The 114,231-nt window shown below is 61.5% G+C and carries 97 protein-coding genes and 2 pseudogenes (1 of these 99 only partly in view); 54 read left to right on the forward strand and 45 right to left on the reverse strand.

The window, feature by feature from the left end; translation table 11 throughout:
- From glcD to ntrC, 8 genes are all read left to right on the forward strand, one after another.
- On the forward strand, nucleotides 1-1,488 hold the 3' portion of the coding sequence (gene glcD / locus INT39_RS15865) for a glycolate oxidase subunit GlcD (RefSeq protein ID WP_193074972.1). It extends 12 nt beyond the left edge of the window; only the last 1,488 of its 1,500 coding nucleotides appear in the window; its start codon lies off the left edge, out of view; the stop codon is at nucleotides 1,486-1,488.
- Nucleotides 1,488-2,582, forward strand: coding sequence for a glycolate oxidase subunit GlcE (gene glcE, locus INT39_RS15870; protein ID WP_193074973.1), 1,095 nt, complete (start codon nucleotides 1,488-1,490; stop codon nucleotides 2,580-2,582). Before glcD ends, glcE begins: the two co-directional genes overlap by 1 nt.
- Nucleotides 2,583-2,600: 18 nt before the next feature.
- Nucleotides 2,601-3,818, forward strand: coding sequence for a glycolate oxidase subunit GlcF (gene glcF / locus INT39_RS15875; RefSeq protein WP_193074974.1), 1,218 nt, complete (start codon nucleotides 2,601-2,603; stop codon nucleotides 3,816-3,818).
- Between the two features lie 18 nt (nucleotides 3,819-3,836).
- Nucleotides 3,837-4,238, forward strand: coding sequence for a GlcG/HbpS family heme-binding protein (locus tag INT39_RS15880; RefSeq protein ID WP_193074975.1), 402 nt, complete (start codon nucleotides 3,837-3,839; stop codon nucleotides 4,236-4,238).
- 18 nt (nucleotides 4,239-4,256) lie between these two features.
- Nucleotides 4,257-6,431 (forward strand): malate synthase G, encoded by a 2,175-nt coding sequence (locus tag INT39_RS15885; protein WP_193074976.1) that lies wholly within the window; start codon nucleotides 4,257-4,259, stop codon nucleotides 6,429-6,431.
- Between the two features lie 226 nt (nucleotides 6,432-6,657).
- Nucleotides 6,658-7,287, forward strand: a complete 630-nt coding sequence (locus INT39_RS15890; protein ID WP_193074977.1) for a DUF4124 domain-containing protein — start codon at nucleotides 6,658-6,660, stop codon at nucleotides 7,285-7,287.
- Between the two features lie 206 nt (nucleotides 7,288-7,493).
- Nucleotides 7,494-8,579 (forward strand): nitrogen regulation protein NR(II), encoded by a 1,086-nt coding sequence (glnL, locus tag INT39_RS15895; protein WP_193074978.1) that lies wholly within the window; start codon nucleotides 7,494-7,496, stop codon nucleotides 8,577-8,579.
- Nucleotides 8,576-10,009 (forward strand): nitrogen regulation protein NR(I), encoded by a 1,434-nt coding sequence (gene ntrC, locus INT39_RS15900; RefSeq protein WP_193074979.1) that lies wholly within the window; start codon nucleotides 8,576-8,578, stop codon nucleotides 10,007-10,009. Before glnL ends, ntrC begins: the two co-directional genes overlap by 4 nt.
- Before the next feature lie 241 nt (nucleotides 10,010-10,250).
- Here the strand turns inward: ntrC and INT39_RS15905 are convergent, their stop codons facing one another.
- Nucleotides 10,251-10,883 (reverse strand): TetR family transcriptional regulator, encoded by a 633-nt coding sequence (locus INT39_RS15905; protein WP_193074980.1) that lies wholly within the window; start codon nucleotides 10,881-10,883, stop codon nucleotides 10,251-10,253.
- Between the two features lie 12 nt (nucleotides 10,884-10,895).
- Nucleotides 10,896-11,675 (reverse strand): IclR family transcriptional regulator, encoded by a 780-nt coding sequence (locus INT39_RS15910; RefSeq protein WP_193074981.1) that lies wholly within the window; start codon nucleotides 11,673-11,675, stop codon nucleotides 10,896-10,898.
- Nucleotides 11,676-11,889: 214 nt separating this feature from the next.
- Between INT39_RS15910 and INT39_RS15915 the strand changes: the two genes are divergently transcribed.
- From INT39_RS15915 to trmL, 5 genes are all read left to right on the forward strand, one after another.
- Nucleotides 11,890-13,050 (forward strand): efflux RND transporter periplasmic adaptor subunit, encoded by a 1,161-nt coding sequence (locus INT39_RS15915; RefSeq protein WP_193074982.1) that lies wholly within the window; start codon nucleotides 11,890-11,892, stop codon nucleotides 13,048-13,050.
- An 11-nt stretch (nucleotides 13,051-13,061) separates the two neighbouring features.
- Complete coding sequence (locus tag INT39_RS15920; protein ID WP_193074983.1) at nucleotides 13,062-16,214, forward strand: efflux RND transporter permease subunit; 3,153 nt, start codon at nucleotides 13,062-13,064, stop codon at nucleotides 16,212-16,214.
- Complete coding sequence (locus tag INT39_RS15925; RefSeq protein WP_193074984.1) at nucleotides 16,211-17,653, forward strand: efflux transporter outer membrane subunit; 1,443 nt, start codon at nucleotides 16,211-16,213, stop codon at nucleotides 17,651-17,653. The genes INT39_RS15920 and INT39_RS15925 overlap by 4 nt, the downstream gene beginning before the upstream one ends.
- Nucleotides 17,653-18,195 (forward strand): acyloxyacyl hydrolase, encoded by a 543-nt coding sequence (locus INT39_RS15930; protein WP_193074985.1) that lies wholly within the window; start codon nucleotides 17,653-17,655, stop codon nucleotides 18,193-18,195. The genes INT39_RS15925 and INT39_RS15930 overlap by 1 nt, the downstream gene beginning before the upstream one ends.
- A gap of 145 nt (nucleotides 18,196-18,340) precedes the next feature.
- A complete protein-coding gene (trmL, locus tag INT39_RS15935; protein WP_193074986.1) occupies nucleotides 18,341-18,802 on the forward strand; it encodes a tRNA (uridine(34)/cytosine(34)/5-carboxymethylaminomethyluridine(34)-2'-O)-methyltransferase TrmL in 462 nt (153 codons plus the stop codon).
- Between the two features lie 134 nt (nucleotides 18,803-18,936).
- Here trmL and INT39_RS15940 read toward each other — a convergent pair whose 3' ends face one another.
- The 4 genes from INT39_RS15940 to INT39_RS15955 form a co-directional block, all read right to left on the reverse strand.
- Nucleotides 18,937-19,914, reverse strand: coding sequence for an NADPH:quinone oxidoreductase family protein (locus INT39_RS15940; RefSeq protein ID WP_193074987.1), 978 nt, complete (start codon nucleotides 19,912-19,914; stop codon nucleotides 18,937-18,939).
- 135 nt (nucleotides 19,915-20,049) lie between these two features.
- The gene (gshA, locus tag INT39_RS15945; RefSeq protein ID WP_193074988.1) at nucleotides 20,050-21,621 is read right to left on the reverse strand and encodes a glutamate--cysteine ligase; all 1,572 of its coding nucleotides are present in this window, start codon (nucleotides 21,619-21,621) and stop codon (nucleotides 20,050-20,052) included.
- A gap of 69 nt (nucleotides 21,622-21,690) precedes the next feature.
- Nucleotides 21,691-22,089 (reverse strand): PaaI family thioesterase, encoded by a 399-nt coding sequence (locus INT39_RS15950; RefSeq protein WP_193074989.1) that lies wholly within the window; start codon nucleotides 22,087-22,089, stop codon nucleotides 21,691-21,693.
- Between the two features lie 2 nt (nucleotides 22,090-22,091).
- Entirely contained in the window at nucleotides 22,092-24,425 is a 2,334-nt protein-coding gene (locus INT39_RS15955; RefSeq protein WP_193074990.1) for a Tex family protein, read from the reverse strand.
- A 192-nt stretch (nucleotides 24,426-24,617) separates the two neighbouring features.
- Here INT39_RS15955 and ompR point away from each other — a divergent pair, with 192 nt between their 5' ends.
- Complete coding sequence (gene ompR, locus INT39_RS15960; RefSeq protein ID WP_193074991.1) at nucleotides 24,618-25,340, forward strand: two-component system response regulator OmpR; 723 nt, start codon at nucleotides 24,618-24,620, stop codon at nucleotides 25,338-25,340.
- Nucleotides 25,337-26,647, forward strand: coding sequence for an ATP-binding protein (locus INT39_RS15965; protein WP_319021374.1), 1,311 nt, complete (start codon nucleotides 25,337-25,339; stop codon nucleotides 26,645-26,647). The genes ompR and INT39_RS15965 overlap by 4 nt, the downstream gene beginning before the upstream one ends.
- A gap of 5 nt (nucleotides 26,648-26,652) precedes the next feature.
- Here the strand turns inward: INT39_RS15965 and INT39_RS15970 are convergent, their stop codons facing one another.
- The 8 genes from INT39_RS15970 to INT39_RS16005 form a co-directional block, all read right to left on the reverse strand.
- Nucleotides 26,653-27,120 (reverse strand): chemotaxis protein CheW, encoded by a 468-nt coding sequence (locus tag INT39_RS15970; protein WP_193074992.1) that lies wholly within the window; start codon nucleotides 27,118-27,120, stop codon nucleotides 26,653-26,655.
- 28 nt (nucleotides 27,121-27,148) lie between these two features.
- Nucleotides 27,149-28,102 carry a chemotaxis protein CheB gene (locus INT39_RS15975; RefSeq protein WP_193074993.1) on the reverse strand — a complete coding sequence of 318 codons (954 nt, stop codon included), beginning with the start codon at nucleotides 28,100-28,102 and terminating at the stop codon, nucleotides 27,149-27,151.
- Nucleotides 28,095-33,956: an Hpt domain-containing protein gene (locus tag INT39_RS15980; protein ID WP_193075066.1), complete on the reverse strand. Its 5,862-nt coding sequence runs from the start codon at nucleotides 33,954-33,956 to the stop codon at nucleotides 28,095-28,097. Before INT39_RS15980 ends, INT39_RS15975 begins: the two co-directional genes overlap by 8 nt.
- 2 nt (nucleotides 33,957-33,958) lie before the next feature.
- Nucleotides 33,959-34,798 carry a CheR family methyltransferase gene (locus tag INT39_RS15985; protein WP_193075067.1) on the reverse strand — a complete coding sequence of 280 codons (840 nt, stop codon included), beginning with the start codon at nucleotides 34,796-34,798 and terminating at the stop codon, nucleotides 33,959-33,961.
- A 96-nt stretch (nucleotides 34,799-34,894) separates the two neighbouring features.
- A complete protein-coding gene (locus INT39_RS15990) occupies nucleotides 34,895-36,931 on the reverse strand; it encodes a methyl-accepting chemotaxis protein (protein ID WP_193074994.1) in 2,037 nt (678 codons plus the stop codon).
- A gap of 81 nt (nucleotides 36,932-37,012) precedes the next feature.
- A complete protein-coding gene (locus INT39_RS15995) occupies nucleotides 37,013-37,549 on the reverse strand; it encodes a chemotaxis protein CheW (protein ID WP_193074995.1) in 537 nt (178 codons plus the stop codon).
- Nucleotides 37,550-37,587: 38 nt separating this feature from the next.
- Nucleotides 37,588-37,953, reverse strand: coding sequence for a twitching motility response regulator PilH (gene pilH, locus INT39_RS16000; RefSeq protein ID WP_193074996.1), 366 nt, complete (start codon nucleotides 37,951-37,953; stop codon nucleotides 37,588-37,590).
- Between the two features lie 37 nt (nucleotides 37,954-37,990).
- A complete protein-coding gene (locus INT39_RS16005) occupies nucleotides 37,991-38,407 on the reverse strand; it encodes a response regulator (protein WP_193074997.1) in 417 nt (138 codons plus the stop codon).
- 266 nt (nucleotides 38,408-38,673) lie between these two features.
- On the opposite strand from INT39_RS16005, the gene gshB reads away from it, so the two are divergent.
- Genes gshB through INT39_RS16040 form a run of 7 tightly spaced genes read left to right on the forward strand, consistent with a single transcriptional unit; the run spans nucleotide 38,674 to nucleotide 44,453 of the window.
- Complete coding sequence (gene gshB, locus INT39_RS16010) at nucleotides 38,674-39,636, forward strand: glutathione synthase (RefSeq protein ID WP_193074998.1); 963 nt, start codon at nucleotides 38,674-38,676, stop codon at nucleotides 39,634-39,636.
- Nucleotides 39,637-39,695: 59 nt separating this feature from the next.
- On the forward strand, nucleotides 39,696-40,613 hold the full coding sequence (locus INT39_RS16015) for an energy transducer TonB (RefSeq protein WP_193074999.1): 918 nt from the start codon (nucleotides 39,696-39,698) through the stop codon (nucleotides 40,611-40,613).
- A 44-nt stretch (nucleotides 40,614-40,657) separates the two neighbouring features.
- Nucleotides 40,658-41,227 (forward strand): YqgE/AlgH family protein, encoded by a 570-nt coding sequence (locus INT39_RS16020; protein ID WP_193075000.1) that lies wholly within the window; start codon nucleotides 40,658-40,660, stop codon nucleotides 41,225-41,227.
- Nucleotides 41,227-41,667, forward strand: a complete 441-nt coding sequence (gene ruvX / locus INT39_RS16025) for a Holliday junction resolvase RuvX (RefSeq protein WP_193075001.1) — start codon at nucleotides 41,227-41,229, stop codon at nucleotides 41,665-41,667. The genes INT39_RS16020 and ruvX overlap by 1 nt, the downstream gene beginning before the upstream one ends.
- A complete protein-coding gene (gene pyrR / locus INT39_RS16030; protein WP_193075002.1) occupies nucleotides 41,664-42,176 on the forward strand; it encodes a bifunctional pyr operon transcriptional regulator/uracil phosphoribosyltransferase PyrR in 513 nt (170 codons plus the stop codon). The genes ruvX and pyrR overlap by 4 nt, the downstream gene beginning before the upstream one ends.
- Before the next feature lie 7 nt (nucleotides 42,177-42,183).
- Nucleotides 42,184-43,179 (forward strand): aspartate carbamoyltransferase catalytic subunit, encoded by a 996-nt coding sequence (locus tag INT39_RS16035; protein WP_193075003.1) that lies wholly within the window; start codon nucleotides 42,184-42,186, stop codon nucleotides 43,177-43,179.
- 2 nt (nucleotides 43,180-43,181) lie between these two features.
- On the forward strand, nucleotides 43,182-44,453 hold the full coding sequence (locus tag INT39_RS16040; protein ID WP_193075068.1) for a dihydroorotase: 1,272 nt from the start codon (nucleotides 43,182-43,184) through the stop codon (nucleotides 44,451-44,453).
- Between the two features lie 21 nt (nucleotides 44,454-44,474).
- Here the strand turns inward: INT39_RS16040 and INT39_RS16045 are convergent, their stop codons facing one another.
- Nucleotides 44,475-45,614: a PilT/PilU family type 4a pilus ATPase gene (locus tag INT39_RS16045; RefSeq protein ID WP_193075004.1), complete on the reverse strand. Its 1,140-nt coding sequence runs from the start codon at nucleotides 45,612-45,614 to the stop codon at nucleotides 44,475-44,477.
- Between the two features lie 46 nt (nucleotides 45,615-45,660).
- A complete protein-coding gene (locus tag INT39_RS16050) occupies nucleotides 45,661-46,695 on the reverse strand; it encodes a type IV pilus twitching motility protein PilT (RefSeq protein ID WP_193075005.1) in 1,035 nt (344 codons plus the stop codon).
- Between the two features lie 78 nt (nucleotides 46,696-46,773).
- On the opposite strand from INT39_RS16050, the gene INT39_RS16055 reads away from it, so the two are divergent.
- The 8 genes from INT39_RS16055 to hemW are packed head-to-tail and all read left to right on the forward strand — an operon-like array spanning nucleotide 46,774 to nucleotide 52,908.
- A complete protein-coding gene (locus tag INT39_RS16055) occupies nucleotides 46,774-47,472 on the forward strand; it encodes a YggS family pyridoxal phosphate-dependent enzyme (RefSeq protein ID WP_193075006.1) in 699 nt (232 codons plus the stop codon).
- Nucleotides 47,473-47,476: 4 nt separating this feature from the next.
- Nucleotides 47,477-48,295 carry a pyrroline-5-carboxylate reductase gene (proC, locus tag INT39_RS16060; RefSeq protein WP_193075007.1) on the forward strand — a complete coding sequence of 273 codons (819 nt, stop codon included), beginning with the start codon at nucleotides 47,477-47,479 and terminating at the stop codon, nucleotides 48,293-48,295.
- A 9-nt stretch (nucleotides 48,296-48,304) separates the two neighbouring features.
- On the forward strand, nucleotides 48,305-48,895 hold the full coding sequence (locus INT39_RS16065) for a YggT family protein (RefSeq protein ID WP_193075008.1): 591 nt from the start codon (nucleotides 48,305-48,307) through the stop codon (nucleotides 48,893-48,895).
- Nucleotides 48,896-48,954: 59 nt separating this feature from the next.
- Complete coding sequence (metX, locus tag INT39_RS16070) at nucleotides 48,955-50,097, forward strand: homoserine O-succinyltransferase MetX (RefSeq protein WP_193075009.1); 1,143 nt, start codon at nucleotides 48,955-48,957, stop codon at nucleotides 50,095-50,097.
- Between the two features lie 2 nt (nucleotides 50,098-50,099).
- Complete coding sequence (metW, locus tag INT39_RS16075) at nucleotides 50,100-50,690, forward strand: methionine biosynthesis protein MetW (protein WP_193075069.1); 591 nt, start codon at nucleotides 50,100-50,102, stop codon at nucleotides 50,688-50,690.
- Nucleotides 50,691-50,703: 13 nt separating this feature from the next.
- A complete protein-coding gene (locus tag INT39_RS16080) occupies nucleotides 50,704-51,153 on the forward strand; it encodes a DUF4426 domain-containing protein (RefSeq protein WP_226944832.1) in 450 nt (149 codons plus the stop codon).
- Nucleotides 51,146-51,754 carry an RdgB/HAM1 family non-canonical purine NTP pyrophosphatase gene (gene rdgB / locus INT39_RS16085; protein WP_193075010.1) on the forward strand — a complete coding sequence of 203 codons (609 nt, stop codon included), beginning with the start codon at nucleotides 51,146-51,148 and terminating at the stop codon, nucleotides 51,752-51,754. Before INT39_RS16080 ends, rdgB begins: the two co-directional genes overlap by 8 nt.
- Nucleotides 51,755-51,774: 20 nt before the next feature.
- Nucleotides 51,775-52,908, forward strand: a complete 1,134-nt coding sequence (hemW, locus tag INT39_RS16090; RefSeq protein WP_193075011.1) for a radical SAM family heme chaperone HemW — start codon at nucleotides 51,775-51,777, stop codon at nucleotides 52,906-52,908.
- A 1-nt stretch (nucleotide 52,909) separates the two neighbouring features.
- Here the strand turns inward: hemW and INT39_RS16095 are convergent, their stop codons facing one another.
- Nucleotides 52,910-53,311 carry a hypothetical protein gene (locus tag INT39_RS16095; RefSeq protein ID WP_193075012.1) on the reverse strand — a complete coding sequence of 134 codons (402 nt, stop codon included), beginning with the start codon at nucleotides 53,309-53,311 and terminating at the stop codon, nucleotides 52,910-52,912.
- A gap of 151 nt (nucleotides 53,312-53,462) precedes the next feature.
- Between INT39_RS16095 and INT39_RS16100 the strand changes: the two genes are divergently transcribed.
- The gene (locus INT39_RS16100; RefSeq protein ID WP_193075013.1) at nucleotides 53,463-54,623 is read left to right on the forward strand and encodes an iron-containing alcohol dehydrogenase; all 1,161 of its coding nucleotides are present in this window, start codon (nucleotides 53,463-53,465) and stop codon (nucleotides 54,621-54,623) included.
- A 114-nt stretch (nucleotides 54,624-54,737) separates the two neighbouring features.
- Nucleotides 54,738-55,169, forward strand: a complete 432-nt coding sequence (locus INT39_RS16105) for an acyl-CoA thioesterase (RefSeq protein ID WP_193075014.1) — start codon at nucleotides 54,738-54,740, stop codon at nucleotides 55,167-55,169.
- Here the strand turns inward: INT39_RS16105 and INT39_RS16110 are convergent, their stop codons facing one another.
- The 5 genes from INT39_RS16110 to INT39_RS16130 form a co-directional block, all read right to left on the reverse strand.
- Nucleotides 55,170-56,030 carry a crotonase/enoyl-CoA hydratase family protein gene (locus tag INT39_RS16110; protein WP_193075015.1) on the reverse strand — a complete coding sequence of 287 codons (861 nt, stop codon included), beginning with the start codon at nucleotides 56,028-56,030 and terminating at the stop codon, nucleotides 55,170-55,172.
- A 253-nt stretch (nucleotides 56,031-56,283) separates the two neighbouring features.
- Nucleotides 56,284-57,009: a tRNA (guanosine(46)-N7)-methyltransferase TrmB gene (trmB, locus tag INT39_RS16115; protein WP_193075016.1), complete on the reverse strand. Its 726-nt coding sequence runs from the start codon at nucleotides 57,007-57,009 to the stop codon at nucleotides 56,284-56,286.
- Nucleotide 57,010: 1 nt separating this feature from the next.
- On the reverse strand, nucleotides 57,011-57,811 hold the full coding sequence (locus tag INT39_RS16120) for a thiazole synthase (protein WP_193075017.1): 801 nt from the start codon (nucleotides 57,809-57,811) through the stop codon (nucleotides 57,011-57,013).
- Nucleotides 57,812-57,841: 30 nt separating this feature from the next.
- The gene (thiS, locus tag INT39_RS16125; protein WP_193075018.1) at nucleotides 57,842-58,042 is read right to left on the reverse strand and encodes a sulfur carrier protein ThiS; all 201 of its coding nucleotides are present in this window, start codon (nucleotides 58,040-58,042) and stop codon (nucleotides 57,842-57,844) included.
- 88 nt (nucleotides 58,043-58,130) lie between these two features.
- Nucleotides 58,131-58,502: a DUF423 domain-containing protein gene (locus INT39_RS16130; protein ID WP_193075019.1), complete on the reverse strand. Its 372-nt coding sequence runs from the start codon at nucleotides 58,500-58,502 to the stop codon at nucleotides 58,131-58,133.
- A gap of 80 nt (nucleotides 58,503-58,582) precedes the next feature.
- On the opposite strand from INT39_RS16130, the gene mtgA reads away from it, so the two are divergent.
- On the forward strand, nucleotides 58,583-59,335 hold the full coding sequence (mtgA, locus tag INT39_RS16135) for a monofunctional biosynthetic peptidoglycan transglycosylase (RefSeq protein WP_226944833.1): 753 nt from the start codon (nucleotides 58,583-58,585) through the stop codon (nucleotides 59,333-59,335).
- A 12-nt stretch (nucleotides 59,336-59,347) separates the two neighbouring features.
- Here the strand turns inward: mtgA and INT39_RS16140 are convergent, their stop codons facing one another.
- The 5 genes from INT39_RS16140 to INT39_RS16160 all read right to left on the reverse strand — a co-directional run bounded on the left by INT39_RS16140 (nucleotide 59,348) and on the right by INT39_RS16160 (nucleotide 62,935).
- On the reverse strand, nucleotides 59,348-60,163 hold the full coding sequence (locus INT39_RS16140; RefSeq protein WP_193075021.1) for a TlpA disulfide reductase family protein: 816 nt from the start codon (nucleotides 60,161-60,163) through the stop codon (nucleotides 59,348-59,350).
- Nucleotides 60,164-60,516: 353 nt separating this feature from the next.
- Nucleotides 60,517-60,654: a hypothetical protein gene (locus INT39_RS16145; RefSeq protein ID WP_193075022.1), complete on the reverse strand. Its 138-nt coding sequence runs from the start codon at nucleotides 60,652-60,654 to the stop codon at nucleotides 60,517-60,519.
- A 14-nt stretch (nucleotides 60,655-60,668) separates the two neighbouring features.
- Nucleotides 60,669-60,857 (reverse strand): hypothetical protein, encoded by a 189-nt coding sequence (locus INT39_RS16150; protein WP_193075023.1) that lies wholly within the window; start codon nucleotides 60,855-60,857, stop codon nucleotides 60,669-60,671.
- 121 nt (nucleotides 60,858-60,978) lie between these two features.
- Nucleotides 60,979-62,025, reverse strand: a complete 1,047-nt coding sequence (locus INT39_RS16155) for an AraC family transcriptional regulator (RefSeq protein WP_226944834.1) — start codon at nucleotides 62,023-62,025, stop codon at nucleotides 60,979-60,981.
- Nucleotides 62,018-62,935 carry a GGDEF domain-containing protein gene (locus tag INT39_RS16160; RefSeq protein ID WP_193075024.1) on the reverse strand — a complete coding sequence of 306 codons (918 nt, stop codon included), beginning with the start codon at nucleotides 62,933-62,935 and terminating at the stop codon, nucleotides 62,018-62,020. The genes INT39_RS16155 and INT39_RS16160 overlap by 8 nt, the downstream gene beginning before the upstream one ends.
- 324 nt (nucleotides 62,936-63,259) lie before the next feature.
- On the opposite strand from INT39_RS16160, the gene INT39_RS16165 reads away from it, so the two are divergent.
- From INT39_RS16165 to INT39_RS16210, 10 genes are all read left to right on the forward strand, one after another.
- Nucleotides 63,260-65,785 carry a TonB-dependent receptor gene (locus tag INT39_RS16165; protein ID WP_193075025.1) on the forward strand — a complete coding sequence of 842 codons (2,526 nt, stop codon included), beginning with the start codon at nucleotides 63,260-63,262 and terminating at the stop codon, nucleotides 65,783-65,785.
- A 56-nt stretch (nucleotides 65,786-65,841) separates the two neighbouring features.
- The gene (locus INT39_RS16170) at nucleotides 65,842-67,806 is read left to right on the forward strand and encodes a phytase (RefSeq protein WP_193075026.1); all 1,965 of its coding nucleotides are present in this window, start codon (nucleotides 65,842-65,844) and stop codon (nucleotides 67,804-67,806) included.
- A gap of 13 nt (nucleotides 67,807-67,819) precedes the next feature.
- A complete protein-coding gene (gene tolQ / locus INT39_RS16175; protein ID WP_193075027.1) occupies nucleotides 67,820-68,503 on the forward strand; it encodes a protein TolQ in 684 nt (227 codons plus the stop codon).
- Between the two features lie 3 nt (nucleotides 68,504-68,506).
- A complete protein-coding gene (tolR, locus tag INT39_RS16180; RefSeq protein ID WP_193075028.1) occupies nucleotides 68,507-68,947 on the forward strand; it encodes a protein TolR in 441 nt (146 codons plus the stop codon).
- Between the two features lie 3 nt (nucleotides 68,948-68,950).
- Complete coding sequence (locus tag INT39_RS16185; protein ID WP_193075029.1) at nucleotides 68,951-69,763, forward strand: energy transducer TonB; 813 nt, start codon at nucleotides 68,951-68,953, stop codon at nucleotides 69,761-69,763.
- 10 nt (nucleotides 69,764-69,773) lie between these two features.
- Nucleotides 69,774-71,759: a PhoX family protein gene (locus INT39_RS16190; protein WP_193075030.1), complete on the forward strand. Its 1,986-nt coding sequence runs from the start codon at nucleotides 69,774-69,776 to the stop codon at nucleotides 71,757-71,759.
- Nucleotides 71,760-71,810: 51 nt separating this feature from the next.
- Nucleotides 71,811-72,686 carry a metallophosphoesterase family protein gene (locus tag INT39_RS16195; RefSeq protein WP_193075031.1) on the forward strand — a complete coding sequence of 292 codons (876 nt, stop codon included), beginning with the start codon at nucleotides 71,811-71,813 and terminating at the stop codon, nucleotides 72,684-72,686.
- 199 nt (nucleotides 72,687-72,885) lie between these two features.
- Nucleotides 72,886-74,382: a flavin-containing monooxygenase gene (locus INT39_RS16200; RefSeq protein ID WP_193075032.1), complete on the forward strand. Its 1,497-nt coding sequence runs from the start codon at nucleotides 72,886-72,888 to the stop codon at nucleotides 74,380-74,382.
- Nucleotides 74,383-74,424: 42 nt separating this feature from the next.
- Nucleotides 74,425-75,336, forward strand: coding sequence for an SDR family oxidoreductase (locus INT39_RS16205; RefSeq protein WP_193075033.1), 912 nt, complete (start codon nucleotides 74,425-74,427; stop codon nucleotides 75,334-75,336).
- Nucleotides 75,337-75,380: 44 nt separating this feature from the next.
- Nucleotides 75,381-76,022, forward strand: a complete 642-nt coding sequence (locus INT39_RS16210) for a Crp/Fnr family transcriptional regulator (RefSeq protein ID WP_193075034.1) — start codon at nucleotides 75,381-75,383, stop codon at nucleotides 76,020-76,022.
- Between the two features lie 78 nt (nucleotides 76,023-76,100).
- Here INT39_RS16210 and INT39_RS16215 read toward each other — a convergent pair whose 3' ends face one another.
- The gene (locus INT39_RS16215; protein WP_193075035.1) at nucleotides 76,101-76,889 is read right to left on the reverse strand and encodes a class I SAM-dependent methyltransferase; all 789 of its coding nucleotides are present in this window, start codon (nucleotides 76,887-76,889) and stop codon (nucleotides 76,101-76,103) included.
- 184 nt (nucleotides 76,890-77,073) lie between these two features.
- Between INT39_RS16215 and INT39_RS16220 the strand changes: the two genes are divergently transcribed.
- The 3 genes from INT39_RS16220 to INT39_RS16230 all read left to right on the forward strand — a co-directional run bounded on the left by INT39_RS16220 (nucleotide 77,074) and on the right by INT39_RS16230 (nucleotide 81,741).
- Nucleotides 77,074-79,632, forward strand: coding sequence for a TonB-dependent receptor plug domain-containing protein (locus INT39_RS16220; protein WP_193075036.1), 2,559 nt, complete (start codon nucleotides 77,074-77,076; stop codon nucleotides 79,630-79,632).
- Nucleotides 79,632-80,741, forward strand: coding sequence for a cytochrome-c peroxidase (locus INT39_RS16225; protein WP_193075037.1), 1,110 nt, complete (start codon nucleotides 79,632-79,634; stop codon nucleotides 80,739-80,741). Before INT39_RS16220 ends, INT39_RS16225 begins: the two co-directional genes overlap by 1 nt.
- A gap of 88 nt (nucleotides 80,742-80,829) precedes the next feature.
- Nucleotides 80,830-81,741: an alpha/beta fold hydrolase gene (locus INT39_RS16230; RefSeq protein ID WP_193075038.1), complete on the forward strand. Its 912-nt coding sequence runs from the start codon at nucleotides 80,830-80,832 to the stop codon at nucleotides 81,739-81,741.
- 28 nt (nucleotides 81,742-81,769) lie between these two features.
- On the opposite strand, the gene INT39_RS16235 is transcribed toward INT39_RS16230, so the two are convergent.
- Nucleotides 81,770-82,780 (reverse strand): zinc-binding alcohol dehydrogenase family protein, encoded by a 1,011-nt coding sequence (locus INT39_RS16235; RefSeq protein ID WP_193075039.1) that lies wholly within the window; start codon nucleotides 82,778-82,780, stop codon nucleotides 81,770-81,772.
- A 128-nt stretch (nucleotides 82,781-82,908) separates the two neighbouring features.
- Complete coding sequence (locus INT39_RS16240) at nucleotides 82,909-83,826, reverse strand: alpha/beta fold hydrolase (RefSeq protein ID WP_193075040.1); 918 nt, start codon at nucleotides 83,824-83,826, stop codon at nucleotides 82,909-82,911.
- 177 nt (nucleotides 83,827-84,003) lie between these two features.
- Here INT39_RS16240 and INT39_RS16245 point away from each other — a divergent pair, with 177 nt between their 5' ends.
- A complete protein-coding gene (locus tag INT39_RS16245) occupies nucleotides 84,004-84,552 on the forward strand; it encodes a DUF2780 domain-containing protein (protein ID WP_193075041.1) in 549 nt (182 codons plus the stop codon).
- A 34-nt stretch (nucleotides 84,553-84,586) separates the two neighbouring features.
- Here INT39_RS16245 and INT39_RS16250 read toward each other — a convergent pair whose 3' ends face one another.
- Nucleotides 84,587-84,970, reverse strand: a complete 384-nt coding sequence (locus INT39_RS16250) for a response regulator (protein ID WP_193075042.1) — start codon at nucleotides 84,968-84,970, stop codon at nucleotides 84,587-84,589.
- On the reverse strand, nucleotides 84,967-87,702 hold the full coding sequence (locus INT39_RS16255; protein WP_193075043.1) for a PAS domain S-box protein: 2,736 nt from the start codon (nucleotides 87,700-87,702) through the stop codon (nucleotides 84,967-84,969). The genes INT39_RS16250 and INT39_RS16255 overlap by 4 nt, the downstream gene beginning before the upstream one ends.
- A gap of 125 nt (nucleotides 87,703-87,827) precedes the next feature.
- On the opposite strand from INT39_RS16255, the gene INT39_RS16260 reads away from it, so the two are divergent.
- The gene (locus INT39_RS16260) at nucleotides 87,828-88,340 is read left to right on the forward strand and encodes a prepilin peptidase (RefSeq protein ID WP_193075044.1); all 513 of its coding nucleotides are present in this window, start codon (nucleotides 87,828-87,830) and stop codon (nucleotides 88,338-88,340) included.
- 22 nt (nucleotides 88,341-88,362) lie between these two features.
- Here INT39_RS16260 and INT39_RS16265 read toward each other — a convergent pair whose 3' ends face one another.
- From INT39_RS16265 to cpaB, 8 genes are read right to left on the reverse strand one after another with little or no spacing between them, the layout of a single operon-like run.
- A complete protein-coding gene (locus INT39_RS16265; RefSeq protein ID WP_226944835.1) occupies nucleotides 88,363-88,656 on the reverse strand; it encodes a DUF3613 domain-containing protein in 294 nt (97 codons plus the stop codon).
- Nucleotides 88,646-89,779 (reverse strand): tetratricopeptide repeat protein, encoded by a 1,134-nt coding sequence (locus tag INT39_RS16270; protein ID WP_193075045.1) that lies wholly within the window; start codon nucleotides 89,777-89,779, stop codon nucleotides 88,646-88,648. Before INT39_RS16270 ends, INT39_RS16265 begins: the two co-directional genes overlap by 11 nt.
- Nucleotides 89,776-90,654 (reverse strand): type II secretion system F family protein, encoded by an 879-nt coding sequence (locus INT39_RS16275; RefSeq protein ID WP_193075046.1) that lies wholly within the window; start codon nucleotides 90,652-90,654, stop codon nucleotides 89,776-89,778. The genes INT39_RS16270 and INT39_RS16275 overlap by 4 nt, the downstream gene beginning before the upstream one ends.
- Nucleotides 90,655-91,524, reverse strand: coding sequence for a type II secretion system F family protein (locus INT39_RS16280; RefSeq protein WP_193075047.1), 870 nt, complete (start codon nucleotides 91,522-91,524; stop codon nucleotides 90,655-90,657).
- Nucleotides 91,521-92,783, reverse strand: coding sequence for a CpaF family protein (locus INT39_RS16285; RefSeq protein WP_193075048.1), 1,263 nt, complete (start codon nucleotides 92,781-92,783; stop codon nucleotides 91,521-91,523). Before INT39_RS16285 ends, INT39_RS16280 begins: the two co-directional genes overlap by 4 nt.
- Complete coding sequence (locus INT39_RS16290) at nucleotides 92,780-93,952, reverse strand: AAA family ATPase (RefSeq protein ID WP_193075049.1); 1,173 nt, start codon at nucleotides 93,950-93,952, stop codon at nucleotides 92,780-92,782. The genes INT39_RS16285 and INT39_RS16290 overlap by 4 nt, the downstream gene beginning before the upstream one ends.
- 11 nt (nucleotides 93,953-93,963) lie before the next feature.
- Nucleotides 93,964-95,211 carry a type II and III secretion system protein family protein gene (locus tag INT39_RS16295; RefSeq protein WP_193075050.1) on the reverse strand — a complete coding sequence of 416 codons (1,248 nt, stop codon included), beginning with the start codon at nucleotides 95,209-95,211 and terminating at the stop codon, nucleotides 93,964-93,966.
- Nucleotides 95,212-95,231: 20 nt separating this feature from the next.
- Complete coding sequence (gene cpaB / locus INT39_RS16300) at nucleotides 95,232-96,194, reverse strand: Flp pilus assembly protein CpaB (protein WP_193075051.1); 963 nt, start codon at nucleotides 96,192-96,194, stop codon at nucleotides 95,232-95,234.
- 250 nt (nucleotides 96,195-96,444) lie between these two features.
- Here cpaB and INT39_RS16305 point away from each other — a divergent pair, with 250 nt between their 5' ends.
- The 5 genes and pseudogenes from INT39_RS16305 (at nucleotide 96,445) to INT39_RS16320 (ending at nucleotide 101,321) form a co-directional block, all read left to right on the forward strand.
- Entirely contained in the window at nucleotides 96,445-96,639 is a 195-nt protein-coding gene (locus INT39_RS16305; protein WP_226944836.1) for a Flp family type IVb pilin, read from the forward strand.
- Between the two features lie 250 nt (nucleotides 96,640-96,889).
- Complete coding sequence (locus INT39_RS16310; RefSeq protein ID WP_193075052.1) at nucleotides 96,890-98,650, forward strand: putative bifunctional diguanylate cyclase/phosphodiesterase; 1,761 nt, start codon at nucleotides 96,890-96,892, stop codon at nucleotides 98,648-98,650.
- A gap of 108 nt (nucleotides 98,651-98,758) precedes the next feature.
- Nucleotides 98,759-98,956 (forward strand): annotated as a pseudogene (locus INT39_RS23020) (PAS domain-containing protein); the annotation flags it as partial.
- A gap of 336 nt (nucleotides 98,957-99,292) precedes the next feature.
- A pseudogene (locus INT39_RS23025) lies at nucleotides 99,293-100,240 on the forward strand (methyl-accepting chemotaxis protein); the annotation flags it as partial.
- Nucleotides 100,241-100,382: 142 nt separating this feature from the next.
- Nucleotides 100,383-101,321 (forward strand): peptidoglycan-binding domain-containing protein, encoded by a 939-nt coding sequence (locus INT39_RS16320; RefSeq protein WP_193075054.1) that lies wholly within the window; start codon nucleotides 100,383-100,385, stop codon nucleotides 101,319-101,321.
- 255 nt (nucleotides 101,322-101,576) lie between these two features.
- Here INT39_RS16320 and INT39_RS16325 read toward each other — a convergent pair whose 3' ends face one another.
- From INT39_RS16325 to INT39_RS16345, 5 genes are all read right to left on the reverse strand, one after another.
- Entirely contained in the window at nucleotides 101,577-104,864 is a 3,288-nt protein-coding gene (locus INT39_RS16325) for a UDP-N-acetylmuramoyl-tripeptide--D-alanyl-D-alanine ligase (RefSeq protein WP_226944837.1), read from the reverse strand.
- A 107-nt stretch (nucleotides 104,865-104,971) separates the two neighbouring features.
- Nucleotides 104,972-106,150: an HlyD family type I secretion periplasmic adaptor subunit gene (locus INT39_RS16330; protein WP_193075055.1), complete on the reverse strand. Its 1,179-nt coding sequence runs from the start codon at nucleotides 106,148-106,150 to the stop codon at nucleotides 104,972-104,974.
- A complete protein-coding gene (locus INT39_RS16335) occupies nucleotides 106,147-108,315 on the reverse strand; it encodes a type I secretion system permease/ATPase (RefSeq protein WP_193075056.1) in 2,169 nt (722 codons plus the stop codon). Before INT39_RS16335 ends, INT39_RS16330 begins: the two co-directional genes overlap by 4 nt.
- Nucleotides 108,312-110,312 carry a TolC family outer membrane protein gene (locus INT39_RS16340; protein ID WP_193075057.1) on the reverse strand — a complete coding sequence of 667 codons (2,001 nt, stop codon included), beginning with the start codon at nucleotides 110,310-110,312 and terminating at the stop codon, nucleotides 108,312-108,314. The genes INT39_RS16335 and INT39_RS16340 overlap by 4 nt, the downstream gene beginning before the upstream one ends.
- A gap of 110 nt (nucleotides 110,313-110,422) precedes the next feature.
- Nucleotides 110,423-114,016 carry a hypothetical protein gene (locus INT39_RS16345; RefSeq protein WP_193075058.1) on the reverse strand — a complete coding sequence of 1,198 codons (3,594 nt, stop codon included), beginning with the start codon at nucleotides 114,014-114,016 and terminating at the stop codon, nucleotides 110,423-110,425.
- 20 nt (nucleotides 114,017-114,036) lie between these two features.
- Here INT39_RS16345 and INT39_RS16350 point away from each other — a divergent pair.
- Nucleotides 114,037-114,231, forward strand: a 195-nt coding sequence (locus INT39_RS16350; protein ID WP_193075059.1) for a hypothetical protein, incomplete at its 3' end; no start/stop codon positions are given.

Here is a 114,231-nt window from a genome sequence, read left to right on the forward strand (position 1 = left end):
TATGATGAAAAGCTCGACGGCCCTCTGCCCACCGTGGACAAGGCGGGACTGATAAACGAGCTACGCCAGACACTGCCTGATCTGGAACTGCTGCACGAGCGTGAAGACCTGCAGCCCTACGAGTGCGATGGGCTGTCAGCCTATCGTGTCATGCCGCTGCTGGTGGTGCTGCCCGAGACCGTTGAGCAGGTCGAGACCTTCATGAAGATCTGCCACCAGCGCCAGGTACCTGTTGTCGCCCGCGGTGCCGGCACTGGCCTGTCCGGTGGCGCCCTGCCGCTGGAAGGCGGCGTGCTGCTGGTACTCGCGCGACTGAAGACTATCCTTGAGGTCAACCCTGAAGGTCGCTTCGCCCGAGTCCAGCCCGGCGTGCGCAACCTGGCGATTTCCGAGGCCGCAGCACCGCACCAGCTGTATTACGCCCCTGACCCCTCTTCGCAGATTGCCTGTTCTATTGGCGGCAACGTCGCCGAAAATGCCGGCGGCGTGCACTGCCTGAAGTACGGCCTGACCGTGCACAACCTGCTGAAGCTGGAAATCGTTACGGTCGAGGGCGAACGCATGACGCTCGGCTCCGACGCCCTGGACACCCCCGGTTTCGACCTGATGGCACTGTTCACCGGCTCCGAAGGCATGCTCGGCATCGTCGTCGAGGTCACCGTCAAGCTGCTGCCACGTCCGCAGGTAGCCAAGGTCTTGATGGCCAGCTTCGATGACGTCGGCAAGGCCGGCAAGGCGGTCGGGGACATCATCTCCGCCGGCATCATCCCCGGCGGCCTGGAAATGATGGACAACCTGGCCATCCGCGCCGCTGAGGACTTCATCCACGCCGGTTATCCGGTGGACGCCGAAGCCATCTTGCTGTGCGAACTGGATGGCGTCGAAGCCGACGTCGCCGATGAATGCGAGCGGGTCCGCCAGGTCCTGGAGAACAGCGGCGCGACCGCCATCAGCCAGGCGAAGGACGACACCGAGCGGGCGCTGTTCTGGGCCGGCCGCAAGAATGCCTTCCCCGCGGTGGGTCGTATCTCGCCGGACTACTACTGCATGGACGGCACCATTCCGCGCCGCGAGCTGCCCAAGGTGCTGCAAGGCATTGCCGACCTGTCCGCCGAGTATGGCCTGCGCGTGGCCAACGTATTCCACGCCGGCGACGGCAATATGCACCCGCTGATCCTGTTCGATGCCAACCAGGAAGGTGAGCTGGAACGCGCCGAAGCAGTCGGCGGCAAGATTCTTGAGCTGTGCGTTGCGGTCGGTGGCTCCATCACCGGTGAACACGGTGTGGGTCGCGAGAAGATCAACCAGATGTGCTCGCAATTCAACGATGACGAGCTGCTGACCTTCCATGCCGTGAAGGCTGCGTTCGATCCCGATGGGCTGCTCAACCCGGGCAAGAACATTCCCACGCTGAACCGCTGCGCCGAATTCGGTGCCATGCATATCCATAATGGCGAACTGCCCTTCCCTGAACTGGAGCGCTTCTGATGTCGGCTCAACACGAACACGCCCATCGCCCTGGCGAACGCGCCGCGTCAGCCAGCGAACAGCAATTGCAGCAGCAGGTGCTCGATGCCCTGCACAGCAACACGCCCCTGGCCATTCAGGGCGCCAACAGCAAGTCCTTCCTCGGTCGTCCGGTTGACGGCCAGGTACTGGATACCCGCGGTCACAGCGGCATCGTCAATTACGACCCCACCGAACTGGTGGTAACCGTGCGCAGCGGTACGCCGCTGGTCGAGTTGTTCGCAGCCCTGGAAGAACAGGGCCAGATGCTGACCTGCGAGCCGCCCACCTTCAACGGCCAGGCGACCGTCGGCGGCATGATCGCTGCCGGCCTGTCGGGCCCGCGCCGGCCTTGGTCCGGTGCGGTACGTGACCTGGTGCTTGGCACCCGGGTCATCACCGGCCACGGCAAGCTGCTGCGTTTTGGCGGCGAAGTCATGAAGAACGTTGCCGGCTACGACCTGTCCCGCCTGATGGCGGCCAGTTTCGGCCAGCTCGGGGTACTCACCGAGGTGTCCCTGAAGGTACTGCCCAAACCGGTAAGCACCCATCACCTGCGCCTGGAACTGCCCGCCGAGAAGGCCTTGTTGAAGCTGGCCGACTGGGGCCAGCAGCCAATTCCGATCACCGCCGCCGCTTATCTGGATGGCCATCTGCACCTGCGCCTGGAAGGCGGCATAGGTTCGGTGCGTTCGGCTGCCGACCGTATCGGTGGCAGTGAACTGGAAGCGGATTTCTGGACCCTGCTCAATGAGCAGCAACTGGCGTTTTTCCAAGACCCTCGCCCACTGTGGCGTCTGTCCTTGCCACCGCTGACGCCGATGCTGGACCTGTCAGGCGACGTACTGCTGGATTGGGCCGGCGCCCAGCGATGGCTGAAAAGCGACGCCGCTGCCGAGGAAGTTCAGGCGCTGGCCAGCCGCCATGGCGGTCATGCCACCTGCCATAGCGGCGGTGTAACGGACAGTCCGTTCCAGCCCTTGGCACCGCTGCTGCAGCGTTATCACCGTCAACTGAAAAAGCAGCTCGATCCTCAGGGCCTGTTCAACCCCGGCCGGATGTATTCCGGGCTCTGAGATACAAGAGGTAAGACCATGCAAACCAATCTCACCGAACAGGCACGCAAGCTGCCGCGCGCCGAAGAGGCAGAAAGCATTCTGCGCTCGTGCGTGCACTGCGGCTTCTGCAATGCCACCTGCCCGACCTATCAGCTACTGGGTGACGAGCGCGACGGCCCGCGCGGGCGCATCTATCTGATCAAGGCGTTTCTCGAAGGCGAAGCCACCACCCGGGAAACCCAGCTGCATCTGGACCAGTGTCTGAGCTGCCGCAATTGCGAAACCACCTGCCCGTCCGGCGTGGAGTACCACACCCTGCTGGATATCGGCCGCGAAGCCATGGCTGAGCAGATCGAGCGTCCGCTACAGCAGCGCATGCTGCGCTCGGCGCTGCGCCACGTGGTACCCAATGCACCGGTTTTCAACACCCTGCTCAAGACCGGCCAGGCGGTACGCACCTTCATGCCGGCAGCGGTCAAGGACAAGATTCCGGCCAAGGCTGTCACAGCCAAGGCACGCCCAGCACCACGTCACGCCCGTCACGTGCTGATTCTCGAGGGCTGCGCCCAGCAGGGCCTCTCGCCCAACACCAACGCCGCTGCGGCACGGGTGCTGGACCGCCTGGGCATCTCAATCAAGCCGATCAGCGAGGCCGGTTGCTGTGGCGCGGTGGATTATCACCTGGACGCCCAGCAGGCCGGCCTGGACCGTGCCCGGCGCAATATCGACGCCTGGTGGCCGGCCATCGAGAACGGCGCCGAGGCGATCGTCCAGACTGCCAGCGGCTGCGGGGCCTTCATCAAGGAATACAGCCACCTGCTCAAGGATGATCCGGTCTATGCTCAGAAGGCGGTCAGAGTAAGTGCCCTGGCGCTGGATCTGGTTGAACTGCTGGAAAAGGAAGACCTGCAACCCCTGCAGGCCAAGACCACGCAGAAGCTGGCTTTTCACTGCCCCTGTACCTTGCAGCACGCCCAGAAACTGGGTGGCCGGGTCGAGCCGGTTTTGCGTCAGCTCGGCTTCAGCCTGACCCCGATTGCCGACGGTCATCTATGCTGTGGTTCCGCCGGCAGTTATTCCATCACCCAGCCCGTGCTGGCCAAGCAACTGCGTGATAACAAGATGAACGCGCTGGAGGCCGGCCAACCGGATACCATTGTCACTGCCAATATCGGCTGCCAGACCCATTTGGGTTCAGCCAACAGAACCCCCGTGCGCCATTGGATCGAAGTCGTCGAAGACGCACTCAACTGACTATCAGGAGATAACAATATGCTGAGCAAACCCGTACTGACCCTCGAAGAAGCCAATCGCATGATCGACGCGGCCTTCGCTGAAGCTGAAAAGAACGAATGGAAGGTCACCGTCGCTGTGGTCGATGACGGCGGCCATATTCTGGCCATGCGCCGGATGGACGGCTGCGCGCCGATTGCTTCCTACATTGCCCCACAAAAAGCGCGCAGCGCCGCACTCGGCCGCCGTGACACCAGTGAGTTCGAAGCCATGATCAATGGCGGCCGCACCGCGTTCCTGTCTGCACCGGAAGTCTCCGGCCTGCTCGAAGGTGGCGTGCCGCTGAAAGTGGAAGGCCAGGTTGTCGCCGCCATCGGCGTTTCCGGCGTCAAGCCGGATCAGGATGCTCAGGTCGCCAAAGCCGGCATCGCCATATTGTAATCCGAGGAGAACCCTGTCATGACTCAACGCACCGACATTCAGGGCCTGCAGATAGATCCGGTCCTGCATCAGTTCATCGAGCAGCAGGCATTGCCGGGCACTGGCGTCGACGCCGCGGCATTCTGGACCGGTTTCAGTGAACTGGTCCATGACCTGGCGCCGAAGAACCGTGCCCTGCTGGCCGAACGTGACCGCCTGCAGACCGAGCTGGATCAGTGGCACAGCGCCAACCCCGGCCCGATCCGCGACATGGCTGCATACCGCGAATTCCTGACCTCCATCGGCTATCTGAAGCCAGTGCCGGCGGACTTCCGCATCACCACCGCCAATACCGATATCGAGATCACCCAGCAGGCCGGTCCGCAGCTGGTGGTTCCGGTCATGAACGGCCGTTACGCGCTGAACGCCGCCAACGCCCGCTGGGGCAGTCTGTATGATGCCCTGTACGGCACCGATGCGATCGCCGAAGACGATGGCGCCGAGCGCGGCCCGGGCTACAACCCAGTGCGCGGCGACAAGGTCATCGCCTTTGCCCGTGACTTCCTCAACCAGAGCATCCCGCTGCAGCAGGGCGACCACACCCAGGTCGAGTCCTACCGCGTTGAGGACGGTCAACTGCAGGTGACCCTGCTGTCGGGCCAGACCACCGGTCTGCAGAACCCGGCGCTGTTCGCCGGCTACCAGGGCAACCCGGCCACCCCGGATGCGCTGCTGTTCGTGCACAACGGCCTGCATTTCGAGATCCAGATCGACCGCGAGCACGCCATCGGTAAGACCGACGCTGCCGGCGTGAAAGACGTACTGATGGAAGCGGCGGTATCCACTATCATGGACTGCGAAGACTCCATCGCCGCCGTGGACGCCGAAGACAAGGTGCTGGCCTACGGCAACTGGCTGGGCCTGCTGCGCGGTGACCTTGAAGAGCATATGGAAAAGGGCGGCCGTGCGATGGTCCGCCGGCTCAACCCCGACCGTCAGTACACCACCGCTGACGGTGGCGAACTGTCCCTGCATGCCCGTTCGCTGCTGTTTATCCGCAACGTGGGTCATCTGATGACCAACCCGGCGATCCTGCTGAAAGACGGCAGTGAAATCCCCGAAGGCATCATGGACGCGGTCTGCACCAGCCTGATCGCCATCCACGACCTGCAGCGCAAGGGCAACTCGCGCACCGGCAGCATCTATATCGTCAAACCCAAGATGCATGGTCCGGACGAAGTGGCCTTCGCCAATGAGCTGTTCGGTCGCGTTGAGCAGCTGCTCGGCCTGCCGCAGAACACCATCAAGATGGGCATCATGGACGAGGAACGCCGCACCTCGGTCAACCTCAAGGCGTGTATTGCCGCGGCCAGCGCCCGGGTCGCCTTCATCAACACCGGCTTCCTCGACCGCACCGGCGACGAAATGCACACCGTGATGCAGGGTGGTCCGGTACTGCGCAAGGGTGACATGAAGCCCACCGCGTGGATTCAGGCCTACGAACGCAACAACGTGCTGGTCGGCCTGACCTGCGGCCTGCGCGGCAAGGCACAGATCGGCAAGGGCATGTGGGCCATGCCGGACCTGATGGCGGCCATGCTCGAGCAGAAGATCGGTCATCCCAAGGCCGGCGCCAACACCGCCTGGGTTCCCTCGCCGACCGCCGCCGTGCTGCACGCGCTGCACTATCATCAGGTCGACGTGCAGGCCGTCCAGCAGGAGTTGGAGAAGATCTCCCTGCAGGACGAGCAGGACGCTCTGCTCAACGGTCTGCTGACCGCGCCGCTGGCCGAACAGGCCAACTGGAGCAACGAGGAAAAGCAGCAGGAACTGGACAACAACGCCCAGGGTATCCTCGGCTATGTCGTACGCTGGGTAAACCAGGGTGTAGGGTGTTCCAAGGTGCCGGATATCAACGATATCGGCCTGATGGAAGACCGCGCCACTCTGCGCATCTCCAGCCAGCACATGGCCAACTGGCTGCACCACGGCGTGGTCAGCAAGGAGCAGGTGATCGAGACCTTCGAGCGCATGGCCAAGGTAGTGGACCAGCAGAACGCCGGTGATCCGGAGTACAGCGCCATGGCCACCGACTTCGCCAACTCCCCGGCCTACCAGGCGGCACTGGACCTGGTGTTCAAGGGGCTGGAGCAGCCCAGTGGCTACACCGAGCCGCTGTTGCACCACTGGCGTCAGGTCGCCAAGGCGCGCTGATCCGCGTCTGACCGCAGTGTGACAACGCCCCCTCTTTCGGGGGCGTTGTCTTTTGCCTGTTTTATCTGTTTTCTGTCCTTTCGGTCCCTTCTACCGCCCACGGCACCCACTCAACCGACCGCCGGTTGCAGGCGATACCTGAACGGCGTCGCACTGCGATAGCTTCGACTTGCCAGCACGCTGATTGAATGCAAGTCTTAGCTTCTCATCGAAGGAGTGACATACCATGATCCGGTTACCGCTGCCCGGCACCCTGTGTGCCCTGCTAGTACTGGCCAGCCCAGTATCGGCGCAGATCTATTCCTGGACCGATGCGCAAGGAAACCGCATCTATTCCGACCAGCCTCGCCCCGGCGCCAGTACTGTCGAGCTGCGACCGACCAATGTGATCGAACCAGCACCTGTCGCCACCCCGGCGCGCAGCAATGATCAGCAGGCCGACACCTCTCGCAGCGCCAGTTTCTACCGCGAACTGAGTATCAGCAGCCCCGCGCATGACAGCAGTATCCGCAGCAATGAAGGCGATCTGACTCTGGTGATCCAAACCGATCCTCCGCTCAGCGGCAGTCACCTGCTGCGTGTCGTCGTGGACGGTACATTGAGCGATGCCGGCGTGCCCGGTAACGGTTCCGCAGTGCACCAGCTGACAGTGCGCAATGTTGACCGTGGTAGCCATCAGCTCGCTGTCGCGGTGGTCAATGCGCGCAGCGAAGAACTGCAACGCAGCTCGCCGATCACCGTGCACCTGCAACGCACCTCCCTCAATCAGCCCGGGCGCGGCGGCGCCAACCAGGCCCCCAGAGCACCTGCCGCTCCCCGTGCGCCTAACGTGCCCCGACCCGGTGCCGGTGGCTGACCTTCCTAGCGCACCACTTTGGTGCGCATGCCCTTTTTTCGTGCCATAGTGGCGTATCGACCGGATACCGCCCGAGCAGCCTGCTGAGCCTGCGGGCCGCCAGGCATCGCCTGCGCCCAGTGCGCACACCAACCTGGTTCGCTTCTTGCAATCCACTTTTTGCAATCATTGCCGACAGCCGCCCATAGCGCCGTGGATATCAACCTATGCTCCCTGATCATTTCCTGCGCCAGATACTGGACAACCTCACCACCGGAGTACTGCTGCTGGATGAGGGATTGCGGGTCAATTACATGAACCCCGCTGCCGAGATGTTGCTGGAAGTCAGTGGCCATCGGGTTACCGGCCAGCGTCTCGACAGCCTGTTCAGCGACTCGGCGGAGTCACTGCCGTTCCTGCGCAATACAGTGGCCAACGGACACCCGTTCACCAAGCGCGAAGCACAATTGCACCTGACCAATGGCCAGACCCTGATCGCCGACTATTCGGTTACCCCGGTCAACGCGCTGGAGGCCAACTGGGTGTTGCTGGAACTGCTGCCGCGGGATCGGCTGTTGCGTATCACCAAGGAAGAGGCGCAGCTGTCCAAGCAGGAAGTGACCCGGGTGCTGGTGCGCGGATTGGCCCATGAGATCAAGAATCCGCTGGGCGGCATTCGCGGCGCGGCTCAGCTGCTGGCGCGCGAACTGCCCGATGATGAGCTGCAGGACTATACCGACGTGATTATTCAGGAGGCTGATCGCCTGCGTAATCTGGTCGACCGCATGCTCGGCCCGTACCGTCCACCGCTACTCACCTGCATCAATATCCACGAGATTACCGAGCACGTCTGCAGCCTGGTGGAAGCCGAGACCCAGGGCGAGCTGCAGATCCTGCGCGATTACGATCCGAGCATTCCGGACCTCATGGCCGACCGCGAACAACTGATTCAGGCAGTGCTGAACATAGTGCGCAATGCCATGCAGGCATTGCTGGCCGCCCCGGGCACCCTGCATGGCCAGATCACCCTGCGGACCCGCACGCTGCGCCAGTTCACTATCGGCCCAAAGCGCCATCGACTGGTGTGCCGGCTCGAGATCACCGATAACGGCCCCGGCATCGAAGCGGGCATCATCGACAGCATCTTCTACCCGATGGTCAGCGGTCGCGCTGACGGCACTGGCCTCGGTCTGTCGATCACCCAGAACATCATTACCCGGCACCAGGGCTTGATTGAATGCGAAAGCGTGCCAGGTTGCACCCTGTTTACCCTGTTTCTGCCGCTGGAAACCACTCCGGGAGAGGACGAATGACTCGAACTGATAATGTCTGGATTGTCGATGATGACCGCTCCATCCGCTGGGTACTGGAAAAGGCCCTGCAGCGGGACGGCGTGCAGCCGGTGTGCTTCGACAGTGCCGACAGCGCCCTGGCCCGACTGAACCGCCAGGAATGCCCGGACGTGCTGATCAGCGATATTCGCATGCCCGGCACCAGCGGACTGGAATTGCTGTCGAGCATGCGTGAGCGGCATCCGAAACTGCCGGTCATCATCATGACGGCGCACTCCGACCTGGACAGCGCCGTGGCCTCCTATCAGGGTGGCGCCTTCGAATATCTGCCCAAACCCTTCGATGTGGACGAAGCGGTAGCGCTGGTGCGCCGGGCGCTGGCACACAGCCGTGAGCAGGAGGAGCATGAAACCGATGGCGGCATCAGCCACACACCGGAAATCATCGGCGAAGCGCCCGCCATGCAGGAGGTATTCCGCGCCATCGGCCGGCTGTCGCACTCCAATATCACGGTCCTGATCAACGGTGAATCCGGCACCGGCAAGGAGCTGGTCGCCCATGCCCTGCACCGCCATAGCCCACGGGCACGCAACCCTTTCATTGCGCTGAACATGGCGGCCATCCCCCGCGACCTGATGGAGTCCGAGCTCTTCGGTCACGAAAAAGGCGCCTTCACCGGCGCCGCCGTGCAACGCCGGGGGCGTTTCGAGCAAGCCGACAGCGGCACCCTGTTCCTCGACGAGATCGGCGATATGCCCGCGGAAACCCAGACCCGACTGCTGCGGGTACTGGCAGACGGCGAGTTCTACCGGGTCGGCGGCCATACGCCGATCAAGGTCGATGTGCGCATCATCGCTGCCACTCATCAGGACCTGGAAGCGCTGGTCCAGGCCGGCAGATTCCGCGAAGATCTGTTCCACCGCCTGAATGTGATCCGCATTCATATTCCACGGCTGTCCGAACGGCGGGAAGATATCCCGGCGCTGGCCCAGCACTTCCTGTCCCGGGCAGCTCAGGAGCTGGCCGTAGAGCCCAAGGTGCTCACGCCACAGACCCAGGACTATCTGCGCAGCCTGCCATGGCCGGGTAACGTGCGCCAACTGGAAAACACCTGCCGCTGGATCACCGTCATGGCCTCCAGTCGTGAAGTCCTGGTCGAGGATCTGCCCCCCGAATTGCTTACTCAACAACGGGATGGAGCAGTCGATGCCAACTGGGAGCAGAGCTTGCGCTCCTGGGCCGATCAGGAGCTGGCCCGTGGTACCACCCAATTGCTCGATCAGGCGGTGCCCGCGTTCGAGCGCATCATGATCGAGATCGCTCTCAAACATACTGCTGGAAGACGCCGGGATGCTGCGCAACTACTGGGCTGGGGACGCAACACCCTGACCCGCAAGATCAAGGATCTGGGGCTGGATGTCGATGGCACGGATGATGATGAAACCGAATGATCATGCTGCTGCAACCAAACTGGCACACTAACTGCCTAATCTGCAATGGGCGTTTTTGGGGTGGCTCCAGTTCAGGCAGGCTGGGGTCGCCTTTTTTTCAACCGGCTCAATGTGTATCCGATTTGTTGGACCGGGGCGCAGAAAGCGTCATCTCTTCAATAGTGAAATCCTGGGCATGGGTCCGAAACGAACCGCCACTTCCAGGCAAGCACCGGGCCAGAACTTCTGTGCCCACTTGAAATCAACGGAGTCCAATCGTTTCCAAACGCAGCCAATGCGCCGGCGGATTGAGTAGCAAGTGTCGCAAGGTGTCGAGCATGGTGGTTATTTTTTTCTGGCTCGGTCCGGCCTCTTGCAGGCATTCGAACAGCAGTCCGGAGATACAGCTCTGGAATACGTCACAGACCAGCTCGACATCGAGATGTTCGGACAGCTCACCGTCGGCTATGCCATTGTCCAGCAGTAGGCGCAGTTGCCCAATGAAGCTGCTGCGGATCCCTTGCAAACGCGACGCCACCGGGTCGTGACCGGCCACCCGCTCGCTTTTATGCAGCATGATCCTGGACAACCGACGCGATATATCATCGTTCATGGTTTCTTCCAGTGCCTGACATAGCAGCTCCCAGCCAGGCATGAAGGCGATTCCCGAAGGAATAGCTCGCTCAAATGGCAGAGGTTGCTCACTCAGCAAGGCTTGCAGCAGGCCCTGCTTGCCCTTGAAGTGCCAATAAATAGCACCTCGGGTGACCCCGGCTTCCTGTGCGATCGCTTCCAGCGTGGCGCCAGCAATACCGTCCCGGCAGAACACCCGGGCACCAGCGCTGATGATGCCTTGCCGTGTCAAGGCGGCGTCCTTACGCGTTGTTTTAGCCATGGTCGTGGACTCTCAAGCCTGCCGCAGGGGATGCCCGATGGCTCGCTCTATGTCCTGCTTGCAGGCCAGCAAGGCCTCACGGATAAGCTCGACCCTCGGCTGAATCCGCGCAGTCGGCGCCACCACAGCCAGGGCAAACAGCCCCAGGTAGGTATCCAGTGCAACCGCACAGGAACCGACCCCTTCGACACACTCATCCATATCACTGCTCACCTTGTTTGCATGAACACGCTTCAGTTGCTCGAGCAACCGGGGCAGGCTGAGCGTTTTCGCTGTCAGCGCCGGCAGTGGCTCGGGTAGCAGGCTGCGAACGCTTGCTTCAGGCATTTCACTGAGCAGTACCTTGCCAGCAGAGGTCGCGTAGGCCGGGGCATGGACGCCGATGGGAAACACCACCCGCAACTCCCGCTCGGCAACAATGCGGTCGATGATGTAGACCTTGTCGCCGGACAACGAACTCAAGCACACCGACTCCTGTAACTGTTCAGACAGGCACTGCAGATAGGAGCGGGTCAGGGAAATGATGTCCGTCTGGGTCTGATTGATAAGCTGCCCGAGAGCCGGCCCCAACCGCACCCCCCCTCCCGGACCAGCATGTTCCACCAGCATCTCCTCCGCCAGAGCATTGATGATGCGCTGCACCGTGGACCGCGGCAGCCCCACTTCCTGGGCGATGGCTGCCAGACTCAGGCCCTGCGGGGCCTTGCCCAGGGCACGCATGATCTGCGCGGCCCGGGCAATCACCTGGATGCCTGCTTGCCTGGGGTGATCCGGTTCATGTGGTTGACTCATTCTTTTCTCCATAAATACGGCGCTCGTACCGAATCACAATGCCGGGGGCGGCACACACTGCTCTGCTGCCCCCTGATATACCTGAGCTTGCATGCTTTTACCACGTCCAAACCCGATCGTAGACATATCGTCTTGCAAAAACCCTTACATAAAAGACCGCTTGCCGATACACTATACCGCATTACGATACATGCCGTTTATACCGAATGGAGAAATGCCGGTGAAGTACTCACGAGTTTTGCGCGTTGCAAAGGTAGCCCCTTTGGCAGCGCTAACGCTGTTTCTGGTTGGCTGCGGCCAGCCAACGGATGAGCAATCACAGGCCCCACGCATTCCGGAAGTCGGGGTGTATACCGTTGAGGCCAAGGCGCTGACGCTGACCACCGACCTGCCCGGACGTACCAGCGCTTACCGCGTAGCTGAAGTCCGACCACAGGTCACCGGCATTTTGCAGGAGCGGCTGTTCACCGAAGGCAGCGAGGTGGAAAAAGGGCAACAGCTGTATCAGATTGACCCACGCACCTATGAAGCGCAGTTGGCTCGTACCGAAGCCAACTTGAAAACCGCGGAGAATCTGGCCAAGCGTTATAAGCGGCTGCTCAGCACCAACGCCGTCAGTCAGCAGCAATACGATGACGCCATGGCCGGCTGGCAACAGGCCCGTACGGCGGTGGAAGTGGCACGCATCGATGTGCAGTACACCAAGGTACTGTCGCCGATCTCCGGCCAGGTCGGCCGCTCGGCGGTCACCGAGGGTGCACTGGTCACCAACGGCCAGCCACAGGAACTGGCCACCGTGACTCAGCTTGACCCCATCCATGTCGACGTCAGTCAGCCCATCACCAGCCTGTTACGACTGCAAAGTGCTTTGGAATCCGGCCGCCTGCAGTCCAGCGGAGAAAATCAGGCAAGGGTCAGGTTGCAGCTGGATGACGGCAGTGCCTATCCCCTACCCGGTACGCTGAAATTCTCTGAGGTGACGGTCGACCCGAGCACTGGCGCCGTGACCCTGCGCGCCGAGTTCCCCAACCCTGACCGCAAGCTGTTACCCGGCATGTTCGTACGCGCGCAATTGCAGGAGGGGGTGCAGGAAAATGCCATCCTGGTGCCGCAACAGGCGGTATTCCGCGATACCCGCGGGGTGGCCAACGCCTGGGTGGTCAAGCCAGACAATACCGTCGAGCAGCGCGAGCTGGAAACCCTGCGCACCGTCGGTAATGCCTGGTTGATCGGCAGCGGTATCAATGATGGCGAGCGTGTAATCACCGAGGGCCTGCAGTTGGTGCGCAACGGAACCGAAGTCGCTCCGGTTGCGGCCGGCAATATCAATCTGGTTGCCGAGTTTGGCCTGCCGGTCACCGCCGCAGCCAACTGAGGAGAGCCCCCATGCCGCATTTTTTCATTGACCGGCCGATCTTCGCCTGGGTCCTGGCCATCGTAGTGATGATCGCCGGTGCCCTGTCGTTGAAAACCTTGCCGATCAGCCAGTACCCCAATATCGCCGCCCCGGCAGTGAGTATCAGCGTCGCCTACCCCGGCGCCTCGGCGGAAACCGTGCAGGACACAGTGGTACAGGTCATCGAGCAACAGCTCAGTGGTCTGGATGGGTTCCGCTATATGTCCTCAAATAGTAACTCCGATGGCAGCGCGCAGATCATCGTGACCTTCGAGCAGGGCACCGATCCTGACATTGCCCAGGTGCAGGTGCAGAACAAGCTGCAGCTGGCCACTCCAAAACTGCCCGAGGAGGTTCAGCGCCAGGGCATCCGGGTGGTCAAGTATCAGGTCAACTTCATGCAGATCATCGCCCTGGTCGATGAAAGCGGGCGCATGGATAACTTCGACCTGGGCAACTATATCGCCTCCAACCTGCAGGACCCGATCTCGCGTATCGAAGGCGTCGGCGACTTCATGTTGCTCGGCTCACAGAATGCCATGCGCATCTGGCTGGATCCGACCAAGCTCAACAGCTATCAATTGACGCCTGGCGATGTGGCCCAGGCCATCCGCGAACAGAACGTGCAGGTTTCTTCTGGCCAGCTCGGCGGCCTGCCCGCGCATTCCAACGTACAGCTCAATGCGACGGTGATCGGCAGCACCCGCCTGAGCACGGCTGACGAGTTCCGCGAAATTCTCATCAAGGTCAACCAGGACGGCTCTCAGGTCCGCGTCAAGGATGTTGCCGAGGTCGGTCTGGGCGCTGACAGTTACGCCATCTCGGGCAACTTCAACGGTTCCCCCGCTGCCGGTATTGCCGTACGCCTGGCGCCTGGCGGCAACTTGCTGGAGACCGTCAAGAGCGTCCGCGCGGTGCTGGATCAGCAGGAAGCCTTTCTGCCCGATGGGGTGAAGATCGTCTATCCCTACGACACCACGCCGGTGGTCGAAGCGTCGATCAGCTCGGTGGTACATACCATCATCGAGGCCATTGTGCTGGTGTTCCTGGTGATGTACCTGTTCCTGCAGAGCTTCCGCGCCACGCTGATTCCGACCCTGGCCGTGCCGGTGGTCTTGCTCGGCACCTTCGCCCTGTTGCCGCTGTTCGGCCTGAATATCAACGTGCTGACCATGTACGCCATGGTGCTGGCCATCGGTCTGCTGGTGGATGATGCCATCGTGGTGGTGGAGAACGTCGAACGTCTGATGCATGACGAAGGGCTGTCGCCACTGGAGGCCACGCGCAAATCCATGCACCAGATCAAGGGTGCGCTGGTCGGTATCGGCATGGTGCTGTCGGCGGTGTTCATTCCGATGGCCTTCTTCGGCGGCTCCGCCGGCATCATCTATCGCCAGTTTGCGGCCACCATCGTAATCGCCATGAGCCTCTCGGTGCTGACCGCGCTGATCTTCACCCCTGCGTTGTGCGCCACCTTCCTCAAAGCCCCCGAACCCGGTGCGCATCAGGAGAAGAAAGGCTTCTTCGGCTGGTTCAACCGTGTTTTCGATCGGGGCACCCAGCGCTTCGAACGGGGTGTTGGCGGCATGTTGCATAGGCGCGGCCGCTATCTGCTGGTGTTTCTGCTGACCGTCGGTGGCACCGGCTGGCTATACACCCAGATACCCGGTGCCTTCCTGCCTGACGAGGACCAGAGCCTGCTGATGGTGGAAGTGCGCATGCCCGCCAACAGCTCGGCCGAGCGCACCGAAGCGGTGCTGACCGACGTGCGCAATTACATGCTGGAGGATGAACAGGTCATTGTCGATTCGGTGATGACCGTCAACGGCTTCAACTTCGCCGGCCGGGGCCAGAATTCGGGTATGGCCTTCGTCCAGCTCAAGGATTGGGCGGAACGCAGCGATTCCGGCCAGGACGTATTCAGCCTTGCCCAGCGCGCCCAGCAACGTTTTGCCCAGATCAAGGATGGCCAGGTACTGGTCTTCCCGCCACCGGCAATTCTGGAAATGGGTAACGCCATGGGCTTCAACTTCTATCTGCAGGATAATAGCGGGTTGGGGCACAACCAACTGATGGCCGCCCGGGATCAATTCCTGACGCTGGCCAACCAGGACCCGGTGCTGATGGCAGTACGCCCCAACGGCAAGGATGACGAACCGCAGTTCCGCGTCAATATCGACCGCGAGAAGGCCCGCGCCCACTCGCTGAGCATCGCCGCGATCAACGAAACCATGTCCGCCGCCTGGGGGTCGATGTACGTCAACGACTTCAACGACCAGGGCCGGGTAAAACGGGTCTATCTGCAAGGCAATATGGACTCGCGCCTGGCCCCCGAGGACTTCGACAAATGGTACGTGCGCAACCAGCAGGGCGAGATGATCCCGTTTGCCTCCTTCGCCACCGGCCAGTGGACCTACGGCTCGCCGAAGATGGAGCGCTACAACGGCATTTCCTCGGTGGAAATCCTCGGCCAGCCGGCGCCCGGCTACAGTACCGGCGATGCCATGCTGGCCATCGAGCGGATCATGCAGGAACTGCCACCGAGTATCGGCCTTGCCTATACCGGCCTGTCCTATGAGGAAATCCAGACCGGCGGCCAGGCACCGATGCTCTACGCGCTGACCGTGCTGATCGTGTTTCTGTGCCTGGCCGCGCTGTATGAGAGCTGGTCGGTCCCGGTCGCGGTGATTCTGGTGGTACCGCTGGGGATCATTGGCGCGGTATCGGCCACTCTCTTGCGCGACCTGACCGCCGATGTGTACTTCCAGATCGGCCTGATGACTACCGTCGGCCTGACTGCGAAGAACGCCATCCTGATCGTCGAGTTTGCCAAGGACCTGTATGAAAACCAGGGCCGCAGTCTGGTACAGGCCGCCATCGAAGCCTCTCGGCTGCGACTGCGTCCGATCCTGATGACGTCGCTGGCCTTCACCTGCGGGGTAATGCCCATGGCCCTGGCCAGCGGTGCCGGCCAGGGCAGTCAGCACTCGATCGCGACTGGCGTGGTCGGCGGGATGATCACCGCCACAGTACTGGTGGTGTTCTTCGTGCCGCTGTTCTTCGTGCTGGTGGTCAAGTTGTTTGAAGGCAAGAAAGGCAAAGCTGCTGTGGAAGATGCCAGCGCCGCAGGAGACACACTATGAAAATCCGCTATCTGACTCTGGCTGTCGCCCTCGGTTTGTCCGGCTGCAGCCTGATTCCCGAGTACCAGCAACCATCCTCGCCGGTAGCCGATGCCTGGCCGCAAGGCGCAGCCTATGCCGGAGCGGAGCCCACCGCTGCTGGCGCGATGCCGCTGGATCGGCGCACGTTCTTCCAGAACCCGCAGTTGCAGCAACTGCTTGATCTGGCGCTGGAAAACAACCGCGACCTGCGCCAGGCCGCGCTGAATGTCGAGGCCTACCGGGCACTGTATCGCATCCAGCGCTCCGAACTGCTGCCCAGCATCGGCGTGGATGGCAGCGGCAACCGGCAACGGCTACCCAGTGACCTGTCGCCCTCTGGCGAGTCCGGCATCAACAGCCAGTACGGCGTCGGCCTCGGCACCAGTGCCTGGGAACTGGACTTGTTCGGGCGGATACGCAGCCTTCAAGGCGCCGCGCTGGAACGTTATCTGGCTACCGAAGAGGCCCAACGCAGCGTACAGATTGCGCTGGTCAGCGACGTGGCCAATGCTTGGCTGGCGTGGAATACCGACCACGCCCTGCTGGAGCTGACCCAGGCCACCTTGGACAGCTACCGCGAGAGCCTGGAGATGGTCGAAGCCAGCCATGCCGGTGGCATTGCCTCGGCACTGGATGTACGTCAGGCCCGCAGTCTGGTGGAACAGGCCCGGGTACAGCTGGCGCTGTATACCCGCCAACTCGCCGAAGACCACAACGCCCTGCAGTTACTGATGGGCACCAGCATCCCGTCGGAGTTGCTGCTGGGCACCGAGCTGGATGCACCCTTGCTGGCCGACCTGCCCGCAGGCCTGCCGGCGGATGTATTGCAGCAGCGGCCGGACATCCGCGCCGCTGAGCATCAACTGCGCGCCGCCAACGCCGATATCGGCGCAGCCCGCGCTGCATTCTTTCCCAGCATCAGCCTGACCGCCTCTGCCGGCACCGCCAGCGCTGACCTGGATGGCCTGTTCGACGGCGGCTCCGGCACCTGGAGCTTTATTCCGCAGATCAATATTCCAATCTTCACTGCGGGCCGGCTCAAAGCCAACCTGGAGTACAGTGAGATCCAGCGGGACATCAACGTTGCCCGGTATGAACAGAGCATTCAGACCGCCTTCCGTGAAGTGAGTGACGGACTGGCCGCAAGGGGCACCTTTGATGAACAGCTGCAGGCGCAGAACGATCTGGTAGTGACCACCAGCGAGTATTACGAACTGGCCCAGCAACGTTATGACGAGGGCGTCGACAACTACCTCGTGGTGCTCGATGCCCAGCGGGAACTGTTCGCCTCACAACAACAGCAACTCGTCTACCGTCTGCAGCAGCTGACCAGCGAAGTGGCCCTGTATCGCGCCCTGGGCGGTGGCTGGCAATCCGCCGAGGCTCCGGCACCACAGACAACCAACAAGGAGACCTGATGAGCAAGCACAATAAACTGACCGCCCTGACCCTGGCAGCACTGGCGAGTACTGCCCTGGCCGTGGCTCCGGTACACGCCCATGACAACGACAATCACGTTTCCGCCTCCGTCGGTGTTACCGGCCAAGGTGAGATGACCTGGCGCGCCAGCCTGTCCCACGACTGGGACAAGCACTGGTGGCAAAGCGAGCGGGGCTACCTTACTGGCTACTGGGACACCGCTTACACCTATTGGGAGGGCAGCGAAGCCTCGGGCGCGCACTCCCTGTCGTTCAGCCCCGTGCTGGTTTACCAGTTCAATGGCAACCGCGTGCGCCCCTTCGTCGAGTTTGGCATCGGTGTATCCCTGTTCTCCTCGACCGACGTGGGCGAGCGTGACATGGGCTCGGCTTTCCACTTCGAGGATCGTCTGGGCGCTGGCGTAGTGCTGCCGAGTGGCAGCCGCCTCGGTGTGCGCGCCATCCACTACTCCAACGCAGGAATAAAACAGCCAAACGATGGCATCGAAAGCTATGCGCTGTTCTACAGCCAGGCGTTCTGACTGTTTTGTACGTTTCCGGCAGATGACAAAAAGGCAGCTCACACCGTGGGCTGCCTTTTTTTATGCCGCTACCGCCCTATCCTTCTACGTCCACGCTCGGCAATTCAGTTACACTCAGCTGCGTTTTTTTGCGGACCCTTCTGCCATGTTTCACATCGCCCTGTTAGAACCGGAAATCCCACCCAATACCGGCAATATCATCCGCCTGTGCGCCAACACCGGCTGTCAGCTGCATCTGATCGAACCGCTGGGTTTTGAACTGGATGACAAGCGCTTGCGCCGCGCCGGGCTGGATTACCATGAATATGCACCGGTGCAGACCCATGCCGATCTGGCCAGTTGCCTGGCCAAGGTGCAACCCAACCGGGTGTTTGCGCTCAGCACCAAGGGCCGTCATTGCTACAGCGAAGTCAGCTACCAGCCGGGAGATCTGTTCCTGTTTGGGCCGGAAAGCCGCGGCCTGCCGGCTGATATCCGCGACGCCCTGCCGCCGGAGCAAGTGCTGCGCATTCCCATGCATCCGGACAACCGCAGCCTGAATCTGTCCAACAGTGCTGCGGTACTGGTCTACGAAGCATGGCGCCAGCAGGGGTTCGTCGGCAGCTGAGGGACAGTGGCCGATCTGGCCGGCTTGCGCAACGGTGGGAAGGGACGCAGAGCGTCCCGGCAGGCATTCCCACGCAGAGCGTGGGAACGATCAGTGGTTGCTCAAGGAGGGCAACTTGAGGCTTGAAGCTGTTCTCAGCGCGTCTTGATGACGATCTTGCCCACCGCCTGGCGTGTGGTCAGGGTGGTCAGCGCGGCTTCATACTGATCCAGCTCGAAGGTCTGGGATACCAGCGGCTTGAGCTTACCTTCGCTAAACCAGCTGAACAGCTGACGGAAGTTGTCGAGGTTGGCCTGTGGCTCACGAGTGACAAAGGCACCCCAGAACACACCGACCACCGCAGCGCCCTTGAGCAGCGCCAGGTTGGCGGGCAACTCGGGGATCCGGCCACTGGCAAAACCGACCACCAGCAGACGCCCTTTCCAGTTGATGCAGCGCATCGACTGATCGAACAGATCGCCGCCTACCGGATCGTAGATCACATCGGCGCCCTGCCCACCGGTCAGTGCCTTGACCTGCTCCTTGAGATCGCCTTCGCTGTAATTGATCAGCTCGTCGGCACCCGCCTGGCGCGCGATCTCGAGCTTTTCATCACTGGAGGCAGCGGCGATGACACGGGCACCCATGGCCTTGCCGATTTCCACGGCGGCCAGACCAACACCACCGGAAGCACCGAGCACCAACAGAGTCTCACCCGGCTGCAGATTGCCGCGCTGGGTCAGTGCATGCATGGAGGTGCCGTAGGTCATACTGAAGCCGGCAGCGGTGGTGAAATCCATATCGTCGGGCATCGACAGCACATGGGTGCCGGCAGCCGCGACCTTCTCGGCAAAGCTGCCATAGCCGGTCAGCCCCATGACCCGATCACCCGGTTTCAGATGAGTGACCTGCTCACCCACGCTGGCCACCACGCCGGCCGCTTCACCACCGGGAGAAAAGGGGAATGCCGGTTTGACCTGATATTTGCCCTCGATGATCAGGGTATCGGGGAAGTTGACGCCCGCGGCATGGACGTCAATGACGACCTGGTTTTCCTTGGCCACCGGATCGGCGGCCTCTTCCAGCGACAGCGTGCTGGCAGGTCCATAGGCTTTGCACAGTACGGCTTTCATGATGGCTCCTTGATTGAATTTTCCACAGTCTAGCCGTGCCAGCGGCAGTCGGGTCAATCACCATACCGGTGGTTGATCAGCTGGCATAAGACAACTGCCAGCCGCGGAAAATTCAGTCAACCCGGCCCTCCGCCCTTACTGGCTCAGATAACGCGCCACGTAGGTATCAAAATCAATGCTGTCCGCCGCTTCCAGCTCGGCCTGATCAATCAGTGATTGCCGGGCCACAGTGACGGCATCCTGCTGCTCGCGGCTATCCAGCGGGCGCGACAGGAAATGTTCACGATGTGCTTCGGACTGTGCCAGGGCAAAGCGGAAGAAGCTGTTGCCATGTTCGCCCATGGCTTCCAATACCCGTGCCGACGGCGTCAAGGAGGCATCCTGCAGCTTGGCGCGTTGCAGTTGCAGGCTGTCGCTGTGCGCGCTGGTCTGCTGGGCATCGTCCAGCAGCCTGGCACAGGCCGCTATATTGTCCAGCAGGTGCTCGCCCCATTCGCTCAGGCTGCATGGCTGCCCCTTGCGCGTCAGCTGCAGACCCGGCTCGCGACCACGTTTGACGGTGAGCGCGAAATTCTCATTACTCAACCGGCACTCCTCTTCGGACATCGCCGGACTCTCGGCCAGCGCACAGAACAGCAGGAAGCTGTCGAGGAAATGCGCCGTGCTCGGCTCAATACCCAGCGGCGAAAAGGGGTCAATATCCATGCAACGTACTTCGACGTATTCCACTCCCCGTGCGCCCAGGGCATGCACCGGCTTCTCGCCACTGTGGGTCACCCGCTTGGGGCGGATCGAACTGTAGAATTCATTCTCGATCTGCAGCAGGTTGGTGTTGAGCTGCTGCCATTGCCCGTCCGCATCATGGGTGCCCAGCGCCGCATAAGGCGCATAGGGCAGACTGATGGCCTTCTGCATGCTGGCAATATAGCTTTCCAGACTGTTGTAGCAGACGCTCAGTCCCGCCTGGGCATCGTTGTTGTAGCCCAGATCGCTCATGCGCAGACTGGTGGCGTAGGGCAGATACAGACTCTTCTCGCCCAGTGGCTCCAGCTGATGATCACGCCCCTGCAGAAAGCTCGCGCACAGCGCCGGCGAAGCGCCGAACAGGTACATCAGCAGCCAGGCGTAACGGTGGAAGTTGCGGGTCAACGCCACGTAGCGCTCGGACTGATAATCCTGCGGGCTGCGCGCGTCTCTATCCTGCTGGCGCAACGCCTCCCATAGCTGGGGAGCCAACGAGAAGTTGTAGTGGATGCCGGCAATGCACTGCATTGGTTTGCCGTAACGCACCGCCAGACCGCGCCGGTAGACGTGCTTGAGCATGCCGACGTTGGAGCTGCCGTACCAGGCAATCGGAATATCCTGGTCACGCGCGGGCAAGGCACAGGGCATGGACTCGGTCCACAGCCGCTCCTCACCCAGCTCGCCATAGGTGAAGCGATGCGTGCTGTCGAGCCGTTGGAACAGCTCCTCGATATTCCCGCACACCGGCGTGATCAGCTCGATCAGCGCCTCGGAGTAATCCGTGGTGATGGTCGGATGGGTCAGCGCCGAACCCAGTCCGGCGGGATGTGGCTGCTGTGACAGGGCGCCCTGCGCATCAATGCGCAGGCTTTCCTTCTCGATACCGCGCATGCAGGCATTGAGGCTGTCACGCAGTGACGGTTGCGCCAGCAGGTCGAGTCGTTGGTTCAACAATGGTGACAAGCGTGTCACTCCTCAAACAGGGAAAACAACTGGCTCCGGTTGAACGGTGCCACTTCAGCAATCAGCAGATCAGATGCGCGCAAAGGTACCCAGACACTTGGCCACCAATGTGCCGTCCTGCCAGACCTCGCCATCGACCACCATGGTGCGGGTACCCGCGTGTACTACCTTGGCCCGGCACTCCAGCACACCGCCGGTGACAGCGCGCGTGTAGTTGATCTTGCATTCAATGGTAGCGGTTGTCTCATGGTCGTCCAGCCGCGCATACACAGCCGCACCCATGGCCGAGTCCAACAGCGAGAATGTCACCCCGCCATGCACGCGCCCACCGGCATTGAAATGTTGCGGACCGATCTCCAGGCGCATGCTGCAGCCGTCCTGCTCCAGACTGATCAGCTCCAGGCCCAGCGTCTGGGTAAAGGCGCTCATGCGATTGTCGTGAATATCATTCAGCTTCGGGTGGCTCATGGTTATCGCTTCTTCAGATTCTTGGCATTGGCAAACAGGTTGGCAAACGTACCACCGGTATCCGGCTTGGTGCCAGCATGGTTTTTGTCCGCGCGCGGCTGACGCGAGCGGTTGTTGCGCTCGCCTGCCGGTGCGCTGTTGCGCCCTCCGGCAACCTCACCGGGCTGGTCGCCCATGCGCATGGTCAGGCTGATGCGCTGACGCGGTATGTCGACTTCCAATACCTTGACCTTGACGATATCGCCAGCCTTGACCACGTCACGCGGGTCCTTGACGAAGCTGTCGGCCAACATGGAAATGTGTACCAGACCATCCTGATGCACGCCGATATCGACGAAGGCGCCGAAATTGGCCACGTTGCTGACCACGCCTTCCAGCACCATGCCGGGCTTCAGGTCACTGATCTTTTCCACGCCGTCCTGAAACGCAGCGGCCTTGAACTCGGGGCGCGGATCGCGACCGGGCTTGTCCAGTTCGGCGATGATGTCGGTGATGGTCGGAATACCGAAGTGTTCGTCAGTGTAACGCGCCGGCTCGACCGTACGCAGGAAGCTCGAATCACCGATCAGGCTGCGAATGTCGCGTCCGGTCTGCTCGGCGATGCGCTTGACCAGCGGATAGGCCTCCGGGTGCACCGCTGAGGCATCCAGCGGGTTGCTGCCATTCATTACCCGCAGAAAGCCCGCCGCCTGCTCGAATGTCTTGTCACCCAACCGGCTGACCTTGAGCAGCTCGCGACGGCTGCCGAAGGCGCCGTGCTGATCGCGGTAGTCGACAATGTTGCGCGCAATGGTCGGATTCAATCCCGAGACCCGCGTCAGCAGCGGCGCCGAGGCCGTGTTCAGATCCACGCCCACGGCGTTTACACAGTCTTCCACCACCGCATCCAGACTGCGCGCCAGCTTCAGCTGGGACACGTCATGCTGATACTGCCCGACGCCGATGGCCTTGGGCTCGATCTTCACCAGCTCGGCCAGCGGGTCCTGCAAGCGGCGGCCGATGGACACCGCGCCGCGGTAGGTCACATCCAGATCCGGGAATTCCCTGGCGGCCAATTCCGAGGCCGAGTACACCGAGGCGCCTGCTTCGGAGACGGTGATCTTCTGCATTTTCAACTCGGGGCAGAGCTTGAGCAGATCGCCGGCGAGCTTGTCGCTTTCCCGCGAGGCGGTACCGTTGCCGATGGCGAGCAGATTGACCTGATGCTGGCGACTCAGCGCGGCCAGTACCGCCAGCGACTGATCCCATTGATTGCGCGGCGCATGCGGAAAGATGGTGGCGGTATCCACCAGTTTGCCGGTGGCATCGATCACCGCCAGCTTGACCCCGGTACGCAGACCCGGGTCCATGGCCAGGGTGACACGCGGTCCAGCCGGCGCGGACAACAGCAGATCCTTGAGATTACCGGCAAATACGCGAATGGCTTCGTCTTCCGCCGCTTCCCGCAGCTCGCCCAGCAGTTCGGTTTCCAGGTGTCCGGAGAGTTTGACCCGCCAGGTCCAGCGCACCACCTCGCCCAGCCATTTGTCCGCAGGCCGGCCCTGATCACGGATCTGCGTCGCCTCGGCGATCATGCCCTCGCAGGGATGGCTGATCGTGGCTGGAGCATCCGGCTCACCGAGCTCCAGGGCGATATTCAGCACACCCTCGTTGCGGCCCCGCAGGATCGCCAGTGCGCGGTGCGATGGCACATTGCGCAGCGGCTCGTCGTATTCGAAATAGTCACGGAACTTGGCACCCTCCTGTTCCTTGCCCGCTACCAGCCGCGAGACCACTCGGCCGTCCTGACGCAATGCCTGGCGCAGACGTTCAAGCAGTCGCGCATCCTCGCTGAAGCGCTCCATGAGGATGTACTTGGCGCCATCCAGCGCTGCCTTGATGTCCGCCACGCCCTTGTCGGCATCGACGAAATCGGCAGCCAGCTGCTCGGGATCGACACCCGGATCGGCATACAGCTGCTCGGCCAATGGCCCGAGACCAGCTTCCAGAGCAATCTGGCCCTTGGTGCGGCGCTTGGGCTTGTATGGCAGATACAGATCTTCGAGAGTGGTCTTGGTCTCGGCCTGACGAATGTCGCGCTCCAGCTCGGCGGTCAGTTTACCCTGCTCGCTGATACTCGAAAGAATACTCTGGCGCCGATCTTCCAGCTCACGCAGATAGCGCAGTCGTTCCTCCAGGTAGCGCAACTGGGTATCATCCAGACTGCCGGTCACTTCCTTCCGATAGCGGGAGATGAAGGGCACGCTGGCGCCTTCGTCAAGCAGGGTGACACTGGCGACAACCTGTTCGGGGCGCACTGCCAGTTCGGTGGCGATACGCGAGGCAATACTATCCATGACTGGGCATCCACATCAGTTAATCTCAGGCGCAGCAGTATAACCGAGTCGCCGCTGCGGTACGCAGCCTTGCCCGCATACGCTGATCATGGATCAGGTTCGCCAATGCAAGAAACCTCTTGTAACAATGGCCGGCCCCCTGTACGACTGGCATCAGCGACAATATATTTCTTCGAAAACGATGGTGTCCGTATGAGCAATGAAGGCGAGAAAATCCTGATCGTAGATGACGACGCACGTCTGCGTCGCCTGCTTGAACGCTTTCTCAGCGAACAAGGCTACCGTGCCCGCGCGGTCGAAGACACAGTACAGATGGACCGGCTACTGGATCGAGAGCTGTTTTCACTGATTGTGCTGGATCTGATGCTGCCCGGTGAAGATGGGCTCAAGGCCTGCGCGCGCTTGCGCGAGCGTGGCACCACCACGCCGATCATCATGCTGACCGCCAAGGGCGACGAGACCAGCCGTATTCAGGGCCTGGAACTGGGCGCGGACGATTATCTGCCCAAGCCCTTCAACCCCCGCGAACTGGTCGCCCGGATCAAGGCCGTATTGCGTCGTCAGACGCCGCAGATTCCCGGCGCGCCCTCGGCCGATGACAATGAAGTCACCTTTGGTGATTTCGTGCTCAGCCTGGCGACCCGCGAACTCAAGCGCGGCGACGAAGTGCACATGCTGACCTCCGGCGAGTTCTCGGTACTCAAGGCGCTGGTGCATCATCCGCGCGTACCGCTGACCCGCGACAAACTCATGCAATTGGCCCGCGGACGTGAATGGGATGCGCTGGAGCGCTCCATCGACGTGCAGATCTCCCGTCTGCGCCGCCTGCTCGAACCCGATCCATCCAAGCCGCGCTATATCCAGACTGTCTGGGGTGTCGGCTATGTCTTTGTTCCGGATGGCCAGCAACAGTGAAGGGCGGTCCCGGCTGGCACCCGCTGCTGCCGCGCAGCTTTTTTGCCCGCACTCTGCTGCTGGTACTGCTGGTCACGCTGTTCTCGAAGATCCTCACGCTGGTCTATCTGATGAGCAACGAGGACCTGCTGGTCGACCGTCAATACAGCCATGGCAGCGCCATGCTGGTACAGGCCTACTGGGCCAGCGGCCCCGATGCCCGAGCAGATCTGGAAGAACTCACCGGCCTGGAGCTGGTGCCCGAAAGCCTGGTTCCCGCCGGAGAAATTCACTGGCCCTACTCCGGGGTCTTCACCAATCAATTACGTGACGAGCTCGGTGACCGCACCCAGATCCGGGTGCAGACCCAGGAGCAGCCTGCCATCTGGGTGCACCAACCCGGCTACGGCGATCAATGGTTGAAGGTACCGCTCTATGCCCACCCCCTGCGCGGACAGCGGATCTGGCTGGTGGTCAGCTGGCTGGGCCTGATCGGCATGCTCTCCACCGGGGCAGCCTGGATCTTCGTACGCCAGCTCAACCGGCCGCTGAAGACGCTGGAGCGGGCTGCACAACGCATCGGCCAGGGTCACAGCGTACGCCTGCTGGATACCAGCGGCCCGGCGGAGATCGCCGAGGTCTACCGCGCGTTCAATCAGATGGCGCAGGATGTGGAACAGGCCAACAGTGACCGCTCACTGCTGTTGGCAGGGGTATCCCATGACCTGCGGACGCCATTGACCCGCATGCGCCTGTCCACCGAGCTGATGTCGGATGTCGAACCGGAACTCACTGAAGGCATGATTCGCGATATCGAGGACATGGATGCGATTCTCGACCAGTTCATGGCTTATATCCGTGACGGCAGCGCCGAGCCTTGTGAGCCCTGTGATCTGAATGGGTTGATTCGCGAAGTGGTTACCCCAGTGAACGCCAGTGAGGAGCTGGTACGCCTGTGCCTGGAGCCCGTGCCCGAGTTGCTGCTGCGCCGCCTGTCGATCAAACGCCTGTTGACCAACCTGATAGAAAACGCCCTCAACCATGGCGGCACCGGTGTGGAGATCTGCAGCCACCTGGAACCCAGCGCAATTCATCCCTGCGTCGTGGTCAGCGTGCTGGACCGCGGCCCCGGGATCGACCAGAGCGAAGGGGAAGATCTGTTCACGCCCTTCATCCGTGGTGACCGCGCCCGCTCTACCAAAGGCACCGGGCTGGGCCTGGCGATCGTCAAGCGCATCGCCGACAGCCACGGCATCAGTGTGCAGCTGCTCAACCGCGCCGGTGGGGGTACTGAGGCGCGGTTACTGTTCCCGGTGCAGGCGTCCTGAGCAGGTCAGGCCCGCAGAACGCCCACCTGCTCCAGCGCCCGCTCGATGGCCGCCAGATCCGGAATCAGCAGGGTGTCCGCTTCATCGGCCAGACGTACCGGTTGGCTGATGAATTCGCTGGCACTGCCCGCGGCTTCGATTTCTCCGCGCAGCACCTTCTTCGAACGGGGAATGCCGCGCACCCGCAGAGCGATGAAGCTCAGCCCCGAGCTCTCGCCTACTGCGTTTAGGATCAAGGCACGTGGTGCCTGCGGCGGCTCCTCTGCAAACTGGCCCAGTAACACTTCCGGATCGATGACCGGCACCCGCTGATCCCGCCACAGGGTCCAACCGAGAAACCATGCCGGCCCCTGCTCCGCCGCCTGGTTCAGACGATAGCCGACCAACTCCGCCACTGCCACGTTGGGCAGCAACAGGGATTGCTCCGCCAACGGGACAACCAGGCCATTGAGGCTTTCCAGTGCATCTGACATTCCGTGAATCCTCTTGATGTCCGCGGCGCTAGGCGCTCGGCGGACGTTCCTGTTCAAGCCATTGACGCATGGCTGCGGCCAGCTCTTCGGGTGAACCCTCGCGGCTGCTGTGACCGGCCATCAGCACGGCCTGGGGCATGGTCGCGCACGCGGCGCTGGCAGCGCTTTGAGTCCAGACTTCCATTCCCTGCCGACGCATGCGCCCACAGGCAGCGACGCCATCTTCACCCATGCCACTGAAAATGATCGCGCCGCAGCTCGGTGCGTAGGCCTGGGAAACCTCATCCAACAGCACTTCTATTGCCGGCTGGTAGGCTCCGGGCCAGGGCCGATCATGCAGTTTGACCTGGCCTTGCGGCCCGAAACTCAGCGCCCGGCCGATCGACGCGACCAAGACTTCACCATGCTGTAATCGACCGCCTTCGACGCTATTGCGAATCTGCCAGGCGTTCTGCCGCCCGAGTATGTGTGGCAACTGCTGCTCGAAGCCCGCATCAATATGCTGTGCATAAACAAAGGCGATCGGTGCATCCGCCGGCAGCGCATCGAGGAACCGCTTGACTGCCGCCGGCCCACCGAGTGAGGCGCCCAGCAGCCACACGCAACAAGGTGCGGCCGATGTCGGAGCCCGCTGCGTCAATGCCGGTGGCGCATGCACCGGCTCCCCGAGCAAGGTGCTGAGCTTGCCGTATAACCGGCGTTGCCAGCGCACATGCTCCTCATCCTCCGGGGACGGTATCTCACCTGAGCCCATCACCACCGGCACCGGACTGAATTCCAGCAACCAGTCGGCCAGCTCGGACTCATCCGCCATATCCAGCAACCACACATCAGCGACGATCCCGGCCAACTCTGCGATTTCCATACCCACCGGGGCGGTATCAAACACTACCCGGTAGCCGAAACTGCGGACTGTCTGCTGCAACGCCTGGCGGCCGCGCTCGGAACTCACCAGCAGCGCGACCGCCGGCGCCTCAGTCACGCAGATTGACCAGACTACCGATAACCTCCAGCAACTGGGTTTCCTGGTAGGGCTTGCCGAGGTATTCGTTCACCCCCAGGCTGCGTGCCCGCTCGCGGTGCTTCTCCCCGGTACGCGAGGTGATCATGACAATCGGCAGGTCCTTCAGCCGCTCGTCGTGGCGCACCCGAGTAGCCACTTCGAACCCATCCATGCGCGGCATCTCGATATCCAACAGCATGATGTCCGGCTGGATATCCTGCAGCCGCGCAACCGCATCAACACCATCCTTCGCGGTCACCACTTCCATACCGTGACGTTCGAGCAACCGGGTAGTCACCTTGCGTACGGTGATGGAGTCATCCACCACCATCACCAGGGTCGACCGGCGAGTCTGGGGTATGGCCGCAGTGGCCCGTTCAGCCGCCAGCTTCTGTTGCGAGTAGAGTGCCTGCTGCGCACGAATGACCGCGAGCAGATCCAGAATCACCACCACCCGACCGTCACCCAGAATGGTCGCCCCGGAAATACCGGGCACCACGGCAAACTGCTTGCCGAGGCTCTTCACCACGATCTCCCGGGAACCGGCCAGTGCATCAACCTGCACCGCGACACTGTGTTCGGCACCGCGCACCAGAATCACCGGCAGTGGCAGGCTGTGACCGCCGAGGCGGGGCTGCTGGCCGGTGACCAGCAGATCACCGAGATAGCGCAGATCGTAGTGCTTGCCGGCATATTCAAAGGGCGGCGCATCCGGAGCGTAATAGGCTTCCAGCTCATAGCCGGAGATACGCACTATCCCCTCAATGGTATTCAGCGGAATGGCATACAGGTCTTCACCCGAATACACCATCAGCGCCCGGTTCACGGACACGGTGAAGGGCAGGCGAATGATGAAGGTGGTACCCAGACCGGACTCGGTGAACAGCGTCATGCTGCCGCCCAGCTGCTTGATCTCGGCATTGACCACATCCATGCCGACACCCCGCCCGGAGATCTGCGTCACCTGCTCGGCGGTACTGAAACCCGCCTCGAGAATGAACTGCAGCACTTCCTGATCGGTCAGCGTCGCATCAGCGTCCATCAGGCCACGCTCAACCGCCTTGTTGCGCACGGCCTGCAAGTCGACACCCCGGCCGTCATCATTCAATCGAATGACGATTTCACTGCCTTCGCGGTGCACATCCAGGCTGATATTGCCTTCTTCCGGTTTCCCTTCCGCAGCCCGCAGCGCCGGCAGCTCAATCCCGTGGTCGACGGCATTGCGCAACATGTGCTCGAGCGGACCCATCATGCGCTCAAGTACGCTGCGGTCCATTTCGCCTTCAGCATTGCCCACCGCCAGACTGACCTGTTTGCCCAGCTCGCTGGAGACCTGTCGTACCACCCGGCGCAGCCGAGGCAACAAGCGCTCGAAGGGCACCATGCGCGTGCGCATGAGGCCTTCCTGCAATTCGGTATTGACCCGCGCCTGCTGCAACAGCAGGGTTTCCGCATCGCGGCTTCGGGTGGCCAGGGTTTCCTTCAGATCGAGCATGTCCGAAGCGGACTCGAACAAGGAGCGCGACAACTGCTGCAGCTGGGAATAACGGTCCATTTCCAGCGGGTCGAAGTCCTCGTAGCCCTGCTCTATTTCCTCCTGGTGGCGCGACAGAATCTGCGCCTGGGTTTCCATATCCAGCCGTCGCAGCTGGTCACGTACCCGCTCGATGGTACTTTCCATATCGGTCAGCGTCTGACTGATATCACTGACCTGCTGCTCAATGCGGCCGCGGAAGATGGATGTCTCGCCGGCCAGGTTGACCAGCTCTTCAAGCAGCCCTGCAGGCACCTTGATGGTCTCCTGCATGCCCCCGCGACTGCCCGCGGTACGCGACGGGCCGGCCCCATCCATGGCCTGCTGCAGAATGCTGCGAATCTCAGCCAGCGTTCGCTCCGGCGCTGCCGGTATCGATAGGGGCGCCGCGGATGCAACAGTCGGCAGCTTCCAGTCACTGCTGGGGAATAACTGCCCACCGGCCAGTTGTTCGACGCTATTCTGCAGCTCGGCCAACATCACACTCAGGCTGTCATCCTGACCGGGCTCCGCCTGCTGCAAGGTTGTTTCCAGCAGTCGCGCCTGTTCGGCCACGGTGTTATGACTGGCCAGGCGGGCACTGCCCTTGAGGGTCTGGATACGATGCAGTAACTCATCCGCAGCCGCAGGCTCGGTTTCCCGGCGGCTCAGCAGATCGGCACAGGGCTGCATCAGCTCCCGGGCTTCTTCGATGAACATGCCGAGCATGCCCGAATCGGCTGCCAGAGCAACGGGTGGCGCTGGCATCGGCGCTTCGGCGTTCTCGGCTGCGAGCGGTTCGGCAACGGCCTCGGTGGGCCATTGCGGTGGCCGGTCCGGCTGCGCGCGGAAGTCGCGAATCACCCGAATCAGCTGCATACCATCACTGATCGACCTGTCCGCGACAATACCTTCGACCATCTCGGTCAGGGCGTCCTGACAGGTCAGCAGCAGCTCGGGCAAGCCTTCCATCGGCGTAAAGCGCTGAGCCACCAGCCCTTCATACAGGAATTCCAGCTCGTGGGTCAGATCACCCACCGGGCGAACTTCCGCCATGCGCGCACCGCCCTTGAGCGTATGCAGATCACGCAGCAGGGCATGCAGCGGCGCCTCATTACTGGTGTCGGTCAACCAATGCTGCAGACTGCTGGAGGACGTATCGAGGATTTCCTGGGCTTCTTCGAGGAAGATATCCACCAACTCAGCATCGGTACCCACATCACCGAGGTTCCAGGTATTGGCTGACACTTCTGTAGCGGTACTCGCTACTGGCGCCATCGGCACATTCTCGTTGCCTACCTGAAACAGCGCCTGCAGTGCGTTCAACTCATCCCCGGCAGGATGCACATGCTGGTGCGCCGCAACCTGATCCATCATGCCGATCAGGCGTTCATGACTCTGGGCCAGGCAGTCGGCAACCTCGGGGCTCAACAACAGACGCTGGCTGACCAGGGCTTCATGCGCATCTTCGAGACCCTGGCAGAGTTCCTCGATGGGCAGCAGCTCGACTTCTGCAGCTACCTCGGCCAGCGCGCGCAAGGCCCGCGCCAGACCGGCATGGTCAATAGCCGCGGCCGGCGGCCACAATGCCAGCTCGTCCGCCACATCCAGCAGCAGGTCAACACCCTCAGTAAGAAAGATCGACACCAGTCCGGCATCGGACGACCCGTCCAGATCGGAACGACTGTTGTCATGTTTCCGCATAGCGTCCCGGTAGACCACATCCAGGCGCTGCAAGAAGGTCTGGGTCCCGGGAACAACCTGGTCGGACGCTGCATCGACCCGTACCAACCACGTCTCGAGCATGCTCACTGCGTCGCGCAGCAACTCGACGACAGCCTGATCGGCCGGGATCAGATTGCCCTTGAAGTCCTTGGCCAGCTTCTCCAGTGGCGTCGCCAGTACCGCGATAGGCTGGATGCCGGCCATGTGTGCGCTGCCCTTGAGTGTATGCAAGGCGCGCTGCAAGGTATCGCTCAGCGGGTACGGCAGACCGCTCTGATCACATATGCCGATATAGCCGTTGATCTGTTCGATATGCGTCTGGGTTTCGTTGCGGAATATCTTCAGCAGCAGCGGGTCAAGCTCCGCCTTGACCGCCTCGGCCACCCCTGTTTGCGGCTCCTCAGCCTCTTCGACGACAGGCAGGCTTTCGCCACGGGACAAGGCATCTGCCTGTTTTGTCAGCTGCTCCACTTCAGGCAACTGCTGCTGCCGGCCGGCAGCAAAATCATCCAACAAGGCGGGCACCAAGGCGCGAACCGCATTGACGGTGGCAAATATCGGCTGGGTGAGCGGTACATTGCCGTCGATAACCCGGTTGAGCATATTCTCGACCGACCAGGCCAATTCGGCCAACACCCCGGCACGGACCATGCGGCCGCTGCCCTTGAGGGTGTGAAAACCACGACGCACCTCGGCGCGGGCCGCCATGTCCTGCGCATCGGCCTGCCAGCGGGGCGTAAACTCGTCGAGCGTTTCCAGTACTTCGCCGACTTCTTCAACAAAGATTTCCAGCAGCTCGGCATCGAGCTCTTCTTCATCTGCCTCTTCTGTTTCATCCGAGGTCTGGCTGACGGCAGGCTCGACAGGCGACGCCGGGGCTGCGGCAATGTTCCCTGGCGCATAGCCGAGCAGCGCCAGACGCTCCTCGGCAACGGCCAGGATGCTGTCACCACGGTCGGTATTATCTTCAACCACCCGCTCAAGGTAGTAATCGATGCTGGTGATCACATCGGCCAGCGCATCCAGTGCTTCCCAGTCGGGCACCTTGCGATCGCGCATCAACTGCTGACTCAGGTACAGACGGCAAGCGGCAACCGCATCGGCGGCACGCGCCAATGGCAGCATGGCCAGTCCACCGCGCACGCTGTTGAGCAGATCATCAACCGGCTCCAGCTGGGTATGGTCCCACTGTCCGGCAATGAAGGCATTGACTGCTTCGCGCGTCTGCTCCAGTGCGTTGCGCGCTTCCAACACCACCTGCTGCTGGATCGGCAACATATCCTGGGCACCGGCCAGCTGCCGGGGCTGATCATCTTCTTCATCGGGCGCGTCGCCGGAACGATTCATAGCGAAGATACCGCGCATGCTGGCTTCGACATACAGCACACCGCCGGCCACTTCCATCAGTTGCGCATCGCTTGGCATGCTGTCAGCGGACGCCAGCATCTCCACCCGCTCAATCTGTTCCTGCAGCACCCGACGCGGCTGACCAAGCCCCAGCACCGCCAGCGTATCGGCAATGCGTTTCATCGCCGGCAGCAGGCTATCCAGAGTGTCCGGACGCCGATCACTGCTGCGTACAAACAAGTCCAGGCGTTCCTTGACCTGCAACAGCTCCTCGTCCAGGGCCTGGACAACCGAGTACATAGTGCCCCGGTCCGGGCCGACCATGCGGCTGTCGCTGGCCTGCGCCTGCTGAGCGGTCTCGCTCCACAGCGGATTCAACCGATAGTGCTTTTTCAGCGCATCCAGACGCGGGCTATTGCCACTGCTCTTGGCCACATAGAACAGCAGGTTGCGCAGCAGCTCTGGAGCAGGTGCGCGATCGGCGATCGACACCGACTCGTCCTGCAGTTGCCGCAATTCACGGTCACCCTGGCGCAGTAGTTGACGAATGGCCGCGCCATTGTCGATGGTGCCAAGCTCCAGACCTTCGGCTACACCGGCGAAAATATTCCACAATTCGGCAAAGCGGGTGCCCTGGAACAGACTTTCAAGGCGACTGAAAACACGGCCCAGCTGATGACTGCTGGCCGGTACGCTCTGTTCGCGAATGATAGCCGCATGGGCAATTTGCATGGCTTGACGCAACTTGCGCAGCTGCCGGGCCACCTGCTCGCTGCCAAAGTCGGACTGCTGAGTATCGCCGGCACCCTTATCGGCATTCAGCTCGGGGCTGAACAAGGCGTTTTCCGACAACAGCTTCTCACCGCGGGCGGTGCGCATGTCGTTGAGCAGCGGCAGCAACAGCAGCGGCAGATCTCGCCGTCCGCTCTGCACCCGATCCAGGTAGGCGGGCATTTGCAGGATCGCCTGCATCAGCACTTCCAGCGCCTCGTTTTCACGGCGGCAAGTGCCATGCATCAAGGCCTGGGCAAGTTTTTCTATTTCTTCGGCCAGCAGCGCCGCGCCGTAGAACTCCACCATCTGCAATGTGCCATGAACCTGATGAATATAGGTCAGGCAAAAACGCAGGCGCGTCGTATCCTCGGGGTTTTCTACAAAGGCTTCCAGGGCGTGACGCGCTTGATTCAGCGTCTCGGAAATCTCACCTTTGACCCAGTCGAGGGCGACATAATCATGCCGATCACCCATAGTCACTCCAGACATTCCATGCTGTCCCGCCGCCGGTAAGCCTGTACCCGATCATCAGGTACCCGCTCCAGGAGGGAATTGTTCCAGTCCATTATTTCACCCGGTCCGATTACCAGTATGCCGCCCGGCGCCAACCGCATTGCCAATTGGTTGAGCAGGTCACGACGGCGCCAGCGTCGGAAGTAGATGAGTAAATTCTGGCAAAAAATGATATCCAGGTCCCGGATCGGAGCCTGGGCCAGTTCCAGGATATTCAGTCGAGTGAAACACACCCGGTCGCGCAGCGCAGGCGCTACCCGATACTGTCCATCCTGCAGTTGTTCCAGCCATTGTTCACGTTCGCTGTCGCTCAGACCGCCCAATCGGCGCTCGGGGTAGCAGCCGTTGCGGGCCTGATCGAGCGCATGCTGACTGATATCCGTCGCCCAGATACCGTAATCACGCCGCTGCTGACCGAGCACCGCCAAGGATTGTTCCATGATGATCGCCAGCGAGTAGGCCTCTTCCCCGCTGGCACACCCGACGCTCCACAACTGCAGCGGTCGATCACTGCCCGTGGCCTGTCGTTGGGCGAGAAACCATGCCACGCAGTCAAAGGAGGCGCGATGACGCATGAAGCTGGTCTCGCGCACCGTCAGCCATTCGATCAGCGCAGACCATTCCAGTGCCCCGCTGATGCCTTCGGTAACGTATTCGTAGTAGGCCTGGTAGTCGCGTATGCCCAATTCTCGCATGCGCGCACCAAGGCTGGTCTGCAGATAGGCCTGACGCTGTTCGCTGACGCACACGCCCGTGCGCGCTTCCAACAGCCCCTGCCACTGACGGAACTGCGACCCATCCATGTTTGGCAACTGCTGCAATGACCAGTGTGGCGTTCTGTGCACTGTGCGACTCCCGCTGTGCTGTTATTCGCGGCAGCATCCCGGCCGCCGCTGCGCTCAGCCTTGCCCGGGCAGGGTGAAGCCTTCCACCGATTGACGCATGCTGTCGGCCAGCTTGGCCAGTTCACCAATGCTGCGTGCGGTGGTGGTGGTACCCGCCGAGGTCTGCGAGGTGATCTCCTGGATGACATTCATCGTGTTGGAGATATGACCCGCCGAGGAAGCCTGCTGCCGCGCTGCGTTGGAGATGTTCTGGATCAACGCTGCCAGGCTGGTGGATACCTTCTCGATCTCTTCCAGAGCAACACCGGCGTCCTGAGTCAGGCGCGCGCCGCTGACCACTTCCGAGGTGGTCTGCTCCATGGAGATAACCGCTTCGTTGGTATCGGTCTGAATGGTTTTCACCAGCGCTTCGATCTGCTTGGTGGCACCCGAGGAGCGCTCAGCCAGACGCTGTACTTCGTCAGCTACCACCGCGAAGCCTCGGCCTGCATCACCGGCCATGGAGGCCTGGATCGCAGCGTTCAAGGCGAGAATGTTGGTCTGGTCGGCAATGTCGTTGATCAGGCTCACGATGTCACCGATCTCCTGGGACGATTCACCCAGACGCTTGATACGCTTGGAGGTGTCCTGGATCTGCTCGCGAATGACGTCCATGCCGGAGATGGTGCTCTGCACCACTTCGTTACCCTTGTTGGCAATGGCTACCGAACGCTCCGCTACCGCAGCCGATTCGGCGGCGTTGGCCGATACCTGGTCGATGGATACCGCCATCTCGTTGACCGCCGCCGAGGCGCCGGCAATTTCCTGCGCCTGGTGTTCGGAGGCTTCGGCCAGGTGCATTGCTGTGCCCTGGGTTTCCTGTGCCGCCGAGGCGACCTGCAATGCCGTGTGGTTGATCGTTTCCACCAGCGCACGCAGCTGGTCGATGGAGAAGTTGATCGAGTCAGCGATGGCCCCGGTGAAGTCCTCGGTTACCGTCGCTTCGGCAGTCAGGTCACCGTCGGCGAGATCGGCAATTTCATCGAGCAGGCGCAGAATCGCTGTCTGGTTACGCTCATTGGTTGCTGCAGTCTCGGCCAGACGTTGGCGGGTTTCACGGGTCATCTGCAGACCGATCAGCAAAATACTGCCCAGAGCGATGATGCCCAGGATGTAACCCAACAGGGTATTCACCCAGCGGGCCTCGCTGCGCTGCTCAAAACCCTGAGACAGGTCTGAAACGTTATCCAGCAGCACCTGGGAATCGGTGAAGATATCGTTGGCCGCCAGACGAACCTGATACAGCTCCGGGGAGGTCAGCAGGATCTGATCAACCGAATCCGATACGAAGCTGAACAGATCGGCAATTTCGTTGAGTCGACTCACCGCATCAGGATCGGTTACCTGACTGATGTTCATCACGTCATTGCCTTGCAGCATGCCTTCCAGCACCCGACCGAACAGGCCAGCGTCACGGCCGAAGCTGTCCGCTGCCATTACCGCATCAGCGTCACCGGTCAGTACCCGGTTCACCGAGCCGAGAATCCGCTCGGCCAGCAACGACTGTCGCTGGGCAATGGATACCTGGTCTGCAGCAGCGCCACTGTCGATCAGCACATCTACCACGTCTTCGTATTCGATCTGCAGTTGCGGCACGGTATCAGACAGTGTCGCGGCTACCTCATGCAGAGACAGTACCGTATCCCGACTGTTCAGAATGGCGTCGGCATTGCCGCGCAGCTTGTCCCAGTCAGCCTGCACTCGCGACAGCGGCTCCTGCAACGCACCCGGGGTCGCCGGCAGGCCGGTTTCCTCGCGTCCATTGGACAGGTACCCCCAGCGCTGCTCGAAATCGTTACGTGTTTCCAGCAACAGGCCGAAGGCTTCCGGCGTACCCGTGGCCGCCTCCGTTGCCGACTTGGAAATCTGCTGGGACAGTACTCGCAGCTCACCGGAGTGACCGATGTATTCCGTATCGTATGAACTCTGAACGTTCAGATATACGAAGTTGATGAACAGCAGAATCAACGACAGAATCAGTGCGGCGAACAGGCCACTGATCGTGCGATTGCTGCGCAAGGTTGACAGTATATTGGTATCAAGCTTTTTCATTTTCTGGCCCCTTCCTGGCCTACCGCATGCTTCTTAAAGTACTGAATTACGTACCGGCAACACCGGCCCGCCCCGCCTCGATCAGATCGCCACGTCAAGAAACGCCTGGTCGCGTGCCAATGCCCGGAAATTGAATATCATTGATACCTGTTCACCGGTATAGGCGCCCACCACAAACGGCCTGAGCTCTTCTGGGAGGCCAGACACCGAGGTAGTAAAACTGTCAACTGGGAAGTGCTGCATACCGAACAGCTCGTCGACCAACAGGCCGACAAACAACTCGTCATGGTCGAGCACCAGCACCCGGCGCTGCTTGCGCGGCGTGGTGGCTGGTGCATCAAGAAAGTGGCTCAGATCGATGATCGGCAACAGTCGGCCGCGCACGTTGGCGACGCCTCTGACCCAGGACTTGACCCGGGGCAGCGCCGTATAACGTGGCTCATGCAGGATTTCAGTGATCTCGCCCATGGCCGCAACCATCGGCTTGCCAGCCAAGCGGAAACCGATACCGCTCCAGGTCTCGGCTACCGCCTGCTGTGCCGGCAATCCGGCAGCGCGCTGGCGACAGCGTGCCGCCAACTGCTGAAGAAGATCGAAAGGATGTGTTGTGTCTGACATACCGTCCCTGTTGTCATGTACCGGTGAAGCGGGTGCTGTCAGGTATCGAGCACCGCTTTCACCGTGCGGATCAGGATCGCTTCCTCGACCGGCTTGGTGAGGTAATCCTTGGCCCCCTGACGCTTGCCCCAGACCTTGTCGGTTTCCTGATCCTTGGTGGTCACTATGATCACCGGGATATTCGTGGTTTCCGGGTCCTTGGTCAATTGGCGAGTGGCCTGAAAACCATTGAGCCCCGGCATAACGATATCCATCAATACGGCATCGGGCTTTTCCTGGCGCGCCAGCGCTACGCCATCGGCGCCATTTTCTGCCTTGAGTACTTCAAAACCGTGTTTTTCCAACATGCCGGTGAGCTTGTACAACTCGGTCGGCGAATCATCAACTACTAGAATGCGAGCCATTTATCCCCCTGGATATTCAAATTGAGTCGGCGAGCTGTTAGACGCCCGCTACGCCGGCCATCTTTTTTTCCGACTGCGGAACGTGGGCCTGGATGGCCCCCAGCAGCTCTTCCTTGCTGAATGGCTTCGTCAGGTACTGATCAGAGCCCACGATACGGCCCTTGGCCTTGTCAAACAGACCGTCCTTGCTGGACAGCATGATTACCGGCGTGGCACGGAACGCAGAATTGTTCTTGATCAGAGCGCAGGTCTGATACCCATCAAGACGGGGCATCATGATGTCGACAAAGATGATATCGGGGTGATTGTCAGCGATCTTAGCCAGGGCATCAAAGCCGTCAACGGCAGTAATGACGTTACATCCGACCTTTTTCAGCAGCGTTTCCGCAGTACGCCGAATGGTCTTGCTGTCATCAATTACCATGACTTTCAGGCTCTCGAAATTTTCTTCCATAAACACAGCCCTTGTTATAAACGACGGTCAATTGCAAGGTGGTCTGGTTCCCGGCTGAGACCGGCCAATTCCATTTCCGGCTACTTTTAACATAGATTTGCCAGGCAATCCATAAACCCTTCCCAAACCTGAGACATACCGCCACTAAGTCCTTCCCGCCCAGTCCGGGATTGTCACTTGCATGCCGGCTGCTCTGATCTTTCATCCCTGCTGGAGCAAATTTGGTAGACTGCCGCTACTTCTCAATCACCACAGCGACCCCAACCATGAGCATTCGCATTGGCATCGTCATGGATCCGATCAACGTGATCCACTACAAGAAGGACAGTTCCCTGGCCATGCTTCTGGCAGCGCAGCAGCGCGGCTGGGAACTGCACTATATGGAACCGCAGGATCTGTATCTGCAGGATGGCAAGGCCATGGCCTGCATGCGTCCGCTGGACGTGTTCGCCGATCCGCAATGCTGGTACCGACTCGGTGACATGCAACAGGCACCACTCGATCAGCTTGATGTGATTCTGATGCGCAAGGACCCGCCGTTCGACAATGAATTCCTGTACGCCACGCACATCCTCGAAGCTGCCGAACGCGCCGGTGTGCTGGTGGTGAATCGTCCCGCCAGCCTGCGTGACTGCAATGAAAAACTGTTCGCCACCCAATTCCCACAGTGCTGCCCGCCGAACACAGTGTCGCGCCGCGCCGATGTATTGCGGGACTTCATCAGCGAACACCGGGATGTGATTCTCAAGCCGCTGGACGGCATGGGCGGGGCGATGATCTTCCGCGTTCGCGAAGACGACCCCAACATCAGTGTCATCATCGAGACACTGACCGAACATGGTCAGCAGCAGATCATGGCCCAGCGTTATCTGCCCGAGATCAAGGATGGCGACAAGCGTATTCTGATGCTGAATGGCGAGCCTGTACCCTATTGCCTGGCGCGCATCCCCCAGGCTGGTGAAACCCGTGGCAACCTGGCTGCCGGCGGTCGTGGCGAGGCTCGCCCACTGACCGAACGGGATCACTGGATTGCCGCTGAAATCGGCCCCGAATTGCGCCGCCGCGGCCTGCTGTTCGTCGGCCTGGATGTGATCGGTGATTACCTCACGGAAATCAACGTCACCAGCCCGACCTGCATTCGCGAGATCGATGCGGCCTACGATACCGATATCGGCGGCAAGTTGATGGATATCATCGCGCAACAACTCAAAGCGCGAGTCGGTGCGTAGACTTTTTTCCCCGACAGGGGCAGACTGCGCTGCAGTACGCCCCCAAGTCTATGGATAGCATGAATACAGCAGCAGCGACGCCGCCTACCCCCGTTCAACCGGCCGCCCCGTCGGGCGGCCCGACCATCGAGCCCAGGGACCGCCTCGGATTCACCCTGTTCCTGGCGGCCGTTCTGCATGCCCTGGTCATTCTCGGGATCACCTTCGACCTGCCCAGCCCGAGCGAGCTGTCTCGAACCCTGGAAATCACCCTGGCCAGCCAGCCATCCGACACCCAGCCGGAGAAAGCCGATTACCTGGCGCAGTTCGACCAGGAAGGCAGTGGCACTCTGGATGAGAAGGCCGCACCCAGTACACCGGAAGAAGCGGTATTTCAGGACAGTGAGATAAAACCGGTGTCGCCCGCGGAGCCTGCCGCCCCGCCGCCGGCTCCCAAAGCGCCGGAAAAGATAGTCACCACCACCGCGCCCGCCCCCGACCGGGCAGTTCGCACCCCGCCACAACCCGATCCACTGACGGCCCCACCGACCCGCCAGCGCTTTGACATGTCTACCCTGTCACAGGACATCGCCAGCCTGGAGGCTCAGCTCGCCGAAGAGCGGCAACAGTACGCCAAGCGTCCGCGCGTGCACCGACTCACTGCCGCCTCCACCATGCGCGACAAGGGGGCGTATTACAAAGACGCCTGGCGCCGCAAGGTCGAGCGCGTCGGCAACCAGAACTACCCCTCCGAAGCCCGCAGCCAGGGCATCTACGGCGGCCTGCGGCTGCTGGTGGCGATCAATCGTGACGGCTCCTTGCGGGATGTGCAGATACTCGAATCATCCGGGCACCAGGTGCTGGACAATGCGGCATTGCGTATCGTCCGTCTGGCTGCGCCCTACGCACCTTTCACCGGCGAGCTGATGGATGTCGACGTACTGGAGATCATCCGCACCTGGCGCTTCGAGCCCGGCGACCGGATTTCCAGCTTCTGAGGATGCGCTTGCCCTCCGCGCCCGCGCGCCCAATACTATGCCGCATGACCCAGACCTTACCGACCTATCTGAAACATCATTTTCTGATCGCCATGCCGCACATGGAAGATCCGCGTTTTGCCCACAGTGTGATCTACCTGTGCGAGCACAACGAGGACGGCGCCATGGGGCTGGTGATCAATCAACCCAGCGGCCTGAATCTCGGCGATGTGCTGGAACAGACCTCGCCGGAGTTGAGCGTCCCTGTTGAGATCGGCAGCCGCGTCGTCTTCAGCGGCGGCCCGGTGCAGGCCGAGCGCGGCTTTGTGCTGCATCGCGGCCCGCAGCAGTGGGAGTCGAGTCTGGATCTCGGCCCGCTGCAGCTGACCACCTCGCGGGATATTCTCATGGACATCTCCAGTGGCAGCGGGCCCACCGAGGTCTTTGTCGCCCTGGGCTATGCCAGCTGGGACGCCGGCCAACTGGATCAGGAGCTAGCCGACAACGTCTGGCTCAACTGCCCCGCCAACTATCAGATCCTCTTCGAACTGGCCGCCGAGCAGCGTCTGGATGCCGCCGCGCGCCATCTCGGGGTTGATCTCAGTCTGCTCAGCAGTCAAGCGGGGCACGCCTGATGGCGGCACCACTGCAACGCGTGCTCGGTTTCGACTACGGCACCCGGCAGATCGGTGTTGCGGTCGGTCAGACGCTCACCGGCAATGCCCGACCGCTCAAGGAACTGCGCGCCCGCGACGGCATTCCCGATTGGGAGCAGATCGCCGCCCTGCTGCGCGAATGGCAGCCCGATGCCCTGGTGGTCGGCCTGCCCCTGAACATGGACGGCACACCCAGCGAGATGAGCGCCCGCGCGGAGAAATTCTCTCGCCGCCTGCACGGGCGTTTTCAGTTGCCGGTGCATTGTGTCGATGAGCGCCTGTCCACCTTCGAAGCCAAACAAACCCTGCGTGAGACTGGTCGCGGCACGCCATCCAGCTACCGCGACAATCCGGTCGACAGCCTGGCCGCTGCGCTACTGTTGGAAACCTGGCTGGCCGGCCAAAAGGAGAACGAATGAGCGCATTGCCTGAAGTCGGCCCATTGCTGGAACGCATGGGTCAGGAATTGATTGCCTGGCTGGACCGCAATCATCGCACGGATCCGGCCTTTGTCGGCATCCATACCGGCGGCGTCTGGGTCGCTGAGCAGCTGCGTGATCAGTGGCTGCCGGAGGCGCCCATGGGCACGCTGGATATCGCCTTCTACCGCGATGATTTCGCCCAGATCGGCCTGCAACAGGGCGTACGCCCCTCCGAGCTGCCGTTCAGCGTCGATGACCGTCATCTGATCCTGGTGGATGACGTATTGATGACGGGCCGTACCATCCGCGCCGCCCTCAACGAGCTGTTCGATTATGGCCGCCCGGCCTCGGTGACCCTGGTCACACTGGTGGATATCGAGGCCCGCCAACTGCCGATCCGTGCTGATATTCTCGGCGCCAGTCTGGCTCTGCCCGCCGGCCAGCGGGTAAAATTATCCGGTCCCGATCCGCTGCAACTGACCCTGACCACCGTCACCACGTCATGAGAGCCCAATGAGCCTGAAACCCAGCCAACTGCAACTCAATCAACAGGGCCAGCTACGCCACTTTCTCGGCATTGACGGCCTGTCCCGCGAACTGCTGACCGAGATTCTGGACACCGCCGACTCCTTCCTCGAAGTCGGCGAGCGCGCCATCAAGAAAGTACCCCTGCTGCGCGGCAAGACCGTGTGCAACGTGTTCTTCGAGAACTCCACGCGCACCCGCAGCACCTTCGAGCTGGCCGCCAAACGCCTGTCCGCCGATGTGCTCAACCTTGACGTGCAGACCTCCTCGACCAGCAAGGGCGAAACCCTGTACGACACCCTGCGCAATCTCGAGGCCATGGCCGCAGACATGTTCGTGGTACGTCACGGCGACTCTGGAGCCGCACACTTCATCGCGCGCAATGTCTGCCCGGATGTGGCCATCATCAACGCCGGCGACGGTAATCACGCGCATCCCACCCAGGCGATGCTGGACATGCTGACCATCCGCCGGCATAAGGCGGGATTCGAGCAACTCTCGGTAGCAATCGTCGGCGATATCATGCATTCACGGGTAGCTCGCTCGAACATGGAAGCACTGCGTATTCTCGGTTGCCCGGATATCCGCATCATCGCCCCGCGCACCTTGCTGCCGGTCGGCATCGAACAATACGGTGTGCGGGTATTCAATGATCTGCGGGTCGGACTGCGCGATGTCGACGTGGTGATCATGCTGCGCCTGCAGAAGGAACGCATGCAGAGCGGTCTGCTGCCCAGCGAAGGGGAGTTCTACCGCCAGTACGGTTTGACCAGCGACAGCCTGGCACTGGCCAAACCCGACGCCCTGGTCATGCACCCCGGCCCGATCAACCGTGGCGTGGAAATCGAATCAGCCGTGGCCGACGGCCCGCAATCGGTGATTCTCAATCAGGTGACCTACGGTATCGCCGTGCGCATGGCCGTCATGTCCATGGCCATGGCCGGACAGACCACCCAGCGCCAGTCCAGCCAGGGAGTGCAATGAACATGCGTATCACCATTCAAGGTGCGCGGGTCATCGACCCCGCCAGCCAGTTTGATGAAATCACCGATGTACACCTCGATGCCGGCCAGGTACGCGCATTAGGCAACGCCCCTGACGGTTTCGTCGCAGCGCAGACCATCGATGCCCGTGGTCTGATCGCCTGCCCCGGCCTGGTCGATCTGAACGTCAGCCTGCGCGAGCCAGGCTTCGGCCGCAAGGGCAACATTGCCAGCGAAACCCGTGCTGCCGCCGTTGGCGGTGTCACCAGCCTGTGCTGTCCGCCGGACAGCCGCCCGGTACTGGATACCCCGGCCGTGGCTGAACTGATTCTGGACCGCACCGAGCGCGCCGGCCAGGCACGGGTATTCCCCATCGGCGCCCTGACCCGCGGACTGGATGGCGAACACCTGAGCGAACTGGTGGCTCTGCGTGACGCCGGCTGTGTGGCCTTCACTCAGGGTCTGGCCCCCATGAAGAGCAACCGCATCCTGCGCCGCGCACTGGAATACGCCGCCGGCTTCGATCTGCCGGTGATCTTCACCCCGCTGGACCCGGCGCTGGCCGAAGGCGGCGTCGCCCATGAAGGGCCGACCGCAGCGCGGCTGGGCCTGGTGGGGATTCCCGAAAGCGCGGAAACCGTGGCCCTGGCGCGGGATCTGCTGCTGATCGAACAGACCGGCGTGCGTGCGCACTTCAGTGGCCTGAGCAGCGCACGTGCCGTCGACATGCTCGCCGACGCCCAGGCTCGCGGCCTGCCGGTCACCGCCGATGTGGCCATGTATCAATTGCTGTTGTGTGATGAGGATCTGGAAGGCTATTCCAGTCTGCTGCATGTCATGCCGCCGCTGCGCAGCAGCAGTGACCGACGGGCTCTGCGCCAAGCGGTGCAGAACGGTGTGATCCAGGCCATCGCCTCGCATCATCAGCCTCACGAGCCGGAAGCCAAGCGAGTGCCCTTCGCCGCCTCGGCGCCGGGTATCAGCAGCGTGGAAATCATGTTGCCGCTGGCACTGACCCTGGTGGCGGACGGTCTGCTGGAATTACCGGCCCTGCTGGCGCGACTGACCTGCGGTCCGGCGGGCATTTTCGGTCTGCCGGCCGGACGGCTTGCCGAAGGCGCCAGCGCCGACATCACTCTGTTCAACCCCGCGGTGAGCAGCGAGATCGGTCAGCACTGGCTGTCCAAGGGCGCCAACTGCCCCTTTATCGGCCAGAGCGCACCGGGCGCGGTTACCCACACCCTGTGCCAGGGTCAATTGGTCTATCAAGCGTAACAGTCGCTACAACCGGCGGTATCAGCGCCGCCGGTTGTCGTCCGACTCTTCCAGCGCAAACCCTTCCACGGCATTGCCCATCAGGTGCTTGCCGTCGGTCTCCGAACCCAGCTTGATCAGCAACCGCAAATCGTTGGCCGAGTCAGCGTGGGCCAGCGCGTCTTCATAAGTGATCTCGCCCTGGCTGTACAGCTTATACAACGCCTGATCGAAGGTCTGCATGCCCACTTCATTGGAGCGCGCCATCAGCGGCTTGAGCTCGTGCACCTCGCCCTTGCGGATCATGTCGGCGGCCAGCGGGGTATTGAGCAACACTTCAATGGCAGCGCGGCGGCCCTTGCCATCCGGCGTCGGGATCAACTGCTGGGCGACGACGGCCTTGAGGTTGAGCGACAGATCCATCCACACCTGCTGGTGCATTTCGGTCGGGAAGAAGTGAATGATGCGGTCCAGCGCCTGGTTGGCGTTGTTGGCATGCAGGGTGGCCAGACACAGGTGTCCGGTTTCGGCAAAGGCCACCGCATGATCCATGGTCTCTCGGGTTCGCACCTCGCCGATCAGAATCACATCCGGTGCCTGGCGCAGGGTGTTCTTCAATGCCACTTCAAAACTGTCGGTATCGATACCCACTTCACGCTGGGTGACGATGCAGTTCTGGTGTTGATGCATGAATTCGATCGGGTCTTCAATGGAGATGATATGCCCGCTGGAGTTCTTGTTGCGGTAACCGATCATCGACGCCAGCGAGGTTGACTTGCCGGTACCGGTGGCGCCGACGAAGATCACCAGACCGCGCTTGGTCATCGCCAGCTGCTTGAGGATCTCCGGGAGCCGCAGCTCTTCCATGGTCGGAATGTTCACTTCGATGCGACGCAGCACCATGCCCACCAGGTTGCGCTGGTAAAAGGCGCTGACGCGGAAACGACCAACGCCACGGGCACTGATGGCGAAGTTGCATTCCTTGTTCTCGGCGAATTCACGACGCTGGGCTTCGGACATCACCCCCAGCACAGTTTCCCGGGTCTGTTCGGGGGACAGCGGCGTCTTGGTCACCGGCAGTATCTTGCCGTGCACCTTCATGCTCGGCGCAACGCCGGCGGTGATGAACAGGTCGGAAGCGCCCTTCTCGACCATCAGTCGCAGCAGTTTTTCGAACTCCATAATGCCCTCGTCTCGGGGCGCAGTCCCGCGCCCGTCATTCTGTCTATCAGAGGCTTTCGCCTACCTTGGCTTTTTCTCGTGCGGCTTCGCGACTCACCAGACCACGAGTCACCAGCCCCTTGAGGCACATATCCAGCGTCTGCATGCCGAGATTACCGCCGGTCTGGATCGCCGAATACATCTGCGCCACCTTATCCTCACGAATAAGGTTACGGATGGCCGGTGTGCCAATCATGATTTCGTGTGCCGCCACCCGGCCCCCGCCAATCTTCTTCAGCAGGGTCTGGGAGATGACCGCCTGCAGGGATTCGGACAGCATCGAGCGGACCATGGCCTTCTCTTCGCCGGGGAAGACGTCGACCACCCGGTCGATGGTCTTGGCCGCGGACGTGGTGTGCAGGGTGCCGAAGACCAGGTGACCGGTCTCCGCGGCGGTCAGCGCCAGGCGGATGGTTTCCAGGTCACGCAACTCACCTACCAGAATGATGTCCGGATCTTCCCGCAGCGCCGAGCGCAGGGCTTCGGAGAAGCCATGGGTGTCGCGGTGCACTTCACGCTGGTTGACCAGGCACTTCTTCGACTCGTGAACGAATTCGATCGGGTCCTCGATGGTGAGGATGTGCTGGTACTTGTTGCAGTTCAGGTAGTCGAGCATGGCCGCCAGCGTGGTGGACTTGCCCGAGCCGGTCGGCCCGGTGACCAGCACCAGCCCGCGGGGAACGTCGGTGATCCGCTTGAACACGTCGCCCATGCCCAGATCTTCCATGGTCAGCACCTTGGAAGGAATGGTCCGGAATACGGCGCCGGCACCGCGGTTCTGGTTGAAGGCGTTGACCCGGAAGCGGGCGACACCGGGTACTTCGAAGGAAAAGTCGGTTTCGAGGAATTCCTCGAAGTCCTTGCGCTGTCTATCGTTCATGATGTCGTAGATCAGTGCATGAACCTGCTTGTGTTCCAGTGCCGGTACGTTGATCCGGCGCACATCGCCATCCACTCGAATCATGGGCGGCAGTCCGGCCGACAGGTGCAAGTCCGACGCGCCCTGCTTGGCGCTGAAGGCTAACAGCTCGGTTATATCCATAGGGTTCCCCATTGCAACCTGCAAGCATGTAGAATGCTCGGCAGGTCAATTCCATTGGCAAGGTAAATAACGTCCGTAATGTCCACGATAGCAGAGAATATTGCAAACGTTCGTGAACGCATTTCGCGTGCAGCGCACACTGTTGGGCGCGATCCGCAAAGCATCATCCTGATGGCCGTAAGCAAAACCCGTCCGGTCAGTGCCATCCGTGATGCCTGGGCCGTCGGGCTGACCCATGTTGGCGAGAATTACCTGCAGGAAGCGCTGGACAAGATCGAGCAACTGCAGGATCTGCCACTGGTCTGGCATTTCATCGGTCCCATTCAATCGAACAAAACCCGCGCCATCGCCGAGCACTTCGACTGGGTGCACAGCGTCGACCGGCTGAAGGTCGCACAGCGCCTGTCGGCGCAGCGCCCGCCTCAGCTGCCGCCGTTGAACATCTGTCTGCAGGTCAACATCAGTGGCGAGGACAGCAAATCCGGCGTGACGGTCGCTGCATTGCCGCAACTGGCGCAAGATATCGCTGCCCTGCCCAACCTGCGGCTACGCGGACTGATGGCGATTCCCGCTCCGGCTGACGACAGCGCCGCACGCCGGCAACCACTGCAGGCGCTGCGCGCAGCCATGGCGGCCCTGGAACTGCCGCTGGATACCTTGTCGATGGGCATGAGCGATGACCTCACCGAGGCGGTGCAGGAAGGCGCCACCATTGTCCGCATCGGCAGCGCAGTGTTCGGCGCGCGTGATTACTCCACTCCACATCTCGAAGGATAACTCCATGACAGCCCCGACTATCGGATTCATCGGTGCCGGCAACATGGCCACCAGCCTGATTGGCGGCATGCTGCAACAGAGCTTCAAACCCAATCAGATCATCGCCAGCGATCACAACAGCGAGCAGCTGGACAGGCTCAACCGCCAGTTCGGCATCCGCACCTCGACCGATAATGCGCAGCTGGCCAGCGAATGTGATGTGCTGGTGCTGGCCGTCAAACCGCAGGTTCTGCAGGCGGTCTGCCGTGATCTGCCGGTCCAGCGCAAACCCGGCCAGTTGGTGATTTCCATTGCCGCCGGCATTGCCTGCAGCAGTCTGGCCGAATGGCTGGGCGCCGATACCGCCATCGTTCGCTGCATGCCCAACACCCCGGCCCTGCGCGGTCAGGGCGTCAGCGGCCTGTATGCCTCGGCGGCAGTATCCGCCGAACAGAAGCTGCTGAGCGAAAAGATCATGAACGCGGTGGGCATCAGCCTGTGGCTGGATCAGGAAGCACAGATCGATGCAGTCACCGCAGTGTCCGGCAGTGGTCCGGCGTACTTCTTCTATCTGATGGAAGCCATGACCAATGCCGGCGAGCAACTCGGCCTGCCGCGCGACATCGCCGAACGCCTGACCCTGTTCACCGCCCTTGGCGCTGCGGACATGGCCGTGCACAGTGATGTGGATACCGCCGAATTGCGCCGCCGCGTCTGCTCGCCCAACGGCACCACCGAACAAGCCATCAACAGTTTCAGCCGGGATGACCTGCCAGGCATGGTCGCCCGCGCCATGCAAGCTGCCGCCGCGCGCTCTGCCGAACTGTCAAAAGAACTAGCCTGAGGAGACATCATGACCGGACTGAATATGGCCGCTGTATATATAGTGCAGACACTGGGCAGCCTGTATCTGCTGTTGGTACTGCTGCGCTTTATCCTGCAATTGGTACGCGCCGACTTCTACAACCCCATCTCGCAGTTCATCACGCGTGCCACGCAGCCTCTGTTGCGCCCCATGCGCCGAGTGATTCCGGGCTTTGCCGGTGTTGACTTCGCTTCGCTGGTGCTGGCGCTGATTGTGCAGATGGCGCTCATGGCCATCATCATCAAACTGATGGGTTATGCCCTGCCGGCGATATTGCAGCTGCTGGTCTGGTCCCTGGTGGGTATCACTGCGCTGTTCCTGAAGGTGTTCTTCTTTGCCCTGATCATCAGTGTGATTCTGTCCTGGGTCGCTCCGCACAGCCAGAACCCCGCCGCCGTGCTGGTGTATCAGTTGTGTGAGCCGGTGCTCGCCCCGATCCGCCGCGTTCTGCCATCCATGGGAGGCCTGGACCTGTCGCCGATCTTCGCCTTCATCGTGCTGAACCTGCTGGATATGCTGCTGGTGACCAATCTGGCCATCGCTACCGGGATGCCCAAGGGGCTGACGCTGGCACTCTGAAGGCAGCGTAACCTGCCGCATCAGTACGCACCGAATCCATATTAGGAACCCTAAACCCCATGTCCAGATTCTCTGCTGATTCCGTCGGCCTGGTCTCGCCGCAACGCCAGACCTTCACGGAGCCCCTGCAGCTGGCCTGCGGCCGGACCTTGCCTGAGTATGAGCTGGTCTATGAAACCTATGGCCAACTGAATACCAGCCGCAGCAATGCCGTGCTGGTCTGCCACGCCCTGTCCGGCCATCACCACGCCGCTGGTTATCACAGCGAGGATGAGCGCAAGCCAGGCTGGTGGGACTCCTGCATCGGGCCAGGCAAGCCCATCGATACCAATCGTTTCTTCGTTGTCAGCCTGAACAACCTCGGCGGCTGCCACGGCTCGACCGGCCCACTGAGTATCGACCCGCAGACCGGCAAGACCTGGGGCGGCAACTTTCCGATGATTGTCGTCGAGGACTGGGTCAACAGCCAGGCACAACTGGCCGACCACCTGAATATTGACTGCTGGGCCGCGGTGGTGGGCGGCAGCCTCGGCGGTATGCAGGCACTGCAGTGGGCTATTCATTACCCCGACCGCGTGCGGCATTGCGTGGCGATCGCCACCGCCTCCAAGCTGTCGGCGCAGAACATCGCCTTCAATGAAGTCGCCCGCCAGGCCATCATCACCGATCCGGACTTCCATGGCGGCGACTATGCGGCCTTCGGTGTCATCCCCAAGCGCGGCCTCGGGCTGGCACGCATGGTCGGACATATCACCTATCTGTCGGATGATTCCATGGGCAAGAAGTTCGGCCGCGAATTGCGTACCGAGCGTCTCAATTACGACATCAGCAGCGTCGAGTTCCAGGTGGAGAGCTACCTGCGCTATCAGGGCCAGGAGTTCTCCGAGCGATTCGATGCCAACACCTATCTGTTGATGACCAAGGCGCTGGACTATTACGACCCCGCCCAGGCCCACGGCGACGATCTGGCCAAGGCGCTGGCGCCCGTCACGGCGAACTGCATGGTCATGTCCTTCACCACTGACTGGCGCTTTCCGCCGGCCCGCTCCCGCGAGCTGGCCAATGCACTGATGGCCGCACGCAAGAACGTCAGCTATCTGGAAATCGAGGCCGCTCAGGGCCATGATGCCTTCCTGCTGCCGATTCCGCGCTACGTCGAAGCCCTGGGCAGCTACATGAATTGTATCGAGGTGGACGCATGAGCCTGCGCGCTGATCTGCAGATCATCCAGAAGTGGATTCAACCCGGCAGCCGCCTGCTCGATCTGGGCTGCGGTGACGGTGAACTGCTGCAATACCTGCAAACCCACAAACAGGTGCACGGCTACGGCATGGAGATCGATCCGGACAAGATCAACAGCTGCATCCGCAAGGGCGTGAATGTGATCGAGAAGGATCTGGACCAGGAACTGGACAACTTCGAGGACCACAGCTTCGATACTGTGGTCATGACCCAGGCGCTGCAGGCGGTGCATTATCCCGACCGCATTCTGGAAGACATGCTGCGTATCGGCCGCGAAGCGATCCTCACCTTCCCGAATTTCGGCCATTGGCGTTGCCGGTTGTATCTGGGTACCAAAGGTCGCATGCCGGTTTCCGAGTTCATGCCCTACACCTGGTACAACACACCCAATATTCACTTCTGTACCTTCAAGGACTTCGAGAAGCTGTGTCATGAGCGCTCGGTACGCATCCTGGATCGTCTGGTGGTGGACCAGACCCACCGCAGCAGCACGTTGAGCGCCATGTGGCCCAACCTGCTCGGCGAAGTCGCCATCTACCGTGTCACACGCTGATAAGGAGCTGACCATGAAACGTATTCTGATCGCCGGCCTGCTGATGCTCGCCACCAGCGTCGCCTCCGCTCAGCAAGGCCCGGCGCAAAGCCCACAACGCTTCGGTGACCTGCTGGTGTATCACAACACCTTCAACAGCTCTTTTCTGCAGCCGGACATCGCCGCAGCGACGGGCCTGCAACGCGGACCCCGACAAGGCGTGGTGAACATTGCCGTGCAGCGCAACAGCGCCCAAGGCCCCCAGGCGGTGGATGCACGCGTCGAAGGTACGGTGAAGAACCTGTTGCAACAGACCACGCCATTGCAGTTCATCCGCGTGAAGGAACAAGAGGCCGTGTACTTCGTTGCCAACTACACCGCTGGCCAGCGCGGGTTGCTGCAGTTCGAGGTCAGAGTCCAGGCAGAAGAAGGCGCGCCGACGCATACCCTGCGTTTCCAGCAGGAGTTTCACCCCGATGAATAAAGTCGCATTGCCGTTCAGCCAGCTGGTACTGGCCAGCAACAATGCCGGCAAGCTCAAGGAGCTGCAGGCCATGCTCGGCGAGCACATCGAGGTGCTGCCGCAGAGCCGCTTCATCAGCGAGGAAGCTGAAGAGACCGGTCTGAGCTTTATCGAGAACGCCATCATCAAGGCTCGTCACGCTGCGCAAGCGTCCGGCCTGCCTGCGCTGGCTGACGACTCCGGGCTGGCAGTGGATGCCCTCGGTGGCGCACCCGGCATCTACTCGGCGCGCTACGCTGAGGGTCAGGGCGATGCGGCCAACAATGCCAAGCTGCTTGACGCTCTGAAGGACGTCGAGGACGAGCAGCGCGGCGCCCGCTTCATCTGCGCCCTGGCGCTGGTGCGTCATGCCGAGGATCCGGTGCCGATCATCTGCGAAGGTGTCTGGGAAGGACGCATTCTGCATGCTGCTCAGGGCGAACACGGGTTCGGTTATGACCCATTGTTCCTGGTACCCGAACTGGGCGTCTCCAGTGCCGAGTTGCCTGCCGAACAGAAGAATCAGCTCAGCCACCGCGCCCGGGCCATGGTATTGCTGCGCGTCCGCTTGGGGTTGGCGTGACCGTATCTGAAGCAGGCAATATGCAACTGCCGCCTCTGGCGGCCTATGTGCATATCCCCTGGTGCGTGCGTAAATGCCCCTATTGCGACTTCAACTCGCATACCCATCAGGGCGGCCTGCCCGAGGACGCCTATATCGATGCGCTGATCGCCGATCTGGATGCAGATCTGGCGGATGCGCACGACCGCGAGCTGACCTCGATTTTCTTCGGCGGCGGCACACCCAGCCTGTTTTCCGCCGCCAGTCTCGGCCGGCTGCTGGAGGCCATGCAGCAACGACTGCGCTTTGCCAGCGATATTGAGATCACCCTGGAAGCCAACCCCGGCACCTTCGAGCAGGCCAAGTTCAAGGACTACCGCACCGCCGGTATCAACCGCCTGTCCATCGGCATCCAGAGCTTCAACCCCGAACACCTCAAGGCATTGGGCCGTATCCATGATGGTCACGAGGCGTTGGCCGCAGTGGACATGGCGCGCCGCGCCGGCTTCGACAATCTCAACCTGGACCTGATGCACGGTCTGCCCAGTCAGACACTGGAGCAGGCTCTGGCCGATATCGAGCAGGCGATTACGCTGGGGCCGGAGCATCTGTCCTGGTATCAGCTGACGCTGGAGCCGAACACGGTGTTCTATTCACGCCCACCGAAACTGCCCGAAGACGACGTGCTGTGGGATATCCAGGAAGCCGGACAGGCGAGGTTAGCCGAGGCGGGTTACGCCCAGTATGAAATCTCCGCCTATGCGCGGGATGGTCGCCATGCCCGGCACAACCTCAATTACTGGCAGTACGGCGACTTCCTCGGCATCGGCGCCGGCGCACACGGCAAGCTGAGTCATGCCGACGGACGTATCGAACGCTACTGGAAAACTCGCCAGCCGACCGACTATCTGAACCCGGACAAACCCTTCTGCGCCGGTCGCAAGACCCTCACCGCCAGCGAACTGCCCTTCGACTTCCTGATGAATGCCCTGCGTCTGGTCGGTGGTGTCCCCAGCGCCTGGTACACCGAGCGCACCGGCCAGGCCATCGCCGACATGGCCCCCGTGCTGAACAGCGCCGTGGAACGGGGCTTGCTCGAACCCTGGCAGCAGCAACTACGCCCTACCGAGCAGGGCCGGCTGTTTCTCAATGATCTGCTGGAAATGTTTCTCTGAATCAGCGGCCTGCGTAACGGCTAAACCGGGACGCAGAGCGTCCCAGCAGGCATTCCCACGCTGGAGCGCGGGAACGATCAGGGATTGTGCCGCCTTGCCAGCTCGGCGGTAGCAGGCAAGCGCGGAGTTTCCGATGGTTCCCATGCTCCGCGTGGGAACCGCGCCGTGGACGCTCCGGCGTCCGAACCAACAGCCGCACTACGGCTAAACCGGGACGCAGAGCGTCCCAGCAGGCATTCCCACGCTGGAGCGCGGGAACGATCAGGGGTTGTGCCGCCTTGCCAGCTCGGCGGTAGCAGGCAAGCGCGGAGTTTCCGATGGTTCCCATGCTCCAGCGTGGGAACCGCGCCGTGGACGCTCCGGCGTCCGAACCAACAGCCTGCTCGGCATAAAACCGGGACACCAAGCGTTCCCATACTCTAAGACAGCATCGTCCACGCTGTTCATATCCAGTCATTCACAACATCCGACCTTCCCGCCTACGCTTGCCGCTCGGCACTCGTCGCCCTACAGTGAATGCTCATCCTTCTGCCATCTGCGACCATGAGGTGTCCATGCCATCTTTCAGCTTCGCCACGACCGCCCGCATTCTCTGCGAGACGGGTGCTGCCAGCCGCCTTGCGCAACTATGCCGGGAGCGGGACGCGCAGCGGGTGTTGATTGTCACTGACCCCGGTATTACTCAGCTGGGTCTGCTCGGTGATGTACTGCCGGGGTTCGCTGATACCGGCATGAGTATCGAGGTATTCGATCAGGTCGTGGCCGATCCGCCAGAGGAGGTAGTGCTGGCCGCCATTCGTCAGGCACGGGAGATGAATGCTCAATTGGTCATTGGCTTTGGTGGCGGCAGTTCGATGGACGTCGCCAAGCTGGTGGCGCTGCTCGCCCATCCGCACAGCCAGCAAAGCCTGGCCGACATCTACGGTGTGGATAATGCCCGCGGCCAGCGCCTGCCCCTTATTCAGGTGCCAACCACCGCCGGCACCGGCTCCGAAGTCACCCAGATCGCCATCATCACTACCGGCGCCACCACCAAGACCGGCGTGGTCTCGCCTTTGCTGCTACCCGATCTGGCGGTGCTGGATGCCGAATTAACCCTCGGACTGCCACCAGCGGTCACCGCAGCCACCGGCATCGACGCCATGGTGCATGCCATTGAGGCTTACACCAGCAAGCTGAAAAAGAATCCGCTGTCCGACATGCTTGCTCGCGAGGCACTGCGCCTGTTGGCCGGGAACCTGGACGAGGCGGTGCACAACGGCAGCAACCGCGAAGCACGCCAGGCCATGCTGCTCGGCTCACTGCTCGCCGGACAAGCCTTCGCCAATGCGCCGGTGGCGGCGGTGCATGCGCTGGCCTACCCACTGGGCGGGCATTTTCATATTCCCCATGGGCTATCCAATGCGCTGGTACTGCCCAGCGTGATTGCTTTCAACGCACCGGCAGCCGAGTCCCTGTATGCAGAGCTGGCGCCGCTGCTGGTGCCAGACTGCAATCCCGGCGACGACGCCAGCCTGACCGATCAGCTGATCACCGCCTTGTCCCAGCTCAGCCCCCGCTGCAACCTGCCCAGTCGCCTGCGCGATGCCGGCGTGCCGGAAAGCAGCCTGGAACTGCTGGCCAGCGAGGCGATGCTGCAACAGCGACTGCTGGTCAATAATCCGCGGGAAGTGACAGAAGCGGATGCACTGGCGATCTATCGGCAGGCGTATTGAGTGCTATTGACTGGCTATTTATAAGATAAGGAGGGCCTGCTTCGCAGGCCGTCGCCGCGACGGCCCGCACGGCGGGCCTAGGGAATAATACGCGATGACCCCGAGAGCTATTGCATGACCACCAAACCCCAACGCACCGACTACCCCTACCTGCACCCGATCACCACCCGCTGGCACGACAACGATATCTACGGCCATATCAACAACGTCACCTATTACGCCTTCTTCGACAGCGCGGTGAACAGCTGGCTGATCAATGAGGGCGGGCTGGATATCCATGACGGGGAACAGGTGGCCTTTGTGGTCAGCTCCGGCTGCGATTACTTCGCGCCGGTGGCCTTTCCCGAGCCGATCGAGATCGGCGTGCGGGTAGTGAAGCTGGGTAACAGTTCGGTGCATTACGAACTGGCGCTGTTCAAGGCCGGGGAGACCGACGCCTGCGCCGCTGGGCGTTTTGTCCATGTGTTCGTCGAGCGCACCAGCAACCGCGCCTGTCCGATACCATCGGGGCCACGCGCGGCGCTGGAGCGATTGCTGCTCAGTTGATCACTTGAAGGGACGCTCTTCCCACCAAGGGAAGAAATCAGGACGGTCCTGGCTGGTGCTGAGCTTGAACTCGGGGGCACGCTTTTCCAGGAAGGAACGCACACCTTCCTTCGCATCCTCGGATTCGCCCATAAAGGCAATCGCCCGGGAATCGACCTTGTGCGCTTCCATCGGGTGGTCAGCGCCAAGCATCCGCCACATCAGCTGCCGGTTGAGCAGCGCCGACATGGGCGAAGTATTATCCGCGATCTCCCGGGCCAGCTCGTAGGCCGCCGGCAGCAACTCATCCGGTTCGTGGATGCTACGGATCAAGCCACCCTTGAGCGCTTCCTCGGCACCGAACACACGGCCGGTAAAAGCCCACTCCATGGCTTGCATAGGACCGACCAGACGCGGCAGGAACCAGCTGGAGCAGGCCTCCATGGTGATACCTCGGCGGGCAAACACGAAACCGAACTTGGCGTTGGTCGAGGCCATGCGGATATCCATCGGCAGGGTCATGGTCACGCCCACGCCCACCGCTGCACCATTGAAGGCGCCGATCACCGGCTTGGTGCATTCGTAGATGCGCAGGGACACAGTACCGCCGCCATCGCGCAGATCGGCGCCCTCGGGCTGATCGCTACGCGTATGCCGGTTGAAGGTATCGCCGCCCTTCTCCAGATCGGCGCCGGCGCAGAAGGCACGCCCCGCACCAGTGACAATGATCACCCGCACGGCATCATCGGCATCCGCTGCATCAAAAGCCGCGATCAATTCGCGACGCATTGGGCCATTGAAGGCGTTCATCCGCTCGGGGCGGTTGAGGGTCAGGGTGAGAATACCGTCCTGTACCTGATAATCGAGGGTTTCAAATTGCATGGTGGCTCCGCTGCAGAGTGTTGTTCTGGATGGAAGCCAGTGTAGGTAGCAGGGCCCGATCGGACCATTACTCTTGGTAATCGCTATGGGAGGTCATAGGCGACACAGATCGGCGTGCGGGAGCGATCTGAGTGGCGGGCAGGCGCAGAGTCATGTGGTGCTGAGTGGGAGCGGCCTTGCCCGCGAATGGCTGCCGGAAACCTTCGCGGCCAAGACCGCTCCCACCAGATACCGCCCGCTGTTACATCACAGGCTAGTCCACCCGCTCGAACTTCAGATCCCAGACCCCATGTCCAAGACGCTCACCGCGCTTCTCGAACTTGGTGATCGGGCGCTCATCCGGACGGGGGACGAAGGTGCCATCGGCTGCCTGGTTACGGTAACCGGGCGCTACGCTCATGACTTCAAGCATCTGCTCGGCATAATGCTCCCAGTCGGTAGCCATATGCAGCACGCCGCCGATCTTCAGCTTACGCCGCACCACTTCGGCAAACGCCGGCTGCACGATGCGCCGCTTGTTGTGCTTCTTCTTGTGCCAGGGGTCAGGAAAGAACAGCAACAGGCGGTCGAGGCTGCCATCGGGAATCGCCTGGTTCAGCACTTCGATGGCATCGCAGTCGTACACCCGCAGGTTCTGCACACCGGCATTGAGTGCGCCATTGAGCAGCGCGCCGACACCGGGACGGTGCACTTCGATACCGATAAAGTCCTGCTCCGGCGCAGCCTGGGCCATTTCCAGCAGGGAATGCCCCATGCCGAAGCCGATCTCCAGGGTACGTGGCGCCTGACGGCCAAATACCGCATCCAGATCCAGCGCGCCATCAGCCAGGCTCAGACCAAACTGCGGCCAGCCCTTCTCCACGCCACGTTGCTGGCCTTCGGTCATGCGCCCGGCACGCATCACGAAACTGCGGATGGTACGGCGCGGCTGACTTTCGCCGTCCGGGATCTGCTCCACCGGGTCCTGGCTCTCGTTCATCTCACTCATTTCCGACAAAGGTTCCTTCCAGAGGCGAGGAAGCAGCGGCATACAGCCGGCGTGGCATGCGCCCCGCCAGGTAAGCACCACGACCAGCGAGCACAGCATGCTTCATCGCCTCGGCCATCAATACCGGCTTCTGCGCCCCGGCGATAGCGGTATTCATCAACACGCCGGCACAGCCCAGCTCCATGGCGATGGTCGCGTCCGACGCGGTACCCACACCGGCATCGACCAGCACCGGCACGGTGGCTTCTTCGAGGATGATGCGCAGGTTGTAGGGGTTGCAGATGCCCAGACCGGAACCGATCAGGCCGGCCAGCGGCATCACTGCCACGCAGCCGATTTCGGCCAGCTGGCGGGCAATGATCGGGTCGTCGCTGGTGTAAACCATGACATCGAAGCCATCCTTGACCAGCACTTCGGCGGCCTTGATGGTTTCCACCACGTTGGGGAACAGGGTTTTCTGGTCGGCCAGCACTTCCAGTTTGACCAGATTGCGGCCGTCCAGCAGCTCACGCGCCAGACGGCAGGTGCGCACCGCATCCTCTGCGGTGAAGCAGCCGGCGGTGTTGGGCAGAATGGTATAACGGTCCGGTGGGACCACGTCGAGCAGATTGGGCTCGCCGGGATTCTGGCCGATATTGGTACGGCGGATGGCTACGGTGACGATCTCCGCGCCGGAGGCTTCGATTGCCTGGCGCGTTTCGTCCATGTCCTTGTACTTCCCGGTCCCAACTAAAAGACGGGAACGGTAACGAACACCGGCAATTTCCAGCGCATCTTGCTGCATATCTGTCATAGGTTTCTCCGCGGCAACCAGAGAGGTGTTCTAGCCGCCGCCAATGGCGTGGACGATTTCGACCCGATCACCGTCGTTCAGACGTGTGTCGGCATACTGACTACGCGGCACAATCTCCAGATTCAGCTCGACGGCCAGTCGCTTGCCGGTCAATCCCAGGTGCTCGACCAGGTCGGCCAGGCTGATGGAGGAATCGAGAGGATGGGCTTCGCCATTCAATTTGATCTGCATGAAACAACTCGATGAAGTCAGGAATCAGGCCGGTCATGATAGCGTGAAAGGAGCTTGCCTGCCTATTGTTGGGCGTCTTGGCAGCGCGTCACAGCGAACGCCAGACCCCCACTCCGAAACACACCCAGGCCGCGAGAAAACACACCCCACCGATGGGCGTGACCATGCCCAGGCGCAGGCCGCCGAGGGTCATCAGATACAGGCTGCCGGAGAACAGCAGAATACCAACCACGAACAGCGCCCCTGAGGCCTTGAACAGCGCACTTTCAGGCCAGCGCAACAGCAGCAGTGCCACCCCGATCAGCGCTGCGGTGTGCCAGAGCTGGTACTGCACTCCGGTCTGAAACACACCCAGCATCTTCTCCGGCAACCGGCTGCGCAGAGCGTGGGCGGCGAAGGCGCCCAGCGCCACACCGGTGAAGCCGCTGAACGATGCCAGCAGCAACAGAAGCTTGGTCATCAATGAAGTCTCCGTCTCGATGGGTTTATACTGCGGCACATTCTACACCACCCTTTTTGCTGGCAGACGAGCCGACCCCATTGAAGACGATTCTGCGCAAAACCGCCAAATGGCTGCTGATATTACTGGTGCTCAGCCTGCTACCGGTCATCCTGTTTCGCTGGGTGCCGGTGCCCGGTTCGATGCTGATGGCCGAGCGCTGGGTCGAAACCCGCAGTGATGATCGGCAGCTGGATTTTCAGAAGCGCTGGCTGCCTTACCGGCAGATACCCGACAACATCAAGATGGCGGTGATCGCCGCCGAAGACCAGCGTTTCGCCGAGCATCATGGTCTCGACCTCAAAGCCATACAGGCCGCCCTCCAGCATAACCAGCGGGGCGGCAATCTGCGGGGTGCGAGCACCCTGAGCCAGCAGGTTGCCAAGAACCTGTTTCTTTGGTCCGACCGCAGCTGGCTGCGCAAGGGGCTGGAAGTCTGGTTCACTCTGGCCATCGAGACGCTCTGGCCCAAGCAACGGATTCTTGAGGTGTATCTGAATATCGTCGAATGGGATGAGGGCGTGTTCGGTGTCTCCGCCGCGGCCGAACACCACTTTGGCGTAGCCGCTGGCGTCTTATCCGACCAGCAAGCCGCTCAGCTGGCTGCCGTATTGCCCAATCCGCGCCGCTGGAGCGCTGCCAGTCCAACGGCCCATGCTTTGCAGCGCAGTCGATGGATCCGGCAACAGTCCCGGCAGTTAGGCGGCGCACACTATCTGCGACAGATGGAAGCCGGACGCGACTGGCCGCAATGGCTGACCCTGACGCACTGGCAGCAGCAACTGAACAAATAACAGACGCACCTGTCAGTCGTTCACCGTCAGCGCATCCAGCCGTTGAGCCAGACTGCCACGGGACAGCTCCCCGAGGCGGATATCCTGCATGAGTCCGTCAGCATCAAAAAACAACGTTACCGGTAGGCCCCGCTGACCCAACATGTGGCCCATTTCCACACCGCGATCCAGCAGCACATTGCTCAGCTCCAGGCGATCACGCTGCAGGAAATGCTGAACCGTGACGGCATCTTCACCCTGGTTGAGAAATACAAAATGCATGTCCGGGTTCTGCTCCTGCATCTGCTGAAACATGGGCATCTCCCGGCGACAGGGGCCGCACCAGCTGGCCCAGAGATTGATCACTGTCGGCTTGCCTGCGAAGCTCGGCAGGGAGGCCGCCTCGCCATCGAGCGAAGTCACCGGCAGGGCCGGCAGCGGCCGGTTGGCACCGGTCGGTAACGTCGCCAAAGCCACCACCAGCAACAACCCCAGGCTGACCGTCGACATGCCCTTGACGACCGGCCTGGTGATCGCCGGGCGTCGGTACGCGACCCACAATGTGTAACCCCAGATCGCCGCCAGCCCCCACCAGGGGTTCCAACCGCCATCGCGGATATCGAGCAGGCTCATTGGCTCGGCCAGATACGCATCGGCGTAACTCAAAACGAACCCCAATCGAGCTGCCACCAGCCCTGCCAGCAACGCCAGCCAGACCTGCGTTTCCGCCTTCACGCCGACACGCTTGGCTTCCCGTCCTGCTATCCACAGCGCCAGACACACCGCAATCAGCACCAGCAGTGCGTTGAGCGGAATGGAAAGCGGCCCTATGGGTACAAATATATTCATCAAGGATCTCCCTGGTTCTATTCCCGGCGCTAGGATAAACCAGCCACAACGCTTACCAACCTCTCCCCACCAGCAAAAATTGTTCCGTAATGATTCCTTTCTTGCCGATGGGACGGTTGCGCCCGTTAATTTGAGCGGGCACGCAGATACCCATCATCAACGCGACACATCTTGAGGCGGTTTTGCGAATGATGCCCGGCAAGGTCACCGGCTGGAGTGTCTGAACACATTGTTTGAACACAAAGGGGGAAGTACATGGCGCGGACGAGTGCTGCGCAGGATAGCCTGAACCGGCTGGATAACAGATGAGCTGAAACGGCGAGGCCGCCAGAGCTGGCGGCCCGTGCTGATCTTTAAGCGGCTTTCTTGGCAGCTTTTTTCAGCGCCTTGATTTTCTTCTCGTGCTTCTCGACCTTGGCTTCGCGCGCCTTGATCTTCTGCTTGATGGATTTGACGTTCTTCTCGGCGGTTACTTTAGCTTTCTTGGACATTTTATATTTCCTTTCTATTGGGGCGGTTCACTGGGTTCATGCTTCTTGATGAACTTGCGAATGAACTGCCGAATTTCGCGAGCGGCGGTGGTATCCAACTGTTCGCATAACTGCACGAACTGCTCGCGCTCTTCAGTACTGATACGAATCAGCAGCTGACTGTCCTTCTTGTTGGGCTTCACTTTTCTGGGCTTATCTGACATGTGTGCACTCGCTCAAAAAAATGAATTTCAACTCAGAAGTGAATATACATTGTATATACGTTTTTAGTTAAAGCAAGTCTGTTAAAGCGGCAAGGGCTGGGTAGGCCGTCGTAGGCAAGCGCTAATGCTGGGCCAACCAGTCGCGTAGCTCACTGGGAAGCAACCCCGTCCAGCGGCGCAGGGAACGCCGGAAGTTGGCTCTGTCATTGAAGTTGAGGTATTCCGCTACCTCGTCACTGGCGTAACCACGACTCTGATAGAGATCCATCGCTACACTGGCGCGAGCCCGATCAAGTTGCTGCTGAAAACCCGTGCCGTGTTTGTGCAATTTGCGCTTGAGTGTGGCCGGGCTCATGCCGAAGGCCTCGGCTACCCCTTCCAGGCGCAGCGGCTGACGGACGTGCTCTACCAGATAGTCATGCAGGCCATCCAGCAGACTGCGTTCGGCTGGCAGGGCATCCAGCATGGCCAACCCTTCCTGCTCTGCGACCTGGCCAGCAGTGACCGAGGCATTGGCCCAGGACTGATGCAGGAAGCTGTGCGGCAGACACATCTGATTCAATGGGCAACCAAAGCGCAGTTCCTCGCCCAGATGCACCCAATACTGCTCGATATAGCGCGGCTGTTTGCAGGCGAGATGGAATATCCATGGCAACCGCTGCCCGGACAGCCACTGGCTCATGCCGGTCACCGCAGCCATGCTCGCCTCGATAAGAAAGATGCCCTGCGCCTCAGCGCCAAAGCTGTCGCCCCACTCCAGCCAGACATATTGCTCATCTATCCGCAGCCGCAACCGCAGCAATGGCCAGAGCAGCGGCTGCAGACGCACCAGCCGCTCCAGCGCTTCCAGCAGGTTGGCGGCATGCCGCAGGGCATGACTGGCGGCGCCATAATGCCCGGGCAACCACTGCTGGCCGATCAGGAAGCTGCTGTCATCGGCCGGGAGTTGCTGCTGCAGATTGCTGATCAGGCGCAGAAACTGCTGCGGGCTGATCACGCGATTACCGGTGAGAATATCTTCGTGGAACAGCCCTGTGCCCTGCAGCAGCCGGTGCCCATTCACGCCCCGACCCAACGCCAGGTCAATCAGGCTGGCGGGTTGGTAGTGCGCCGGAATGAAGCGCGTATCGCACTCCAGCCAGTGGCTGCTCCGTTCGATCCTATCCATAGCGCACCGTCAGGCTCTGCTTGGCCCGGCCCAGGGTGATGTTCAGCCGCTGCAACAGGGTTTCCGTGTCCTCGTCACGGGCCATCAACGCGACCACGCTGGCCGATAGCTCCAGGCGCTCGCCCTGACGATGGCTCTTGTAGGCAAGACTGCGCACCGCCTGTTCCAGTTCTTCGGCCAGTACCTGCGCCTGGCGTTCACCGGTGTGCGGCAGGATCACCACAAAACGATCACCCGCCAGCCGACACAGCAGGTCATGCGGGCGCAGGTTGAGCAGCATCAATTGAGTCAGAACCTGCAACAGCCGGTCGCCCTCGGCCTGCCCATACTCGCGATTTACCCGGGAGAAGGCGTCCATATCCAGCATGATCAGCGAAATCGGCTGCCTCGCCGCTGCCGCTTCCGTCAATGCCATCTGTAGCTGCGATCGCAGGTACTTGGCATCGCCCAGCGGGGTCAGCTTGTCGAACTGACGGTGCTCACGGAACACCCGCTCACGGTTGCGCATCTGCTCGTTGATCGCCAACTGCTCCTGATGCCAATGGTAGATCCCCAAAGTCATCAGGATAAAGCCAATCGGCATGGGCCCGGATTCCAGCCAGCCGTCCCAGGTCACGGCATCGGGTAATGCCACGAACTCGTCAACACTGTCCATGAACAGACTGAAGAACAGACAGGCCATCCCCATGAACAGCAGATTGGTCACGTAACCGGCAGGCCGACTCTTGAGCAATAACCCCAACCAGGTCAGCAGCAGTATCGCCGACCCCCCTTCCCCGGCGATATCCAGCCAATCCCAGGCGGCCACCGGTTTGATCTCACCGGCGAGCAGGTGCAGCAGCACGCCGGTGTTGGCGGCAACCAGCAACAGGGTGAGCTTGATGCGATGGGGGGCAAGCATGGATGTCATGGCAATTCTCCTGATTGCCGGTCAGCTAAGCAGCTGAGTGTGACAATCCGGTGGCAGCCGGGGAGTCATATCAGCTCAGGGCAACGACCGGATTGCCGGATCAACAGCCAGACTGGGGGCGCCAACCCCCATGGCGGGGCGGCGCACGATCGGACGCCCTGCCCGGCACGGAGTCAAATCAGCTCAGAACCGACAACTTACATCCCTTATCCAGCCTTTTGGCGACCTTTACCCACCACATCGTCACATAACTGACATCTGCCCTGCCTAACGTTCAACCCCACAACGGCCCCGCCAACGGCCGCACATTTCAGGGGAAGAACAATGACTGTGCAACTCGCTACCGCCCGGCGCACCGGGTTTCGCCTCAGCGCTCTGGCGCTGGCTATCGCCGTAAGCGCGCCGCTGGCTGCGCAGGCGCAGCAACCGGAAGTGGTTGATGTGATCGGCCAGGCCGCCCAACTGGAGCAGGCACTGGATGATCAGCGCCGCGCCAATACCGTCAAGAGCGTGGTGCATGCCGACGCCATCGGTCAGTTGCCCGATGACAACGCCGCCGAGGCGCTGCAGCGCATTCCCGGCCTGTCGGTCGAGCGCGACCAGGGTGAAGGCCGTTTTGTCCGGGTGCGCGGGCTGGGCTCTGACCTGAACAGCGTAACCATCAACGGCACCCTGGTACCCGCGCCGGAGGACGACCGCCGCGCGGTAGCCATGGACGTATTGCCCAGCGAACTGATCCAGTCGCTGTCGGTGGTCAAGACCCTGACGCCGGACATGGACGCCAACTCCCTGGGCGGCACCATCGAGGTGGAAAGCCTGTCGGCCTTCGACCATGACGGCCTGTTCTATAGCCTCAGCGCCGAGGGCAGCCATGACGATAACACCAGCAAGAACAGCCCGAAAATCTCCGGCGCCTTCAGCAACCGTTTCAGCATCGGTGATGGCGTAGACAACTTCGGCGTCGCCGCTGCCCTGAGCTGGCAGGAGCGCGAGTTCGGTTCGGACAACGTGGAAACCGGCGGTGCCTGGGACTTCGATGATGGCAACCGGCTGGAGGAAGTTGAGCAGCGTCGCTACGACATCACCCGCGAGCGCACCGGTCTCGGCCTGAACTTCGACTACCGCCCGGATGAGCACAGCGAAGTCTGGCTGCGCACTCTCTACAGCCGCTACAAGGACGACGAGGTGCGTCAGGCTCTGGTCACCGAGTTCGCCGATCCGCAATTGTCCGGTGAGCTGGGCGATGCGGAAGTCACTCGCGAGCTCAAAGCCCGCGAGGAGACCCAGGAGGTCAAGAGCTTCGTATTCGGTGGCAAGCGCCAGATCGGCGACTGGGGCATCAGCGCCCAGGCCGGCTACAGCAAGGCCGGCGAAGACAGCCCCGGCGGTATCGGTAATGCCGCCTTCGAGGGAAACGATGACTTCAGCAATATCGGCTACAACGGTACCCGCAAACCCCGCTTGCGCAGCGGTCAGGATATGCATGACCCCAACAACTTCAGCCTGACCGAAGTGGAATGGGAGAAGCAGAAGACCACCGACACCGAAAAGAACATCAAGCTCGACCTGACGCGCGATTTCTACCTGAGCGGCATGCCCTCGCAGCTGGCCTTCGGCGGCAAGGTGAGCCGCCGAGAAAAAGACAACGACCTGGATATCTGGACCTATGAAGACTTCGATGAGCTGGGTTTCAGCGATGCTCAGCTGAACCTGTCCGGTTTCACCCGCGGCACCACCGATTACGGCCTGGGCCGTTTTGGCCCGGAAATCTCCGACAGTGCGGTGAAAAGTCTGATCAGCGGGCTGGGTAGGGACGGCTTTTACAACGAAGAGGAGTCGCGCATCAATGACTTCACCATCGAGGAAGACATCAACGCCGCCTACCTGATGAACACCCTGGATATTGACGACCTGCGCATCATCGCCGGTATCCGCTATGAAAGCACCAAGCTGAAGGCCAGCGGCACCGGTCTGGACAATGGTGAGTTTGTCGCCAATAACACCAGCAACAAGTATGACCACTGGCTGCCGGGCCTGCATGCCATCTACCAGCTCAACGACAAGACCCAGATTCGCGCCGCCTGGACCAACAGCGTGGTACGCCCGACCTTCGGCCAGCTGTTCCCCGGCTTCATGATGGATGATGACGAAGCCGAATTCGGCAACCCGGACCTCAATCCGCTGGAATCCGCCAACTTCGACCTCGGCATCGAGCATTACATGGGCCGTGCCGGTGCCGTGTCGGCGTTCCTGTTCTACAAGGATATCGACAACTTCGTCTATACCGCGGATATCGCCGGCACCGGTGACTATGCCGGTTTCAGCGAAGCCATCACATCGGTCAACGGCGACAGCGCCGAGGTCTATGGCCTGGAGCTGGCCTATTCACAGAAGTTCAGCTGGCTGCCCGCCCCGTGGAACGGCTTGCTGCTGAATGCCAACACGACCTTCACCCACTCCGATGCCGACATCGAACAGTTCGACCCGGACCTGGGCGCCATGCGCAGCCGCAGTATCAGCCTGCCGGGGCAGTCGGACGTCACCGGCAACCTGACGGTCGGCTGGGAAAACGACAGCCTGAGTATGCGCCTGTCGGCCAACTATAAATCCGACTATCTGGACGAGGTCGGCAATGTGCTGGACTCGCGCTATGACTACACGGTGGATGACCAGCTGTTCGTCGACTTCAGCGCCAGCTACTTCCTGCGCGACAACCTGCAGCTGTTCTTCGAGGCGCAGAACCTCACCGATGAGTCCTATTACGTCTACACCGGCAGTCGCCGCTATAACGCCCAGTACGAGGAATACGGCCCCAGCTACAAGATCGGCCTGACCCTGACTCACTTCTGACCGACCGGCGCGGCAGCCCGCCGCGCCCCTTCTTGCCTCAGCTACAAGGACTATTCATGCAACCCCGATTTCGCCTGACCCCACTGGCCGCACTGGCCCTGTCCGGTCTGCTCAGCGCCTGCTCCGGCGGCGCTGCCGATAACAATACGGTCCTGGCAGCCGATCAGCCAAGCGCGCACCTCGACCGCAAGGTGCAAAACGCAGCCCTGCAAGCCTGGTCGCCGGTCCACGCCCAGGGCGCCGAATCCTGGCTGCTGCTGGACAACGGCCAGCGCCTGGCAGCCGACGCCGATGGCCTCTGGCTGCTTGATGACAGTGGCCAGAGACTGACCCAACACCCCGGCAGCTTCAGCACCCTGGATGCCCGGGTACTGGATGAGCAACTTCTGATCGCCACCACCGAAACCGCCCTGCAGCAACCGACCCTGCTGCAAACCGACAGCGACAACCTGACCGTACGCCGCAAACTGGTGCTGCCGAGCAGCGACTACCGCATCGAGAATCTGTGCCTGTACCGCGATGATGCCAGCAACTTGCACCTGTTCATCATCGGTGAGGAAGGCAAGGGCGATCAGTGGCTGGTCGGTTCTGCCCGTCAGTTGCTGGATCAACCCGCCCATGTGCGCAGCCTGGGTCTTCCGCCGGAAGCCGAGCATTGCGCGGTGGATGAGCAGCAGCATCTGCTGTACGTCAACGAAGAAAGCGTCGGCATCTGGGCCTACGGCGCCCATCCCGAAGCGGAGCTGGACCGCCAGCCGGTGGACATGCTCGAACCCTTCGGCGGTCTGCAGGAGTTGGTCGCCGGTCTGGCTGCGGTACCGGGCGGCCTGCTCGCGCTGGATGCCGACGCCCGCCAACTGCACAGCTACCGTGTGACAGCGGATGGTTGGAACCCGCTTGCACCGCTGGCGTTGGAAGGCACCGTCGAGCCTGAGCGGCTGGCGGCGCGTACAGCCGACGGCCAGATCGAACTGCTGATATTGGATGGTGACGACGGCCGGCTGTACCAGAGCCGCATCGACTGGCCCGAAACGAAGCTGACCCACAGCGAGCCACTGCCGGTGCTATCACCGCTGGTGCAGACCGAGCCGGTACCCAGTGTCGGTGATGCCGCCGACGATCCGGCCATCTGGCTGCACCCCACCAACCCTGCCCAGTCCCGCGTGCTGGGCACCGACAAGCGTAACGGTCTGGCTGTTTACGACCTGCAGGGTCAGCAGTTGCAGTACCTGCAAATCGGGCGCCTGAACAACGTCGATGTACGCCATGGTTTCCAGCTCGGCGAGCAACAGCTCGATCTGGCCGTGGCCAGCAACCGGGATCACAACAGTCTGCATCTGTTTGGCATCGACCCGGTCTCAGGTGGCCTGCGCGATCTGGGCCAGATCGCCACACCGCTGGAGGAAATCTACGGCTTGTGCATGGGCCAGGCCGCAGATGGCCGCATCTATGCCATCGCCAACGACAAGGACGGCCGCTTCCTGCAATACCGGCTGGATGGCCACAGCGGCGAAGCACGCGGCGAGCTGGTGCGTGAATTCTCCGTCACCAGCCAGCCCGAGGGCTGCGTAGTGGATGACCAGCGCCAGCGCCTGTTTATCGGTGAAGAAGGCGAAGCGGTCTGGGCGCTGGATGCTGGCGAAGATGCTTCCACCGAAATGACCCGGGTGATCAGCGTCGACGACCCGATCGAGGCCGATATCGAGGGCTTGGCCATCTACCAACATCCGGAACATCCCTATCTGGTGATCTCCAGCCAGGGCAACGACAGCTACGTGGTAACCGACGCCGAGCCGCCCTTCGCCCTGCGCGGCAGCTTCCGCGTCGGCCTGAACAGCGAGCTGGGCATCGACGGGGTATCGGAAACAGACGGTCTGGAGGTTACTTCAGCCAACCTCGGCGGCCCCTGGAGCGCCGGCATGCTGATGGTGCAGGACGGTCGCAAGCGTATGCCCGAAGGTAACCAGAACTACAAATACGTGCCCTGGCAAGCCATTGCCGACGCACTGCAACTGGATTGAGGAATAGATACCCATGGAAACCACCCACAACATGTCACCCTGGACGCTGATTGCCGAAGCCAGCCTGCTGGTGCAACTGGTCATGCTGGTTCTGGTGCTTGCCTCGCTGATCTCCTGGTTCCTGATCATTCAGCGCAGCAGCCTGATGGGCTCGGCCAAGCGTTCGCTGACACGCTTCCAGAAGAATTTCCGGTCGAAGGACACCGACCTCGCGCAGCTGTACCAACAGCAGCAACCCGACAGCCTTGGCGTCGAAGGGATCTTCCACGCCGGTTACCACGAGTTCACCCACATGCAGGGCCAGGACAGCGAGCCGGAAGCAGTGATGGAAGGCGTGCAGCGCGCCATGCGTGTGGCCATTTCCCGGGAAGAGGAGCGGCTGGAAAAGCACTTGCCGTTCCTCGCCACAGTCGGTTCGGTCAGCCCCTATATAGGGCTGTTCGGCACCGTGTGGGGCATCATGAACTCCTTTATCGGCCTGTCGCAGACCGAGCAGGCGACCCTGGCAGCGGTCGCCCCCGGCATCGCCGAGGCACTGATCGCCACCGCCATCGGCCTGTTCGCAGCCATTCCCGCGGTGATCGCCTACAACCGCTTTGCCGCGCGCAGTGAGGGGTTGATCAACCGCTACTACACCTTCGCCGAGGAGCTCTCGACCATCCTGCACCGACGCCTGCACAACCGTAAGGGGAATTGAGCCATGCGCCCCGCCCGTAGAAAGCTCCGGCCCAACGCGGAAATGAACGTGGTGCCCTATATCGATGTGATGCTGGTGCTGCTGGTGATCTTCATGGTCACCGCGCCGATGCTCACCCAGGGCGTGCAGATCGAACTGCCCAAGGTCGCCAGCGAAACCCTGGCCAATGACGATCCACTCAATATTGTCACCCTGTCGATAGATGATGGTGGTCACTATCACTGGAACGAAAGCGACACGGTGAATACCGAGGAGTACACCGACAGCGCCGACTCGCTGGAAGAGATGCGCCAGCGTATCAGCGCCCTGGTCGCCGCCAGACCCGACACCCAGGTATTCATCCGGGCTGATCGCCACGCCGATTACGGCGCGGTGATCGAAGGCATGGCCGCTCTGCAACAGGGCGGCATCACCCGATTGAGCCTGATTACCGAGGCCCCCTGAAGCATGAAAGCGTTGATCCCGAACACCACGCCACGCCGGGCCCGCCGCGCCGACAGCTGGTTGCTGCCTGCCGCAATCACCCTGCTGTTGCACGGTGGGGCCATCTGGATGCTCTACAGCAGTTGGTCACCCGAGCCGCCAGCCAGCGCACCGCCGTCGGTGATGGTCATGCAGCTGGTCACCCTTCCCAGCCCGGCACCGGAGCCACCCGCGCCTGAACCTGAACCGCTGCCCGAGCCGGTAGTGGAAGCCGAGCCGCCAACACCGGTGGAGCCGCAGGTGGATCAGTCCGAGATCGCCCGCAAACGAATAGAAGAACAACAGGAACGCGAGCGCCTGGAACAGCAACGCCTGGCCGAGCAGCGCCGCCAGCAGAAACAGGAAAGACAACAGCAGGAAGAACGCGCTCATCACGAACAGCAGCAACGTGAATTGGCCGAACAACGCGCCCTCGAAGAACAGCAACGGCTGGCCGCCGAGGCCGAAGCCCAAGCGCTGGCCGACGCTTCGGCGGCACGCCGCGCCGCCGAAGCCGCCGCCATTGCCCAATATCAGCCGATCAGCAAGGAACCACCGGCCTACCCGAGACGTGCCCTGGATCGCGGACTGGAAGGCGACTGTACGGTGAGCTACACGGTTACCCAGGAAGGCCGAGTCAGCGATCCACAGGTGGTCGAAGGGGCTTGTGACGATCCGTCGTTCATCCGCCCGTCTGTGGCCGCCGCCAAGTCCTTCCGCTACCAACCGCGGACGGTCAATGGCCAGCGTGTCGCCGTATCAGATGTGCGCAACACCTTCCGCTACCGCATTCAATAACGAGCAGAACATGAGACAGGAACACCTTCACTACCACGACGACCTGCAAGCGGTCGACGACCGCAAACTCAACCCGAGTCAGGCCGCCGATCTGGACAGCATCATCAACCGCAGCCGCCGCCAGGTACTCAAGGGCGGACTGGCACTGGCCGCCATCGGCCTGTTTGGCGGTGGACTGCTCGGTTGCCAACGCAACCCTGGCACCCCAGGCGCCACCCCACTGCTGGGCTTTACCGGCGTGGCGGCACAGACCGCTGCGGACTTCGATCAGGTACTGGTCGCCGAGGGTTATAGCGCACGGCCCTTCTTCAGTTGGGGCGATGCAGTAATGGATAACGCCCCGGACTGGCTGGATGACGCCTCCCAGGACTGGCAGACCCAGCTGCTCCAGGCCGGCGACAACCACGATGGCATGCACTTCTTCCCCTTCGAGGACGCGCCCAACGCGCATGGTCTGCTGGTGATCAACCACGAATACATCAACCCGACGCTGCACAGCAACGGCTTCAGCTACACCGATCTGGAAGATGGACGGCGTCAGCGTCCGCTGGCTCAAGTACGCAAGGAACAGGCGGCTCATGGCGTCAGCGTGTTAGAGATCCGCCGGGATGCCGATGGCCAGTGGCAGCGGGTGTCCGGTTCGCGTTACCACAGACGCATCAGCGCCATGACACCGATGGCTGTCAGTGGTCCGCTGCGTAGTGATGTCCGCATGCGCACCGCCAGCGACCCGAGCGGTACCGACGTATTGGGCACCTTGAACAACTGCTCGATGGGCGTCACGCCCTGGGGCACCTACCTGACCTGCGAAGAGAACTTCCACAACTACTTCGTCAACCGCGACGCCGCCGACCACGCCAGCCGCCCGACTCACCAGCGCTATGGCATCGGCCAGGGTCAGCGCAGCGCCTATTACGCATGGGAGTCGGTAGATCAACGCTTCGATGCCACTCCTGATCCTTCAGCGGAGCATCAAGGCCATGTAAACGAGCCCAATCGCTTCGGCTGGGTAGTGGAAATCGACCCTTTTGATCCGGACAGCAAACCGATCAAGCGCACCGCCATGGGCCGCTTGAGCCGGGAATGTTCGGTGGTCTCGCTGGGCGATGATGGGCGCATGGCGGTATATTCCGGCGATGACGCCCGGGGTGAATACGTCTGGAAGTTCGTGCCCGATGGACGTCACGATGCCAGCAAGCCTGATGCCAGCCGCCAGCTGCTGGACAGCGGCACCCTGTACGCCGCCCGTTTCAACGAGGACGGCAGCGGCGAATGGCTGCCGCTGATCTGGGGCGAGAACGGGCTGACTGAAAGCAATGGCTTTGCCGACCAGCAGGCAGTGCTGCTCAATGCTCGCGGCGCCGCCGACATCCTCGGTGCCACACCCATGGATCGTCCGGAATGGGTTGCCGTACACCCGGTCAGCCGCGAGGTATACATCACCCTGACCAACAACCGCGACCGCGGCAGCCGCTTCCCGGTGGATGCCGCCAACCCCAGAGCCAACAACCAGCACGGCCAGATAGTGCGCTGGCGCGAAGCCAACGCCGACCCGACCGCCACCCGCTTCGAGTGGGATGTGTTTCTGCTCGCCGGCGACCATCCCGGCGCAGAGGATGCCGATGGCCAGCCGCTGCCGGACAACCTGATCGGCAATATCCAGGGGGACATCTTCTCCTCACCTGACGGCCTGGCCTTCGACGGCGCGGGCCGCCTGTGGATCCAGACCGACTCCGACGAAGAGGCGGCTCACACCGTCAACACCGGCTGCAACCAGTTGCTCTGCGCTGACCCGCAGACCAAAGAAGTACGGCGTTTTCTGGTCGGGCCCCGCGGGAGCGAGATCACCGGCATCACCTGGACGCCCGACTACCGCACCATGTGGGTCAACGTCCAGCACCCCGAGATCAGCTACCCCGCCAGCGACGGCCACAGCCGTCCGCGCTCCACTACCGTGGTTATTACCCACAAGGATGGCCAGGTGATAGGAGTTTAACCCCACGTCCATAACACCCATGCCAACACCAACACAGAACAAGGAACCCCAATGAAACTTCGCACCCTGCTACCTACTTGCCTGCTGCTCACCGGCAGCCTGTTGGCCCCAACCCTGGCCAATGCCGCCGAGCCGGTCCTGCGCTTCGCCATCCTCGGCGACGCCGAACCCAAACCCAAGGCGGAATTCCCCGGTCTGGCCGCCGCCGTCGGCCACGTCAACCACCTGACCGACACCCTGGATCTGGACTTTGTCATCGGTGTTGGCGACATCGCCCACAAGGGCACCGAGCTGCAATACGACGCCGTCACCCCCGTGCTGCAACGCCTGACCCTGCCGTTCTACCCGATCATGGGCAACGAAGAACACGGCGCCAGCGTCGAGCGCTATATGCAATACGCCCAGCGCTGGAATGAAGGCAAGGTAGAAATCGAGGGCCCCAGCTACGTCAGGGAATTCGAGCAATTGGCACTGGTCATGGCCTCACCGGACGAAGGCCGGGACTTCAATGACCAAGGCGTGGCCTGGATCAAACAGCAGATCCAGCAACTGCATCCCAAACCCGTGTTGCTGGTAGTCCACGGCGCCCCCGCCGGCACCTTTCCGGAAAACGCCGACAAGGGCATCCACCATCCCGGCTTTGCCGAAGTCAGCGCCCAGCCCAACCTGATCGCCATGATCTCCGGCGACCTGCATATGGACCTGGAGCGCACCGAGCATTCCAAACAGATCGACGGCGTGCACCACCTGCATATCCCTGCGCTGGAACGCACCAAGATTCCGGACGAAAACCACCACGTGCCGATGTTCCGCGTACTGACGGTGATGGACGATGATCAGGTGCTGGTGGATACCTACCAGGTCGGACTGGATGGCCCGCTGGAGCGGCATGACTATCGCTTCAGCCTGAAGCGTCCGGCCCAGTAATAACCCGGCCTGCGGATGGCCCGTCAGCAGTGGCGGGCTGCCTGAAACGAACATGCCCACCTGCCAGGTATTCATTGTGTCGAGCCGGTGCGATTCATATCGGCCAGCCCGAATTGCCATAATGCGACATTCTTGATTCGAAGCTCCTTCCATACTTGCCGCATTGAACGTGCCCGATGCATGCAAACTGGAGACTCAGATGCTTTCGACCAAGCCCATCCACACGGATGCTGTGGAACACTTCGACGTCGTTATCGTTGGTGCCGGTATTTCCGGGATCGGCTGCGCCAGCATGCTGCGCGAGCAGCACCCCAACTTGAGTTTCGTAATCCTGGAAGCTCTGGAATCCTATGGTGGCACGTGGTTGATTCACAAATACCCAGGCACCCGTTCGGACAGCGACCTGTTCACGTTCGGCTACCATTTCAAATGCTGGACGGGCAAGCCGATCGCCTCACGCGAGCAAATTCTGCAGTATCTGGGATCAGCCATAGAAGATGCTGACCTGGCACCTCATATCCGTTACCGGCAGCGCGTAGAGTCGGCCGATTGGTCGGGCGAGGACAATTGCTGGACGTTGCAGGTCAGTTCGGGTGAGGACCGGCAAACGCTACCCATTCGCGCAGGCTTTCTCTGGATGTGCCAGGGTTACTACCAGCACGCTCAGGGATATATCCCCGAATGGCCGGGTCTGCAGCAGTTCCAGGGCGAAGTCATCCACCCGCAACACTGGCCTGAAAACACGGACCTGGCCGGCAAAGACGTCGTAGTGATCGGATCCGGTGCAACCGCCGCCACGCTGGTTCCTGCTCTGGCTGACCAATGCAGCCAGGTCACTATGCTGCAACGCACACCCACGTATTTCGCCGCCGGCCGCAATGCCGATGCGCTGGTTGATGAACTGCGCAAGCTCGATATAGACGCCGTCTGGATCCACGAAATCATGCGCAGGAAGGCTGTCCGCGACCGGGCGATACTGCTGGAGCACGCGCGCAATGACCCTGAGCGAATCAAACAACAGCTTATCGACGGCGTCAGAGCCTGCCTGCCGGATGGTTTCGATACCGAGCGGCATTTCACCCCACCCTACAAGCCGCTGCAGCAACGAGTGGCCTTCGTGCCTGAGGCAGATCTGTTCAAGGCCATCAGCACCGGTAAGGCCAAGGTAGTCACCGACCACATTGAGACATTTGACGAGAACGGCATTCAGCTGCAATCGGGTCAACGGATCGACTGCGATGTAGTGATTGCGGCCACCGGATTCGAGATGTCAGTGATGGGGGAAATACCCTTCACCGTCGACGGCGCCCCGGTGAGATTTGCCGACACCGTCGGTTATAGAGGGATCATGTTCACGGGGGTGCCAAACATGGCCTGGGTCTACGGCTATGGCTTTTACAGCTGGACTCTCCGGGTCGAGTTGATCGGTAATTTCATCTGCCAGGTGCTCGGACATATGCAGCGCACCGGTGCTAAAAGCGTAGTGCCAGCCCTGCGTCCGGAGGATGCTGGAATGACCCTGATGCCTTGGGTTGACACAGAAGCGCTCAATCCCGGTTACCTCCTGCGTAGCCTGCATCGCCTGCCCAGGCGCGGCGACAAACCAGAGTGGCAGCACAGCCAGGATTATGAATACGAAAAACGAGTCCTGCCGACTGTGGACCTTACCGATCCGATTTTTAACTACACCTACTGAGGCTGCCTTGATGGCAAGCCTGTACATTGGGAGCAAAACAGCATGAAAAACTTCAAAGACGGCGTTGCGGTGATCACCGGTGGCGGTTCCGGACTGGGTCAGGCCCTGGCACATGTCGCGGTCAGCCGCGGTATGAAAGTGGTACTGGCGGATGTACAGGCGGAAGCTTTGGAGCAGACCCTGGAACAGCTCCGAGCGCTGAACGCCGAGGCGATTGGCGTGGTTCTGGATGTCGCCGATGCGGCGGCTGTTGAGATGCTGGCCGAGCGTGCAGAAGCGCATTTCGGTCCGGTCAATTTAATGTTCAACAACGCTGGCGTGGCCAGCGGCGGGCTTATCTGGGAAAGTACCGACAAGGATTGGGACTGGCTCCTTGGGGTAAACGTGAAAGGCGTGGCCAATGGCATCCGCGCCTTCACCCCACGAATGCTAACCGCTGCCGCAGCCAATCCAGGCTACCAGGGTTGCATCGTTAACACCGCTTCTCTGGCAGGCCTGCTGACCGGTCCCGCCATGGGCATCTACAGCGTGTCCAAACATGCCGTAGTGGCGCTGTCCGAATGCTTGTATCACGATCTGGGTCTGGTCACTGAGCAGGTACGAACTGCTGTGCTCTGCCCGTCCTATGTCACCACGAACATCGGCCAGTGCCACCGCGTCCGGCCGGCAGAGCTGACAAATAGCAATGAACCGACTCGCTCCCAGATGGCAACTGCGGCATTATCACAGAACAACCTCAATAATGGTTCGCTGACGGCGGCTGAGGTGGCGGAAATAACCTTCAGAAGTATCGAACAGGATAATTTCTACATATTTCCAACCAATGAGGTACACGACCTGCTCAGGGACCGCTTCAAACACATTGTCGAAGAAGAGAACCCCGATCTGCCCTATGCTCAATCCGAGTTCTTGAATGCACGTAGAGAGCTCCTGAAGGAGGCGATTTCTCGTTGAGGCCAGTTCCCATTCCCATATCAGCAGCTCACTCGTTCGGCTCTTTGAGCCCTGAACTTGATGCGCTGCTGAAGACACATGCGAAGAAACAGCATCTAGTAAAGAAACAGCGACTCTTTCACCGGGGCTCGCCGCCAGATGCCTTGTTCTGCGTAGAGTCAGGTGGAATCCGACTATGCGTTACCGGAGCGAACGGGCGTGAATCGCTGCTTAACATAGCAACGCCAGGCCATTGGTTTGGCGAAGCATCCGTTTTTACCGGAGAGAACCGCATCCACGATGCCTTTGCGGTTCTTGAAACTGAGCTTCTGGTAGTACCAGCCCAGACGTTTCATACGATCGTCGACCATCGTCCGGAATTTCTGTTGGAATTTCTGAGACTGATGGGCTTGCGTTACAAAGCCACACTTGAACGTATGGATGAAAACGCCATTCAGCCGTTGCCGGCAAGACTCGCCAGCACAATGCTGGAGCTTTTTCGTGCAGAGATTACGCAACTGACGCTTGGCGAGAACATTACGCTGCACGTGTCTCAGGAGGATCTTGGACAGATGCTCGGAGTCTCCCGGCAAAGCGTGAATAAAGTGTTGAAAGAGTGGGAGGAGCAAGGGTTCATTGAGGTCAGCTATCGTAGCCTGGTCGTGCTGGAGCCAGCAGCCCTTGAAGCTTCTATTTGTTCCCCCTGATGCGGCCCGAAGCGCTTCACACATCGCCTCAGCGAGGGCGGCTGGCTCGTGCTGGGGGGGTCGCCGAGGTCGCCCCTCCTATCCGGTAGGTGCCTGTTTGCAGCCCCCTATTCTTCGCGCCACCGCACCCTGCTGGTTCTCACTCACCACCACCAACCGATCATCCCGGCAATGCAGGATGATCGATTCGGGCTCATAGTCTCCTTCGCGAAGCACTACCAGTTCCAGCAGGTCACCCCAGAGCCGGGCGGCTTCCAGCTCGGCGAGCTGGTCATCTACCCAGACTTCTCCGGACAACTGCTGATAGCGTTGCTCAAGCTCAACCTGGTAATTCTTTCCTTCCATCTGCCAGTGCCAGACGCCCTCGACTCTGGCTGGCACCACCCACAGGAAAATACTGTCGTACTTGGCAGGAATCCGCCGGTCCGGCTTCCAGTCACCCATATCGAAGGTGTGGGAAACGATCCGCGTGCCGGGCCGCAACTCTGCCAGCAGGCGTGGCCGCAACGCCAGGTTGATATGGGGCAGAAGAAACATGCTCACTACGCTGGCGGGAGAGAAGTCCACTTCCAGCAGATCATGCTCAACGAAGCAGACCCGGTCATCGACGCCCATCTGTTCGGCATAGGCCTGCGCCAACGCGACCCGGCCGGAATCTATTTCCACACCCACTGCCTGAGCGCCGTAATCCCGCGCCGCTGCCACCACAATACGCCCGTCACCGGAACCGAGGTCAAAGAGCACATCATCGGACTCGACCGCAGCCAGGTCCAGCATCGCCTTGACCACATCCTCGCCGGTTGGCACAAAGGGCACGTCAAGGTGCATGCCGAGCTCATCAAATTCAACCGATAAATCACTGAACAAGGGCAGGCTCCGTTAGAAATTTCCATCATGGTAACCCATCCGTAACATTCACGGCCCGGCCAGCCAGTTGTTGATAATCATTAGCATTTATATATAATTCGCATCCAGCTTTAGTCATGCCTCCGCGGCCCAACCACACCCAGTGCGCCGCCAGGGTTTTCTGTTTCTCTGGATGGAGCTCCTTGTGTCGCGCAGTCATTCAGCTGTCTTTGCTGCATCCCCGCTTGCCCTGCTTTTGTGTCTGGCACTGCCGGTTACCGCCGCCAGGGCAATGGATGCGGATGTACAACCCCATGAGCAAGAGACTGAAGCCGCCGATGCCGCCTCGCTGAAGTTGGGTGATGTGCTGGTCAAAGGCCAGCGCCGAAACTATGAAGGCTCCCGGGAGGTCGATCGGGAACAGATCGAGAAGATGCCCGCCGGCAACGGCGATATCACCAGTCTGCTGCGCACCAATCCGGCGGTGCAGTTCGACAACAGTCAGCTCAACAGCAAGACGCCAGGGGAAATCTCCCCAGCCAATATCAGTATCAATGGTCAACCCCACTGGCAGAACCTGTTCACCCTGGATGGCATGGGAATGAACAATGATCTCGATCCGGGCAATACCGCCAATAACGCCAGCGAACTGCCCGGTCGCAGCCAGGGCCTGGCCATCGATACCGATCTGCTGGACAGCATCATCGTGCATGACAGCAACGTGCCGGCCTCCTTCGGTGGCTTCAACGGCGGGGTAGTGGACGCCAGGACCCGCGACCCGAAACGTGAACTGTCGGGCAAGCTCTCGCTGCAGATGTCCCGCTCCGAATGGACTGAGTACCATCTGGATGAAAACGATCCCAACCTGGATGAGTTCGATGCGGCTCTCGGCACCGGCAACCAGCCGGAATTCGACAAGATCATCACCCGCGCGACCCTGGAAGGTTATCTGACAGATAACGTCGGCCTGCTTGGCAGTTTCTCGCGCAAGCAGTCCACCATTCCCACCCGTATCTTCGGCCTGACTCACGATACCCCCGAGGCCAACCAGCAGCAGGATCGAGAGCTGCTGATCGATAACTACTTTCTCAAGGCCGTCTGGGATATCAACCCCGCCCTGCGCCTGACCGGCTCGCTCACCCATGCACCGGAAGAAGATCGCGGTTACGGCAGCAACGCCCGGAGCTCCTATCGCGTTACCACGGCCGGTGGCGATGCCTTTAACCTCGCCCTGGATTGGAAGTCGCCCTTAGGTCTGATCAGCCAGAAACTGGGCTGGAGCGATCAGCAGAACGCCCGCGACTCGGGCGCTGACTATATGCGTATCTGGCGCTCCTCTGAGTCCAAGAACTGGAGCGGCAGCATCCTCGCCAGCGAAGGTGGCTTCGGTGATATCGAACAGGTGCAGAAGGGGCTCAGCTACCAGGTTGATATGCATTGGAATACCCTGCGTACAGGGCCGGTCAGCCATCAGTTGCAGACCGGCATTGCACTGGATCATCAGCGGGTCCACTTCGAACGGACCTCACCACATTACAGCAATGCGCTGAACAAGACCGCCCCCACCGACTGGTGCGCTCCCAACGACCCCTGGTGCTCCGTCGGCGACACCGTCAACGGCTGGCCCGGCCAGTACATGACCGAATACAGCATGCTGGAAGCCGGCGAAGTGGAATTCAGCACCCGGCAATGGGCGGTCTACCTGCAGGACGACATCCAATACAAACGCCTCAGCCTGCGCCCCGGCGTACGCGTCGACAGCGACAACTACATGGACCAGACCACCATCTCGCCGCGCTTTGCCGCCGAGCTGGATGTGCGGGGCAACGGCAACACCCTGGTTACCCTCGGCGCCAACCGCTATTACGGCCGCAACCTCTATACTTACCGCCTGCGCGAATCGCTGGAGCAGATGGAGATCAGCTACAACCGGGAAGACCAGAACGCGCCCTGGATCGCCGGCGAGCGCTCCCCGGCCGGCAGCAAGTTCAGCCAGCTGGATATCCCCTACAACGATGAACTGTCACTCGCGTTCAGCCATATCCGCTGGAGCACCCGCTTTACGCTGAAGTACGTCGAGCGCAAGGCCCGCGATCAGGTGTCCCGCGCCTGGGGCTCGCAGATCGGCCAGCCATCGGAGGACCCCGATCAGCTGAAATCCAACTACTACACCTATTACAACGGCGGCCAGAGCGACAGCGAGATCTGGTCACTGACCATCAGTCCCATGCTGCCCTTGCAGTTGCGCAACAGCTGGACCACCTTCGACCTGGCCATCGACTGGAGCGACATCAACAGCTCGGGACTCAACGACTACACCAGCAGTATCGGCATGCTCTGGGTCGATGACCCGCTGATCATGTACGACGGCAGCGCGATGCGTTATTCCGAGCGCCCGGCGGACAATTACAACCGCCCCTGGACGGTACGCCTGGCAACCACCACCGTCATCCCCGAGTGGGATCTGAGCTGGACCAACTTTTTCCGCCACCGCAGCGGCTATCGTCGCGTCGCCATGACCGGTCAGTTTGTCGAACACCAGGGTGACCTGCTGCGCGAATGGATGGAACAGGATTACGGCTCGACCCTGACCTGGGATACCCGCATCAGTTGGGAAAAACCCGTCACCCGCAAGCAGGCCGCTTTCGTCAACCTGGATGTGACCAACCTGCTGAACAAACGCATCGCCAGTACCGCCGACAAGAACAGCATCGGCTATGAAGTGGGCCGACAGTTCATGGTGGAAGTGGGGTACCGTTTCTGATGCCACTGCCAAGATCACTCCAATACAATATCGTCTTTTTCCTGCTGAGCTGTTGGACGCTATCTGCCCGCGCTGAGCCTTGCTCCGAGCAACCGGAGCAGCAAGCCAGCTGTTTGCGCGCTCTTTATGAGCAGCCGATAGCGCAATGGCCCAAACCCACCATCATGGGGGACGGCCCCTGGCAGGAACTGGCGCCACTGCCCACCCGCGCCGAATGGTTGGCCCAGGGCGGCTACGATCCGCAACGCGCCCGGCTAGGCGAAAAACTGTTTCTTGATCCCAGGCTGTCGCGCTCCGGGCAGATCGCCTGCGCCTCCTGCCATGAACCCTCAGAAAACTTCGCCGATGGCCGGCGCTTCTCTTTCGGTCATGATCGCCTAGTCGGGCGGCGCAATTCGCCCTCGGTCACCACTGGTGCTCTGCTCGGCCCTTTCTTCTGGGATGGCCGCAGCAATACGCTGGAAGAACAGAGCATGCATCCCATCGAAGACCCGCTGGAAATGGCCTTCAGCGTACCCGAACTGCTCGACCGTCTGAACGCCGATGGCCCCTATGCCGAGGCGTTCGCCACCGTGTTTGGCGACGGCGCCATCACCCGCGAGCAGCTCGGCCTGGCACTGGCCGATTACCAGCGTAGCCTGTTGCCGCAACGCAGCAGCCTGGACAGCTTTATGCGCGGTAACAAGCAGGCGCTGACCGATCAGCAGATACAAGGCTTGCACTTGTTCCGCACCCAGGGCCACTGCATGACCTGCCACCACGGCGTGGCGCTCAGCGACCGCCGGTTCCATAACCTGGGGCTGACCTATTATGGCCGTGACCGCTTCGAGGACTGGGGTCGTCAGGAAGTCACCGGCAACCCCACCGACATCGGCAAATTCCGTACCCCCAGCCTGCGTCAGGTCAGTCGCACCGGCCCCTGGATGCACAACGGCCTGTTCCCCCTGCGCGGCGTGCTGAACATGTACAACGCCGGCATGCCTCGCCCCCAGCCCCGGGAAGATCAGGCCGACGACCCGCATTTTCCGCAGACCTCGGAATTGCTGGTGCCGCTGAATCTGGATAGACAGGAGCTGGCGGCGCTGGAAGCCTTTCTGCAAACACTCTGAGTGCAGGGTGGAAAAAAGTCTGGAGTTGGTTTAGCGTAGGAAAATCAAACGGTCGTTTGACAATCACAGCAAAACGGAACGACAGACAATGAATGCCGCTACCCAAACGCCTGAAATACAGGTCCATTGCGAGAAAATCACCATAACCGCCAGTGATGGCTACGTTCTGACAGCCTATCGTTATCAGGCTCAGGGCGAGGCCAGGGGCAATCTGCTGGTGGCCGGCGGCACCGGCGTACCGCAGCGGTTCTACCGGCGATTCGCCGAGTACGCAGCGCAGCGCGGCCTGAACGTGTTGACCATCGATTACCGCGGCTCCGGCGAGTCGCAACCCGCCTCGCTGAAGGGGTTCGAGATGTCCTATCTGGACTGGTCACAGAAGGATCTGGCAGCTGCCGTGGATCTGTTGAGCAAAGAGGACCTGCCGTTGTACTGGGTCGGTCACTCGTTCGGTGGTCATGCCATCGGCCTGTTGCCCAATCATGACCGTCTCGCGGCGTGCTACACCTTCGGCACCGGTGCCGGCTGGGCCGGTTGGATGCCCAGGGGCGAGGGACTGAAAGTCCGCTTTTTCTGGAATGTCATGATGCCGGCAATCGTGTCCTGGAAAGGCTATATGGCCTGGAGCGTGCTGGGCATGGGCGACGACCTGCCGCTGGGCGTCTACCGCGACTGGAAGCGCTGGTGCGGTTTTCCGCACTATTATTTCGACGATCCGACCATGGGCTGGGTGAAGCCCCTGTATGCGGCGGTGCAGACACCCTGCGCTTTCATCACCTCGACCGATGATCCCTGGGCGCCGCCGAGCTCACGCGATGCTTTCGCCAAGGGCTACAGCAACACGCCGAAGACCATTGGCAATATTCAACCCGCGGCCGGTAACCGGCCAATCGGGCATATGGGCTATTTTCGCAACGAATCACAGCCGTTCTGGGATGATGCGGTGAGCTGGCTGCTGGCACAGTCAGCAACGAACGGCCAGGTAGCCGGGCTGGTTTAAACGGCAAGGGCGCCGCTGGCAGGCTTCATCAGAAGCCTTCCAGCACTATCTTGCCGATGGTATGCCCGCCTTCGATCATCCCGTGCGCCTTGCGCAGATTGGCTGCGTTGATCTGACCGAGATGCGCGCGGTCCATCGCACGAATGACGCCTTCATCCAGCAACTCAGCGACGCGGTTGAGGATGTCGTGCTGACGCTGCATGTCAGCGGTCTGGAACATCGACCGGGTGAACATGGATTCCCAGTGAACTGAAATGCTCTTGGCCTTGAACACACGCAGATCCAGCGGCTCGGGATCATCGATGATGCCAAGTCGCCCCTGGGGCGCCATGACCTCTCCAAGCGCCGCCCAGACCTCAGCGCTGGTGTGGGTGGAAAAAGCAAAATCGACCAGCCCGATGTTCAGGTCGAGGATCTGGGAAACCAGCGGCTTGCTGTGATCAATCACATGGTGCGCACCCATATCCCGCACCCATTGCGCGCTTTCCGCACGTGAAGCACTGGCAATAACCGTGGCGCCCGCCTGGCGCGCCAGCTGAATGGCGGCTGACGGCACACCACCGGCGCCACCCAGCACCAGCAATATCGGCGAGCTATCGGTGGCATTCTGCGGCATGCCGAGACGATCAAAGAGCATCTCGAAGGCGGTGAGCATGACCAGCGGCACCGATGCCGCAGCGGCGGGATCGAGGTTACGCGGCTTGTGTCCGACGATGCGCTCATCTACCAGCTGCCACTCGGCATTGGAGCCCGAGCGCTGAAGCTCACCGGCGTAGAACACCTCATCGCCGGGCTGGAACAACGTCACCTCCGGCCCCACCGCCTCGACCACGCCGGCGGCATCGTAGCCGAGTACCCGCGGCTCCTCAGCCGAGGCGCTGAATACTTGTCGACTCTTGATGTCCCGCGGATTAACCGATACCGCCTGCACGCGCACCAGCAGATCGTGGCCGGTCGGTGTTGGCTTGGGCAGTTCAAGGTCGATCAGCGCCTGATCATTGTCGATTGGCAATTGCTCGGTATAACCCACAGCTTTCATGTCAGTCTCCCCTCGGAATATACGCACAGGATAGCCAGCTGAACGCGCGAGGGCCACTTGCACGGGAAGGATCTGGTACTCCGCGTGGGATACTGAAGCCGGAGCGCGGAGCGCCCGAGCAAGCTAAATCAGCAAGCGGCGCTCAGAAACGCCCGCAGATGCGTCATGAACACCTCCGGCTGATGGTGGTGCAGATTATGCCCGGCATCCGCAATGCTGATCACCTCGGCCTGAGCGAAATGTCGGATACGACCGTCATCCTGCGGGTTTGACGCCCAGCTCTCAGCGCCATACATCAACAGTACCGGGCATTCGATGGCTTGCCACAGATCACTGGCTTCAACCGAAGCCACCTCCGCCGCACCAAAACCGCGTATCTGATGATCATATTTCCAGCGCCACTGGCCATTCTCGTTGGGCCTGAGTCCACGCTCACAGACATACTCGGCCAACTCACGACTCAGCAGCGGATCATGTCCCATCAGCCGTTCCACCGCCGCCTCGACACTGGGGTACTGGCTGGGACCAAGCCGGTCCAGTTCGCGCACCCGCTCGACCCATTCGCGTAGCTGCTCGCGGCGTGACTTCGCATCCCGCTTGGCGCGCGCCTCGGGCGAAAACCCCAAGCCCTCGATAACGCATAAACGGCTGACCTGCTCCGGAAACAATGCCGTGTAATGGACGGCAATATTGCCCCCCAGCGAGTGCGCCACCAGGGTCGCCGGACGGTCACCCAATTCAGCCATCAACGCCGCGATGTCCGGCACAAAGTCGGGAATGGCATAGGCGCCTCCCGTGCTCCAGTCACTGTCACCATGGCCGCGCAGATCCGGCACCACCACATGCCAGTCGGTAGACAACTGGCATGCCAGATGGTCCCAGACCCGCGCATGCTCCAGGCCACCGTGAATCAGGATCAGCAGCGGTGCCTCAACATTGCCCCAGTCCAGGTAGTGCAGTCGCAGCCCTCGGGACCGATAAAAACGGCTCTGCGGCTCATCAGCGGACGACATCGGCATGTGCTCGGTATGACCCATTGTTTGCATTCTCATCAGCTCCTTCAGGATGCCCAGTATAGAGTTGGGCGCCGTCAAAGGCGCGCCTTACCTGCTGCCAATCAGTTACACTTCCGAGCGCTGCCGCGGCTCGCCATGGCAAGGCAAGTTCAGGCACGGAAGCCCAGGAAGGGCTTAACCATACCGATTTACAGTGAGAATATGAAAATGATCAAAAAGACATGCTGCATCACCCTGACTCTGGCGCTGGGCCTGACCGCAGGTGCAGCCCAGGCCTTCAGCCTTGGCGACGCCGCCAAACTGACCACAGCCGTTGCCGCGCCTGAATCCTCCGCCGCCAGATCCGCGGAACTGGTGACCAAGCTGACTGACCTGAACGTCAGCTCGGAGCAGGCAGTCGGCGGCACCAGTGCACTGCTCAACCTGGCGAAAAACCAGCTGGCAGGCGCAGATTACACGCAGCTGATGAACAGCGTCCCTGCCCTGCAGAACCTCAGCGACAACAGCCTGAGCAGCCAGGCTGGTGCAGTCAGCGGCCTGCTGGGCAAGGCTAACCCCCTGGCAAAAACCGCCGCACAAAGCGAAATGCACAGCCTCGGCGACGTGGGTAATGCCTTCTCGGGTCTGGGCATGGACGCCGGCATGATCAGCCAGTTCGCCCCGGTACTGCTGCAGTTCATCGGCGGCCAGGGCGTCAGCCAGCCGCTCATGAGCAGCCTGGCAAGCATCTGGACTACGCCCGCTACCGCGCCCTGAGGGCAGCGGTGAAGTTCCGGCGTATCGGCTTGGATCAGTCCAGCGGATGCGCCGGAAAGAAGCGTTTGAGCTGTGTGACCAAATGCTCGTAATGAATGGGCTTGGGCAGGAAATCGACAGCGCCATTGCGGAACAGGCCGATGACATCATCCATATCAGCATGACCTGAGGTAATGATGATGGGTATTGCGCGCTCGTGCTCGTCACGCTCGTTGAGTATCTGCAGCAGACGCAAACCACTCTGATCAGGCATGCGCAAATCGGAAATGATCAGGGCTATATCGGGATTTCTATCCAGAGCGATCAAGGCCTCACTGATATTTCCTGCACAAACACACATGAAGCCGAGGGTCACCATCGCCTCGTGAAGCTCGATGAGAATATCTTCATCATCATCAACCAATAGAATTTTGTTCATGCAGGTCGCTCGCTAATCGCATATGAGTCTTGAATATCAAGAGAATCAGCCGGGGCGTTATCTCCAGCTGGCAGAGTCAACAGGAAACATGCGCCCTCGCCACTGCTCTCTACACTCAACTGGCCGCGCATCTGGGTGATGATGCCGTAGCTGACTGACAACCCCAGCCCGGTTCCTTCGCCTACCGGCTTGGTCGTGATAAAGGGCTCAAAGATACGGTCCAGCGGCACTTCGCTTATCCCTCCACCACTATCTTCCACCGTAATGAAGACGTTTTCATTGTCCTCCCAGCAATGAACAAAGACCCACCCCGGACTATTTGGTTCCTTTGCTGCGCGTTGACTGACGGCGTATTGCGCATTCAGCAACAGGTTGATCAATACCTGTTCCAATCTGTCCTGATGGCCATTGACTCTCGATACCATTGCTAATTCGGTTTCAAGCCTTATATCTTTCAGCTCCATTCCTTCACTTACCAAAGAGACCGCTTCCACCACCGCTTCAGCTGGGTCGAACAACACACCTGTGATCTCCGAGCGGCGACCGAAAATACGCACATGATCGACGATTTTCGATGCTCTGTTCACTTGGCTCTCAAGCCTCTGCAACTTATCCTTGAGGTAGTCGAGGTTCAGGTCATCAGTACCCAGACGTTTCACCAGGTTAGTCAAGGCCATGCGCATGACGGTAAGCGGTTGATTCATCTCATGCGCAAGCCCGGTGGCCATCTCGCCCAAGGTGGCCATTTTCGCCCCTTGATACAGCTGCTCACGGGCATCATGGATCTCGGTATCATCGCGACTGACGGCCTGCACCTCGATGAGGCGTCCGCTGTCATCAAAGATGCCCCGCTGCGCCCAGACCCACCAGGCACGGCGGTTACCCGGCAGTTGCAGACAGACCTCGCGGTTGTTCACGGGTTCGCCCGGGACCATTCTCGCGATTCGCTGCAACACCACCTCTCGATCATCCTCGGACAGAAATCGCCCAATATTGATACCCTCGACCTCTCCCGCATCAACTCCCAACGCAGCAGCCATGTGCTTATTGGCAAAGGTAAGAGTCAGGTCTGGCCGATACCGACAGATGATGGCGGGAGAATCCTCTACCAGAATTCGATAACGCTCTTCACTTTTGCGTACCAACTCTGACGCTTCGGTCGCCTCGGTCACGTCCATCAACAGCCCCACCACCTCAACCGGCATCCCCTGGTCGTTACGCAGGAGTTTGGCTTCATCCAGTACCCAGTGATAGATCCCGTCGCTGTCCCGCACCCGATAACGGCTACTGGTGTAGCCTGTCTGCAGCAAAGTCTTGGTGCGTTCGTAGTACAGCTGCCGATCCTCCGGATGCAGAAAGCTGGAAAAGGCATTGTGTTGCCAGTCGTTCAGGGTCCAGCCCAGCAGCTGATACAGGCTGGCACTGCAGAATTCGAAGGCCAACGCGCCATCGTTATAACTCTGAATGAAGATCACCGCCGGTGCGTTATCCAGCAGCCCCTCCAGGCGGGCCCGGGCGGCAGCAGTCTTAGCTTCCTGCTGCCGCAGATCGCTTATGTCCATGGTATAGCCGACCACCTTCGGGGCCCTACGGCCCACCACCTCCCCACTCAGCCGGTACCAATGACGGCCATCCCGAACCCGCAGGCAGATCGATTCACTGAAGCCTTCCCCCCTTACTGTCAATTCCCGCAGACGGTCGAGGGCCAGCTCGCGATCAACCGGATCGAATACCGTCAATGACTCTTCCAGACTGATGTCACCCTCTGCGCTCAGTTCAAGCCCCATGGTCTCGGCGAGGTTCGGCGCCATGCTGACCCGTTGGGTATCAGGGTCATACTCCCACCAGCCAATATCCATCACCCGCTGCAGCACGCTGTTGCGCCGCAAGCTCTGTTCCACCCGCAGATGGCGCACCCCTGAACTCAAGGGCGCCGCGAACAACATCAACATGCCGACCCAATCGGCCTCGCTGAAGAAAGGCGTCTGCCGCTGGCTGTCAACGCCGGCCACCACCAGCCACGCCCGCACACCATCATGCTCCCGGTAGGGCACCAACCAGGCCGACTCGTGACTCATGCTGCAATGCCAGGTCTGCGGCACCGATTTGTCGGCATCCAGCAGCAGCTGGTGCAGATCGGTGGAATGCCAGGAGAACGGCGGCGCATCCGGCAGGCTGGCATGGGCATACAATGACCAGCCGCGATCGCCCGGCAGCAACAACCCGAGCCACGGAATCTGCAAACGCAAGCGCAGCCCCTCCAGCCATTCCACCGTCAGGCCCTGCATGCACTCAGGCTCTGCTTCGCGCATCCGCAAAGCCTGATGCACCGAGTAATCGAGTATCTGCCGGCGGCGCTCTTCCAGCTGCAGGCGCAGCACCATTGCGGTGTTATCCAGCAGGCACAGCAACCAGCCATCGCCCTGGCGCAGAAGGCCACCCTGGAAATACAGCAGCTGCCCCCGGCGACCATGCAGCACGATGGACGACAGTTGGGCCGGCCAGGTATCCGGTGAGCCATCTATCTCAGTGGCTGGCTGAGCCAGACAGGCACTCAGGGGGACACCCGAAAGCACCTCGTCAGCAAGTAACCCCCGCAGCTCCGCACTGGCGTCCAGGATCCAGCCCCGGTGGTCCATCTGCAGGTAACACCCCTGAACCACATCCGCAACAGCAGTCTTTGCAGGCAATGGGGATTGTCTATCGCGAAACCGGAACCGGAACCAGTTCATGCTCATACTCCTGTGCCAAATTCGCAGATTGCAGGGGAAACAGCCCGGCCACAATACGCAGATGGCCTAATACCTGTCTGACCAGAGACGCCTGGTTAAACTGCTATCATAGCTGGCTCGGACCGATGCAATGGATCATCAAGACTGTGGAAATCTCCATTACCTGCCTGGCCCCAGCCAGCCTGCTCGCCTGGGGTATGTGCTGCGCGCTGCTGGACGCCCGGCAACGCCGCATCAGCAACGTCTTGACCCTCGGCTGCGGCGCGGTGGCCACCGCCTTTCTGATATGGACCGGACACAGTTTTACCGGTGTTACACCCGGCCCGGTCATGCTCGGCCTGCTGCTGGCCTTGCTGCTCAGCCTGCCGGGATATATCGGCGGCAGAATGGGCGCCGGCGACGTCAAGCTGCTGGCCGCGCTGGCACTGGCCAGCAGCCCCCTTCACGTACTGGGGACAGTCGCCGGTGCGGCAGTCGCCATGCTGACATGGGCGCTTGCCGGCCCGTTCATCTGGCGGCGGCTACCGCCCTCCAGCCGATACCATCTGGCCATGATGGACCCGGCCAACCGCAATCGTCTGCCCTACGCGCCGTTCTTCTTCTGCGGTCTTCTGGCCAGCATCCTCTGGCTGCATTGACCGCTGCGGCGCTGAGCCCAGATCAGCGCTCGAAGCTACCACCGTCGTCCTCACCGAAGTATTCCGGTATCGGGTGGCTGTAGCTGTCCAGCAGGCGTTGCATGCTCCGTTCACGTTCTGCAGGGGTCGCCGTCTGTACGCGCTGGCGGGCAGCGGCGTTGCCTTCGCGCTGCACTTGCAGCCACATCTCGGTCTGCGTCTCGGGACGCTCCGCCACCAGCGGCGGCGCAGCATCGCCGGCGACCAGAATGCAGGAAGTAACCGCCAGCGCCAGGCCAGCCAGTATCCGGGTACACATAGGCATCTCATTCTTCATCAGGTAGGCACTCCATGACCGCCAACCCGGGCGTACTCGCGCTCGATGATCGGCACACCAACAGGGGACGGACGCTAGCGGAGGGTTTCTGCTCCACGCTGCGAATCTGGCGCGCAGCGCCATCGAGCGGAGCAGCTTCTTCCAAGGCCCAGGCGCGAGCGGCAACCGACAGCGGTATCGGCGTCACCGACCGTGCCGATGCCGAAGCTCCAGCGACATCGCGAACCGGGACCGGGGTCCGCGCAGGGGTCGGTGTTAGCGCAGGGGTCGGGGCTGTAACTGGTGCAGCGACCGGGGTTCGAGTCGTCGCGGACACAGCGGCAGGTACGCTGGCGGCTGAGCGCACGGGCGCGACGGCCGCTGCCAGTGAGGCCACCGCCGCAGCAGCTCCCTCCGGCTCCGGGGTAGCCAATGGCTGCACGGCCACCGCTGGCGTCGGCGCACTGGTAGCTTTGTTACGCATGCTCCGGGCCCGCTGCTCGGCACGCTTAAAGTCATCACTACTGAGTCCCTTAGCGCTGACCAGCTCCCGAGCGCCCTGCCAGTTGCCCTGATAGATCAGCAAAGCCAGTAAGTTCTGTGGCGCGCCCCTGGAATTTTCGTTCAGCTCCATGGCGGTGAGCAGCTCGAAGCGTGCCTCGGACAACCGCTGCTGGTTCATGTACACCACACCCAGATCGTTGCGGATCGCCTCATTGGCTGGCGACAGACTGGCAGCGTTGCGCAAGTAGCCCTGCGCCTCGGTGTAACGGCCCCGCGCAGCCTCGGTCTGCCCGAGCCCATGGTTGGCATCCGCCATCAGACAGCTGTTCAGCAGGCTGCCATACAGTGTTTCGGCCTCACTGCCATGGCCCAGCACACGCAGCAGACGGGCCTTGCTCAGGCGCACCTGCGGTATGTCACTGGGCAATCGCTCGAGGTTGGCCAGCGCCGCATGCCGGCGCCCGGCACTGGCCATTTCCTGGGATAGCCCCAGCACCAGCTCCTGATCAGCGGTCAGGGGCTCACAGCTCCTGGGCGCGCTCGCGTCCTTTTGCACCAGCCAGGGTGATTCGCTCACCGAGTTACTGGCGCACCCGGCCAGACTTCCAGCCAGTAGCAGCATCGCAGTGACTCGCTTCATCCCATATCTCCCAACGCCTGAATAATTGCCACAAAACCCGGGCCTGCCAGTACGATCAGCAGCGCCGGAAAAAGAAACAGCATCATCACCACGGACATCTTTGCCGACATCTTGGAAACGCGTTCCTGCAGAGTGGTCATGCGCCGGTCATCCAGCAGCTCCTTCAACGACAGCAGCGACGCCATCGCCCCACCACCCTGATAGATCAGCTGTTCGAGAATGGCGAAGCAGTCGGTCATGTCGTCCACTTGCATCAACAACGCCACCTCACGCAACTCCCGCCCCAGCTCCAGCCCTGCATCCACCCGGGCCAGCACCTGACGCAGCTCCTTGGCCATTTCCGGCAGAATCACCTTTCCTTCACTGGCCAGCACGCGCAGCGCCTGTTCCACCGTCATGCCGACATCGAACAGCATGCGCAGCATGGGGATCATCAGCGAGACTTCCTCAGCCAGCCGTTCCTGACGCTGCCGCACCTTGGATGCCAGCACCCGTTTGGGAATCAGGTAGCCGATACCGAAAGCGAAGAAGGGTGCCAGCCAGGGCAGCGCCGGTGGCTCCTGCAGACTGGCCTGCCACACCAGCGCCAGCAGCGTCAGCGCCAGCGGCACGGCGATCTGGATGGCAAAAAACAACCCCCGCCGCTGACTGCTGCGCCAGCCCAGGCGCAGCAGCAGGGTCAGGGTTTCCGGGTCCGACTTGCCCAGCTGGGTCGCCCACCGGCGTTCGCCCAGCTGCTGCCGCGCAGCGCCACCCTGCTTGTCCCCCAGCCGCGCCATCATCTGGCGCGCCTGCAGATGCTCACGCACCCCAAGAGACATCACCAGCGCCCCCGCCAACAACAGCAATACCCCACTGAGCAGCAACAGGTTCATCTAGATGCTCCTCATCATGCGCCACAGCAGCCAGGTGCCGATCACCTGCAGCCCAAACGCCACCATCAGCACCAGGCGTCCACCGGACTGTTCCCACATATTCAGCAGCATCTGCGGGTTACTGAGAAAGATATAACCGCCCATGGCCAGCGGTAGCCCACCCAGCACCACCGCGCTGATGCGGGTTTCGCCGGTCAGTGCGCGCAGCTGCCGCGCCGCCCGGTCCCGATCACGGATCATGCCGATCAGGTTGTTCAGCAGCTCGCTGGCGTTGCCGCCATAGCGCTGGTTGACCGCTATACCCATGGCCAGGATGTGAAACTCGTCGCGCTCATACAGCTCGGCGAAATCTTCCATCGCCTCGGCCAGCGGCATGCCGCGCTCCACCGCTTTGCGGGTTCGCGTCATGGCGCCATGCAGCGGCTCCTGGCAGCTTTCCATGCTCAGCAGCATGCCATCACCCAGCGTGCGACCAGACTTCAAGCTACGTACCACGTGATCGAGAAACTGCGGCATCTGGCCGATCATGCGTTGCAGACGTCGGCTGTACTGCCACATCATGAGCAGACGCAACAACACCAGCGGGCCCAGCAGCATGATCAACAGCGCCAGCCAGCCGCCGAGCACCATGGCGAGGAATGCCACCAGCAGCCAGGCCACCAGCAACAGTACCGCCAGCCAGGACGGCATGCGCAAACCCGAGCGCAGCAATTCACGCTGAAATATGCCCATCTTCACGCGAACCGGCTGCGCCTGGCCCTCAGCCAGGCGTTCCACCACCCGTTCGGACTGGGCATCACGCACACCCCGGCGCATCAGCCACACACCGCCGATCAGCATGAGCAGGCAGAGCAGCAGCGCCAGGTTCATCGCCGCGGCATTCCCGGCTGGTTGGTCTCGGGGCGCAGTTTTTCACCTGCCGGATTCAGTGCCTCACGCACGAAGCCGCCATGGATACCATGCTCCAGACGAAACAGCGTATTGGTCACATAGTGATCCTCGCGCAGGCCGACCACTTCCAGCACCTCGGCCACGCAACGCCGGCCATCGCTGGTCCGGGTCAGCTGGACGATCACATCGATCGCCGAGCAGATGGTCTGACGCAGGGTGCGGTCCGGCACCTGAATACCCGACAGCCCCACCAGAGTCTCCAGTCGCAGCAGCGCATCCGACGCCGAGTTGGCGTGCACCGTGGTCATGGAACCGTCATGCCCGGTATTCATCGCCGTCAACACATCCAATACTTCGACGCCGCGAATCTCGCCCAGCACGATACGATCCGGACGCATGCGCAGGGCGTTGCGTACCAACTCCCGGGCGGTCACCTCACCATGCCCATCGGCATTCGGGGGACGCGTTTCCAGGCGCACAACGTGGTCGTGCTTGAGCTGCAGTTCGGCGGTGTCTTCAATGGTGACGATGCGCTCACGCGGATTGATCATCTGGCTGAGCATGTTCAGCAATGTGGTCTTGCCGGTACCGGTACCGCCGCTGACCAGCACGTTGCAGCCCTTTCTGACCATCAGATGAAAGAAGTCCAGAATCGCCTGATCCAGCGACCGGGTGGCCAGCATGTCAGTGCTTTTCAACATATCGCGGCTGAATTTGCGCACCGACAGGCAGGGGCCATCCAGCGCTACCGGCGGGATCACCGCATTGATCCGACTACCATCGGGCATCCGCGCATCGACCATCGGTGAGGATTCATCCAGACGTCGGCCCAACGGCGCCAGAATCCGCTGAATGACCCGCAGCAGATGCTGATCATCCATGAAACGCAGATCGCTGTGTTGCAGTACGCCATTGCGCTCAACAAAGATCCGCTGCGGTCCATTGACCAGAATCTCGCTCACGGTGCGATCACGCAGCAGCACTTCCAGCGGACCGAAACCGACCAGCTCATCGACCAACTCTTCGGTCAGCCGATCAGCTTCATAACGTGAAATGGCAAACTGCGAGCGTCGGGTATATTCAGTCACCCGGTCGGCCACAAAGCGCACCAGCGTGGCCCGTGGGCCTTCCAGCAGGTTGTCGGCCTCACCTTCCAGCTCGTCGATGATGTAGCGATGCAGCTGCGCCTTGAGCTCCACCACCGCCTTCCCCTGACCGGCCTGCAACTGACGGTTCATCTGGCCATCCCCGCAAGGCGCTGTAACAACCCGCGTGATGCCGTCTTGCCCGCCGCCGGGGTCAGTGTCGACACCGCCTCGGTCAGCGCCTTGGCCAGCTTATCGCGCGGCGCCAGCTGGAACAGCGTGGCGCGCTGATTACGTGCTTTCAGGCGCAGCTCGGCACTGGCCGGCAACGTCGCCAGCACCGGCATTTCAAAGGTCCGTCCCAGCGCCTTGGGAGCCGGCGCCACACGGTCGAAGTAGCGATCAATCAGCAGCCGCGCATGCTCCAGCTTGACCCCATCGGTGCGCCACTTGAGTAGCAGATCCAGATTGCGCCGGCAGCAGGACACACTCGGGTCCACATACCAGCACAGCTGATCGGCCTGGCCGACAAAGTTGCGGAGCATTTCCGTGTCCGGCTGGCCGGTCAGGTTGATCAGCACCTGGTCGAAGTTCTGGCGCAGTGAGGCGGCGAGCAGATACAGCTCCGATGAACTGTACAGATCGATCCGCGATTCATCGGTACCGGCGGGCAGCACCCGCAGCCCGCTGTCGTGTTCGATGAAGGCGTTATCGATCAGACTGCGATCGATGCGCCGCAGGTTGCGCAGCGCATCGGAAAACACGAAGCTCGCCTCCAGCCCCAGCACATCCAGGCTCTCCCCCGTGGGTACGCCCAGATCTACCAGCAAGGTGCGCTGTCCGTTCTTCTGCATCAGCAATGCCATGTGAGCCGCAATCAGGGCCGCATCGGCATCTGGCTGATTGCCGAACAGCAAGGTCAGCTTGCCCTGCTGCTTGCGCGCCGGCAACGTCGGCAAACGCTCGGTGATGCGCCGCACCAGTCCCAGCACCTCGCTGGTGCGCAAGCCGGAGGTGACAAAATCCCGCGCCCCGGAGCGCATGGCCGCTATCACCAGATCATTATCGAAACCATCACCCACCACCATCACCGCCAGCAGCGGCCTGGCTTCGAGCAGGCTTTCAATGAGCGCACACTGGGCTGACAGGTTGTCCCGATCAATCGCCACAAACACCAGGGTGGCACCGGTGGCATCGATCAGGCCGAGCAGCTCATCCAGACTCTGCCCTACCCGCAGCACCTGTCCCATGGGCGCCAAGGCACTCTGCAGCCAGGTGATATCCGTATCCAGTTCGATGCATGCCAGAAAAGTCTGTGCCATCTCGGTGCTCCTCACCAGGAAAGTCCATTGAACCGGTCAAAATCGCCGTTCTCGAACAGCAGCATTTCGAACGCCGAAGGGTCGTAGTTGCGCAGGTCTTCACCCGGCAACTCGGGCAGCTGGGCGTTGGCTGCCAGCGGATTGACCAGGCGCGGGGTGACGATCATCAGCAACTCGCGCTCCTCGCGCTGCATGCTCGAGTTGCGGAAGAAGGCGCCGAGGACCGGGATATCCCCCAGCCCCGGCAGCTTGTCCACCACCGAACGACTGGAGGTATTGATCAAGCCGCTGATCACGAAGCTCTCACCGTCCGCCAGGGAAATACTGGTGTCGGTACGGCGCACGCTCAGCGCCGGCACCTGGGTACCGGCGATCACGATGCCGGCACTGAAATCCAGTTCGCTGACCTCGGGCGCCACCTTCAGATGAATCCGGTTACGGTCGATCACCGTCGGCGTCAGGTTCAGGCGCACCCCGTATTCCTTGTACTCGATGGACAGCGAATCACTGCCACTGCTGGGAATCGGCACCGGAAATTCACCACCGGCCAGAAAGCTCGCGCTCTGACCGCTCAACGCCACCAGACTGGGACGCGACAGGGTGTAGGCAAAGCCGCTGTTTTCCAGCGCATTCAACGCGCCGAGGAACTTGCTGCTGCCGCCGCCCCAGAGAATATTGAAGCCATCACCCGACAGCGGCACCTGCGCGCCCGGCGTTATCCCACTGACCCCACCCACCGGCACGCTGCCGGGAGAGGTGCCGGGCGAGCCGAACAGGAAATTATTCGATTGGGTACCGAAGATACGGATGCCCACTTCCTTGAGCTTGGTGCGGTTGACCTCGACAAAGCGGATATCGGTCTGCACCTGGCTGGGCAGTGTCGTATCAACACTCCCGGCCAACTGCGGCGTGGCCAATGCCGCCGTCGCCTGCCCTTCAACAAACAGCATGCTTTGATGCGGCGCACTGGCGCATCGGGTCCACAGACTGACGTTGGTCACGCCGCCGCCCTTGCCCAGCAGCAGAATGCTGTTGCGGTTGAGCAGGCGCACCTCGGCCACCTCCGGGTCGCCCACCGCCAGCCGGGTAACCGGCACCGGCAGCTCTACCTGCTGATGGGTGCCCTGACGGATCTCAAACATCGTCGGCACCTGCTGCATGGCAGCACAATTGGCCGCAGCCATGACCGCCGGGCTACTCAGCCCCGCAACCAGCGCACAGGCAGCGTAAAGCATACGTTTGGAGTTGTTGATCAGCATGGTCTGCATCCTTGGCTCGGTCAGGGGTATTGGCGGGCAACGGCACTGCCGTGATACACCGGGATTCCGGCGGGACGCTGGGGTGCCAATCCCGGCTGCGGTTGCCTGGCCTGGCGCAGGGCCAGTTTCTCGAACTGGAACAGTTGCCGATTCAGCTCTTCCACCTTGTCCGGTTGCTTGTCACCGGCCTGATAGCCGGCCAGCAGCTTCTCGTCGATGCTGCGCACAGCCAGGCGCAGCTTGCCCACTTCACTGGCCAGCATGAAGCGGGTCAATAAGGCTTCAGGTATGGCCAGCACCGCTGTGCGCGGAGCCTCCACGCGGCGATTGGCGCGGCTGTCTTTCTCGTCCTCCGCCACCGGCGGCATCAGCGGCTCGCCGCTGCGGTCAGCGCCCATTGCGCTGCCGACAGTGAGAATGCGCAGGGCGGGGATCACCACCTGCACGGTGCGGTCGCTGTTACGGTCATCGTCGCGCAGAAACAGCAGCACATCGACATAGTCGCCGGGCTGGATATGCCCGCCGCCACTGATCACCTCGTCCACCTGAATCGCCAATGCGCGCTCTTCCGGGCGGATCATCCGCGCCAGCGGCCCACCGGTCTCGAAGCTCGATTCATTCAGTACGGTGCCGGCCGGCAGGTCGCGCCACACCACCCGACCAACCAGCGCCTGGCTCTCGGCAAAGCTGCCCGGCGGCGCCACGCGCAACTCTTCCACCAGCAGGTCTTCCGCGCTGATCGTGGCCATGGCCGGCACCGCTTTGGCCAGCACCACCACCGGCACCCGTTCAGGCTCATCCTCACCCACCAATGGCAGAGCGGATAGATCCAGTAAAGGCTCAGCCGGTGCCGGCTCCTCCGGCTCGGCGACCACCACCTCGGTCACCTGCGGCGGCTGACTCAGGGACAGCCCCCAATACCCCGCGATGACCGCTCCGACCAGCAGCAAGCCCGCCAATACCATGGTTACACGACTGTTCATTGCGGCACGCTCCTTGGTAGCCATGGCAGGAAATCAGCTGGCCCAACCTACTCGACCCGGCAAAAGCCGGGCACTTATGAGCGTGGATTCTAGCCAGACGGCAGCGCAATGTCCTATTGCCATATAGTGCTAGTACTAATTGCATAATTACCTTGTAGTTCATTAGCCGCTAGGCTGGCTCTACATATACCTCCCTGTCCGCATGACTGTGGATAACTACCTGCACCGGGCACCGGTAAGGACGTAAACAATGAACACCAAGTTGATTATGTTGATGGAATCACTGCGTAGCTTTATCAAGCGTGAGGATGGGGCTTCGGCGATTGAGTATGCGTTGATGGCGGGACTTATTGCTGTTGCGATCATGGTCGCCGTCGAAACTTTGGGACTCAAGGTCAGCGGTGTGTTCACTGCCATTACCGGAAAACTACCTTCTGGTACTTGAGTAATCAATAACCTCTTGCCAGAGTATGTCACGGCATCAAGGTTAAAAAGGGGTCAGGTACATTTACGCTCCTAAGCTCTGCAGTTCTGTTGAACTGATCCCTGTTTGTAATATGCCAGCCCTCCACTGAAGGGTTGGCATGTTGTTTTGTAACAAAAGGGCAGTACTCCTTATCTTATTTGCCGTTGGCACTACTTGAGTCACATGGGTTGGTTTGCATGAGGGATGAACTCTGAGGGAGCAATTACAGATGCAATCAACTGTCGCGCCACCTCAGACCAGTGCCCTGGATATCGCTCTGCAACACTCCCCGGTCATCACCGGGCGCATTGATCTGCAGCAATGCCTGCATTTCGCCAATCCGCCGCTGGCCACCGCCGTCGGTTATCCCATCGAACGCCTGCTGGGCTGCAGACTGGCGCATACCCGCCTTGCCGCCATCGGTGAGCTGATTACCCGCCATGGCCGTGCGTTGCTGGCCGGTGAAGCCATCACCTGCAACACCGAAATCCAGCACGCCACCCTCGGCATCCGCAACGCCGAAGTCACCCTGGCGCCGCACCGGGCCGCTACCGGCAGTATCATCGGCTACCTGTTTTTCATTCACGACACCACCGACGCCTGCGCCGATATCACCCGGCTCCGATTGCTCGAACAGCAAGCCCGGCAACTGGCGCTGTACGACCCGCTGACCAACCTGCCCAACCGGCGTCTGCTGCACGAGCGGCTGGACCAGTGCCGCCTCGAATCCGCCGGTACCGGCGAATATTGCGCGCTGCTATCGATCGATCTGGACAACTTCAAGAGCGTCAATGATCTTTATGGTCACCCACAGGGCGACCTGCTGCTGAGCAATACCGCACGGCGGCTGATTCACAGTGTGCAGCTGGACGATACCGTGGCGCGCACCGGCGGCGATGAGTTCGTGGTGATCCTGCGCAATCTGGGCACCGAGCGGGCCGAGGCGCTGAACCGGGTCAGCCAACTCGCGGAGCGGATACTCACGGCGCTGGGCCAGCCCTACCAGACCGGTGCGGGGGAGTACTGGGGCGACTACGGCCTGCTGTCCACCCCCAGCATCGGCGCCGTGCCCTTCCATGGCACCCATCTGAGCAATGATGAACTGCTGCAACGCTCCGACATGGCGCTGTACCGGGCCAAGGCCAACGGGCGCAATCAGCTCGCCCTGTACGACCCCGCACAGTTGATCGAAGCGCAACGCCGCCTGACCCTGGAAACCGAGTTGCGCGGCGCCGTCGAACGGCAGGAGCTTCGCCTGCACTACCAGCCGCTGGTCGATGCGCAACAGCGCATCATCGGCATGGAAGCCCTGCTGCGCTGGCAACACCCCGAGTCAGGTCTGGTACTGCCGGCCCATATCATCCCGCTGGCCGAACAGACCGGACTGATTGTGCCCATCGGCCGCTGGGTGCTGGACACCGCCTGTGCGCAACTCGCCAAGTGGCAACAGAATCCGCACAGCAGACACTGGACATTGAACATCAATATCAGCGCTCGTCAGGTCAATGCGCCGGGCTTCTTCAAGCTGCTGCAGCAGTGCCTGACCCGCTCGGGCATCGATCCTTCGGGACTGTGCCTGGAGCTGACCGAAACCGTGCTGCTGAAAGGCATTGATCAGACGTTGCTCGACCACCTTGGCCAACTCCGACAGCGTGGTGTGCAGTTGGCGCTGGATGATTTCGGTACGGGCTATTCTTCGCTAAGCTATCTCAAGCGGTTGCCACTGAACTGGTTGAAGATCGATCAGTCGTTCGTCCGCACCCTGCTGGAAGACGCCAGAGATCAGGGTATCATCGCCGCCATCCTGTCACTGACCAGAGCCCTGGGCCTGAAGGTGGTGGCCGAGGGCGTGGAAACCCATGAGCAGTTCGACTATTTGCGCAGCGCCGGCTGCGACGCCTTTCAGGGTTACCTGTTTGGCCGGCCGGCGCCGGCCGAGCAGCTGACCCCAGACATATCCGCCACATTGCCGCTGAACCAGCCTGAGTAAAGCCGCCAGATTCGAGGTTTTCCATTGAAGAACAATCAACCCGTCACCCAGCATGAAATCACCTTCCCGGCCAGCCAGCGGCTGATTTCCGCGACCAATGCCAAGGGCGTGATCGCCTACTGCAATGACGAGTTCGTCGCGGTCAGCGGTTTTGACCGTGAGGATCTGATCGGCAGTGCGCACAACATAGTGCGCCATCCGGATATGCCCGAAGCGGTGTTCGAGCATATGTGGTCGTACCTGAAAAGCGGCAAGAGCTGGATGGGCATCATCAAGAACCGCTGCCGCAACGGTGACTACTACTGGGTCAATGCCTACGTCACCCCGATCCTGGAAAACGGCAAGGTCACCGGCTACGAGTCGGTGCGGGTCAAGCCCGAGCCGGAACAGGTGCGGCGCGCCACGGCGCTGTATGAACGGCTGCGCAATGGCCGCCCGCCAGCGTCCGCCGCCCGCCGCCTGCGCGCCCTGGCCCGCCTTACCGGCGCCCCCTTGGTCGCCACGGGGCTGGCCGCTGTCGCCCTGTACAGCGGTAACTACGGGATCAGCCTGGGCAGCGTCGCGGTGCTGCTGTTCGGCCTGCAAGGCCTGGCGTGGCGGCAGCAACAGCGGGGGTTCGCCCGCCTGCGCGACACCACCACCGACAGTTTCGACAGCGAGCTGATTGCCCGCACCTACAGCGACGCGCCGCCGGCGGAGGCACGCCTGCAGATGATCTTGATCAGCGAGCAATCACGCATTCGCACCGCCCTCAGCCGCCTCGACGACTTCGCCACCCGCACCGAGGACCTGGCCTCGCAGAGCAGCCAGCTGGCGCGCCAGTCAGCCCAGGCGCTACAGAAGCAGCGCGACGAAGCCGATATGGCCGCGACCGCAATGACCGAGATGGCCGCCTCCATCAACGAGGTGTCCAGCCATATCCACCAGACCGCGCGGGCAGCGGAACAGGTCAATGGCCTGAGCCAGACCGGCTCGCAGCAGGCGCAACATACCCGCCAGGTCATCGAGCGGCTGGCCGATACCGTACAGAATATCAGCCATTCAGTGGACGGCCTGGCCGCCGAGGCGCAGTCGATCCAGCAGGCCGCCGACATCATCCGGGCCATCGCCGAGCAGACCAACCTGCTGGCGCTCAACGCCGCCATCGAGGCAGCGCGGGCCGGCGAGCATGGCCGGGGCTTTGCGGTGGTGGCCGATGAGGTACGCGCGCTGGCCGCCAAGACCCAGGAGTCGACCACGAGCATTCAGCACATCATAGGATCACTGCAACAGGTCGCCGCCCAGGCGGTCGAGGTTGCCCAACAGGGCAGCCAGCAGGCGCAAACCGGTGTCGAACATGTGGTCGATACCCAGCAGGCACTGGACGGCATCAACCTGGCCATCGAACAGATCCACCAGATGGGCCAGCAGATGGCCGCCGCCTCGGAGCAGCAGGCCCATGTAGCCGAGGATATTTCCCGGCAGATCACCAGCATCGCCCTGGTCTCCGACCAGAACGCCGACCTCGCGCAACGCTCGGCGCAAACCGGCGAAGACATGGAGTCCACCGCTCAGGCGTTGCATACGCTGGTCGAGCGTTTTAACCGCTGAAGCGGTCTGGCAGCACAAACGCATGGCAATGGGAAACGACTCTTCACCCAATTACCCTGTTTAAATTCGGCTGTCGCCTTGAGATTTACGGGTCGAGCCAATACCATTGAACGCTTGGATTAATGTGACTCAGGAAGTGAGAATGCGCTCTTTTCTTTGGCTGCCCCCGTTGTTCGTTGCCGCATCCTTCAGTCTCGCGGCCGTTGCCGCCGAGCAGCCGGATCGGACCGCCGCCATCTCTGCGGGCCAATGCTGGGTAAACGCGCCCATCAAACCGCGCCCCCTGCACGAAAAAGTGGAAGTCGTGTTGCAGGAGTCCAGCCTCAGGTATTCCGTTGCGCCGGCGCAACTCAGGGAAGGCGTGCAGCAGGTAGTGACCCGCGAGGGCGTGAAAACCTATCGCGTGGTGCCCGCCACCTTCAAGCAGGTATCCGAACAGGTCGAGGTCAAACCCGAATTCCAGCGCACTGTGGTCGTGCCAGCCGTGTACGAGGCGCGTGAGGCGGTGCTTACCGTGGAACAGGCCAAGACAGTCCTCGAGCCTTGCCAGGCAGCGGGTACTCGCTACGGGAACAGTGGCGCGATGGCGTTCTGCGCCACGGAAATCCCCGCCCGGGAGGAGACCGTCATGGTCAACGTGCTGGTCGAACCCGAGACCACCCGGGTGATCACTGAGCCAGCAGTGTACGAGACCGTGACCCGCTGGGTGGTGGACCAGCCCGCGCGGGTGGTCGAAGTTGACACAGCGCCCCAGCTTGCCACGGTTCCCGTTGTGGAGACGGTCAGCCCGGAAAAAGTTCTGGAGCGCACTGAACCTGCAGTGATCCGAACCATGAATATCACCAAGTACCAGGGCGAGCCGCAGATTGCCCTCCGCCGCGCGGTGTGTGATTCGGATTTGCACCCTGCGCTGATCAGCCGACTGCAATCCGCGCTCAGCTCCAAGGGGTACAGCCTCGGCAACATTGACAGCCATCTGGGCCAGCGCACCATTGCCGCACTGTCGGACTACCAGGCCGACAACGGCCTCGCCATCGGCGCGGTAACCTACGAGAGTCTTGAACTGCTCGGGGTGCGTTGAGCGGTTGCCATATTGGCTAGGGTCTGTTGCACGCTTCAAGGCCTCATACCAGCACGGGTTTCTGTAGGAGATTCCATGGTTCGCCGCCCCCTTTAAAACCTCAGATCAGCACAGGTTTTGTAGGAGGCCCGACTCGGGGCGACGCTGGCCGCAAGGCCAGCTGGATGCACTGCCCAATCCAAACCCGGGCGGCCTGCGGCCGCCGTCGCGGCGGGTCGCCCCTCCCACAAAACCCATAACCCCGATATCCAGCCTTTACAGCCAGCCGGGGCTAGCAGCAGACCTGACCGGAGCTGCCGCCGTGCTATTTCGCAGCATCTCGACCGTGCTGGACAACCCTGTCCCCCCGGAACTCTTGATCAACAGAACATCGCCGTCCCTCAACTGATCTCCGAGGGCGGCGTTCAGTTCTCTGACCGAGGGGTACCACTGCATGGCCAGACGATTACCGAGCCCTTGAGCCAGAATCTTCATGCGCTCGCCACACAGTAACAGTAGATCGGGCTGGGCCTGGAGTACTGGGTCAACCAATTGCGCGTGATACCGATCGGCATCCTCGCCCAGTTCAAGCATGTCCCCCAACACCGCCACTTTTCTGCCCTGCTGTTCAGCCGTACCGGCGGTATCGGCAAACAGCGCCAAAGCGGCTTGCATGGACAGCGGGTTGGCATTGTAGGACTCATCGATCACTCTGACCCGCCCGCCCGGAGTGCAGGCATCGAACACCTCGCCCCTACCCGCGGCCGGCTGGAACAGCTCGAACCGGGCGAGCATGGGGGCCAATGGCAGTTCCAGCGCCAGGGCGACAGCGACACAGGCCAGGCTGTTGACGGCCATGTGCTTGCCCGCCGCGCCCAGAACGTAGCTGTAAGTCTGGCTGCCTATCGCCAGCTCGACGCGACGGCTCTGCACGCAGTAGTGCAGCAAGCGAACCTGGCTGTCGGCGTGAGCGCCATAACTCACCACGCTCAGCCCCTGCGCCCAGGCATGAGCATGAACAATCTCCCAGTGCTGCATATCCCGGTTGAGTATGGCCACACCACCCGCCCGCATCCCCTCGAAGATGCGGCTTTTCTTCTGCGCGATCAGCGCGGTGGTTTTATGGTATTCGAGGTGGGCTGGACCGATATTGGTGACCAGCGCGAGGTCAGGGCGGGTCAGCTGACTGTTCTGGGCCATGCGGCCGATGGCCAGTTCCAGCACTATATGGGGGCAGTCCCAGGGGATCGAGGCCAGGTTCCAGGCAATGCCATGTGGCAGGTTGGCATTATGCCGGGTCTGCCCAACCTCACCCCATGGCTGTAGCGCTCGGGTCAGCATGGCAACAGTGCTGGTCTTGCCGGCACTGCCGGTCACACCGATGATCTTGCCTTGCATCTGCTGACGGGCAAAGTCGCCCATGGCGAGGATAGCCTGATTCAGGTCCGGCACCTGCAAGACCGGCAACAAGGTGCCGGGCACGCCATCGGGCCGGTCGGTGATCAATGCCTGCGGGGTAAAGGGCAGTTGCTTGAGTGCTGCCGGCGCCACCCCACGGGAGCCGCCCGGCGCTCTGACCGCGACCATCTGCCCGGCCTGCAGGCTCTGCGCGAGAGTGCACAGCCCGGTCGCCCGCCATGCCGGGCCGGGCGCGGCCTGCCGCCAGCTGCCGCCCGTTGCGGAAAGCAGCCGCTCGGCCGTCCAGTTTGGCCCGCCTTGATAGGCAAGTTGAGCCTCGCGCGCCTGCGCAGCTTCAAGAAACGCCAGCTGCGGCGGCGTGCGCTGCTCCCGCTGCAGGTATAGGTGATAGGCCACAAACCCCGAAAGATAGTGCTCAACATCATCAATCCGCACCCGGAACGCCTGATGACGAATGAAAAAGCTGCCGAGTATTCTGGCCGGATTGCGGAAGTACATCGCGTATTCCGGCCAGAAATGGCCGTTCATCAAGTAGGCGGCGCGAGCGTGCAACGCCCGATCAAACTTGTCGAGATCAATCTCGCCCACTAGATGGCGATGCTCCGGACTCTGCTGAATGCGGTCCAGCATACGCCGCGCCGCCATCATCAACTCCAGCAGCGTCGGGAAGGTAGTGATCCGCTTGAGTACGAAATCCAGATGATCGGCGACGTTACGAATGCCGAAGCGGAAATAACGCTCCTCCGGACGGTACAGCGTGAGTTCGTTGACGCAGTAACCCAACCAGTGGTCATGGGCCTTCCAGTGCTCCCGCGCAATGAAGCTGTCGAAGGCCTTTTCCACCATGGCCAGCCATCGCTCATCGCCGGTCAGACGGTACAGGCGCATCAGGCCGAAGGCCGCTTCGCCGTCGTAATAGATGATGCGGAACGCAGCCTTGACGTCGAGTGCGGGGTAATTCAACACATGCACAAATTCCCCGCTGTCCGGGTTCTGCATGTGACGGATACCGAGTGCCAGCTCTTCCAGCAGCGGTAAATGCTGGTCGCTGTCGAACAGTTCGCTGTATTTGACCAGCGCCAGCAGGCACACGGCATTGCCGCCCAGCTTGATCTCGTTGCCCACATCCAGCAGGAACGCCGCCCGCTCACCCGTCGGCAACACCATGCGCTGGATCAGTTCCGAGCACAGATAGTCGAGCCCCCGTGCTATGGCCTGCGCCAGGGCCGGTTCGCGGGTGACCTCCCAGGCCTCGAGCATGGAATACAGCGTGCTGGCGTGGCGCAGCGTATTGTAGGCGTTGATCGGGCGGTCGAAGCAGGGATGCCAGCCGTAGTGGAAGCGCCCGTCCTCCCTGACCTGGGAGGCGAGATAATTCCCGCTCCGTTCGATCATGCCGCGCACCGTGCCGGCATCGCAATCAAGAACGCGCCGACCGGCATCGTAGCCGGTGGCGTGGAGTGCCAGCGGCGCCGTGTCGAGGTCACAGAACAGCCCCTCGGTGGTCAGCACATACACCGGCGCGTCGTCGGCAAAATCCGGCACCAGGCCGGGGAAGCGTCGGCCCGCATACAATTTGAAATTCTTCTCGTTGAGCAGCGCGTGATTCACCTGACTGCCGCCGTACAGCATGGCGTTGCCGTTGAGCTCACCTTCGAGAAATGCCCTGTGAAAATTCGCGTCCAGGGCCAGGCCGTAACGGAAATAATTGCGCTTGAGTACCTTCAGGCCGCCCCTCAGCGCTTTCCAGGTCAGCGGCTGCGCCTGCGTTACCCAGTCCGCCCGCAACCAGCACACCTGCATGTTACGGCGCGCGGCGAGGCGCTGGCAGGCAGCGCTGATTTCATCCCACAGAGCATCGAAATCCGCACCGCTGGCATGCACCACAGCGGCCCGCCGCTGCCCGTCGCTGAACGACAGAAACAGCGTATGTCTCGGCCAGGGTGACGGCAGCGCGGCGAGGCGCTGCGCCAGCGCGGGACGCATTTTATCCAGCAGCTGCGACAGGGTTTTATTCATGCTCTCGTCAAACACCTCTAACCCATTGATATATATAGCGACATCAACACACCCGCTGTAGGAGGCCCGTCGGATCGCCGCACCGCCCGGGGCGACGCTGGCCGTCAGGCCAGCCAATATCAGCAAGCACAGAGCCTGCCAGTAAACCCGGGCGCCCTGCGGACGCCGTCGCCCCGAGGGCGGGCCTCCTACACAAATACCTGACAGCACCACCGGCAGTAGTGCGCAAGCTCCTACCTTTCCCTCAATGCTTCGCCAGCGTAATTGATCGGCTTCATCAGATAATCGAACACGGTTTTCTGCCCGGTGCGGATATCCACCGTGGCGATCATGCCGGGCACGATGGGAAAGCGGGTGCCGAGCTGATTCACCAGCGCGTCGCCGTCGGCGCGAATGAATACCCGGTAATACACACTGTCCGGTTTGGCCTCGTCACGAATGGTGTCTGGCGAGATCAAGGTCACCTGGCCGTCAAGCCCCCCGTACACCGTGTAGTCGTAGGCCGTGATCTTCACCTTGGCGGCTTGGCCGGGATGGATGAAGGCGATATCGCGGGGTGAGATGCGTGTTTCTATCAGCAACTGATCGCCCAGCGGCACGATTTCCATCAGCCGCCCATTGGGCGGAATCACCCCGCCGCGCGTGGTGATTTCGATGTCCTTGACGATGCCCCGTACCGGCGAGCGGATGGTCAGGCGCGTCAGGGAGTCAACGCGGCCGCGCACCACTGATTCCAGCGACAGCGCTTCAGAACGGGCCTTGGCCAACTCCTCGCGGGCGAGAATCATGTATTCGGAGCGGGTATCTCCCGCCTTGAGCTCCAGCTCGGCAATCTGGCGCTTCAGGCGCAGTACTTCCACGTTGCTGGCCGCGCCGATGGCCATCAGGGACTCGGTAATGCCCAACTCCTCGCGCACCAGCGCCAGGGACTTTCTCACCCCTGCCAATGTCTGGCTAAGCCCCTCACGACGCGTTTGGTACAGGCGCTTTTCGCTGGCGATCAGGGCCGGATAGGCGTCCAGCTCGACGGGAAACTCAAGCACCGTATCATTGGCTTCCGCCTCCAGGCGCGCCACCGAAGCCAGGAGGGCGCGGTAACGTGCGGCGCTCTCCCCCACGTTCGACTCGGTCTTGGTGAGATCCATCTGGGCCAGTATCTGGTCCGCCTCGACGATGTCGCCCTCACGCACCATCAGATCGAGCAGGATGCCGCCTTCCAGCGATTGTATGACCTGCTCGCGAGAGATGGGAATGACCCGACCATCGCCAGTGGAGACTTCCACCACCTCGGCGAAGTAAGCCCAGAGCAGCAGCGCGGCGATCGCCAGCGACGATATCCAGGTGATCCGCGTGGCGCGGCTGATGCTGGTGTCATCGACGTCGTCGCTGTAATAGCTTTGCGTGTTTTTCATGAGTCACTCCGCGCGGCGGTTTCAGGCCGCACCACGGCACCTTGCGCCAGCCTGCCCAGAATCTGCTGCTTGGTGCCATCGCGCAGTATCTGGCCGTTGTCGACCACGATAATGCGATCCACCAGGCTGAGAATGCTCTGGCGGTGGGTCGCCACGATCAGGGTGCGCCCTTGCAGCCAGGGACCGAGGCGCTGGATAAAGCGCTTCTCGGCCACCTCGTCAAACGACGCCGTGGGTTCATCCAGCAGTAGCACACGCGGTTGGCGCACCAGTAATCGTGCCAGCAACAGCGTCTGGCGCTGGCCGCCGGACAGCCCCAGCCCCCCCTCCTGAATCATGTGGTCGAGCCCGCCCGGCAGCTTTTTCACCACATCGCCAGCACCGCTGACTTCCAGGGCGGACAACAGCTCATCGTCGCTGGCGTCCGGCGCGCCGAGCAGCAAGTTGTCGCGCAGCGAGCCGTGGAACAGGCGTGCGTTCTGCCCCATCAGGCTGAGGTCGCGGCGCACATCGGCAGGGTCGATATGAGACAGCCGCACGCCATCCACCATAACCTCGCCTGTCGAGGGCTCGATCATTCCCGCCAGCGCTTGCAGCAGAGTCGATTTACCCGCGCCATTGCGCCCCAGCACCGCGATGCGCTCCCCCGCCTTGATATCGAGCTGCTCGACACGCAGGACCGGCGGCGCACCCTCGCCGTACTGGAAAACCGCCTGACGCAGGGCGAAGTTACCGGCGATGGCGGGCCGATGGATGCGGCGCTCAGCGCCCGGATCATCCACCGTCAACTCCATGATGTTGTCGAGACTGACCAGCGCCAGCTTCGCCTGCTGCCACTTGCTCAGCACCTGGGTAACCTGTGCCATGGGCGCCATCATCCGCGACGCCAGAATCGACGCCGCGACCAGCGAGCCGACCGTGAGATCGCCGCTCATCACCAGCGGCGCGCCAAACAACACCACCAGGGCAAACACGCCGTTCTGCAGACTGTAGGTCCACACCCCCAGGGTGTTGACGAGAAAGCGCAGCCTGAGGTTCACATCCGCAGTTACCGCGTTGTAATGGTTCCACTGGTGCTGGAAACGCTGCTCGGCCTGCAGGCTCTTGATATCTTCAATACCCTGAACCGATTCCACCAGCATGGCGCTGCGCAAAGAGGATTCGCGCATCGCTTCGCCGGCCAGGCGCCGCAGCGGTTTCTGCATCAGCAGGCCAGGAAGCACCATCAGCAGCAAAGCCGCCACCGGCACCCATACCAGCGGGCCGGCGATATACCAGAGAATGCCGCAGAACAGAAAGAAGAACGGCAGGTCCGCCAGCGCCGTCACCGTAGTGGAGGTCATCAATTCCCGCACCTGCTCCAACTCGCGGATCTGGGAAATGAAGGTGCCGGTGGAGCGCGGTCGCTGGCTGTTCTTGATGCGCAGTGCGTGACCGAAGACCCGGTCGGAGGCGACCAGATCCGCGCGCTTGCCCACCAGGTCGGTGATGCGCACCCTGGCGCACCGCAGTACGAAGTCGAACACCATGGCGACCAGCACCCCGCCGAACAACACATAAAGGGTGGCCATGGACTCGGCGGGAATCACCCGGTCATAAACCTGGCGGGAAAACAGGATACCGGCCAGAGCCAGGACGTTGGCCATCAGCGAGGCCAGCATCACATGTCCGTAGGGCCTCAGGTCACCCAGGGCGATGCTGCGAAACCAGTGGGGCTGATAGGGCTTGATGTAATCGTCGACCCGCGCGTCGGGCACCGCCCGCGCCGGGCGCAGCACCACCATGGTCCGCGCCCGGGCCAGCAGTTGCTCACGCGGCAGCGTACTGCGCAGGCCGCCGTCACCGCTCAGCAGTACACTGAGCTGACCGTCGCCGGCAATGGACTCCACCACCGCCATCTGGCCGTCATCCAGTTCCACTGCCAGCGGCAGGCGCCAGGGCGTCAGCTGGCCTGCGTCGAATGCGCTGACCCGACAGCTGAGACCGATCTGACGCGCCAACCTGCCGAGCACTTCGGCCAGCGGCCGCCCTTCCGACCAGGCTGCCTCCAGGCGGATGTTTTCCTCGGAGCAATCCAGTCGGTAATGCCGCGCCACCGCCAGCACGGCGTCGATCCAGGGATCGAAAACGGCACGCTGACCGGCAAATGATGATTGTTCGGTCATGACCGCACCTCCGTTATACGGCTCGATACTCTGTGATCCAGCGCCTCACCGGCGCGGAACGCCTTGCGTAACCCACCAACGCTATAAAGACAATCGATCTGCAAGCTACGCAGATCGAACAGGGTATTCTGCTTGTCCACTTGGGTCTGAAAGATTTCCTGCTCGGTGTTGAGGATATCCAGCAAGGTGCGGGTCCCCAGCGACAGGTATTGATGCCGATACAACTCCTGAGTCTTGACGATGCTGTCGTAACGGTCGTCCTGCAACGCCAGGCTGGTGGTCAGGCTGCGCGCGCGATCGCGGGTTTCCCGGTACAGACGCGACAGTTCCAGCAGTGCCCTGTCCCGGGCTGCGTTGGCGCTGTACAAAGCGTGCTCTGCCGCGCGGCTACGGGCGCGCAGGGCGCCGCCTTGAAACAGGTTGGTGGACAGGTTGAGGCTGACGACAAACTCCTGATCGTCGAGTTGCTGCAACCCCCCGCCGGTATCCCGGTTCAGGTAATGCTCGAAATCCGCATTCAGCGAGAGGGTCGGCCGCCGTTCGGCGCGGGCCGAACGAATCGCGGCCTCGGCTTCGGCCCGCTCGGCCTCCGCAATCACCACCCGGGGAGCGCTGTCGAAATTCTCCGGCAGGCGCGGGCAGAGTCCTTCCAGTGGCTCGGGATAGGCAGCGTCCAGGGCCACCGCTTGCCGGCTGCCGATGAGGTTTTCCAGGGCGCGATGCCACTGATCGCGCTGCGCCTGCATCTGCAGTTGCGTAGCCCGTGCGGCCTCGCGACGGGATTTGGCTTGCATCTGATCGGACAGCGAGGCGGCGCCCATCGCCGAACGCTTGGTTGCTAAGGCTTCCAGCTCGGCAATGGCATCGATCTGCTGCGTGGCGAGATCGACCAACTCTTCGAAGCGCCGCGCCTCGATGAACGCCTGGGCGGTATCGCGGATCAGATCTTCCGCCGCCAGCAGTACACCGGCCTCTTCCCGGTCTACGCCGCTCTCGGCCGCCTCCACGGCACTGGAGACCTTGCCAAAATCGTACAGCCTCTGCGAGGCAGAGACCGTCAGGGCTTCCTCGGAGCGCCCGGTGGTGTGACGATAGCCGGTATTGATGCCCGACCTCAGCTGCGGCCAGTAACCCGCCCGCGCTATGCTGACCTGTTCCTGTTGCCCATCGAGACGACTGAGAGATTCAGCAATAGCGGGATGCCCATTCAACGCGCTGCGCACTGCATCAAAAAGCTGCAGCTTGCTTGACTTGCCATCGAGTTCCGACAGCTCGGATGGCTCGACGGAGAAGCTCTCCGTCAGCGGTGGGACAACGCTGGCCAGGTCCGACAGCAGTGCCTGCGATACCGGAGCAGCGCTGCCTGTATCTGTGTTGATGATGGGCCTGGTAACCACCAATGGAAGTGGCTCCGGGGGCACGCTCACCGTAGCAGGCACAGAAGTCTCCACCGCGTCTCCAGCAACGTACTGTCGCTCAGCAAACAGAGTGCTGTCAGGTTCCGTTGTAGGAGGCCCGACTCGGGGCGACGGCGTCCGCAGGACGCCCGAGGGGCTGCCGGCAGGCTCCGGAGCCTGCTCCGGGGTATGCGCCGCGATCGATTCTGTGTTCCGGGCAGTTTCAGTGCTGATTGATGCGGGTGCTTGCTCTGCTGCTGACTCGATTGCTTCCGGCTTGGTCGCTTCCGGTTCGCTTGCTTTGGCCACCAGATCCACCAGGGACACTCGTGGCACGGCATCCGCACCACCCTCTGCGGCGGCTTGCTCGACAAACTTTACCAACGAGAAAGACACCACTCGCCGCTCGCCGTTGCCTTTCACCGGAGCATCAGATGTCCTGGTGGAGGCGGCGTTCTCGGCCTGCTTGACGAATTCCGTCACCGATAATGCACCCGGCGACGGCGCCTTTCCTGCCTGAATGGCGGTGTCAGCCACGGCGATCGCGCTGCCCGCCGACAACAAAAACCCAACCGCAAATGACAACTTTGTCTGCCACATCCCTATCGTCTCAGCTCTGTTTCCAGCACGTTACCGTTAACGACGAATGGCGCCGGGCTTTCGCCCGGCGCCATTGCGCTTCCTTCGGTCAAATGTCGCGTGAATAAAATTTACATCACCGACATATTCTGCTGCGACAATAGGTCGTCGAGGCTTGTCGGCTCCAATGCAAAGGCCAGCTCACCAGCGACATCCAATACAGCGAGGGCGGTATCCTCCAGTACGTCCTGACCGACCTCTTCCGCCAATTGGTTATCCGCGACAGCCTCCGCATCTTCTGCGTCTTCCTCCTGGACTTGTTCTGCCAGCACGTCTTCGAGCAGCTCATCGACCAGCGTATCCTGCTCCGCCGCTCCTCCCAGCAAGTCATTGATCAGGCTGTCGTCCACCGCAGTCTCTGCCATTAAGGCTTCAGGATCAGGCGCGGACTCGGAAACTGACTCTTCAACGCCGCTCAGGATGCTGCCGAGCAACCCATCATCGCCGGCCAGATCAGCAACCAGGCCTTCGCTGTCGAGCACGGTATCCTCGATTGCTGGCAGATCAGCTTCACCCAACACCCCGCTCAACAGAGTGCCAGCACTGCCATCGGTAGCCGGACTCAAGAGACCGCCCAGCAGGCTGTCCTCGCCAAGGAGGCCACCGAGGATCCCGCCACCACCGCCGAGCAGACCACCAATCAGGTCGCCCACACCACCGAGCAGGCCGCCCAGCAGACCACCGAGCAAACCGTCGGAGCCAAGCAGACCACCCAGCAGGCTGTTCTCGCCGAACAGGCTGCCCAGCAGACCCTGATCGTCACTCACGAGGCCGAGCGCGCCGCCAAGCAGGCCGCTTTCACCAAGCAAGCCATTCAGCAGGGCATCAAGGGTATCGGTCAGGCCCAGGCTTTCCAGCTGGCCGTCGCCGAGCAGTCCGCCCTCACCGAGCAGTCCGCCGAGCAAGCCTTGTTCACCCAGCAAACCGGTGAGCAGATCACCTGCCTGCTCTTCGGTCAGGCCGTCCAGCAAGCCGCCCAGCGGGCCTGCTTCGCCAAGCAGACTGCTGAGCAGGCCGTTTTCGCCGAGCAGGCCATTGAGCAGATTGCTGCCTTCTTCGGTCGTCAGTACTCCGCCAAGCAAGCCGCCCTCACCCAGAGCAGCGTCGAGGATTCCATTCACCAGGCCGTCGTCGCCCAGTAGGCCGTCAAGCAGCTCGCCTTCGTTCAGACCACCCAGCAGCCCCTCGCCCAGCAGACCGCTGATCAGACCGTTGTCACCCAGCAGGCCGCTGAGCAGATCACCCTCGCTCAAACCACCGAGCAGGTTGCCTTCACCGAGCAGGCCACTGAGCAGGCCGTTTTCACCCAGCAGGGCATCGAGCAGCCCGTTATTCAGCAAGTCGCCGCCCAGCAGATCGCCGCCCGTCAGCCCACTCAACAGGTTCGGGACGATGCCGTCTGCACCCAGCAAGCTGCCGAGCGGGTCGGCGCCCAGAGCATCGCTACCGAGCAGACCGTTGAGCAGACCGCTGACAACACCCCCTTCACCCAACAGCCCAGCCAGCAAATCTTCGCCCAGCAGGTCGGTGCCGAGCAGATCATCGCCGAGCAAGGTGTTGATCAGGTTGGTCACCAGGCCTTGTTCACCCAGCAAGCTGTCGAGCAGATCACCCTCAACCGGGTTGCCACCCAGCACGCCATTCAGCAGGCCGGTGACCACCCCTTCCTCACCCAATAGCGTATCCAGCAGATCGAGACCGACCAGGCCGTCGTTGCTCAACAAGCTACCCAGCAGGTCGCCTCCGAGCAGCCCGCCCAGCAATCCTTCTTCACCCAGCAAGGACTCCAGCACACCGCTGCCCAACAAGTCGTCGCCGAGCAGGCCACCGCCCAGCAGACTGTCGAGCAGCCCGCTGACCAGTCCGTTCTCACCCAACAGCGCGCCCAGCAGGTCTTCACCCAGTACGTCCTCGCCGAGGATGCCGCCACCAAGCAAGCTGTCAACCAGGGTACTGACCAGTCCCTGCTCACCCAGCAAGCCAGCCAGCAGGTCTTCGCCCAGCAGCTGGTCACCGAGTACACCATCGCCCAGCAGACCGGAGAGCAAGCCATTCTCGCCAACCAGCGCATCCAGCACGTTGCTGACCACCCCGTCGTCACCCAGCACGGTACCCAGCAGCTCGTCACCGGCAAGACCGTTCAGCAGATCGCCACCCAGCAGTTCTTCGAGCAGACCGCTGACCAGGCCGCCTTCACCGAGCAGCCCGCCAAGCACGTCTTCGCCAGCCAGCGGATTGTCCAGAAGGCCCTCGCCCAGCAAGCCGTTCAGCAGGCCCGCGACCAATCCTTCGCTGCCCAGCAGCTCGGCCAGTACGCCGTTATCGGCGAGCAGATTTTCCAGCGGCAAGCCGCCCAGCTGATCGCCCAGCAATTGAGTGACCAGGCCTTGTTCGCCCAGCAGGCCGTTCAGCAGCTCATTGTCGGTAAACCCGCCTTCACCCAGCAGGCCGCTAGCCAGCAGCCCATCAAGCAGGTTGCTGATCACGCCCTCTTCACCCAGCAAGCCCGCGAGCACTTCCTCGTCAAGCAGCCCGTTCTGACCGAGCACCGTGTTCAGCACCTCGGATACCACGCCGCCCTCAGCCAGCAAGCCATTGACCAGTTCGTTATCCACCAGCTCGCTGCCGAGCAAACCGTGCATCAGCTGGGTAACGGCACCGTCTTCGGCGAGCAATACGCCGAGTGCACCCTCCGCGCCCAGCAAGCCGTCACTGGCGGTAAGTCCCGCGAGAGTTTCATTGCTCAGGAGCTGTTCCAGCAGTTGAGTGACCACACCCTCTTCACCCAGCAAGGTCCCCAGCGCTTCGTCACCGAGCAGCCCGTTGGCACCCGTCAGACCACTCAGCACGCCGGTCTCTCCGAGCAGGGTTTCCAGCGTATTACCCAACACCCCTTCGGAGCCCAGCAGGAGGTCGAGCAGCCCCGTTTCTCCCAGCAAATCCTGAACCAGGGTGGATTCGCCGAGCACCTGATTGAGCAAGTCGACATCGCCGCCAAGCAGGTTAGCCAGCAGCTCACTCAGCACACCGTTATCGCTGAGGAGTTGCGTCATCAATTCGCCCAGCACGGTGCCTTCGGCCAGAAGGTCACCTGCGAGGCCACCTTCGTCCAGAAGCCCACCGAGGATGCCGTTTTCGGCCAGTAGCGTGCCGAGTGCGCTGTCTTCAGCCAGCAGGCCGCCGACCAAGCCTTGCTCGGCCAGCACGCTGCTCGCCAGACTACCGTCAGCCAGCAAACTCGCCAGCAGAGAACCGAGCGCACCGTCTTCAGCGGTCAGCGCACTCAGCGTGCCGCCCATACCCAGGCCGGCCAGTACACCACCCAGCAAGCCTTCTTCGTTCAGCAGGTTGGCAACCCCATCGGTGACGAAATCGACCTGCGAACCCAGTAGACCTTCCAGCGCTTCGATCGCGAGGTCATCACCGCCGAGAATATCGGAAACCAGCGGCGCCAGCAGACCACCAAGATCGCTGCCCAGGCCACCCAGCGTCGCGTCCAGTTGATCCAGACTGTTCGGATCATTCGGATCGAACTCAGTACCCAGCAGAGGTGCCAGGGCATCGTTAAGACGATCGGTCAGGCCTTCGGTGGCAGCGATTGCCGGCGCCAGTGCGCCATCCAGCCCGAGAGCATCGTCCAGCGCCGGCACCAGTGCCCCTAGCACGGTGTCTGCGGGATCCAGAAGTGCATCGCCATCGGCGTCGGCATCTGCGTCGGCATCTGCGTCTGCGTCTGCGTCTGCGTCTGCGTCTGCATCAGCATCTGCATCTGCATCTGCGTCTGCGTCTGCATCAGCATCTGCGTCGGCATCAGCGTCGGCGTCTGCGTCTGCGTCTGCGTCTGCATCAGCGTCTGCATCAGCATCTGCATCTGCGTCAG

This window comes from Pseudomonas sp. FME51, assembly GCF_014897305.1.

Excerpts from the sequence above, each read along its gene's own strand:
- hemW (WP_193075011.1), top strand. The coding sequence starts at position 51,775 with ATGCAACTGCCGCCTCTGGCGGCCTATGTGCATATCCCCTGGTGCGTG.
- INT39_RS16255 (WP_193075043.1), bottom strand. The coding sequence starts at position 87,702 with ATGAACTGGTTCCGGTTCCGGTTTCGCGATAGACAATCCCCATTGCCT.
- INT39_RS16330 (WP_193075055.1), bottom strand. The coding sequence starts at position 106,150 with ATGAAAAACACGCAAAGCTATTACAGCGACGACGTCGATGACACCAGC.
- INT39_RS16235 (WP_193075039.1), bottom strand. The coding sequence starts at position 82,780 with ATGAAAGCTGTGGGTTATACCGAGCAATTGCCAATCGACAATGATCAG.
- INT39_RS16015 (WP_193074999.1), top strand. The coding sequence starts at position 39,696 with ATGAATACAGCAGCAGCGACGCCGCCTACCCCCGTTCAACCGGCCGCC.
- INT39_RS16150 (WP_193075023.1), bottom strand. The coding sequence starts at position 60,857 with ATGTCAGATAAGCCCAGAAAAGTGAAGCCCAACAAGAAGGACAGTCAG.
- INT39_RS16155 (WP_226944834.1), bottom strand. The coding sequence starts at position 62,025 with ATGGATAGGATCGAACGGAGCAGCCACTGGCTGGAGTGCGATACGCGC.
- INT39_RS16040 (WP_193075068.1), top strand. The coding sequence starts at position 43,182 with ATGCGTATCACCATTCAAGGTGCGCGGGTCATCGACCCCGCCAGCCAG.
- glnL (WP_193074978.1), top strand. The coding sequence starts at position 7,494 with ATGCTCCCTGATCATTTCCTGCGCCAGATACTGGACAACCTCACCACC.
- thiS (WP_193075018.1), bottom strand. The coding sequence starts at position 58,042 with ATGCAGATCAAATTGAATGGCGAAGCCCATCCTCTCGATTCCTCCATC.
- INT39_RS16280 (WP_193075047.1), bottom strand. The coding sequence starts at position 91,524 with ATGAACCTGGCGCTGCTGCTCTGCCTGCTCATGCTGATCGGCGGTGTG.
- INT39_RS15920 (WP_193074983.1), top strand. The coding sequence starts at position 13,062 with ATGCCGCATTTTTTCATTGACCGGCCGATCTTCGCCTGGGTCCTGGCC.
- INT39_RS16285 (WP_193075048.1), bottom strand. The coding sequence starts at position 92,783 with ATGAACCGTCAGTTGCAGGCCGGTCAGGGGAAGGCGGTGGTGGAGCTC.
- INT39_RS16225 (WP_193075037.1), top strand. The coding sequence starts at position 79,632 with ATGCCACTGCCAAGATCACTCCAATACAATATCGTCTTTTTCCTGCTG.
- INT39_RS15930 (WP_193074985.1), top strand. The coding sequence starts at position 17,653 with ATGAGCAAGCACAATAAACTGACCGCCCTGACCCTGGCAGCACTGGCG.
- INT39_RS15890 (WP_193074977.1), top strand. The coding sequence starts at position 6,658 with ATGATCCGGTTACCGCTGCCCGGCACCCTGTGTGCCCTGCTAGTACTG.
- INT39_RS15910 (WP_193074981.1), bottom strand. The coding sequence starts at position 11,675 with ATGAGTCAACCACATGAACCGGATCACCCCAGGCAAGCAGGCATCCAG.
- INT39_RS16140 (WP_193075021.1), bottom strand. The coding sequence starts at position 60,163 with ATGAATATATTTGTACCCATAGGGCCGCTTTCCATTCCGCTCAACGCA.
- tolR (WP_193075028.1), top strand. The coding sequence starts at position 68,507 with ATGCGCCCCGCCCGTAGAAAGCTCCGGCCCAACGCGGAAATGAACGTG.
- INT39_RS16080 (WP_226944832.1), top strand. The coding sequence starts at position 50,704 with ATGAAACGTATTCTGATCGCCGGCCTGCTGATGCTCGCCACCAGCGTC.
- rdgB (WP_193075010.1), top strand. The coding sequence starts at position 51,146 with ATGAATAAAGTCGCATTGCCGTTCAGCCAGCTGGTACTGGCCAGCAAC.
- INT39_RS16050 (WP_193075005.1), bottom strand. The coding sequence starts at position 46,695 with ATGGATATAACCGAGCTGTTAGCCTTCAGCGCCAAGCAGGGCGCGTCG.
- INT39_RS16305 (WP_226944836.1), top strand. The coding sequence starts at position 96,445 with ATGAACACCAAGTTGATTATGTTGATGGAATCACTGCGTAGCTTTATC.
- INT39_RS16340 (WP_193075057.1), bottom strand. The coding sequence starts at position 110,312 with ATGTGGCAGACAAAGTTGTCATTTGCGGTTGGGTTTTTGTTGTCGGCG.
- INT39_RS16160 (WP_193075024.1), bottom strand. The coding sequence starts at position 62,935 with ATGACATCCATGCTTGCCCCCCATCGCATCAAGCTCACCCTGTTGCTG.
- INT39_RS16245 (WP_193075041.1), top strand. The coding sequence starts at position 84,004 with ATGATCAAAAAGACATGCTGCATCACCCTGACTCTGGCGCTGGGCCTG.
- INT39_RS16260 (WP_193075044.1), top strand. The coding sequence starts at position 87,828 with ATGCAATGGATCATCAAGACTGTGGAAATCTCCATTACCTGCCTGGCC.
- INT39_RS16105 (WP_193075014.1), top strand. The coding sequence starts at position 54,738 with ATGACCACCAAACCCCAACGCACCGACTACCCCTACCTGCACCCGATC.
- INT39_RS15990 (WP_193074994.1), bottom strand. The coding sequence starts at position 36,931 with ATGAAAAAGCTTGATACCAATATACTGTCAACCTTGCGCAGCAATCGC.
- INT39_RS16130 (WP_193075019.1), bottom strand. The coding sequence starts at position 58,502 with ATGACCAAGCTTCTGTTGCTGCTGGCATCGTTCAGCGGCTTCACCGGT.
- INT39_RS16020 (WP_193075000.1), top strand. The coding sequence starts at position 40,658 with ATGACCCAGACCTTACCGACCTATCTGAAACATCATTTTCTGATCGCC.
- proC (WP_193075007.1), top strand. The coding sequence starts at position 47,477 with ATGACAGCCCCGACTATCGGATTCATCGGTGCCGGCAACATGGCCACC.
- INT39_RS15970 (WP_193074992.1), bottom strand. The coding sequence starts at position 27,120 with ATGTCAGATGCACTGGAAAGCCTCAATGGCCTGGTTGTCCCGTTGGCG.
- tolQ (WP_193075027.1), top strand. The coding sequence starts at position 67,820 with ATGGAAACCACCCACAACATGTCACCCTGGACGCTGATTGCCGAAGCC.
- glcF (WP_193074974.1), top strand. The coding sequence starts at position 2,601 with ATGCAAACCAATCTCACCGAACAGGCACGCAAGCTGCCGCGCGCCGAA.
- INT39_RS16055 (WP_193075006.1), top strand. The coding sequence starts at position 46,774 with ATGTCCACGATAGCAGAGAATATTGCAAACGTTCGTGAACGCATTTCG.
- INT39_RS15955 (WP_193074990.1), bottom strand. The coding sequence starts at position 24,425 with ATGGATAGTATTGCCTCGCGTATCGCCACCGAACTGGCAGTGCGCCCC.
- INT39_RS16200 (WP_193075032.1), top strand. The coding sequence starts at position 72,886 with ATGCTTTCGACCAAGCCCATCCACACGGATGCTGTGGAACACTTCGAC.
- INT39_RS16065 (WP_193075008.1), top strand. The coding sequence starts at position 48,305 with ATGACCGGACTGAATATGGCCGCTGTATATATAGTGCAGACACTGGGC.
- INT39_RS16110 (WP_193075015.1), bottom strand. The coding sequence starts at position 56,030 with ATGCAATTTGAAACCCTCGATTATCAGGTACAGGACGGTATTCTCACC.
- INT39_RS16035 (WP_193075003.1), top strand. The coding sequence starts at position 42,184 with ATGAGCCTGAAACCCAGCCAACTGCAACTCAATCAACAGGGCCAGCTA.
- INT39_RS15885 (WP_193074976.1), top strand. The coding sequence starts at position 4,257 with ATGACTCAACGCACCGACATTCAGGGCCTGCAGATAGATCCGGTCCTG.
- pilH (WP_193074996.1), bottom strand. The coding sequence starts at position 37,953 with ATGGCTCGCATTCTAGTAGTTGATGATTCGCCGACCGAGTTGTACAAG.
- INT39_RS16250 (WP_193075042.1), bottom strand. The coding sequence starts at position 84,970 with ATGAACAAAATTCTATTGGTTGATGATGATGAAGATATTCTCATCGAG.
- gshB (WP_193074998.1), top strand. The coding sequence starts at position 38,674 with ATGAGCATTCGCATTGGCATCGTCATGGATCCGATCAACGTGATCCAC.
- INT39_RS16240 (WP_193075040.1), bottom strand. The coding sequence starts at position 83,826 with ATGCAAACAATGGGTCATACCGAGCACATGCCGATGTCGTCCGCTGAT.
- INT39_RS16320 (WP_193075054.1), top strand. The coding sequence starts at position 100,383 with ATGCGCTCTTTTCTTTGGCTGCCCCCGTTGTTCGTTGCCGCATCCTTC.
- trmL (WP_193074986.1), top strand. The coding sequence starts at position 18,341 with ATGTTTCACATCGCCCTGTTAGAACCGGAAATCCCACCCAATACCGGC.
- INT39_RS15980 (WP_193075066.1), bottom strand. The coding sequence starts at position 33,956 with ATGGGTGATCGGCATGATTATGTCGCCCTCGACTGGGTCAAAGGTGAG.
- INT39_RS16145 (WP_193075022.1), bottom strand. The coding sequence starts at position 60,654 with ATGTCCAAGAAAGCTAAAGTAACCGCCGAGAAGAACGTCAAATCCATC.
- INT39_RS16195 (WP_193075031.1), top strand. The coding sequence starts at position 71,811 with ATGAAACTTCGCACCCTGCTACCTACTTGCCTGCTGCTCACCGGCAGC.
- INT39_RS16230 (WP_193075038.1), top strand. The coding sequence starts at position 80,830 with ATGAATGCCGCTACCCAAACGCCTGAAATACAGGTCCATTGCGAGAAA.
- INT39_RS16120 (WP_193075017.1), bottom strand. The coding sequence starts at position 57,811 with ATGACAGATATGCAGCAAGATGCGCTGGAAATTGCCGGTGTTCGTTAC.
- INT39_RS16265 (WP_226944835.1), bottom strand. The coding sequence starts at position 88,656 with ATGAAGAATGAGATGCCTATGTGTACCCGGATACTGGCTGGCCTGGCG.
- INT39_RS16270 (WP_193075045.1), bottom strand. The coding sequence starts at position 89,779 with ATGAAGCGAGTCACTGCGATGCTGCTACTGGCTGGAAGTCTGGCCGGG.
- cpaB (WP_193075051.1), bottom strand. The coding sequence starts at position 96,194 with ATGAACAGTCGTGTAACCATGGTATTGGCGGGCTTGCTGCTGGTCGGA.
- INT39_RS16310 (WP_193075052.1), top strand. The coding sequence starts at position 96,890 with ATGCAATCAACTGTCGCGCCACCTCAGACCAGTGCCCTGGATATCGCT.
- INT39_RS15915 (WP_193074982.1), top strand. The coding sequence starts at position 11,890 with ATGCCGGTGAAGTACTCACGAGTTTTGCGCGTTGCAAAGGTAGCCCCT.
- INT39_RS16335 (WP_193075056.1), bottom strand. The coding sequence starts at position 108,315 with ATGACCGAACAATCATCATTTGCCGGTCAGCGTGCCGTTTTCGATCCC.
- INT39_RS16170 (WP_193075026.1), top strand. The coding sequence starts at position 65,842 with ATGCAACCCCGATTTCGCCTGACCCCACTGGCCGCACTGGCCCTGTCC.
- INT39_RS15905 (WP_193074980.1), bottom strand. The coding sequence starts at position 10,883 with ATGGCTAAAACAACGCGTAAGGACGCCGCCTTGACACGGCAAGGCATC.
- INT39_RS16185 (WP_193075029.1), top strand. The coding sequence starts at position 68,951 with ATGAAAGCGTTGATCCCGAACACCACGCCACGCCGGGCCCGCCGCGCC.
- trmB (WP_193075016.1), bottom strand. The coding sequence starts at position 57,009 with ATGAACGAGAGCCAGGACCCGGTGGAGCAGATCCCGGACGGCGAAAGT.
- INT39_RS15995 (WP_193074995.1), bottom strand. The coding sequence starts at position 37,549 with ATGTCAGACACAACACATCCTTTCGATCTTCTTCAGCAGTTGGCGGCA.
- INT39_RS16205 (WP_193075033.1), top strand. The coding sequence starts at position 74,425 with ATGAAAAACTTCAAAGACGGCGTTGCGGTGATCACCGGTGGCGGTTCC.
- INT39_RS16100 (WP_193075013.1), top strand. The coding sequence starts at position 53,463 with ATGCCATCTTTCAGCTTCGCCACGACCGCCCGCATTCTCTGCGAGACG.
- INT39_RS16005 (WP_193074997.1), bottom strand. The coding sequence starts at position 38,407 with ATGGAAGAAAATTTCGAGAGCCTGAAAGTCATGGTAATTGATGACAGC.
- INT39_RS16290 (WP_193075049.1), bottom strand. The coding sequence starts at position 93,952 with ATGGCACAGACTTTTCTGGCATGCATCGAACTGGATACGGATATCACC.
- INT39_RS15985 (WP_193075067.1), bottom strand. The coding sequence starts at position 34,798 with ATGGATGGGTCGCAGTTCCGTCAGTGGCAGGGGCTGTTGGAAGCGCGC.
- glcE (WP_193074973.1), top strand. The coding sequence starts at position 1,488 with ATGTCGGCTCAACACGAACACGCCCATCGCCCTGGCGAACGCGCCGCG.
- INT39_RS16045 (WP_193075004.1), bottom strand. The coding sequence starts at position 45,614 with ATGGAGTTCGAAAAACTGCTGCGACTGATGGTCGAGAAGGGCGCTTCC.
- metX (WP_193075009.1), top strand. The coding sequence starts at position 48,955 with ATGTCCAGATTCTCTGCTGATTCCGTCGGCCTGGTCTCGCCGCAACGC.
- INT39_RS15950 (WP_193074989.1), bottom strand. The coding sequence starts at position 22,089 with ATGAGCCACCCGAAGCTGAATGATATTCACGACAATCGCATGAGCGCC.
- pyrR (WP_193075002.1), top strand. The coding sequence starts at position 41,664 with ATGAGCGCATTGCCTGAAGTCGGCCCATTGCTGGAACGCATGGGTCAG.
- INT39_RS16190 (WP_193075030.1), top strand. The coding sequence starts at position 69,774 with ATGAGACAGGAACACCTTCACTACCACGACGACCTGCAAGCGGTCGAC.
- ompR (WP_193074991.1), top strand. The coding sequence starts at position 24,618 with ATGAGCAATGAAGGCGAGAAAATCCTGATCGTAGATGACGACGCACGT.
- ruvX (WP_193075001.1), top strand. The coding sequence starts at position 41,227 with ATGGCGGCACCACTGCAACGCGTGCTCGGTTTCGACTACGGCACCCGG.
- INT39_RS16165 (WP_193075025.1), top strand. The coding sequence starts at position 63,260 with ATGACTGTGCAACTCGCTACCGCCCGGCGCACCGGGTTTCGCCTCAGC.
- INT39_RS16295 (WP_193075050.1), bottom strand. The coding sequence starts at position 95,211 with ATGCTGATCAACAACTCCAAACGTATGCTTTACGCTGCCTGTGCGCTG.
- INT39_RS15925 (WP_193074984.1), top strand. The coding sequence starts at position 16,211 with ATGAAAATCCGCTATCTGACTCTGGCTGTCGCCCTCGGTTTGTCCGGC.
- INT39_RS15940 (WP_193074987.1), bottom strand. The coding sequence starts at position 19,914 with ATGAAAGCCGTACTGTGCAAAGCCTATGGACCTGCCAGCACGCTGTCG.
- INT39_RS15880 (WP_193074975.1), top strand. The coding sequence starts at position 3,837 with ATGCTGAGCAAACCCGTACTGACCCTCGAAGAAGCCAATCGCATGATC.
- ntrC (WP_193074979.1), top strand. The coding sequence starts at position 8,576 with ATGACTCGAACTGATAATGTCTGGATTGTCGATGATGACCGCTCCATC.
- INT39_RS16275 (WP_193075046.1), bottom strand. The coding sequence starts at position 90,654 with ATGAACCTGTTGCTGCTCAGTGGGGTATTGCTGTTGTTGGCGGGGGCG.